Below are 111,829 nucleotides of genomic sequence, written 5' to 3'. Positions count from 1 at the left end.
CGGGATGAGCAGGCCGCGGGCGAGCAGTTCGTCACGGTCGAGGACTCGATGTCGTGCGTGCACGTCTCGCGCGGGCGGCTGAAGCCGGCGAGCGAGCACCTGCTCTCCGAGGTGGCCATCATCTGCCGGCTCGCGACCGAGCTGTTCGGTGCGGACCACGCCGTGCCGTGGCGGGACTTCGAGGGGAACTACGACCTGATCCGCGACCGGATCGCGCAGGTCGTGCCGGGTTGCGAGGACTACAACGCGAAGGTGCGGCAGCCGGACGGGTTCGTCCTGCCGCACCCGCCGCGCGACTCGCGGTCGTTCCGCACCTCGACGGGCAAGGCGAACTTCACGACCAGCGAGCTGGAGTTCCCGCGCGTGCCGTCGGGCCGGCTGCTGCTGCAGACGCTGCGCAGCCACGACCAGTACAACACCACGATCTACGGCCTGTCCGACCGCTACCGCGGCATCGAGGACGCGCGCCGGGTGGTGCTGGTTAACGCCGCCGACCTGGCGGAGCTGGGCTTCGCCGACGGCCAGCTGGTCGACCTGGTGTCGGAGTGGGAGGACGGCAGCGAGCGGCGGGCGGAGCACTTCCGGGTCGTGGCGTACCCGACGGCCCGCAGGTGCGCGGCGGCCTACTTCCCGGAGGCCAACGCGCTGGTCCCGCTGGACTCGGTGGCGAAGAAGTCCAACACGCCGGTCTCGAAGGCGATCGTGCTCCGCCTGGAGCCCGCGTCCTAGAGGACGGTGTTGCCGTACATCTCGCCGAGCGGGTCGGCGATGAGTTCGATGCGCGCGCCGTCGGGGTCGCGGAAGTAGACCGAGACGTCGCTGTGCACCGCGTGCTCGACGCCGGCCTCGGCGAGCTTGGCGACCAGCCGCTGCCACCGCTCGGGGTCGACCGAGATGGCGATGTGGTGCAGCCCGCCGAGCACCTCGGCGTACGGGCCCACGTCCAGGCCAGGGAAGTCGAAGAACGCCAGCAGGTTCCCGTTGCCGATGTCGAAGAAGAAGTGCGACGACCCGGGGTAGTCGCGGTTCTCGATCAGCTCGGTGAGCGGGAACTCCAGCAGGTCCTGGTAGAACCGGACGGTCCGCTCGACGTCGCTGCTGATCAGCGCCGTGTGGTGGAGGCCGCGGGCCGACGACGCCGGCCGCTCCCCCACTGGCTTGAGGTGGGCGTCGCGGATGCGGTCGCGCTCCCGGCGGACCGCGTCGAGGTCGACGGAGGTCATGGCTGGCGTTCCCTTCTCGTGGCGGAGGTGGTGTGCCCGGCTTACCCGCCGGGCACCACCGGCATCCGCGTCAGGCGGTCTTGATCGCGGAGACCTCGAACTCGAGGGTGACCTTGTCGCTCACCAGGACGCCGCCGGTCTCCAGCGCCGCGTTCCAGGTGACGCCGAAGTCCTTGCGGTTGATGGTGGTCGAGCCCTCGAAGCCGATCCGCGTGTTGCCGAACGGGTCCTGGGCGGTGCCCTCGAACTCGAACGGGACCGTGACGGACTTCGTGATGCCCTTGATCGTCAGGTCGCCGGTGACGTCGAAGCTCGCGTCGCCGGTCTGCCGGATCGAGGTCGAGACGAAGGTGATCTCCGGGTGCTCGTCCATCGACAGGAAGTCGTTGCTGCGCAGGTGGGCGTCGCGGTCGGCGTTGCGGGTGTCGATGCTGTTCGCCTTGATGGCGACCGTCACCGACGACTTGGCCGGGTCGTCACCGTCGATGTGGGCGGTGCCGGTGAACTCGTTGAACGCGCCGCGCACCTTGGTGACCATCGCGTGGCGGGCGACGAAGCCGATCCGGGTGTGGGTCGGGTCGAGCGTGTACTCGCCGGTCAGGTTCGCGTAGCCGGTCTGGGTGGTCATTGCGGGTTCCTCCCGTGAAGGTCTGGTTGATGTGTCATCGACACAGTGACACAACTTGGATGACGCGTCAACTATTCCCGCTATACTCGATGGCATGACCCGATGGCTCGATGACGGTGAACAGCAGGCGTGGCGCGCGTACGTGAAGATGCAGAGCCACCTCAACGCCGCGCTGGGCCGCCGGATGCAGGCGGACTCCCAGCTGTCGCTGCCCGACTTCGAGGTGCTGGTCCAGCTCACGGACACGCCGGAGGGCCGGGTGCGGGTGTTCGAGCTGGCCAGGGCGCTGGACTGGGAGAAGAGCAGGCTGTCGCACCACCTGCGGCGCATGCAGAAGCGCGGGCTGGTGGCGCGCGAGGAGTGCCCGGACGACGCGCGCGGCGCGTTCATCGTGCTGACCCGCGAGGGCCGGGAGGCGATCGAGCAGGCCGCGCCGCACCACGTGGACACGGTGCGCGAGCTGGTGTTCGACGTCCTCACGCGCGAACAGGTGGACGCCCTCCGGGCGATCTCCGAGCAGATCCTGCGGGTGGTCCGCCCGGAGGACTGTCCTCAGGACCGCAGGTAGGAGGCGCCGTTGAGGTCGAGGATGGCGCCGGAGGCCCACTCGGCCTCGGCGGAGGCGAGGTAGACCACCGCGGCGGCGATCTCCGGCGGCTCCGCGACCCGGCCGAACGGGGACTGGGCCCGCAGCGCGTCGCCCCGCTCGCCGGTCAGCCAGTCCGCGACCCGCTCGGTCGCGATGAACCCGGGCGCGACCGTGCTCACCGCGATTCCGTGTGGCGCGAGGTGCACCGCGAGCGACTGGCCCAGCGAGTGCAGCGCCGCCTTGGTCGCGCCGTACGCGGGGTGGTCGGGCTCGCCGCGGAAGGCGCCGCGCGAGCCGACGTTGACCACGCGTCCACGCGCGCCGCGGTCGATCATGTGCCGGGCGACGCAGAACGTGACGTCGGCCGCGCCGAGGAGGTTCACCTCGACCGACTGCCGCCAGACCTCCCGCCAGTGCTCGAAGGTCGCCTCGGCGAGCGGGTGCGCGGTCTCGGTGGTGGTCACCACGGCGGCGTTGTTGACCAGGACGTCGACCCCGCCGAGCGCGTCTTCGGCGGCGTCCGCGATGCGCCGGGCCTCCCGGATGTCGCCCCGCACCAGGGCGTGGCCGTCGCCGGGCAGCGCCGCCAGGGTGGCTTCCGCCGCGGCCTGGTTGGAGTTGTAGTGCACCGCGACACGGTCGCCGCGCTCGGCGAAGGCCGTGGCGATCGCGCGGCCGAGGCCCGCCGACGCGCCGGTGACGAGGACGCCGCGGCTCACTTGGCGAACAGCTGGGACTCGTCGCGGAAGGCCTTGAACTCCAGCGCATTGCCCGCGGGGTCGTGCAGGAACATGGTCCACTGCTCCCCCGGCTCGCCCGCGAAGCGCTGGTAGGGCTCGATGACGAACCGCGTGCCCGCGTCCTTGAGGCGGCCGGCGAGCTCGTGGAAGGCCTCGACGGTCAGGACCAGGCCGAAGTGCGGCACCGGGACGTCGTGGCCGTCGACCGGGTTGCGGCCCGCCTCGTTGCGCGCCCCCTCGACCACGTGGGTGACGACCTGGTGGCCGTGGAAGTTCCAGTCCACCCACTTGGCGTCGGAGCGGCCTTCGGACAGCCCGAGCACCCCGCCGTAGAACTCCCGGGCGCGGCCGAGGTCGTCGACCGGGATCGCGAGGTGGAACGCGGGGCGGGTCATGGTGCCTCCTTCATCGTCGGTGGCTCCAGCTTGACCCGGCGGATGGCAGAATGTCAACATTAGGACATGAAGCCCGCCCGGCGGCGTGGTCTGGCCGAGGAGGCCGCCGACCGCATCCGCGACGAGATCCTGTCCGGCCGGTTCGCGCCCGGCAGCGCACTGCGCGAGGTCGAGCTGGCCGCGTCGCTACAGGTCAGCCGCGGGTCGGTGCGAGAGGGACTGGCGATCCTGGAGCGCGAGGGGCTGGTGCACAGCGAGTGGCACCGGGGCACGCGGATCATCGAGCTGAGCGAGACCGACATCACCGAGGTCTACGAGGTGCGCGCGGCGCTCGACCGGCTGGCGACGCTGACCGCGGCCGAGCGGGGCCGCCCCGGCCAGTTCGACGAGCTCGACCGGCTGGTGGCGGCGATGGACCAGGAGGCCAGCGGTGCGGCGGACGGGGCCCGGCTGGTGGCGCTGGACATCGAATTCCACGACTGCGTGTACGCGATGGCCGGCAACGGCAGGCTGACCAGCGCGTGGGAGGCGGTGCGGTCGCAGGTGCACCTGTTCCAGGCCCACCGGGTGCGGCTCTCGCACGAGCACTACCGCACGCGCGTGGTGGACGAGCACCGCGAACTGGCGACGCTGCTGCGCGCGGGGCGGGTCGAGGGGCTGGGCGACCTGGCGGAGGAACATGTACGCTCGGCCAGCCGCGGCCTGATCGAGAGCCTGCGCGAGCTGCACCGCTGAGGAGTCCGGGCCAGGGTCGCCGGCGCCTCAGCGAGAGCTTGCGCGAACCGGCCCGCCGAGGACCTCGACAAGGCTCGCGTACCGGGCGCGTTCCTCGTCCGTCAAGGCGCTGAACCGCTCCCCCACCAGTTCCGCGAACCGCTGCCGGATCCGTTCGCGCAGCTCCTCACCCGCAGGGGTCAGCACGACGCGGCTGACGCGCCGGTCCTTCTCGTCGGGCTCCCGCGCGAGACGCGCTGGAAGCCGGCATGGACGCCGAACGCCTCGCGGCGACCACGGCCCAGACGCCGCTAAGGCGCCTCGGCGAGCCGTCGGACATCGCGTCGATCGTGGCGTTCCTCGCCTCCGCCGGCGGCGGCTGGATCACCGGGCAGACGATCCACGCCGGCGGCGGGCTGTTCTATCCGCCGAACAGCTTGACGACCTTGAGGATCAGTTCGTAGAGGCCGTAGAGGAACGGCACGCCCACCCACAGCCAGGCCAGCGTCATCAACCAGACCCGGCGGCGCGCGGGGACCTGCTCCGGCGTGCTCATTTCGCCTCCTCGCGCGCGGCGTCCGCGCTCTCCGGTTCGTGGTACTTCACGCTCACCGGGCGCACCAGCTCGTTGGCGATGAAGCCGATCACCAGCAGCGCGATCATGATGTAGAACGACGTGGTGTAGAGGTCCGGGCCCTGTTTGCCCGCCCGCTTCTGGCTGTCGGCGATCGCGTTGACGATCAGCGGGCCGAGCACGCCGGCGGCCGACCACGCGGTGAGCAGGCGGCCGTGGATCGCGCCGACCTGGTAGGTGCCGAACATGTCCTTCAGGTACGCCGGGATCGTGGCGAAACCCGCGCCGTAGAAGGACAGGATCACCATCGCCGCGAGGATGAAGACTACTTTGGACGAGTTGCCGGCGAGCGCGATCACCAGGTACAGCAGGGCGCCGACGCCGAGGTACATGCGGTAGATGTTCTTCCGGCCGATGAAGTCCGAAGTGGACGACCAAACGAACCGGCCGAGCATGTTGGTCAGCGACAGCAGCGCGACGAAACCGGCCGCCGCGGTGGCGCCGACCGGAACCGACGTGCCGCGGAAGAAGTCGGTGATCATCGGCGACGCCTTCTCCAGGATGCCGATACCCGCGGTCACGTTGAAGCACAGCACGACCCACAGGCACCAGAACTGCGGCGTCTTGATGGCATTGGCGGCCGACACGTTCGCCGTGGTGATCATCGACCGGGCCTTCGCGGCCGTCGGCTCCCAGCCCTTCGGCTTCCAGCCCTCCGCGGGCACCCGCACCAGGAACACCCCGAGCGACATGAACACCGCGTAGACGACGCCGTGGATCAGGAACGAGGTGCCGATGCCGCTGGGCGTCGACCCGAACGACTCCAGCATCTGGCTCGACCACGGCGAGGCGATCAGCGCCCCGCCGCCGAAGCCCATGATCGCGATGCCGGTGGCCATGCCCGGCCGGTCCGGGAACCACTTGATCAGCGTCGACACCGGCGAGATGTAGCCGATGCCGAGCCCGACACCGCCGATGAGGCCGTAGCCGAGCACCACCAGCCAGTACTGGGAGGTGAACGCGCCGAGCGCGGACACCAGGAAACCGGTGGAGAAGCAGGTCATCGACACGAACATCGCCCAGCGCGGCCCGTTGCGCTCGACCAGCGTGCCGCCGAACGCCGCGGACAGCCCGAGCATGACGATGCCGAGCTGAAACGGCAGCGCGCTCAGCGTCCCGGACAGGCCCAGCGCCTTCTCCAGCGGCGGTTTGAACACGCTCCACGCGTACGCCTGACCGATCGCGAGGTGCACCGACAGGGCCGCGGGCGGGATCAGCCACCGGCTCCAGTCCGGGGGCGCGATGCTGTGCGAACGGTCGAGGAATGTGACGGCCACGGCGGGCTCCCCTACGCTGGTGATTGAGCCTGCAATTTATTACTAGATGCGCGACGACACGGCAAGCTCTTGTCGTCGATGAGTGGATTGGAGTGCCCGATGGGGCGCGTGACGGTGCGACGTCCGGTGCGGAAGCTGACCGAAGGCGGGCAGACGCGGCGCGCCGACCTGCTGGCGGCCGAGGAGCCGCTGGAGCTGCGGGTCGGTGGCAAGTCCCTGGCCGTCACCATGCGCACTCCAGGGCACGACGTCGAGCTGGCGCACGGCTTCCTGCTGTCCGAGGGTGTCATCGCGTCCAAGGACGACGTGTTCACGGCCCGGTACTGCGACGGCGTCGACGACCAGGGGCGCAACACCTACAACGTCCTGGACCTCGCCCTGGCCGAGGGCGTCGCGCCGCCGGAGACGGGTGTGGAGCGCAACTTCTACACGACGTCCTCGTGTGGGGTGTGCGGCAAGGCGGCGCTGGACGCGGTGAAGCTCAAGACCCGCTTCGCGCCCGGGGAGTCGACTTTCGCCGTGAGCACGGAGGTGCTCGCGGGGCTCCCGGACACGCTGCGCAAGCAGCAGCGCGTGTTCGCCAGCACCGGTGGGCTGCACGCGGCCGGGTTGTTCCGGGCGGACGGGTCGCTGCTGGCCGTGCGGGAGGACGTGGGCAGGCACAACGCGGTCGACAAGGTGCTGGGCTGGGCGCTGCTGGATGACCGGGTCCCGTTGTCGGACTGCGGGCTGCTGGTGTCCGGGCGAGCGTCGTTCGAGCTGGTGCAGAAGGCCGCGATGGCCGGGGTCCCGTTCCTCGCGGCGGTGTCCGCGCCGTCGTCGCTGGCGGTGGAGCTGGCCGAGGAGAACGGCATGACGCTGGTCGGGTTCCTGCGCGGCACCAGCATGAACCTCTACACCGGCGACCAGCGCGTCCTGGAGCCGGACGCGATGTGGGCGGTCAGATCCGGGGTATGACCTCGGCGGCCAGGCGTTCCATCTGCTCGGCCTGGTCGGCGAACGGGGTGAACAGGATCAGCTCGGCGCCCGCGGCGGCGACCTCCTGCACCCCGGCCACGCACTCGTCGGGCGTGCCTGCCACCGCGACCGCTTCGAGGCCGCGTTTGCCGTAGATCTCGGCGAGACCGTCGGCGGCGCGGCGGCGGGCCGCGTCCCCGTCGTCGTCCACGACGATGTACACGCGCTTGGCGATCCGGAAGTCCTCACGCCCGGCTTCGGCCAGCACCTCGCGCAGCGTCTTGACCTGCTCGGCGAAGGCCGCGGTGGTCGAGGAACCGGCGCCGAAGAACCCGTCGCCGTGCTTCACGGCCCGCTTGAGGGCGTTCGGGTGGCTGCCGCCGAACCACAGCGGCGGGCCGGGCTTCTGGAACGGCTTCGGCTGCATCGAGGCGCCCTCGAGCTGCCAGAATCGGCCGTCGAAGTCGATCACGTCCTCGGTCCACAGGGCCTTGACCAGGCGGATCCCCTCGGTGAACCGGGCGACGTGCGCCTCGCCGTCGAGACCGAACGCGGCGAACGGCCGGTTGCGGCCACCGCTGCCGACGCCGACCTCCAGGCGGCCACGGCTGAGCTGGTCGAGCGTGGCGAGGCTCTTGGCCAGGTGCGCCGGGATGTGCAGCGGGGTGACGTACACGGCGCAGCCGAGGCGCAGACGCTCGGTGCAGGCGAACGCGTACGCCATGGTCTCGTTCGCCGAGAGGTGCGGGGCCGTTCCGAGGACCTGCTCCTGGGTCCAGCCGCTTTCGAACCCGAGCTCCTCGGCGCGCCGCACGTACGCGCCGAAGGCGGCGGGGTCGAACGTGCCGTCGGCCACGAACTGGGGAATCGAGATCGCGAACCGCATGGGCACGAGATTAGTCCTGTCGGTGTATCGGTTGCGGAACTTCCCGCGACATGGGTTACGGGACTGATGTTCAATGGCGCCGGGAGGCCAGGTGGACGAGGACGAAGCGACTGAACCGCGCAGGCGGCCCAGCCGCCGCTCGGTGCTGATCGCCGGCGCTTCGGGCCTGGGTATCGCCGCGGTCGCCGCCGGGACGGCGACCGGGGTGCTGCCGGTGAGCGAGGCGCTGCAGCGGGCGTTGGGTGTGGCGTCGTCGTCGCCCGCGTCGCAGATCGGGGTCGCGAAGGTCGAGCGGGTGTGGTCGCGGTACCGGAACCGGATGGTCGACCTGGTCATCCTGCTGCCGTCGAAGTCGCCGTCCCGGAACCTGCCGGTGTCGCTGCTGCTGCACGGCCTGCACGGGCGGGCGCGAACGGCGGCGCCGACCGGGACGCTCGCCGAGCTGGCCAGCCAGGTCGCCCGCAAGCGGGTCCAGCCGTACGGTTTCGTCGCGGTCGACGGCGGCGACAACTACTGGCACGAAAACGTTCCCGGCGACGATCCAATGGGCATGCTGCTGGAGGAGGTGCCGCAGTGGCTGCGGGAACGCGGCCTCGGCGGCGTGGACGGGATGCCGTTCGCCTGCACCGGCATGTCGATGGGCGGTTTCGGGGCCCTGCTGTACGCCCGCCGCCGGGCCGAGCGCCGCCAGCCGGTGGGTGCGCTGGCCCTGCTGGCGCCGGCGCTCATCCTGTCGTGGACGGAGATGGCGAAGCGACACGCCTTCCACGACGAAGCCGACTGGGCGTCGATGGACCCGCTACGCCACCTCGAGGCGACGGCCGGCATCCCGACCGCACTGTGGTGCGGCACGGAAGACGCGTTCATCCACGGCGCCCGGCGCTTCATCGCGGCGGTACGCCCCGAAATCGGCTACACCGCACGAGGCAAGCACGGCGACTCGTTCAACCGCACGGTGGTGCCGAGCATGGTGAGCTTCCTAGGCCGGCACCACCCAAGCGCGTAGCGCCGGGTCTTTGAACAAACCCAAGGTAGCTGGGTGGTCATCCCGTCGCCTGACACGGCGAAGGGCCCGCCCTGCGGGCGGAAAAGCGCCTCACGCCGCGGGAAAGGTCACCTTACGACCTCTCCCGCCCCCGATGCCTGATTGTGTTTCAGCCGCCGAGCAGGCGTGTCAAGGCGGGAAAGAGTGCCTTGACACGCCTGATCGGCGACCAAAGATCGGCTGTCGATCGGGGGGAGGTCTGGTTGGGGTAGTCGGTGTCGTTGCGTTGCCGGCTTGCGTTTGCGGGGTGCGGGTCGTTGCTGGGTCAGCTGACCCAGCGGCCCACCACGGACAGCAGCCACAGGCCAATGAGCGTCGCCGCGAAGAGGAGGCTTGACCAGCGCAACAGGGGGCGGTAGTCGCCGTCTGCGGCGCGTACCCGGCGGAGCGCGTAGAACCCGACGCCGAGCACCGGGAGCGGGATCAGGGGCAGCGCCGACAGCCGCACGGGGGCGGCCACCACGCACGCCACCGTCATCAGCCCGAGCAGCACCAGCATGACCTTGTGCAGGATCGGGCTGCCCAGGTACGGCGCGACCACCCGGAAGGTCAGGTCGCTGATGCCACGCACGTCGTCCCGCCCCTCCGGAACGACGGTGTCCCCGGCCCCCTCGGCCGGAGCGGTGCGCTCGCCGGCACCTGAACGGGGACCAGCCCCCTCCACGCTCATCCGGCTAGCTTAGCGAGCGTGGAGGAGCCGCCTTCACGCAGATCAGGCCGTTTTCTCGCCACGTTCGCTGCTGCGCCGCCGGGACGGCTGACGCGACACGATCGTGGGGTTGACGTTCTCGCGGACCGTCTGCTCAGTGATGACGACCTTGGCGACGTCGGTGCGGCTCGGGATGTCGTACATCACCGGCTGCAGCACCTCCTCCATGATCGCGCGCAGGCCGCGGGCGCCGGTGCCGCGCAGGACCGCCTGGTCGGCGATGGCTTCAAGCGCCGTCTTGGTGAACTCCAGCTCGACGTTGTCCATCTCGAAGAGCTTCTTGTACTGCTTCACCAGGGCGTTGCGCGGCTCCGTGAGGATCCGGACCAGCGAGTGCTTGTCCAGGTGCGTCACGTTCGCCACGACCGGGAGACGGCCGATGAACTCCGGGATCAGCCCGAACTTGATCAGGTCCTCGGGCATCGTGTCGGAGAAGACGTCGCTCTCCTCGATCTCGGCCTTCGTGCGGATCTCGGCGCCGAAACCGAGGCCGCGCTTGCCGACCCGCTCGTTGATGATCTTCTCCAGGCCCGCGAACGCGCCCGCCACGATGAACAACACGTTCGTGGTGTCGATCTGGATGAACTCCTGGTGCGGGTGCTTACGCCCGCCCTGCGGGGGCACCGACGCCGTCGTGCCTTCCAGGATCTTCAACAGCGCCTGCTGCACACCCTCACCGGACACGTCCCGCGTGATCGACGGGTTCTCCGACTTTCGGGCGATCTTGTCGACCTCGTCGATGTAGATGATGCCCGTCTCGGCGCGCTTGACGTCGTAGTCCGCGGCCTGGATCAGCTTCAGCAGGATGTTCTCGACGTCCTCGCCGACGTACCCGGCCTCGGTGAGCGCCGTGGCGTCCGCGATCGCGAACGGCACGTTCAGCATCTTGGCCAGCGTCTGCGCGAGGTAGGTCTTGCCGCAACCGGTGGGCCCGAGCAGCAGGATGTTCGACTTCGCCAGCTCGACCGGCTCGTCCTTGGCGTCCTTCGGACTGGTCTTGTCCTCGGACTGGATGCGCTTGTAGTGGTTGTACACCGCCACGGCGAGCGTCCGCTTCGCGTCGCTCTGGCCGATGATGTACTGGTCGAGGAACTCGTGGATGTCGAGCGGCTTGGGCAGCTCGTCGAGCTTGACGTCGCCGGCCTCGGCCAGCTCCTCCTCGATGATCTCGTTGCACAGGTCGATGCACTCATCGCAGATGTAGACGCCAGGTCCGGCGATGAGCTTCTTCACCTGTTTCTGGCTCTTCCCGCAGAAAGAACACTTCAGCAGGTCCCCGCCGTCGCCGATCCGTGCCATGACCGTTGACCTGTTCCCCTCCGGTGCGCCTGCCGGCGCACCTGATCGTGTTCCTGCCCTCGCCGCCGAGCCAGCGGGAAAAATGGCCGCTGCTCCTAGACGGTACCCGCCCGGAGCGCCGCGCGGGAGGACCAACGGGCGCCGGGCGCCCCGAGACCCTAAACCGGGGGCCGGGGCGCGCCGGGTAGGACACGCACCGGCCGGGTCAGAGTCCCGGGGCCGGGCCTCAGCCGATCTGCGACGCCTTGCGGTACGGCAGCACCTCGTCGACGATGCCGTACTCCTTGGCCTGCTCGGCGGTCAGGATCTTGTCGCGCTCGATGTCCGCCCGCACCTCTTCGGCGCTCTTGCTCGTGTGCTTGGCCAGCGTGGTCTCCATCAGGCGGCGCACCCGCTGGATCTCGTTGGCCTGGATCTCCAGGTCCGAGACCTGCCCGTAGGTGCCCTCGGTGGCCGGCTGGTGGATCAGCACGCGGGCGTTGGGCAGCGCGAGGCGCTTGCCCTTGGTGCCCGCCGCCAGCAGGACCGCGGCCGCGGAGGCGGCCTGGCCCAGCGCGACGGTCTGGATGTCCGGGCGCACGAACTGCATGGTGTCGTAGATCGCCATCAGCGAGGTGAACGAGCCACCCGGCGAGTTGATGTAGATCGTGATGTCGCGGTCCGGGTCCTCGTGCTCGAGGTGCAGCAGCTGGGCCATCACGTCGTTGGCCGACGCGTCGTCCACCTGCACACCCAGGAAGATGACCCGCTCCTGGTACAGCTTGCTGTACGGGTTCATCACCCGCTCGCCGTAAGTGCCCCGCTCGATGAAGTCGGGCAGGATGTACCGGGACTGCGGAAGCTGGAAGTTGTTCATGAGAGCTTTCTCCTCGTCAGGCCCGGTCAGCGGCTGCCGTTGCTGGACGGGAGCTGGTTCTCCCTGGAGAGGACGTGGTCGACGAAGCCGTACTCCCGCGCCTCTTCGGCGGTGAACCAGCGGTCCCGGTCGCCGTCCCGGATGATCTGCTCGACCGACTGACCGGTCTGCTCGGCGGTGATCCGGGCCAGCTCCTGCTTCCACTTGCCGAAGACCTCGGCCTGGATCGCGATGTCGGACGCGGTGCCACCGACACCGGCCGACGGCTGGTGCATCAGGATGCGCGCGTGCGGGAGCGAGTAGCGCTTCCCGGGGGCGCCCGAGGACAGCAGGAACTGTCCCATCGAGGCGGCCAGGCCCATCGCGTAGGTCGCCACGTCCGGCTCGATGAGCTGCATCGTGTCGTAGATGGCGAACCCGGCGGTCACCGAGCCGCCCGGCGAGTTGATGTAGAAGCGGATGTCCGACTCGGAGTCCTCCGCGGACAGCAGCAGGAGCTGCGCGGTGATCCGGTTCGCCACCTCGTCGTTGACCTCGGAGCCGAGGACGACGATGCGCTCCTGGAGCAGCCGCTCGTACACCGAGTCGGTCAGATTGAGGCCCGCGGTCGAGCTGCGAGCCTCTGCCTTGTGCTGCGTCACGTCTGCCTGCCTTTTCACCGCTGTGGCCCTCCCGGAGGGAGATCCACTGTGCACTGTCGAAGATGCTGAGATCTTGTAACCGACCCTAACGAACTCGGGCGGCCCGGCATGCCCGGTACCGCCCAAGTTCGCTGACAGCTTTATTTCTCGGAAGCAGCCGCGGGTTCCTCGGTGACCTCGGTCTCAGTGGCGGCCGCGGGGGCCTCGTCCTCGTCGCCGCCGAAGAGGTCGCTCAGGTCGATCTCGGCGCCGGAGGCGTCGGTGACCGTCGCCTTGCGCACGATCGACGCCAGCGCCTTGCCGCGGCGCACGTCGGCGAAGATCGCGGACAGCTGGCCCGACTGCTGGGCCCGCTGCACGTACTCGTCCGGGCTGATGCCGAAGCGCTGGGCCTGGTAGATGATCCGCTCGGTCAGCTCGGCGTCACCCACCTGGACCTCCTCCGCGTCGGCGACGCTGTCCAGCAGCAGCTGGGTGCGCACCGCCTTCTCGGCCTCGGTCTGCAGCTCGGCGTGGAACTCCTCCAGGGTCTTGCCCTGGGTCTCCAGCACCTTGGCGAGGTTCTCCTCGCTGTGGTCCAGGTCGTGGATCGCGTCGTGCTTGCGGTTCTCGACCTCGGCCTCGACGACCTTCTCCGGCAGCGGGACGTCGACGGACTCCAGCAGCTCGTCCAGGATCTTGTCGCGCGCCTGCACGCCCTGCTGGACCTTCTTCATCTTGGCCAGGCGCTCGCGCAGGTCGGCCTTCAGCTCGTCGATGGTGTCGAACTCGCTCGCCAGCTGGGCGAACTCGTCGTCGGCCTCGGGGAGCTCGCGCTCCTTGACGCTCCGCACGGTCACCGACACCTCGGCGTCGCGGCCGGCGTACGCACCCGCCACCAGCTTGGTGGTGAAGGTCTTGGTCTCGCCCTCGTTCGCGCCGATGATGGCCTCGTCGATGCCGTCGACCAGCTGGCCGGAGCCGATCTCGTAGGACAGGCCGCTGGTGGCCGCCTCCTCGACCTCCTGGCCGTCGACCGTGGCCGACAGGTCGATCGACACGAAGTCGCCGTCCTGGGCCGGGCGCTCGACGCCCTTCAGGGTGCCGAAGCGGGCCCGGAGGTTGTCCAGCTCGGCGTCGACCTCCTCGTCGGTGACCTCGACGTCGTCGACGCTGACCGACAGGCCGCTGAAGTCGGGGAGGGTGATCTCCGGGCGGATGTCCACCTCGGCGGTGAACTCCAGCACCTCACGGTCCTCGAGCTTGGTGACCTCGAAGTCCGGCTGGCCGAGGGTGCGCACCTCGCCGGCCCGCACCGCCTCCAGGTACTTCGCCGGGATGGCCTCGTTGACGACCTCATCGAGCACCGGCGCGCGGCCGATCCGGCTCTCCAGTACGCGAGCGGGCACCTTGCCGGGGCGGAAGCCCGGGATGCGGACCTGCTGGGCGATCTTGGAGTAGGCGCGGTCGAAGTTCGGTTTGAGTTCGTCGAACGGCACCTCGACATTGATCTTGACTCGCGTCGGGCTGAGCTGCTCGACGGTGCTCTTCAACGTGTTCTCCTCGAGCCGTGAAAACCTGGTTTTCGGGTGGTAGCCGACAAGCGGGCACGGCTGTGCCCAAAGGCCGAGTCTAGGCCAGCGACCCGACAGCACCGGCCCGGCCCTGCCTGCCAGGCGGTGAGGTACGGGCGCATGCTCTCCGTTTACATTTGCGGACGCCTTGTCTACCGTCTTGGTCCTGCCGTCCCGCCGTCCCCAGGAGCCCGGTCCGTGACAGCCGATGCCCAGGTCCAGGGCGTTCCGCAGGTCGTGGCGGAACCCCCGACACGCCTGCCGATGGTGGTGGTGCCGACCGTCGCGCTCGTCGCCTGCGGGCTGGGTCTGTGGAGCTGGGCGACCCTGCTCGCCCTGGTCTGGCACTCACCGGCGTGGGTGACCGTGCCGCTGCACACGCTCGCCGTGGTCGCCCTCTTCACCGTGCTGCACGAGGCCGCGCACCACGCCGCGGGCAGCCTCACGTGGGTGAACGGGGCGCTCGGCCGCGTGACGGTGCCGTTCGTGTCCCCGTTCGGCGGGTTCCCCGCGGCCAGGTACGTGCACCTCACCCAGCACCGGTCCGGGTCGCCGGAGCACCTCACGCCGTGGAACACGCGCGGCCCGGCGTGGACGCTGCCGCTGCGCTGGGCCTCTGTCGACCTCTGGTACGCGTGGCGCTACCTGTCCACGCCGGGGCGGCCGACCGCGGAGAGCGCCGAGATGCTCGGGATGCTCGTGTTCCTGCCGTGCGTGCTCGCGGCCGTTGTAGGCACCGGGCACGGGTGGGAACTGGCGGTCGTCTACCTGGTGCCGCAGCGGCTCGCGCTCGCGCTGGTGTCGTGGTGCCACGACTGGCGCCCGCGGCAGCGGCCGACCGGATACCACCGGATGCACGCCGAGCGGCCCGGCCGTCCGTTCTACCGCTACACCGCGATCCCACTGCCGCGGTCTCCGGAGCCCCCGGCGCCAGCCGCCGAGGCGCCGTCGGAGTTCCACCCGCTGACCGTCACCGGCGTGCGCGCGCTGACCGGCGAGGCCGTCGCGGTCACCCTCGCCGTGTCGGACGGGCTGCGCGAGGTGTTCCGGTTCGCGCCGGGACAGCACCTCGTGCTGCGGGCCGAGATCGATGGCGAGCCGGTGGAGCGCAGCTACGCGATCTGCGCGTGCCCGGACGAGCCGGAGCTGCGGGTGGCCGTCAAGCGGGTGCCGGGTGGCCGGTTCTCCGGGTACGCCATGGGGTTGCGGCTCGGCGACCGGGTGCTGGCGCGGCCGCCGTCCGGGACGTTCACGCTGCGCTCGGAACCGCGGCACGTGGTGGCCGTCGCGGCGGGGTCGGGGATCGCGCCGGTGCTGCCGGTCGTGGTGCACCTGCTGGAGAAGTCGCCCCGCAGCAGGGTGACGCTGCTGTACGTGAACCGGTCCGGGAACGACACGCTGTTCGCCGACGAGCTGTCGGAGTACGCGCGCCGCTTCGAAGGACGGCTGCGGGTGACGCACTACCGGACCGACGAGCGCGACCCGAGCCTGCGGTACGCGCGCGGGACGCGGCCGTTCGACAGCATCGGCCAGGCGCTGGCGATCTCGTACGAGCGGTACCTGCCGGGCGGGCTGGACCCGGGCCGCATCCGCGGGCTGTTGGAGGCGCGCCTGCACCCGTCGAAGGTGGACGAGTGGCTGCTGTGCGCACCGCCCGAGGTCGCCGGGCCGGTGCGGTCGGCGCTGGCGGAGCACGCCGTGCCGGACGAGGCCGTGCACGTGGTGCACTTCCACCGGCCCTGACCGTCATTCGCACAGCGTCCGGACGGACTCCAGCTCACCACGCACGACCGAAGCCTGCTCCGCGACGACGGCCTCCGGCGTGCCCTCCGGGAAGAACATCGTGAACTCGAACTGCTCGGCCCGCTGAGCGCCGCCGAGCAGCGCTCGTTCCGCGCGATGCTGGCCCGCGTGGCGGAGGGCGCCTAACCGTGGCTCCCTGAAGGCTGGGGCAGGAGAATCTCGCATGAGCGTTCACACCGTGGCAAACGGCGGCATTTACGACGCCTTTCCCGGCTATCGATTGCCGACCGAGCAGAGATCGACCGCGCCTTGCAAACCGCTCTGGTCGTTGTTGACGCCAACGTCTTGTTGAACCTCTACCGGTACACTTAGTCGACCCGCGATGATCTGCTGGGACTCCTGGACAAGCTCGGCGACCGGTTGTGGGCGCCCCATCAGGTACTCCACGAGTTCTGGCGCAACCGCCTCAACGTCCTCGCGAGCCGGGACATCGCGGCCAACCAGGCGCTCAATGCCCTGGCGAAGCAACGGCGCGCGCGGAAGCTGCGCTGTCGCAGTGGGCAAAAGTTACAGCCATCGACGGTTCGGCACACGAACTGTTGATCGAGAAGGTTCGCGGCCTGCACGACGATCTCGAAGACCAGATCCGGTCGCACACTCCTGCGTCCGGCGAGCCAGGGCCCGTCGTTGGCGCCGAACCATTGCTGACCGATCTGGAGCGGCTCCCGCACAAAGCCGGGTCGCTCGTCCGGCGTGCGGGACCAGTCCGGGTGGCACCTCGGGCTCCCGGCCGGGCGGCACCGGGTAGCCCCACGGGTCCCGGTCCAGCAGTTCGGGCAACAGCTCGGTGCACAGGCCCCGGCCGTCGCACGCGGTCCAGTCGATGTGCAGGCGCACGACCATCTCCTCGCGACACATTTTCCGCGCGCGTGGCGCGCGATCTCGTCGGCGAACATCCGCAGCGTGCTGCGCACGAAGCGCGCCGTCCCGTCCGGGTGGTGGCACGCGCCCCGCCCCTCCAAGTAGTCCCCGATCCCCGCCGCCGTCTGCAATCCGCAGTCCGCGGCGCCGAGCGCGACCACCACCCCGGCGCCCAGCGAGCCGGCCGCGGCCCTGGACAGCGGGACGTCGGGCGCCATCCACGCCCCGTGGTAGCCGCCCACCAGCACCACCCGCAGTGGACCCGCTCCCCCGGCCTTGTCCAGCAGCACCGGCAGCGGCGTGCCGAACGGCACCTCGTACACGCCCGGCGAACGCACCGCGCCCCCGACGGTCACGAGGAACGTGCCCGGCTCGTCGGCCGTGCCGCGCGACCGGAACCACTCCGAGCCGTACCGCAGGATCTGCGCCACGTGGGCCAGCGTCTCCACGTTCTGCACCAGGTATCCACTGCGGACAGCCGGGCGCAGCCGGTCGGCGGGCACCGCGCGGCGGCCCTCGACCGCGGCGATCACCGCGGACTCCTGACCGGCGAGGAAGGTCTCCGGCGCGACGACGACCCGGACCGGCCGCGCGTCCCACTCCTGCCGCTCGGCCAGCGCGGTCCGCACCGCCATCGCGCTGCGGGGCGAGACGTAGCAGCACACCGCACGCGCGCCGACCGCCTCCGCGACCAGCTGCAACCCGTCCAGGACGAGGTGCGGCACCACGCTGAGCAGGGTGTGGTCCTTGCGGCTGGCCGGTTCGCCCTCGGCGCCGTTCGCGATCACCACCCCGTCGGGTTTCATCCCGGACAGCTTGCGCGCCGCCGGGAACCCCGCGCCGCCGCGACCGGTCAGCCCGGCCGCCGCCAGGTCCGGGGCGGCCGCTTCGAGCACGGTCATGACACCAGTTCCTTCCGTGTGAACCGCCACCCCGCCGCGCCGAGCACCGCGGCCACGCACACGGCCGCGCCCGCGAGGAACCACGCGCTGAACGCGTCGGTGCCGGTGCCCAGCGAGTGCGCCACAGCGACCGGCCACATCGCGTAGGCCAGCCAGTGCACCGCGCGCCACGTCCGCCTGCCCAGCCCGCTGCCGCAGCAGGCTCGTGACGACCAGCGCGACTAGCAGGTCCAGCGCGACGGTGCCCAGCCCCTGCCAGAACGGCCGGTAGTCGCCCCCGAACGGCACGACGAGGTCGAAGATCCGCAGCTGCGCGCACGGGTCGAACAACAGGAGCCCGACGTGCAGCGCGAGGAACACCACCGACAGCAGGCTCGCGTTGCGGTGCACCTCGGTGACCGCGAACCGCGGCAGCCCGGCCACCGGTTCGCCGCGCCGGGTCAGGATCCCCAGCACGACGCTGACCGTGACCAGCACCAGCGCCACCACCCCGCTGCCACGCCCGAAGTCCCACAGCGCGTCGGTGCTCATGCCGGCCGGCCGCCCGGCGTCGTCGGCGCGGACGAGCGCCGCGGTGGTGCAGGTGTTCGCGTCGACGCAGCGGTCGGCGACCACTGTGGCACTGCGCCAGATCCGCTCGACCGGCTGGCAGGTACGCGGGTCGAGGACGTGGTGCAGCAGCCGCCCGCCACGCAGCCAGCTGCGGCTGCGCGTGCTGGACGTCGCCATCGCCGCGCCGGAGGCAGCACCACCGTGCACGCCGGGTCGTCCGGCTGGTCCTGCACGTGGACGCGCCACCCGCCGGGCGGCGCGGCACCCGCGGTCGCCAGGTCGCCGCCCAGTTCGACGAGCACGCCGGTGCCGAGCCGGCCCGCCGCGTGCCGCGCGGCGCGGTCGGCGGCCAGCGCCTTCGCGGTCGCGCCCAGGTCGACGCGGACACCCGGCGGGATGAGCAACCGCCGTCTCGCCAACCGGATCCGTTGCCAGCCGCGCGGGCCGCACCCGAACCGGCACGGCCGGACCTTCCGCGGGCAACGGCAGCGAGCGGTCGTAGCCGAGCTGCGCGAGCGCCTCGCCGAGCGTCGGGTCGACGTCACCGCCGGTGCGGCGCGCGGCCTCCAGCGCGGCGCCCATCAGCTCGGCCAGCAGCTCGCTGACCTCGACCTCCTCCCCCGCAGCCTCGACCGCGGTCAGTTCGGACGGCCGGAACCGGCTGCACGCCCGCTCGACCTCGTCCAGTTCGCTCTCGACCACGAACCGGGCCTCGGCCAGCGCCGCCGGATCGGTGACGACCACCCGGGCGGTCGTGCTCCACACCGGCCACTCGGCCACCGTCGCGTCGTGGACCAGCGTCATCACGAACCTCCCAACTGCGCGTGCGCCTGCCCGCTGCCCTGCGACAGGTCCCCGCCGCTGAACCCGGGCACCGTCGCCCTGTCCGATGTGGACTCCGAAGTCCCCGCCGTCACCGTCGCCGACGCCTCGTGCGCCGTGCCCGCGACCGCGGTCACCCCGGCGACTCCCGCGACGGCGAGGCCGACCGTCAGCCCGCCCGCCGCGCACCGCTCTCCCGCGCGTCCACGTCAGTTCGCCCCCGAGTCCGAGGTGCCGACGTCGCGGCGCGGCATCACGCCCTGCTGGCCGCCGCCCGGGCCGCCCGCGCCCGCCTGGGCAGTGCCCTCGGTCAGCGTGTCGGCGGTCGCGGTGTCGCCGGACACCGAGGCCACGACCGTGACGGTGTCGCCGGTGGCGATGCTGCTGAGGTCGGCGTTGTCGCCGACCGCGGTGTCACTGTCGATCGTGTAGGTCCTGGTGTAGCCGTCGTCGCTCTTGGCGGTCAGCGACGTCGCGCTGACCTCGGTGACGGTGCCGATCTGCATCAGCACGGTGGTGTAGCCGCCGTTGCCGTCGGCGACGACGTACTCGCCGTGCAGCGCGTTGACCATCGCGCTCGACGAACCGCCGCCGGGCATCCCCATGCCGCCGCCCGGCCCGCCCTGGCTCATCGCCGAGGAGTCGGTCGAGCCGCTCGCCGCGTAGATCGCCACCCCACCCGCGCTCGCGACGCCGACCGCGATGGCGACCGCGGCGACGGTCTTGCGCGCGGACCACTTCCGCGGCGGCTGCCGGGCGCCCCATTCCTGGGACTGCGGGACGGATGAAGGATTCCTGTGCCGACGGACACAGCCGCCTCACAAGGACGGCACAAGCACCACACACGAATCCGACGGATCGTCGTGGCATGAACCTGCCCCACCCTGCCCACCGGCGGGCCGGGACGCGACCGCGGCGCGTCCGCCCGCTGCGGACCAAGCTGATCGCGGCGCTCGTCGCGCTGCTCGCCGTCGTGTGCCTGGTGGTGGGCGTGATCAGCGAGTTCGCGCTGATCAGGTTCCTCACCCAGCAGGTCGACACGCAGGTGCGGGACGCGGTCGAGCGGACCCGGCACTTCGACGGGCCCACCGGGGACGATCCGCTGCACATCCCGGGCACCGCGGAGGGCACGCTGTACGCGCAGCTGTCCGGCGGCCGGGTGCTCGAAGCGGCCACCCTCGCCCCCATCCCCGGCTCGCCCGAGAACGAGGCTCAGGCGCTGCCTGCCGCCGACGCCGCGGCGCTGCTGGCGGCCCCGGTCGACGGCCACGCCCACACGATCTCGCTGTCCGGCGGCGACTACCGGGTCATCGCGACGATCGACGCCGGGATCGTGCTGGTCCTCGGCCTGCCCATGAACCAGGCCGAGGACACGCTGCTGACCGTCGGGATCATCCTCGCCGCGGTCGCCGCGATCGCCATGCTGGGCGCGGGGTTCGTCGGCGCGTTTGTCGTGCGCCGCACGCTTCGCCCGCTCGACCGCGTGGCCGCGGCGGCGTCCAAGGTCACCGAGCTGCCGCTGGACCGCCGTGACGTCGCGTTATCGGTGCGCGTCCCGGTCACCGACACCGATCCGTCCACCGAAGTCGGTCAGGTCGGCTACGCGCTGAACCGGATGCTCGTGCACATCGACAACGCGCTCGACGCCCGCGCGAACAGCGAGGTGCGGGTGCGCCAGTTCGTCGCCGACGCCAGCCACGAGCTGCGCACCCCGCTCGCCGCGATCCGCGGGTACGCCGAGCTGACCCGGCGCAGCGGCGGCCGGGTGCCGCCCGAGATCGCGCACGCGATGAGCCGCGTCGAATCCGAGGCCGACCGCATGACGACGCTGGTCGACGACCTGCTGCTGCTCGCCCGGCTGGACGCGGGCCGCCCGCTCGACGCCGGCGAGGTCGACCTGACCCGCCTGGTCGCCGACGCCGTCGGCGACGCGCACATCACCGGGCCCGGGCACCGGTGGCGGCTCGAACTGCCGCCCGACCCGGTCGTGGTGACCGGCGACGCGCAGCGCCTGCACCAGGTGCTCGGCAACCTGCTCGCCAACGGCCGCACGCACACCCCGCCCGGCACGACGGTGACCACGCGGCTGGCCGTGTCGGCGGACGGCAACGCGGTCCTGACCGTCACCGACGACGGCCCCGGCATCGCACCCGCCCTGCTGCCGCACGTCTTCGAACGCTTCGCGCGCGGCGACTCGTCGCGGTCCCGCGCGGCAGGCAGCACCGGGCTCGGCATGGCCATCGTCGCCGCGGTGGTGCACGCGCACCACGGCACGGTCGGCGTGCACAGCAGACCCGGCCGCACCGAGTTCGAGGTGCGGCTGCCGCGCACAGGTTCCGCACAGGAACGCCACAACGACGGCCAAGCTCGTGCGGTCACAGTGAACTCATGACGGCCCTCGCCGAGCGCGGCTCCGCGCCCTCGACCCCCGAACCACCCGCCACCTCGGATCCGCACCGGCCGGTGTGGGTGCGCCCGGCGCTGGGCGGGCTGCTGATCGCCACCGCGGTGCTGTACCTGTGGGGGCTGGGCGCGTCCGGCTGGGCCAACGCGTTCTACTCGGCCGCCGCGCAGGCCGGCGGGGAGAGCTGGCAGGCGTGGTTCTTCGGCTCCAGCGACGCGGCGAACGCGATCACCGTCGACAAGACACCCGCCGCCCTGTGGGTCATGGGCCTGTCGGTGCGGCTGTTCGGGCTCAGCTCGTGGAGCATCCTCGTGCCGCAGGCGCTGATGGGCGTCGGCTCGGTGTGGGCGCTGTTCGCCACCGTGCGCCGCGTTTCCGGGCCGACGGCGGGTCTGCTGGCCGGCGCGGTGCTCGCGCTGACCCCGGTGGCCGCGCTGATGTTCCGCTTCAACAACCCGGACGCGCTGCTGGTCCTGCTGCTCGTGCTCGGCGCGTACTGCGTGGTGCGGGCGCTGGAAAAGGCGTCCCCGAAGTGGCTCGCGCTGGCCGGGGTCGCGGCCGGGTTCGGCTTCCTGGCGAAGATGCTGCAGGCCTTCCTGGTGCTCCCGGCGTTCGCGATCGCCTACCTCGTCGCCGCGCCCACGTCGGTGGGCAAGCGCCTGCTGCACCTGCTCGGCGCGCTGGGCGCGATGATCGTCTCGGCAGGCTGGTACCTCGCGGTCGTCGAGCTGTGGCCTGCGGACTCGCGGCCGTTCATCGGCGGCTCGCAGAGCAACAGCATCCTCGAACTGACCCTCGGCTACAACGGCGTCGGCCGGATCACCGGCGACGAGGTCGGCAGCCTCGGCGGCGCCCAGAGCGGCGGCAGCTGGGCGCGGCTGTTCGGCAGCGAGATGGCGGGCGGGATCGCCTGGCTGCTGCCCGCGGGGGCGATCACGCTCGGCGCGCTCGCGTGGCTGACCTGGCGCGCCCCGCGCACCGACCGGACGCGTGCCGCGACGATCCTGTGGGGCGGCTGGCTGGTCGTCACCGCCGGCGTGTTCAGCTTCATGAGCGGGATCATCCACCCCTACTACACGGTCGCGCTGGCCCCGGCGGTCGCCACGCTCGTCGGCACCGGCGCGGTCCGGTTGTGGCGGGCGCGGGCGCACCCGATCGCGTCCGGGCTGTTGTCCAGCGGTGTCGTGCTCACCGCGCTGACCGCGTACCTGTTGCTGACGCGGGAATCCACCTGGCTGCCCTGGCTGAAGTACGTGGTGCTGCTGCTCGGGCTGGCCGCCGCGGTGCTGCTCCTGGTGTCCGACCGGCTGCCGCGCTCCGGCGCCCACGGGGTCGCGGCGCTGGCCCTGATCGCCTCGCTGCTCGGCTCCGGCGCGTACACGGTGGCGACCGCGGCCACGCCGCACTCCGGCGCGATCCCCTCGGCCGGGCCGAGCAGCGGCGGGTTCGGCGGCTTCGGCGGCCAGGGCGGACCGCCCGATGGTGGTCGGGGCGGCGGGATGCGCGGCGGCGTCGGCAGCCTGCTCACCACCACGACACCGAGCGCCGAGATGACCGCGCTGCTGCAGGCCGACGCGGAGAACTACACATGGGTCGCGGCCACCGTCGGCTCCAACCCGGCGGCGAGCTACCAGCTGGCGTCCGGTTTCCCGGTGCTGGCGCTCGGCGGGTTCAACGGCACCGACCCGTCCCCGACGCTGGCGCAGTTCCAGCAGTACGTGGCGGACGGCCGGATCCACTACTTCGTCGGCGAGCCCACCGAGATCAACAGCACCGGCGGCAGCGACGCGGCCGAGGAGATCGCCGAGTGGGTGGCCGCGAGCTTCACGGCGACCACTGTGGACGGTGTGACCGTGTACGACCTGACTTCCTAGTCACCACAAGGCTTCTTCAAAGTCCGGGCACAGCACGCGGCGCGACCGTGGAGGCATGACAGTCACAATCCCCGCGGCCGGCCCCGGCACCACCCGCATCGACACCCGGACAGCCAACCCGGTCCTCGATGTCGTCATCCCGGCCTGCAACGAAGAAACCGACCTGGAGCCGTGCGTCCGCCGGCTACACGCCCACCTGGCCGCCACCCTCCCCTACCGCTTCCGCATCACCGTCGCCGACAACGCGAGCACCGACACCACCCTGCAGGTGGCCGAGCGCCTCGCCCGCGAGTTCGCCGAGGTCGAGGTGCGCCACCTGGACCTCAAGGACCGCGGGCGGGCGCTGAACGCCGTATGGTCCACTTCGGACGCTCCGGTCGTGGCCTACATGGACGTCGACCTGTCGACCGACCTGGCCGCGCTGGGGCCGCTGGTCGCCCCGCTGATCTCCGGGCACTCGGATGTCGCGATCGGCGCGCGGCTCGCGGTGGAGCACCTGGTTTCGCTGGGCCGCCGCCGCATCGCGACGGTCGCCGGCCCGCAGGACCAGACCGCGGCGGTCCACCGGCTGTCCGGATGGCGCAAGACCCTGGCCGACGCGGGGCTGGAGTCGTCTGGCCTGGCGGAGGAGGCGGACTTCACGCTGGACGGCGGCCGCGAGGCGATGGACCGGCTGCTCGCGCGCGAACCGGAGCTGGACGCGGTCTTCGTGGCGAGCGACGTGATGGCCGCGGGGGTGCTGCAGTCACTGGGCGCCGCGGGCCGTCGCGTGCCCGCCGACGTGGCGGTCGTGGGTTTCGACGACCACCCGGCGCTGGCCACCGCGATGAACCCGCCGCTGACCACCGTGCACCTGGACCCGGCCGCGCAGGTGCGCCAGATGGTCGCCACACTGACCGCCCTGCTGGCCGGTGAACCGATCCGCCCGCGGCGGCAGGTGCTGCCGGTGTCACTGAAGCTACGGGAGTCGGCCTAGGTCTTGTCCACTCAGGACCGGGCCGGGCCGAGCAGAGCCGCGACGGCGGCGGCCGCCTTGGCCGCGTCGGGTTCCTCCCCGACGATCAGATCGGCGTAGATGAACGACTCCGCGATGCGGGTCATCACGTACGCCGTGTCGCGCACGGGCAGCGGCAGCCGCAGACCGGAATCGGCCTCTTCGGCCTGGAGCAGCCCTTCGAACAGCGCGATCACGCGGGTCTGGTGCACACCGGCCCGGGTGGTGAGCAGCCGCAACGCGCGGTCGCGCTCCCGGCGGAGGTAGGCCCGGAAGAACCCGGCGTCGATGATGGCACCGCTGAAGGCGTGGAACACCGAGACGACCCGGGCCACCCCGGTCCCCTCGGCGCCGCGGACGGCCCCCTGCCAGGTCGGCAGACACAGCGACCAGATCACCTCGGACAGCAACTCGTCGCGGTTGCCCACCCAGCGGAACAGGGTCGCCCGGTCTACCCCGAGTTCCGCGGCCAGCGCCCCCATGTCGACCCGCTCACCGGCGAGGAAGGTGCGGCGCGCCGCCCGCAGAGCCTGGCGCGGCCCGGCGTGGCGGCTCTCGTGTCCCGCGTAGAGCTCGCGGGACAGCCTGGTGAACGGCTCCCGGCGCGCGGACTCCACCGCCGCGTCCGACGCCAGCCTGCTCCAGGACACGTCTGTGCTCACACCGGCACTCTACGGCGAGGGGACACGGTCTGCAACATTTCTGAATGTGTTGCACCGACGCCGGCGCACGGTTATCGTTCCCCACACCCCAAGTGGATCCGATGTGGACAGAAAGGCAGCAACGATGCGCCTTCACCGTGTTCTCGTGGCGGCAGCCCTGATCGCCGTAGCCGTCGCCGTGCCGGCCCCCGCGGTCGCCGCACCGTCCTTCGCGCCGGTGGACCGCCCCGGACCGGAGCTCACCGTGCCCGCCGCGGAGCTGGCGAAGAGCATCACCTGCACGGCGAACGCCGCCGCGGCGACCGAAGACGTGGTGCTCTTCGTGCCCGGCACGACCCTGACCCCCCAGCAGGACTTCGGCTGGAACTGGTTCCGGGCGCTGGACCAGCTCGGCAGGCCCTACTGCGCGGTGACCCTGCCGGACCAGGCGATGTCCGACGCCCAGATCTCCGCCGAGTACGTGGTCAACGCGATCCGGCACGTGCACCGGATCAGCGGACGCCAGGTCGACGTCGTCGGCCACAGCCAGGGCGGCACCGAACCCCGCTTCGCGCTGCGGTTCTGGCCCGACCTGCGCCCGATGGTCGACGACTACGTCGGACTCGGGGCGACCAACCACGGCAGCGTCGTGATCAACGCGATGTGCCCGCCGGTCCTCGGGTGCGCACCCGCGCTGTGGCAGCAGACGCTGAACTCGGCCTACACCAGGGCGATGAACTCCGGTCAGGAAACCTTCCCGGGTATCTCCTACACGGCGGTCTACACCCGCACCGACGAGTTCGTCCAGCCCAACCTCGACGACAGCGGCACCACCAGCCTCCGCGGCGGGGGCGGGCGGATCACCAACGTGGCCGTCCAGGACGTGTGCCCGGCGAACGTGGCCGGGGAGCACCTCGCCGTCGGCACCTACGACCCGACGGCGTACGCGATCGCCATGGACGCCCTGACGCATCCCGGTCCGGCCGACCCCGCACGCGTGCCCCGCGAAACGTGCGGACAGCTGTTCATGCCCGGAGTCGATCCGGTGCGGTTCGCGACCGACTACGCGGCGCTGACGGGTGTGATCGCCGAGCAGCTCGCCCTGCACGGCCGGGTGCAGGCGGAGCCGCCGCTCAAGCCGTACGTCTTCGCCACCCGCTGACGCGCGTTCGGGTCCCGCCCCGGGGAGTGGCCGGGACCGGACGCTCACGCCCGAGCGCCGGACGGTCCGATGTGGACGACCTTCGTCACGGTCATCTCGTCGAGCAGCTCCGGCCCGTAGCCGAACCCCTCGCCGCTGGCCTTGCGCGGGTGGGCCGCCCCGGCGGGCGCGCCACCGAAGACGTTGTTCACCTTCACCGTCCCCACGGGCAGTTCCCGCCACGCCCGCTGCGCGTGGGCCATCGAGTCGCTCAGCACCGTCGCAGTGAGGCCGTACCGGTCGTCGGCCGCCTCTTCCAGCGCCTGGCCGAAGCTGTCCGCCACGCGCACCGGCGCGACCGGCCCGAAGGTCTCCTCGCTCAGCACCCGCATCGACGGCGTGCACCCGGCCAGCACGGTCGCCGGGTAGTGCGCGCCCGGCCCGTCCGGCAACGTCCCGCCGGCCAGCAGCGACGCGCCCTGCGCCACCGCGTCTTCGACGTGCGAGTGCACGTGCTCGCGCTGACGCTCGTCCACCAGCGGCGCCATCGGCACCTCGGACGGGCGCTTGCGCGCCTCCGCCACGAGCGCGTCCAGGAACTCGCCGGCCACCGACCGGTGCACGTAGATCCGCTCCACCGACACGCAGATCTGCCCGGCGTTCGCGAACGCCCCCAGCGCGGCCTGCTCGGCCGCCCACCTGGGATCCACACCCGCGTCGACGATCAGCGCGTCGTTGCCGCCGTTCTCCAGCAGCACCTTCGCCCCGGTCCGCGCCGCGGCCACCGCCACCGAACGGCCGGTCGCGGTGCTGCCGACGTGCGCGATCACATCCACGTCCGCGCACTCCGCGAGCCGCGCGCCCACCCGGCCGTCGCCGTCCACGCAGACCAGCACGTCCGCGGGCAAGTGCCGCGCGATCAGCTCGGTCAGCATCCGCCCCACGTGCGGGCACCGCTCGCTCGGCTTGTGCACGACGACGTTGCCCGTCGCCAGCGCCGCGCCGATCAGCCCGCACGCGACCGCGACCGGGTCGTTCCACGGCGTCAGCGCAACCACGAGACCACGCGGCCCGGGCACCATCAGATCCGTCGCGTCCCAGCCGCCCTGCAGGCTCCGCCCGCGGTGGGCGGGCCCCAGCTCCGCGTACTGCTCCAGGGTCCCCGCACCGGCGAGGACACCTTCGCGTGCCTCGTCCGGCAGCTTGCCGGTCTCGCGGTTGTTCATCGCGGCCAGCTCGTCGGCCCGCTCGCGCAGTTCGGCCGCCGCGGCCTTCAACGCGGCAGCGCGCTCCCCCGCGGCGGTCCGCTCCCAGCCCGCGAACGCCGCCCGCGCCGCGCGCACCGCCTCGGCGACCTCGTCCGCGGTCGCGCTCGGCACGCGTCCCACCAACTCGCCACTCGCGGGGTCGCGGACCTCGATGGCCGCGTCTTCCCGGGTCATCAGCTCAGTCATCGCACCTCCTGTCCGCGGTGCGAGTACCCCTGCTTCTCCTCCGCGACACCCGGCTGGCTCAGCCCTCGGCGATCTGTTGCGCCTTCGCGTAGGCGAGCTGGAGGAAATCCGCGCCGGCCAGCGCGGCCAGCGCCGCCGCGACCAGGCGCGTCACACGAGGCGCGAAGACGTGGCCGACGGTGAACCCGGTCACCACCCACATGTCGAGGCAGAACGGGCAGCTGAGCAGCTCGCCGAGGCTGTGCCGCAGCCCGGAGGGCTTGCGCACCTCCTCCATCACCTCGGCGGGCCCGGCGGTGTCCGCGTATCGGGTGAACGGGGCGCGCAGGGGGCTGGTGACGGCGTCCTTGCTGATCGTCCTGGCCAGTTTGTGGGTACCCATCGCCATCAGGGCGATGTCGGACACCCGCAGGTCACGGGGCATCTTGCGGCCGGTGAGCAGAGCCGCGAGCGCCGCCGTCGCCACGAGCGAGGTGTACACGAGCAGGACGACGAGGTAGCCGCCCAGCGGACGGTCGTGATTCCCCCGGTAGGCGTCGGCCTCGGCGCGACCCGCGGCGGCGAGGTCCCGGAGCCCGGCGTGCTGCGCCATACGCTCTCCTGATACTCGGCTGTTCGTGCGGTCAACGGGTACCCCCCGGGCCCACGGGCAACCGCCCAGCCGCGAAGGAGGAGAAATGCCGCACAAGTACCTCTTCCGACGCGCGACGCCCGACGACGCCGACGCGATCCGGGAACTGGTCCACGCCGCGTACGCGAAGTGGGTGGACATCATCCAGCGCGAACCCCTGCCGATGCGCACGGACTACCGGCAGGCCGTCACCGCCCACCGCATCGACCTGCTCTACGACGACGACCAGCTGGTCGCGTTGATCGAGATGATCCCCGCGGTGGACCACCTGCTGATCGAAAACGTCGCCGTGCGGCCCTCCGCGCAGGGCGCAGGTCACGGACGCCTGCTGATGCGGCACGCCGACCTGCTGGCGCAGTCGATGGGCCTGCCTGGCGTGCGGCTCTACACGAACGCCCTGTTCACCGAGAACATCCGCTTCTACCGGCGGCTGGGTTACCGGGTGGACCGCGAGGAGCCGTTCCTCGACGGCGCGCTGGTGCACATGAGCAAGAGGGTCTGACGCCTCACTTGTCCTTGCCGGGCTTCTTGTCCTGCCCCTTGCCCTTGTCGTCCTTCCGGCTCTTCGCGGGCGCGGGAGCCTCCTCGCTCCGGCTCGTCGGAACGGTTTTCGCCACCGCGGCGGGTGTTTCACTCGTCACCGGCGGCGACGCGGCCACCGGCGCGGGGGCCGGCGCGACGGGTGCGGGCACCGAGGCCGGGGTGTCCGTGGTGGACCCGTTCAGCAGTGTGAACGCCATCGCGGCCGCGGCGGCCACGCCGGTGATCCCGGCGGCGACACCGAGCCGCCGCCGCGGCTTCAACGGGACCAACGGCCGGGTGGCCCCAGCGAGCACGGCCGCCACTTCACGCGCCGACGGCCGCCCGTGCGGGTCCCGGTTCCCCATGCGCCGCAACAGGTCCGCCAGGTGCGCGGGCAGGCCGTCCGGCACCGCGGGCGGGCGCAGCAGGCGCGCCACCGCGGACTCGGTCAGCGACCCGGGGTACTCGCGCCGCCCGGACAGGCATTCCAGCAGCACCAGCCCGAGCGAGTAGACGTCCGCGCGCGGCCCGACCGGTTCCCCGCGCACCTGCTCGGGCGCCATGTACGCGGCGGTGCCCACGACGGTGCCGGTGGTGGTGAAGCGGGTGCTGTCGTGGCCCTGCGCGATGCCGAAGTCACCGAGCACGGCGCCGTCCGGCCCGAGCAGGATGTTCGCCGGCTTGACGTCCCGGTGCGTGATCCCCGCGTGGTGCACGTAGGCCAGCGCGTCCGCCAGCCGCGCGCCCAGCTCGATCGTCTCGTCCAGCGCCAGCGGCCCCTCGGCGATGCGGTCCGCGAGCGTCGGGCCGTGCACCAGCCGCATCACGAAGAACGCGCGCCCGTCGCACACGCCGGAGTCGTACAGCGGCACCAACGCCGGGTGCCGCAAGCGGTCCAGGATGCGGAACTCCTGCGCCTGCCGCCGCTGCTGGGCGGGTGTGGAACCGGCGTGGAAGAGCTTGATCGCGACTTCGCGTTCGGCGACGCGGTCCCACGCGCGGTGCACGTAGGCACTGCCGCCGCCACCGATCCGCTCCTCGAGCCGGTACCGCTCACCCATGTCCACGGGGAATCGCTACCCCCGCGCGGGTGGCGGCAAACCCGGTCAGGGGTGGCCCGGGCGAGGAGGATCGGCAAGAGTGGGGCCATGAGCAGCGCAGAGGTGCGGGACGGCGTTTCGTTGACGAATCTCGACAAGTCACTGTTCGCCGATGCCGGCGCCACGAAGCGCGATCTGGTCGACTACCTGGACGCGGTCGCCGACCGGATGATCGCGGCGCTGCGGGACCGGCCGTTGTCCGTCGTGCGGGTGCTGCGCGGTCAGGACCCGTTCATGCAGAAGAACCTGCCGAAGTACACCCCGGAATGGGTGCCGCGGGTGAGCATGTGGGCGGAGAGCTCGCACCGGCAGGTGACCTACGCCCTGTGCGACGACCGCCGCACGCTCCTGTGGTTCGGCAACCAGCGGGCGATCGAGTACCACCCGACGCTGGGCACCGCCGGGCACCTGGACCGGCCGACGCACCTGGTGCTGGACCTGGACCCGCCGGAGGGCTCGGCGGCCTTCGACCTGGCGGTGCGCGCGGCCCACCTGGTGCGCCGCGCGCTGGACGACTGCGGTCTGGCCGGCGCGGTGAAGACGAGCGGTTCCAAGGGGGTGCACATCTTCGTGCCGGTGCGCGGCGCCGATGCGGAGCAGGCCGCCGCGGCGACCCGGGCGCTGGCCGCGCGCGCCGAGGCGCTCGACCCGGAACTGGCGACGACGGCGTTCATCCGCGAGGACCGCGAGGGCAAGGTCTTCCTCGACTCGACCCGCGCGGGTGGCGCGACCGTGGTGGCGGTCTACAGCCCGCGGGTGCGGCCCGGTCTGCCGGTGTCGTTCCCGGTGCCGTGGAGCGACCTGGACAACGTGCACCCAAGCGACTTCACCCTCCGCGAGGCCCTGCGGCTGCTGGGCTCGGACGACCCGTGGACCGAGTCGCTGCCCGACCCGCAGGAGCTGCCGGCGGAGCTCGTGGAACACGGCCGCACCATCCCGATCGCCCGCGTGCAGGCGATGCACGAGGGCAAACGCCGGGCCCGCGCCCGCCGCGAGCAGGGCTCCTGACCGTGGTGACCCGGGCGCGCTGATCCTTCCTGGCGGCTCACCCGCCGCGGCGGCGCCGGCCCGCCCAGGTCGCAGGCCCGCGCTGTTGCCCCTCCGCCGAGCGGCAGCCCGGCCCTCCAGCCGAAGCCCCCGCACTACTGTGTCGGCCTGCACGGAGTTCTGCACGTCGGTGAGGGCGCGGTAGGAGTCGCTGGTGGTGATGTCGCGGAGGGCTTCCCGCTGGGCGTCCGGCAGGTCGGACAGCAGCCCGGCGGTGAGGACGCGTTGCCCGCCGAGGCGTCGACGAAGGCGCGGTGGGTCTCGGCGTTCGCGCGTCCGGCGGCAGCGGCGCGGGCCGCGGCGTCCTGCCGGGCGAGCATTTCGCCGACGCGGCCGAGGGCGGCCACGGCCAGGGCGACCGGATGTCGTGGATGTCGGCGAGCGCGGATTCGACCGCGAAGGCGGTGTCGATCGCGCCGGAGTAGGCGTCGAAGGTGGCGCGCCAGTCGGCCTGGCGGGCGGTCACCGCGCCCTGGGCGCCGCTCAGCCTGGTCACGTCGGCGACGAGGTCGCCGAGGCGGCTTCAGGTCGGGCGCGATCCCGGCGAGGTCGGCGGCGACCAGGGTCACGCCGTCGCGGAGCGTCGTGAGCGCGGCACGGGTCTGGGCGTACCGCTGTTCGAGCAAGAGCAGGTCACCGGAGCCGGCGAGGTGGGCGGCGACGACCGCGCGTTCGGCTTGCAGGCCGCTGACCAGGCCGGCGACCGGCGCGGTCAGGTGCGTGTCGAACTCCTCGACCTGACGCTGGTTCCACGCGGTCTGCACGGCCGAGGCCGTGGCCAGGCCCCACAGGACCATGAGCGAGACCACCGGCACCGTGAGCGAGACCACCGGCACCATGAGCAGGGCGACGATCTTCGCGCGGACGGACCGCGGCGTCAGGCGGTCGACGAGCCGGGGTGCCGGCGAAATGCGGGCATGCTTTTCTCGGCGCTCGGCCATGGTTCTCTAATTGCGGAATTCGTTCGCGGTTCACTCAGGTTGTCGTCAGTTCCTTTTGCGAACCTGGGGAAAGCGCGACGAACGCCGAGGTCAGAAAGAGGCAGGAACCCAGCACGACGGTGAGCGGGAACACGAACTACATGGGGGTGGCGCCGCTGGTCACAGAATGCCCGCCGTGGACTTCGACGCTGACCGCCGCCATTCCGGTGTAGTGCATGGCGGCGACGCCCAGGCCGGCGAGGACGCCGCCGACGAGCACGGCGAGCGTCTTGGAACGAGGTATCCCACGGCGAACACGCCGATGCCGACGACCGCGATGGCGACCAGCAAGCTGAGCACCGTGAGCGGGACGTCGTAGCGGATTTCGCTGCCCGTGACGCCGAACCCCATCATCGCGATGAAGTGCATGGTCCAGATCCCGGTGCCGATGGCCATGGCGCCGTTGACGAGCCAGTGGCGGCGGGAACGGCCGGTCGCGGAAAGCGCTCGCACCATGCAGCGGAGACCGAGCGCGCTACCCACGCACGCCATGACGTAGGACAGAACGGGCGTGATCCAACCGAACGTCAATTCCGTCATCGAGCCTATTACGTCCTTCGTTCACCGTTGGAAAAAAGCACCACCCCAGATCTACTGGAGGGCGATAAGTGAAGGAGGAGAAAATCTCAGCCATACTGCGAAGTAGCTAACCGAGGTCACCTGATTGCGTGACGCACAAGGTTCCGGTTCCTGGCTCACGAAGTGTTGTTGAACACAATTCAGGATGGCGGTGACGAAAATGAAGCGCTTGCCGGACGCTGCGCCCGTCGCCCGGCATGAGTCCGGCCGGCCGCCACGCGGGCGACCGGCCGGGTGACCGTGGTCGGGATGACAGGATTTGAACCTGCGACCCTCCGCTCCCAAAGCGGATGCGCTACCAAGCTGCGCCACATCCCGGTTCGCCCCAGGGCCGGGGCGGTGCGATCACTCTAGCGCGAGCCGCTAGACTCGCAGACGCGCCCGTACGATGCGGGTGCATGCGGGCGTAGCTCAATGGTAGAGCCCCAGTCTTCCAAACTGGTGGTGCGGGTTCGATTCCCGTCGCCCGCTCTCACTGTCTTCGCAGGTCAAACCCACAACGAGCGGCGGTCCCCGGTTCTTGGGGCCGCCGCTCGCTGCTGTCGTGCCATTACCGTGCCACTAGCTCTCGCGCTGCCGGTAGCGCTCCACCCGGGCGTTGAGCTCGTCGGCGATCTGCCGGTCCCGGGCGCTCGTCGCGTGCTGGTAGATCAACGCCGCCCGCGCGGTGCTCTGCCCCATCCGCTGCATCAGCTCCCGCGTGGTCGCGCCGGCCTCCGCCGCCATCTGGTTGCCGGTGTGGCGGAGATCATGGAAGTGGAAGCCCTCCGGCAACCCGGCCTTGACCAGGATCTTCTTCCAGTCCACCTCACGACGGAAGTTTCCCCGCCGCAGCACCCCGCCCCGCTTGCCGACGAACAGCAGCCCGTCCGACCCCGGTTCGGCGAACTCGGCCAGGTGCTCCGCCAGCTCGTCGGCCAGGAAGCGGGGAAGGGCCACCGTGCGCACCCCGGCCGCGGACTTGGTGGGCCCCACGTCGAGTCGCCCACTCCGCAACTCAGCCGTCCGGCGGGCCACCCGCGCCACCATGTTCACCCGGTCCAGGTCCCGCACGCGAAGGGCGATCAGCTCACCCCACCGCAGCCCGGAGAACGCGGCCAGCAGGATCAGGAACCGGTACCGCCGCGGCATCAGGTCCGCCAGCCGGTACACCTCCTCGATCGACGCATGCGGCCGCTCAGGTGTGCGGTGCTGGTCCGCGCCCTTGATCCGGCACGGGTTCCGCTTGATCCGCCCGTCGTCCACCGCCGTCGTGAACATCGACCGCACCAGCCGGTACGCCTTCGCCGTCCGGTCCTCCGAACGTCCCGAGTCCAGGAGGTCGGAACGCCACCGCCGGATCACCTCGGTGCTGATCTGGTTCACCTGGTAGCGGCCGAGGAACGGCTCGACGTGGTTGCGCCAGATGCTGTCGTGCTCGTCGCGAGTCCGCTGCGACACCTTCCGTTCCTTGATCCACGCCCACCCGTAGTCGGCGAAGCTGATCCGCGCCAAGTCGGGGTCCAGCCAGTCCCCACGCAGGATCTCCGCCTCCACCACCGACAACCACTGTTCGGCGTCCCGCTTCCCCGGGAACGTGTGCGGCGCAGGATGAGTGCGCCCGTCCGGCCCGAGGTAGCGAGCCTGCCACCGCCCCGAGGGCAGCTCACGCACCGCGCCGAACCGTCGGCGACCCTTCTTGTTCGCCATCACGCAGCCCTCCCCAGGTAAGTCGTCCGTGTGATCGGCTCGACCCGCCCGGCCTGCACGAACGCCTCCAGGTCTTCGAGCTTGAACCGCACATGCGATCCGACCTTGTGGAAGGCGATCCGGCGCTCCGCGACGATGCGCCGGATGAAGCGAACCGAGGTGTTCAGGTACTCGGCCGCCTGTTCCACGTTGAGATAGCCCCTTTCCATCGATCCCCCTTCACGCCGCGAGCTGAGTTGCCGAAGTTTCTGGCTCCCCTGGTGGTGGCCCCGCCGCGAGAAGCGCACGGTCGTACTCGGCCTTCCACGTGATCCGCTCCGCGATGGCCCGCATGAGCAGGTGCGCCCGAGGTGGCGCGTCCCTATCCCCCGGCGCGACCTTGCGCCAGATCAGCCGCGAGGTGTCCTCCTCCGGCTTCACGATCCCGACGCCCGCGAGCATGTCCCGCACGAACGCCTTCCGGTCCGCCTTGTGATCCGCGAGCGACTTCCCGGACCACTTGCGCGAGACGAGCACCCGCCGACCAGGCAGCCCGAGCGTGGTGCGTCGGTGCGCGCGCCCCTTGCAGTGCCCCGGAGTCGTCCGACTCGTCACGCCGAGCGGTTGCACACCGTAGAGCAGCCACACCGCGCACCGCGGCGAACACGGGGTGACCGCCAGCTCAGCGTGAAGACGGTCGTGGTGATCCCGCCGCCTGGTGCTGCTGGCTTCGACCACCTCACCCGTCGACTTGGTGAGGTACTTCGTCAGGTACCCGATGTGCCGCCCGGCCTCTTCGGTACCGCCGAGGATGCCCTTCGAGTGCACCTGCCGACCGAACGTCACGACATGCGCCGGTTCCTCGACCGCTTCCACAGCCTCCTCCCACTGCGTCAACGGCTCTCGGCTCTCCGGATCCACAAAGGACTTGCTCCGCATGTCCCACACCGGCAGCCGATCTCCGCCGTAGACAAGCTGGTCATGCGCCGGCCACCAGACCTGGTGATAGGTGGCCTCGGTGACCTGCCGCAGCACCTCATGCGGAATCGACCCCCGCAACGCCGCATGGAGATGCGGAGCGGTCCGCTTCTGCGGCTCCACGGTCGCGAAGTACTGCACGTCCCACCCGACGACGCGGCGGAGGTTCTGCCACCACCGATCCACCAGGGACGAGAAGTGCACCGCATCCCGCGCCGCCCGCCGGTAGTCATAGGTCGCCATGTCGACCGGCGTGCCGTCCTCCCGCACCCGCCCGTAGGTGTCGCAGGTCAGCGTCACGAACATCGACGGCCGGAACTTCCCGGCGTACTCCCGTCCCACCGTCGTTTTGGCGACCTTCTTGCGCGGCAAGTTGGGTGCGTCCTGCCGCCGCCTGGTCGTCCGCTTCACCGGCCGCTTGCCTGGCAGATCCGGCGAGGGCAACCGGCCGCGCATGCCGAGTTGCCGAAGTTCCTCATCGACCCCGCGGATCTCCTCCCGCAACTCGTCGGCCTGCCCCTCCTCCCCGTGCTCGACCGCATCCCGATACCGCGCCACCAGATCAGCGCGGAACTCCATCAACTCCTTCTGCTCCGGAGATGGCGGGACCGGGGCGAAGTCCGGCTCCTCCGTCAGGTGCCAGCCCTCCCGGCACTGCGCCATCCGCAACGCCTTCGCCTTCTTCGCGCACGGACCACAGACGCTCTCCACCGTCGAGCCACACGGCACGGCGACGTAGCGGAGCTCGCCCGTCTCGGGGTCGCCGACCTCCATCGTGAACGGCCGCACGCACACCCCGTGCTTCTCCGCAGTGGCCTTCATGACCTCCGTGGAGAGCGGCTGACGCATCCGTTCTGCCCTGCTCTGGTGCATCAGGCCGCCACACCTCCCCAGTGGCCCACCTGCCCGCCGACGTACGCCTCCAGCGCCTTCACCGCCGCGTCCGGAACCCACCCGGCCCGGACTCGCAGCGGCTCCCGCAGCCCTTCGCCCCACACGTAGCCGACACCGGCCGCGGACTCGTCGATCCGGTTCGCCCAGGCACCCCGCTCGTACGCCTGGTCGCCGAGCACCATGCCGACATGCGACTTCGCGGTGACGCGGAGGCAGATGCGCCGCGGGAACAGCTCCCGGACCGGGACCGTCTCCTTCGTCGGCTCCTGCACATAGCCCCGGACCGTGAAGCCCAGCGCCCGCCCCTGCGTGGTCAGCAGGGCCACCTTCTCCACGATCTGCTCACGGGTCTTGCGGTCGGTGTACTTGGTCAGTGCCCCGATCTCGTCGAACTCGATCAGCTCCAGCGGGTTCTCACTGGAAATCGGGACCGACCGCACGCGACCGGCGAACTCGCTCTTGCGCTTGTCCATCGCGTGCACGAGGTCGTCCAGCAGCGCCAGGGCGTCCTTCGGAGTCACCGCGTACCGATGGAGGATCCCCCGCCCGTAGGCCAGCTCCATGCCCTTCGGGTCGATCCCGGACACCCTGACTAGTCCGTCCCGGATGGCCGGCGCGATCGCCACGAGCGGGCACCACATCACCGAGTTCTTGCCCGCACCGCTGGCACCCGCGGTCAGGGTGTGGCTTCCCGAGCCGAACAACGGGACCCGCCAGTCCTGCCCGTACTCAGTCCGTCCCGCCCACACGTGCCGCAGGTCAACCGGCATCGACCCGAGCTCCGGGCAGGGAACCGGCGCAGCGAGCAGGTCCCGGCGCTGGAAGTCGATCGACACCACGTTGGGAGCGACCTCCCGCACCTGGCACCGGCCGACTTTGCGCGCCGATGCCAGCGCACGAGCCGCGTCGTCGAAGTCCTCCGGCTTCTGTCCCGGCACCAACTGCACCCGGGCCTCATCCCACGACGGCCCGGACTTCACCCGCTTGACCTTCGGGATGCGCACCCCGGCACGTTCCCGGTCCCGGGTGATCTTCTTCCGCCCGACGAGCGTGACCGTCAGGTCCACCGGGATCGCGTCGTCCTTCACGCTCAACCCGCAGGCGTGCAGCCAGCCCGGCAGGTTCGGCACGTAGACGGCCCACTTCTGCCACCAGGTGCGCAGGAACTGCCCGGCCCACTGGTCGTAGGAGACGAGGTGGAACCACCGCCAGCACGCCAAGCCCGAACCGACCACGCACAGGCTGACCAGCAGCGAGACCCAGCCGACCCAGTAACACCAGGCCGCCAGCGCGAGCACGGTGAGCGTTGTGCGCGGATGCATCACGATCTGCGCGACCACCCAGCCGAGGGCTTTGAGCAGCCACCACAGGGAGAAGAACACCACCGCGGCCGCCGCCAGCGCCTCCGCGATCGAGGCCAGCGCGGAGCCGAGCTTGTGCAGCACCCAGACGACCACCGCCAGGCCGATCCCGCCGAGGAGGAGGATTCCGAAGGTGTGCGCGTCCATCAGCGACCACCTGCCTTGGTGGTGATCGGCAGCGGCAGTCGGCCGGCACAGGCAGCACATTCGGTGTCGCCGGGGGCCAGTCGGGTGAACTTCTTGCATGCGGCGCACCGCGTCGGGGTGCGGCCCGTTGACACGGCTCGGTTGCCGTTGTCTATCGTTGCCACTTGTCTGCTCCCAGAGGGTGGACAGCGCAGGAGCGGCACGGTTGGTAGCCAGGTTCCGCTTCTGCGCCTTATGTTTCGAGGTTCCTGCATGAGGGCGCGCTTCATCGCCGCACGTCCCCGCGTGCGTTTCGCGTCTACTGTGGACCTTCCTCTAGAGACCTTCGCTGCCGCGGCCCGCACAGGTCCGGCACACGTACGCCTTGTCCCGCATCAGCCGATGGGTGCGTCCGCACAGCCAGCAGCGCCGCCGGACCAGCCACCGCCGACGAGGCTTCCGGGACCTGGATGGCACTTCGTTCACCTCCTTCCACAGGGAGAGCACGGGAACGGATGCGGCATCCGTTCCCGTGCCGATCTCAATCACCCTGGGCGTTCCGCGGGGCGACGAACGTACCCTTGGACCGGATCGTCATGACGAACCCGCGCTCCCGCAGAATCCGGGTCGCGTGGCGGGCCGATCCCAGCGAAACGCCGTACTCCACTGCCAACCGCTTCTCACTGGGAAGCCGCGCGTACACCGGAAGCTCGCCCGAGTTGATGCGGTCGGCGATGTGAGCCGCCACCCACTCGTAGACGTAGCCCGGCTCCCCACCCTCCGGCCGCTGCCATGCTTGGGCCGGGGGCGCGTGGTCCTCACGCGTCATCATCAGCGCTCCTCGCCCACTCACGCGGCCTTCGCCGACTGCTCAGCCGTTGTCTTCCCCGCGCGTCCGCTGTTCACGGCCTTGAATCCGGTCGCGCGGAAGACGAAGGACTGGTACTTGAACTCGCCGTTGCCGGCCACTCGCGGCTCCGCGGTCAGCCCCTCCAGCTCCACCGGCCGCATGCCGGGAAGCACCTCGCTCGTCGTCGGCACCGGCTGCACGTCGGCGAGGAACATGATCTCGAAGGACGCGCGCTTGGCGTTCGGCTCCGACGGGTCGGTCACGGTCGCCTTCCACTGGCGCTTGCCGGTCACCTCGTCGACGCGCTGCCGAGCGGGACGACCGGCCGCCCTGTCCTCCCGGGACTGGTACTCGTTGTCCGGCGAGATCTCGCCCACCATCACCAAACCCTGCGGGAACGCGTCATCGAACTCGATCGGGAAGCGGTGTCCCCTGGAAATAGCCATGTCGATACCCCTTGTGTGCCTTCGTGTTCTGTGGTCGAGCGCGACCAGTCATTCGGTGTCGTTCGAGCGGTGACCATCAGCGGAGTCGAACGGGAACGAGCGCGAGCGGTTCTGCGTCTCGCACCAGTCCCCGAACTCGATGGCAGCGACAGCCAGGCTCCGCGCGAACCGAGCGGCATCGGTCAGCCCGCCGATGCGCGCGGGAACCTGGATGACGAAGGTGGCGTCCTCCCCGCCGGCGATGAGTTGCCGGATGCCGGGTGACGGTGAAACGACCTCAGCGCCGTACCCGGCGGCGGGCTGGATCACCACGTGAATGCCCATCTGCTCTCCTGGGGGTCTTGGCTCTCCCGCGTCCGGTGGGGCGCGGTATGACCCAGGAGACACCCGGTTCAGGGCGATCACCCGGACAAACTGTCCGGGTAGGTGTTGCAGAGGGCTAGCGCGAGGCGGGAACGGCCTCGTTCACCGCGTCGACTACGGCCGACCAGGGCAATTCACGCCCCGGCGCACTGCGCGGCTCGTGGAGCGGCCAGACGTCATCACCGTAGACGAGACGCACACCGGCCCGCTGAAGCGCAGCGATGTGGAAGTCCCACGACGGGTGGCGCGCATGCGCAGCGTTCACCCGCGGAAACACGACGACCGGCAGGTTCCGGGTGCCGATGGCCTCGTTCACCTGCGTCAAAGCCTGGTTGTCCGCAATACCCATCGCGAGTTTGGCGACCATGTTCGCCGACGCGGGAGCGACCAGGTAGCAGTCAACGGGAGGGTGCGGGCTCTTCTCGTCCGGGTCGCGAGGCTCAACGCGAACCGGGTAGCCGGTCGCCTCCTCGATCTCAGCGAGCGCCCCGGACTTCTGAAGCCAACGGCCGGCAGTGGGCGTCAGGGTGACGACGACCGTCCACCCGGCGTCCTGCGCGGGCCGGATGACGCGCGGAAGCAGCTCCTCGACGCCACCCGCACCAGAGCCGACCAGACCCAGCACCCGCGAACCCATGCAGCTACCTCACCGCTCCACAACGCTCAGGCAGCGCCAGGAGCGCCGACGACTTCCGGCCGGCCGTGGCCGGAGCACGACGGTACATCGACCGCACGACCTCACGGACCACCGTCGAGTGCCGCACGATGGCCGGCGACTTCTGCTCCGCGGACAGCAGAGTTTGAAGTGCTTCGTCGTCCTTCGCCATCAGACTCAGCGCCCGTGCGTAGTCGATCAAGTAGGTGACCTGCCGTTCCGCGGGCAAGTGCTCGACGTCGACCTTCGGAGCCTGCTCGATCACCTGCGTGACGTCACCGAGGTCCAGGGCCGCGGAGAGGCGGTGCAGCTCGACGTTCGCCGGTCCGAAGCCGGTGTGCCAGTAGTTCGCATCCACCCCGAGCTGTTCGCCAGCGCGGGTGGCGTGCGCGAGCAGGTCGTTCGAGGTCGCCCGGTCCTGATGACGGGCTGCGGCGACCGCCGTCCGCAGGTAGAGCATTCCGTAGAGGCTCAGCGCCGCCGGATCACCGGCCGCCATCCGCGGAACCAGCCACTTCGCCGCGGCTTCTCCCAGCTCAAGCGCGTCTTCGAACCGGCCGACCGCCAGGAGCGCGTGAGTACCGGACCTCGCAGCCGACGCCAGCACGAGCGGATCGTCCGCCTCGTCGGCCGCCTGCATAGCCCGCTCAGCCGCGATCCAGGACAAGTCGGCCTCACCGATCTTGCTCAACGTGGTCGCGGTCAGGTGATGAATCCGCGCCGAGAGCGCCGCGCAGGTACGCCGGTAGGCCGGATCATCCGCCGAGGCGGCCTCCATCTGCTGAGTGGTCTTGATCAGCCCAGGAAGAGCCTAGACAACTCGGCCGAGGTCGCCCTTCTGATAGCTCGACCAGGCCCCCTCCACGAGCTGCTGCACCGGGGCCGGGTCGATGTACTCGGGCGACGTGGACGAGGAGAACAACGTCCGCGAAAGCCGCCTGGGAGCCATCAGTGCATCCCGGATCGCCGGAACGTCGTCGTTGCGTTCCTCGTCCTCCATGAGCACGGGTTCCCCGAGCAGATCCCCAAGGGTCACCCGCAGCGCGCGAGCCACGTCCGCGAGCACGTCCAACCTGCGGATGTCGCGCTCACCGCGCTCGATCTTGCTGAGCCAGTCCTCAGAGCGACCGACCAGATCAGCCAGTACGGCCTGCGACAACCCCCGACGACGCCGGTAGAAGGCAATACGCTCCCCGATGCTGAGCTGATCACCCGCACCACGCATACAACCAGGTTAGCAGCAATCATCGCTACGTAGCTGTACACCTACCAATACATCCCGATGACCGACGCGTCTAGCAAGTTCTCCTTTTGACCCATTTCAGGATCGATAGCTTCGACCATAAATTGAGCCCCCTTGCCTTCCCCACCAGGAACGAGTCCATTCATTTCCATAGCGCGATAACGAGCATCTGAATCAAACCTGGAGTTCGCCGATACATCAATCTTCGTTCCAAGCCAATTCTTGATCGAAGCAAAAGCTTCCCGAGAATCGCCGACTGAACCCACTTCATCCTTCCTCTGACTGGCCAGCGCGGTCAGTTCGCGTCGATCTTCAACGGTCATCGCATAGCCGTTCTCACGAGCCAGAAGTTCGGCATAAGTCAGCAGCGCCGAGAATCTATTATCTTCCCGCGCAGACCGCTCTGTTTGAACAGCGGAAACAGCGTGAGAAAAGTCCAAGCTCAACCCCTGCATTTGTCGGCCAAGCATAGGATGGACCTTCTCGAGCGCATTAGTGAGCCTTACCGGATTCCATGCGGGATTGAATCCGTCACCATTGAGTCTACAGAAGACGCGGAACCGAGAAGAGGAGAAGAGAACCCGGCGAACATCCTTCCAGTACAACTCTTGCTCCGTATCGGCGACAAGGTAAACTTCTTCGACCTCCAGAGGGCCCTGCGATGCCAGGGCGTCACTCAGCACCCTCCGCACCAGCATGTCCCTTTGCGCGCTTCGCACCAACACCCAATCGACAACACGGCAACGGATTGGAATTAGGCCGACCATAAGCTTGTCAAGAACCCTATTCAATCCCTCCAGTTGCTCGAAAACGGATCCACTTACCTGCTTTCGCAAATCCTCACTCTCATCCGCCAACTCTTTGAGATTTGACAGAATGGTGCCAATCTGAAATATTGGATCAGCTTCAAGTTCTACTTCAATCTCCACCAACTCGCCTCGTCGAAGCTCGCTAACAGGAACCATCCACTTCGGATCGGCTTCCCCGGCGCCATCGCTAACAATTCTCCTTATCGAATCGAGATCACGCGGCAGTACTCGCTCTTTTAATTCACCTATCGCTAGTAGCGCATTCTCCGAAGCATGCAAATTTCCAAATAGCGTTTGAATGGTCGCCTTGCTCACCACCTGCGAATTTGCACTACGGCTAGATTCGTATTTCGAACCAATTCGAGCCTTTCCTGCCACAGGAACACCGGCCTCCACCTGCCCGCTCACCTCTGCTTTCATCCCAGCGGAAGCGCTGTCGGTAAACTCGTGTGGCACCTTGCCCTCCCGAGACGAAAGCAGACTTGTCACGCTGACCTCGTCAAGGTAGATGAATTCTCGCAACTGACGCAGCTTCTCGCTGCGCTCAACTCGAGCCTTCTCTTCTCGCTTTCGCTTACCGAACAAGATCAATTATCTCCATTCCGAGATTTATTTCGTCGAGTTGACAGAATCAGGGACTTTTGTTGATCAACTCGTTGGAACCCGCCAAGGTAATCTTCCATCAGTACCATGTCCCGGTCGTCGATAACCGCGAGGAGGGCGGCTTCGCTCCAGATAGCGCGCAGATCGGCCGAAGACCATCCGGCAGTCACCTCAGCTATACGCGCATGATCAAGATCGTCCGCAGCATTTAGATTCGCAGCAATTGTTCGGAGGATCTCCTCACGGTCCGCCATGTTCGGGTAGTCGAAGTGAATCTCCCAATCGAATCGCCCAGGTCTCCTCAACGCAGTATCAATGTCTTGAGGACGATTTGTCGTCGCAATTACGATAATGTTGTCGTGCTGATCGAAGCCATCCAATTTGGTCAGCAATTGAGCAACCAATCGCCGAGACGCCTCGTGCGAATCATCTGCCCTCTGGGGCGCAACACTGTCAATCTCATCAAAGAATATTATGGCACGCTCCTGCCGTTTCGCGTCGTCAAAGATCTCGCGGAGGATCTCTTCACTCTGGCCCAAGTATTTACTAATGATCTCCGGACCGCTAATCTTATAGAACTCTGCGTTAGCCTGATGGGCAATAATGCGGCCTAACATCGTTTTCCCAGTGCCCGATGGTCCGGTGAATAACACGCCTTTAATGGCCTTTGCGCGAATCTTTAGAAGAGCATCGCGACGCTGAAGTGGGACCTCGATCAACTCCTTAGTGCGCGCCTTGATCTGCGCATACCCACCGAAGTCGTCATAGCTCAGCGAACCATCCGGGTTTTCTCGCCACCGAGAAATATCGAATGGCTCCCCCAAGGTGAGGTCTAACGGTGATATCGAACGTTCTGTCAGGACGCGAAGAACGCCGTCTACATCGTTCCCCTCAACGGTGAAGCCAGCTTTGAGTGTAACGTTTTCCGGCAACGGGAATGAGCGTAATTGTCCATTGATACCGACAATTACCAAGTCCTCTAACACGCTTCTAACATTGCCGATCCAAGGCGTCCGTGGCCAAAGAGTCGAAGGGGCCTGCTCAATATTGTTCAAATTTGGACCAATGAATACCACCTCGTTAACATAGAGTTCATCCTCATCGTTCATCAAATAAGGAAGGATGCTTCCATTCGGGAGGTCTATAAACGCTATTTGCTCTTCTTTGTCGATCTCTCTTACACGCCCGAGTGCCCGTGTCGGATCATCAGCTCCAGCAGTCACGATCTTGATCCTCCTCAACGGTTCTGCATCACAGCTTTGCAGCTCACTAGCGCCGGCTCTGCGCGAGAAGGTGGGAAGGTGGGGCGGCGCAATAACGTTCAACCACTTTCCCCGCCTGCCGAAATTGGCTCTATGGGATCAAGGCGCGCCGCCGGCGGCGGCGCGCTCTGCCCGTTGCCTTGGGTGCCGCAGCAGGTCCCGGACGCGGCTTACGCCGGGCTGCCGCTCCGCTTCGCCCGGCGAGCCGCGCGGCGCGGCAACCCAGGTGGGCACTTCGCCACCGCCGGCGGCGCGCCCATACAGCCGGACCGAGCGCAGCAGCTCGTCACCTGGGCAGCAACCCGCCGCCTGCCTGGGCACTCTCACGCTCGGTCTCCTTGCGCCAACGCTATGGATTGAACGTCGTTCGCCAGGAGCCGCGCATTACGTGTGCACTGATCACAAGTCGATCACCACCCCGACAGCCGATCGTGACTACGGCCGGCGGCACCGCGTCAAGGCTGGAAAGCGTGCCTTGACCCGGCACCACCGGCCGTGTTCTGGGCTGTGTGTCGGGGTGATGGGAGGGGTGTGGGCACATCAACCGGCGTGCCATTACCGTGCCAGTAGCCCCGGTCAACAGCGGTCAACCGATGACCTCAGCGGACCAGGCAGCAGCAGGTCACCCACACCGGCCGGGCAGCAGACGCAATCTTCCAAACTGGTGGTGCGGGTTCGATTCCCGTCGCCCGCTCTCATCCTCTCGGGGGCGACGGTCGTTGGTACTGTCGCCGGGTGCCGCGGTTGATCCTGCTCAACGGCCCGCCCGCGTGTGGCAAGTCGACGCTCGCGGGGCGATTCGCCGACGATCATCCGCTGACGCTGAACCTGGACGTCGACCGCGTCCGGAGCCTGATCGGACGCTGGCGCGACGACCCGCACACCGCCGGCCTGCTCGCTCGCGGCGTCACGCTCGCCGCCGCCCGCGCGCACCTGTCGGCCGGGCACGACGTGGTGATCCCGCAGTTCCTGGGCCGGACGACGTTCATCGACCAGCTCGAGCGCCTCTCCCGCGAAGTCGGGGCCACGTTCCACGAGGTCGTGCTGCTCGACAGCAAGGAGAACGTGCTGCGGCGCTTCGCCGAGCGGACCCGCGCGGCAGCCGATCCGTTGCACGTCGAAGCCCACGAGATGATCGGGCGCGACGGCGGGTTCGACGACCTGTCGGTGATGTACGACCGCTTGATGGAGGTGACCGCGGCCCGGCCACAGGCCCGGATCGTGCACGTCGAGGAGGGCCAAGTGGACCGGACCTACCACGCACTGCTGCGCAGCCTCGGATGAGTCCGCACCCCTCCACGCTCGACGACCACCTGCGCGCCGACGTCGAGACGCTCTGGCGCTACCACCACCTGGATCACGAGCCGCGGCGGACGGATGTCGGGGTGGGGCTCGGGAGTCATGACCTGGGGGTCGCCGACCACACCGCCGACCTGTACCACGCCGGCCGGTTTCCGCTGGTCGTCTTCACCGGCGCCAACGCGCCCACCACGGTCGACCTGTTCCCGCGCGGCGAGGCCGTCCACTTCGGTGAGCACGCTCGAGCCCGCGGCGTGCCGGCGGCGGCCATCCGGCTCGAGACCCGCGCCACCAACACCGGCGAGAACATCACCTTCACCCGCCGGCTGCTCGCCGACCTCGACGTGCGGTCCGTGACGCTCGTCTCGCGCCCCTACCAGCAGCGCCGCGCCTACGCGACCTGCCGCAAGCTGTGGCCCGAAGTGGACGTCGTGTGCGCCGCCAAGCCGCAAACCCTCGACGAGCACCTGCACACCATCGGCGACGACGACCGGGTGATCAATATGCTGGTAGGCGACACGCAGCGGATCATCCTGTACGCCGAGCGGGGTTTCGCGATCCCCCAACCCTTCCCGGCGGACGTCCACAATGCCCTGCAGCGCCTCATCGCCGCCGGGTTCACCAAACGCCTGGTCTAGCCGCGCGCCCGATCAGCAGCAGCCAGCGACGACACGCATTCCCGGCACCGCGGCAGTTTGCGCCACGCGTGGGTCCGCGCCGGGGAGACCCAGTGGGTGGCTCCGGCGTCGCTGTCGGGCAGCCAGCCCCAGTAGACGCACAGTTCCAAAGGCGATCTGCCGTGCATGCGCGGCAGCGTGGCGAACACCAGCACCCCACGAAAACCAGCCACACCGTGCGGTAACACACGGCTTACGAACGTGCGCCCAGTGTTTACCCGCCCACCTGCCGCGCCGTCGCCATCGCCCGCTCCGTCTCCCAGAACGCCCGCATCGACCGGACCAGTCCGTCGTCACCCACCCGGTAAACGAACACGCCCTCGGTGTCCACGCGGTACCCGCCGGGCAGGTACGTCGTGATCGTCCCGACGTTCGCCACCTCGTCGCCCGCCGCGAACGAATCCTTGATCACGAACTCGAACCGCTCGACCTTCGCGATCGCCAGGTCCCAGAACGCCGCGATCCCCTCGTGCCCGTGGTGCCCGCGCCCCTCCTCGTCGAACATCGACTTGCCGACCGGGTCCTCGATCACCGCGTCCGGCGCGAACAACGCCAGCCACTCGTCCTTCGCGCCGCGGCAGGTCGCGTTCATCGACCGCCACGAAGCGACCCGGGCCGGCGGCTGCTCGGCCTCGACGTCCCAGCACACCTGAACACCCATGACACGCCCCCCCTCAGAACCGGGAAATGACCTCGTCGGCGAACTTGCGGATCGCGTCCTTCTTCGGTCCGACCGGATCGCCGAACCGGATGCCCTCGAATACCCACGGCTGCGTGACGATGTCTGTCACGCCGATCTCGGCCTGCTCGCGGTAGCCGTCCAGGCCGAACCGGTCGATGCACACCGCCTGGATCTCGAACGGAACGTCGGCCCGCCCGTACTCGGCGCGCAGCTCGGCGAGCCGCGAGATCGTGGAGCGCAGGTCGTCGAACTTCATCATCGCCGAGGACCAGCCGTCGCCGACCCGCGCGGCGCGCTTCAACGCCACCTCGGTGTGCCCGCCGATGTAGAACGGCACGTGCTCCGAGGGTGCCGGGCTCATCTGCAGCTTGTCGAAGTCGAAGAACTCGCCGTGGTACTCGACCATCCCGCCGTCCAGGATCAGCCGCAGCACCTCGATCGCCTCGTCCACGCGCTTGCCGCGCTTGGCGTACGGCGCGCCGCACCACTCGAACTCCTCCGGCGACCAGCCGACGCCCAGCCCCAGCCCGAACCGGCTGCCGGACAGCACCGCGACCGACCCGACCTGCCGCGCGAGCAGCACCGGGTTGCGCGAGCCGAGCTTGAGGACCGACGTGTAGTACTCGATCCGCTCGGTCACCGCGGCCATGCTCGCGACCGCCACCAGCGGGTCCGCCCACGGTGTGTCCGCGGTCCAGAACCGGCTGCCGTCCGGCGTGTACGGGTACTCGGCGGACACGTGCTCGGAGTAGAACAGCGAGTCCGGCAGGGCGATCGAAGCGAAGCCGCACTCCTCGGCGGTGCGCGCTAGCTCGGTGAACTGGTCCAGGGGGTTCATCGCGACCGAGAGGGTGAACTTCATGCGACCGAGACTATAACGTGTTCTAGTTTTCGTCGAGAGCGGAACAGCTTGCGGTCGCGTTCCGCCGGCTCACAGACTGGGACCCGTGATCCAGGAATTCGCCGGCGACGTCGCGTCGAACTACGCGCGTTTCCGCCGCGGGTACCGGACGGAGTTCTTCGACCTGCTGGCGGCGGAGTTCCCGCTCGGCCGGGTGCTGGACCTGGGCTGCGGCACCGGCCAGCTGACGGTGCCGATGGCCGCCAGGGCGGGGGCGATGATCGGCATGGACCCCTCACCCGACATGCTCGCGCACGCCCGCGCCGCCGAGGTCCCGAATGTCGTGTGGGTCGTCGGCGCGGACAGCGACGTGCCCGCGCTGGAGCCCCTGCTGGGCCCGGCCAGCCTCGACCTCGTCACCATCGGCCAGGCGCTGCACTGGATGGATCCCGGCCCGCTGTTCGCGGCGCTGTCCCGTCTGCTCCGGCCGGGTGGCGGCGTAGCGGTGATCGCCAACGGCACCCCGGTCTGGACACAGCGCACCCGGTGGGCGACCGCGATCCGGCAGGTGTCCACGCGGTGGCTGGGCGCGCTGGACTTCCCCGCGTGCGGCAGCAGCGACGCCGAGCGCGCGCGGTACCGGGACCTGCTCGAACGGGCCGGGTTCACGCGGGTGCGGGAACATCGCCTTGATCACACCGAGCGGCTCGGTCCCGACGAGGTGGTCGGCGCCCTGTACTCCGCCGGCGCGCTGGAGAAGCTCGACGCCGCAGGCCGGCGCGGTTTCGACGCCGACCTGCGGGCCGCGCTCCGCGAAGCCGAACCCGGCGGCGTCTTCACCGAGGAGGTGCCTGTGCGCGTCCTGTGCGGAAGCTGGGAACCATCGGCGTAGCGTCCACATCGACGACGGCCGCTCCGAGTCAGAGAGGCACAGCTCGTCCGGACGGTCTCCCGGTTGTCACTACCTTCGTTGCCGCCGAACGAGTGAACGACTGTCGATCCGGCAACGGGTGATCCCGGTGTGCTGTATCTCTCGACGAGGCGCCGAATCGTCGGCAGTGTCAACTACTTCAACAGGTCCGTTCGAGTCGATGGCGAGCCCCGGGCCCTGTCAGGGAGCTGCCGCCGGGTGTACGTCCAAACGTTTGACTCTGGCCATTGGCAATTGAGCGCCCGGAGCACCAGTCCCCAATGCGGGGTGTCCGAACAACACATCACCGTGGCTGCCGATGTCCCTGGCGGCGCCGCATACGTCTGGGTCTTGTTCCTGGGACCCGATGGCACCCAGCTGGACGGCTGTGAGGCGCAACCCGGCTTCGAGTACTGCGAATAATCCCCACTACGGCTCGTCCCGGGGCCGCTCCCTTCCATGCCGGCCAGTCGAACGTTTGTGCGACTTGATCGCGATATCGGCGACACCGGAACTACCCCCCGAACCTGTACGTTGCCTGTATGTCCGGTTCGACGGGGATAGGTGCCCCTATTGACCTATCCGCGTTGTCCGGTTCAAGACACCGAACTTCCGGGAGTAAGCCATGGGCACCGCGATCACCGTGATCGTGCTCCTCGTCCTCATCGTGGGCGGCATCGCCTACTTCGCGAAGGCCCAGGCCGCCACGCGGCGGCGCCAGCTCGACGACGCCAAGGCCGACGCCCGGCGCCTGGTCGAGCGCCTGGGCGGCCAGGTGCTGAACCTCGTGGGTTCGAACGAGCCTGCGAAGCAGGCACTGGCCGACGCGTCCGAGCGCTACAACGCGGCCGGGTCCCAGCTGGAGCAGGCGCAGACGGCCGAGCAGGCCAAGCTCGTCAAGGAGACCGCGCTCGAAGGCCTCTACTACGTGCGCGCCGCGCGCGAGGCGATGGGCATGGACCCTGGCCCCAAGCTGCCCGAGGAGACCGAGCGCGAGCGGGCGGGCAAGGTCACCGAGCACCGCAGCGTGGACGTCGAGGGCAGGCACTACGAGGCGTCGCCGAACCCCGGCGACAACACGCCCTACTACTACCCGGGTGGCCGCGTGGCCGGGCGCCCGGTGCCGCAGGGCTGGTACAGCGAGCCGTGGTGGAAGCCGGCGCTCGTGGCGGGCGCGTGGGGCCTCGGGTCGATGTTCCTGTTCAGCGCGATGTTCAGCGGCATGGCCGGCATCGCGAGCGCCGAGGCGTGGGAGTCCGGCTACGACGCGGGCCAGGAGGACGCCATGGCCGACGCGGGAGCCGACGGCGGCGACATGGGTGACGCCGGCGGCGACGCGGGCGGGGACTTCGGCGGCGACATGGGCGGCGACTTCGGCGGAGGCGACTTCGGCGGGGATTTCGGCGGCTTCTGACGCCTCAACGCACAGCGGGCCGGGCACCACGTCCGGCCCGCTTTTTCACGCCGCCTGGCAGACCGGGCACCAGTACAGGTTCCGCCCGGCAAGCTCGGTGTGGGCGATGGGCGTGCCGCAGACCAGGCAGGGCTGCCCGGTGCGCCGGTAGACGTAGACCTCGCCGCCGTGCCGGTCCTGCCGCGGCGCGCGGCCGGTGACCTCGGGCAGGTGCTCATCGTCCACGGTGTCGATGCGGCCGATCCGCACGCCCTTGCGCATCAGCGCGACGAGGTCGGTCCACATCTCCTTCCACTGCACGTGGTCCAGCGCGCGGCCGGGCACCATCGGGTTGATCCGGTGCCGGAACAGCACCTCCGCGCGGTACACGTTGCCGACGCCGGAGATCACCGACTGGTCCATCAGCAGCGCGGCGATCGACGTGCGGGACGCCGAGATCCGTTGCCACGCCTCGTCCGGGCGGGCGTCGCGGCGCAGCGGGTCGGCGCCGAGGCGTGCCTTGATCGCGTCGACCTCGTCCGGCGTCAGCAGCTCGCACCGGGTCGGGCCGCGCAGGTCCGTCCAGTGCGTCCGGCCGGTCAGCCGCAGCCGGACCTGGCCCACCGGCGGAGTTTCCGGCAGCTTCGCCTCGGTGAACGTGCCGTACAGTCCCAAGTGGACGTGCACGGACCCGAGGGGGCCGAAGTCGTGGAACAGGTGCTTGCCGTAGGCCTCGGCTTTCAGCATGACCTGACCGTCCAAAAGGGCCGCCTCGCTCGCGAAGCGGCCCTGCGGACTGGAAACGCCCACCGGCGCGCCCGCGTACCGCCGCTGGTGCAGGCGGGCGAGCCGGTGGAGGGTGTGCCCCTCGGGCATCAGGCAGGCAGCGGCGGCGGGGTACCGGTGCGCTCGTAGTCGAGCATCTGCTGCACGCGGCGGCCGTGCCGCTCGTCCTCCGACGGCGGGGTCGACAGGAACGCGTCGACGATCGCGGTGGCCTCCTCGACGGTGTGCATGCGCGCACCGAGGCCGATGAGCTGCGCGTGGTTGTGCTGGCGGGCGAGCTCGGCGATCTCCGGCTTCCAGGCCAGCGCGGCCCGGGCGCCCTTCACCTTGTTCGCGGCGATCTGCTCGCCGTTGCCGGAACCGCCGATGACGATGCCCAGGCTGCCCTCGTCCGCCACCACGCGGCGGGCGGTCTCGATGCAGAAGGCCGGGTAGTCGTCGGCGGCGTCGTAGACGGCCGGGCCGATGTCGGTGACCTCGTGGCCCTGGCCCTTCAAGTACTCGACCAAGTGGTTCTTCAGCTCGAAGCCGGCGTGGTCTGATCCCAAGTAGACGCGCACGGGTGGAGTCTCGCATCCGGGTGGAAGCCGGGCATGCTGGGGGTGTGGACGCGTTCGCCCAGGGCGGGCATGACCTGCGGTTGGAGTGGGGTGCGGAAGGGGTCGCCGAGCTGGGGCGGGAGTGCGCGGTGCTGATCATCGTGGACGTGCTGTCGTTCAGCACGACAGTGGACCTGGTGACCGGCCGCGGTGGCCGGGTCCGTCCCCTGCGCTGGCGTGGTGACCGAGTGCCGCGGCCTGCTGCGGTCGGGCCGGATCCCGGGCTGCTCGACCTGCCGTCCCCGAACGGCGCGACGCTGTGCGCCGAGGCCGCGGGGACCGGCGCGACGGTGCTCGTGGGGTGCCTGCGCAACGCCTCGGCGGTCGCGGCCGCCGCCGACCGGCTGGCCGGCGAGCGCCCGATCGGTGTCGTCCCGGCCGGCGAGCGCTGGGGCATCAACATCACGACGACCGCTCCCCGCGGGCCGCTCCGCCCGTGTGTGGAGGACCTGCTCGGCGCGGGCGCGATCGCCGCCGCGCTGTCCGGCCGCGACGCCTCCGCCGAGGCGCTGCTGGCCGCCACCGCCTACCGCGGCACCGACGTCGCCGAAGCGCTGCGAGGATGTGTCTCCGGGCGGGAACTGACCCTCAACGGCCACGGACGGGACGTCGACCTCGCCGGTCAGGTGGACGTCAGCACCGCGGCCCCCATCCTCGTCGGTGATCTCCTGGAGGCAGCGTGACCTGGCTCGAACTGGCCGACGGCGTGCACGCCCGGCGCTACGAGCACCTTGACCAGACGCTCGGCCTGGTGGTGGGCGCCGAGCGGTGCCTGGTGATCGACACCGGCTGCGACGAGGTTCACGGCGCGGCCTTCGCGGCGGAGATCCGCGAGGTCACCGCCCTGCCGTGGGTCGTGGTCATCACCCACGCCCACTTCGACCACCACTTCGGCACCGCCGCGTTCCTGCCCTGCCCGGTGTGGGCGCACGAACGCTGCCGGGACGCGCTGATCCGCGAAGGCGAGTCCGACCGGGCGAAGTGGGTGCGCCGGCTGGCGGGCAAGCCGGAAGCTGAGCGACTCGCGGCGGCCCGGCTGGTGCTGCCGGACCACCTGCTCACCCAGAGCGTCCAGCTGGACCTCGGCGGGCGGATCGTCGAGCTGGTCCATCCCGGCGTGGCGCACACCGACCACGACGTGGCCGTGCACGTGCCGGACGCCGGGGTGCTGTTCGCCGGTGACCTGGTCGAGCAGGGTGCGCCACCGTCGATCGGCTCGGACGCGCACCCCGCTCAGTGGCCGACGGCGCTGGACCGGCTGCTCGCCCTGCGCCCCGCCACGATCGTGCCGGGGCACGGCGATCCGGTCGGCCCGGATTTCGTGGCCGCCCAGCGAGACGAGCTCAGTCGAAGTTGAGCTCGCCGGTGCGGGTGCGCTTGAGCTCGTAGAAGTCGGGGTAGCTCGCCAGCAGCCGGGCGCCGTCGAACACCTTCAGGGCGTCCTCGCCCTTCGGGATCGAGCTGAGCACCGGCCCGAAGAACGCGACGCCGTCGATGTGGATGGTCGGGGTGCCGACGTCCATGCCGACCGGGTCCATGCCCTCGTGGTGGCTCTTCTTCAGCGCCTCGTCGTACTCGGCGGAGTCGGCCGCCGACGCCAGGTCGGCGGGAGCGCCCACGGCCTCCAGGGCCTGCCGGGTGACCTCGGGGATGTCCTTGTTGCCCTGGTTGTGGTAGCGGGTGCCGAACTCAGTGTAGAAGTCCCGCAGAACCGCCTCGCCCTTCTCCTGCGCGAGCGCCGTGGCCACGCGCACCGGGCCCCACGCCTTCTCCAGCAGCTCCTTGTACTCCGCGGGCAGGTCGCGCCCGCTGTTGAGGACCGCGAGGCTCATGACGCGGAAGTTCAGGTCGAGGTCGCGCTGCTTCTCCACCTCGAGGATCCAGCGCGAGCTGATCCAGGCGAACGGGCAGACGGGGTCGAAGTAGAAGTCCACCCGTGTGCGCTCTGCGGTCATCAGTGTTCTCCCTGTGGGTGCTGGGCCGTCAAACGGGCCAACAGCACGCGGAGTGCACTTGTTCCCCGCCGGAACATGATTGGATAGCGGGATCACCGAGAATGACAACCGCGAGCGTTTCCGAGGTGCCTGTGCCCGCCCCTAACCTGACCCGTGACCAAGCCAAACAGCGTGCCGAGCTGCTCGAGGTCGAGTCCTACGACATCGCCCTCGACCTCACGGACGGTAACGGCGGCCCGGGCGAGAGAAGCTTCGACTCGAAGACAACCATCCGGTTCGCCGCCACGAAACCGGGCGCGAGCACGTTCGTCGACATCGTCGCCGGCTCCGTCCGCTCCGCGACGCTGAACGGCACGGCGCTGGACGTCTCCGGCTACACGGAGGAGAACGGCGTCGAGCTGCCGGACCTCGCCGCGACCAACGAGCTGGTCGTCGAGGCCGACTGCCGCTACATGAACACCGGCGAGGGCCTGCACCGGTTCGTCGACCCGGTCGACGACGCCGTGTACCTGTACACGCAGTTCGAGACGGCCGACGCCAAGCGCATGTTCGCCTGCTTCGACCAGCCCGACCTCAAGGCCACCTACCGGCTGACGGTCACGGCGCCGAGCGACTGGAAGGTCGTGTCCAACGCGCCGGTGGAGAGCACGGAGAAGACCGCCGAGGGCGCCACCCGCACGGTCTTCGCCACCTCCGAGCGCATCTCGACGTACCTGGTGGCGTTGATCGCCGGCCCGTACGCGGAGTGGCACGACCAGTACACCGACGAGCACGGCACGATCCCGCTGGGCATCTACTGCCGCGCGTCACTGGCCGAGCACATGGACGCCGAGCGGCTGTTCACCGAGACCAAGCAGGGTTTCGGCTTTTACCACAAGGCGTTCGCCACACCGTACCCGTTCCGCAAGTACGACCAGCTGTTCGTGCCGGAGTTCAACGCGGGCGCGATGGAGAACGCGGGCGCGGTGACGTTCCTGGAGGACTACGTCTTCCGCAGCCGCGTCACCCGCTACGCCTACGAGCGGCGCGCCGAGACGCTGCTGCACGAGATGGCCCACATGTGGTTCGGCGACCTGGTCACCATGCGCTGGTGGGACGACCTGTGGCTGAACGAGTCGTTCGCGACGTTCGCGAGCGTGCTGGCGCAGGCCGAGGCGACCGAGTACGAGCACGCCTGGACGAGCTTCGCGAACATCGAGAAGTCGTGGGCCTACCGGCAGGACCAGCTGCCCTCGACCCACCCGATCGCGGCCGACATCGTGGACCTGCAGGCCGTCGAGGTGAACTTCGACGGCATCACCTACGCCAAGGGCGCCAGCGTGCTGAAGCAGCTGGTGGCCTACGTCGGGCTGGACCACTTCCTGGCCGGGCTGCGGGTGTACTTCGGCAAGCACGCGTGGGGCAACGCGACGCTGGCCGACCTGCTCAGCGCCTTGGAGGAGGCCTCGGGCCGCGACCTGTCCGGGTGGAGCGCGCAGTGGCTGGAGACGACCGGCCTGAACTCGCTGCGGCCGAAGTTCGAGACCGACGCCGAAGGCCGGTTCACGTCGTTCGCGGTGCTGCAGACCGGCGCGAAGCCGGGTGCGGGTGAGCTGCGCACGCACCGCATCGCGGTCGGCATCTACGACGACGAGAACGGCAAGCTGGTCCGCAAGCAGCGAGTGGAGCTGGACGTCGAGGGTGAGCGCACCGAGGTGCCGGACCTGGTCGGGCAGCCTGCGGGCAAGCTGGTGCTGGTCAACGACGACGACCTGACCTACTGCACGATGCGCCTGGACGCCGGTTCGCTGACCACATTGGTCGACCGGATCGCCGACATCACCGAGCCGCTGCCGCGGACCCTGTGCTGGTCGGCGGCGTGGGAGATGACCCGCGAGGCCGAGCTGAAGGCCAGGGACTTCCTGCAGATCGTGCTGCACGGGATCCACGCGGAGACCGAGGTCGGTGTCGTGCAGCGGCTGCTGCTGCAGGCGCAGACCGCGCTGAACTCGTACGCGCAGCCATCCTGGGCGGCGGCCGAGGGGTGGCCACAGTTCACCCGGAAGCTGCTGGAGCTGGCCCGTGCCGCCGAGCCGGGCTCGGACCACCAGCTGGCGTTCGTCAACTCGCTGACAGGCTCGGTCCTGGACGACGCGACGGTCGACGTGCTGGCGGGCTGGCTCGACGGGTCGAACCCGCTGGAGGGTCTGGTCGTCGACGCGGACCTGCGCTGGCGCCTGCTGAACGCGCTGGTGGCGCACGGCCGGGCGGCGGACGAGGAGATCGACGCGGAACTGGCCCGGGACGACACCGCGACGGGCCGCCGCCACGCCGAGTACGCCCGCGCCCTGCGCCCCACCCCGGAGGCCAAGGCGGAGGCGTGGCAGCGCGCGGTCTACGACGACGACCTCCCGAACGCGATGAGCAACGCCATCATCGGCGGCTTCTCCCACCCCGGGCAGAAGGACCTGCTGACGGGCTACGTGAACACGTACTTCGCCGCCATCGACGAGGTCTGGTCCCGCCGATCGAGCGAACGCGCCCAGCCCACGGTCGTCGGCCTGTTCCCCGCCTGGGCGGTCGAACACGCCACGGTGCAAGCCGCGGACGAGTGGCTGGCCGGCGACCACCCGGCTGCCCTCCGGCGGCTGGTTTCGGAAGGCCGGGCCGGCATCGTGCGCGCACTGGCAGCACGAGAATTCGACGAGGCCTGATCAACAAAGCAAAGGGCGCCGGGCACAAGCAGCTCGGCGCCCTTTTTGCTGTCAACAAACGCAAGCCGGCAACGCAAGTAGGCCGACTACCCCAACCAGACCTCCCCCGCCCCCGATCCACGGCCGATCTTTAGTCGCCGACCAGGCGTGTCAAGGCACGCTTTCCCGCCTTGACACGCCTGCTCGGCGACTGAAACACAATCAGGCATCGGGGGCGGGGGAGGTCGAAAGGTGACCTTCCGGCGCCGTAAGGCGCACCGCCCGCAGGGCGGAAAAAGATCAAAAGATAGTCCTCGCCGGACGGGCAGGCTCCGGGATGACCAGGGGACCGTTGTCGGCTCACCTTGCCGAGGTGGTCGCCGGGTGGTCATCCCGTCGCCTTCCGGTTTGTGCATATCACCTTGAGCCAGGCTCAAGGTGATGGCACCGGTGTCAGGCGACGGGATGACCACCCAGCTGCCTTTGGTTCAAAGATCAAATGAAGAAGGGCGGCCGCTGGCGCGGCCGCCCTTCTTATTTTCTGCCCTTAGTGCTTGGGGGCGGAGCCAGCCTGGTCGGCCAGCATGCGCAGCCCCGAGGTGAGGCCGCCGATGAGGTCGCCCTCCTTGAAGGACGCCACCATGCTCATCACGGCGAGCTTGGCGCCGCGGTCGGGGAGGCGGCGGATCGCGTCGGAGCCGGTCACGATCTCCACCACACGCTCACCGGGCGAGACGGCGATCAGCACGGCGTTCGCGGAGCTCGGTTCGATCCTCGCGTGCAGCTCCTCGGCGCGGGCACGGCTCTCGGAGCCCAGCTCGCCCAGGTACACGCTGAAGTCGAGCCCGGTCTCCCGGCTCGCGAGCGTCAGCGCCTCGTCCAGACGGGCCAACTGGACGGTGCTGAATGGGCTGGATGGAGCAGCGGGCTCGTACATCCGGGCCACCGAACGGCGGCCGGTCGCGGTAATCGCGACCCCGACCTCCAGCTCTTCGTCCGATCCTGGCTGTCGGGTCAGCTCACCAGCTGCCACGGGCTCCTCCTGCCGCCGTCACGCGCGCGTTCCCGCTCGCGTCCCTGTTCTCCACCGGTTCGCCGGAGTGCGTGTCGTGCACGGTCCCGATACCTTCCGGGTTGCCGCTCCACCACATCGGCGGGTACTCCCAGGCCTGGCCGGGCCGGTAGCGCGGCGTGCCGGTCAGCTTCGACCGCAGGGTGAGCACGCTGATCACCCCGTAGATCGCGGCCGGGATCAGCGCGAAGATCAGGATCGTCTCTCCGATGTTCACGCCAGAAGAGTAGCCCGACGAGCCCAAGCCCGCCGAAGCCGGTCACAACCGCTCGTCGCGTGGGGGCCGCCGTCCGCCGAGCGTCGCGATCCCGTTGGGGCGATGGGCTGAAGAGCGGTCGGACGAAAGGTTGCAACTCAACGTACAGCCGGCCGCACCGGGCGCGATTGCCTTGTCCGGTGGCCCAGTTCCTCGTAGCTTTTTCACCTGTACGGGCCTTGCGCCCCGCTCCCCTTCCCAATGAGTAACGCACAGGTCCCTGGAGGACACATCATGTACCTGCTCCGTACCCTCGCTCAGACCAACGACGACCACGCTCCGTCACTGATCGACGCATCCCGCGGCTGCACCACGCGGGGCACTCGTGTGACGCGAGGCACACGAGTGACGGCCGGTACCCGTGTCACCCGCGGCACCCGGGTCACCAGGGGGACCCGCGTCACCGCCGGTACCCGCGTGACCCGTGGCACGCGAGTCACCCGCGGCACCCGCGTCACGATGGGCACCCGGGTCACCCGCGGCACGCGAGTCACCGCCGCCTGAGACGCCGTCCCTTCCCCGAACTGAACCGAACCACCACCGAGACGAAGACGTCGGAACGCCCCGGCTCACCACCACAGCCGGGGCACCGGTGTGTCCCCTGTCAGGCAGCCACGCCGAGGTAGGGCTTCCACAGCGGGTCCGCATCCCCGGAGTGCACCAGCAGCCGCCAGTGCGGGCCCCGCGGCGCCGTCGGCACCACGCGCAGCTGCCAGCCCAGGTCCTCCAGTAGCCGGTCGGCCTTGCGGTGGTTGCACTTCGCGCAACACGCCACGCAGTTCTGCCAGCTGTGCGGCCCACCCTTGCTGCGCGGCAGCACGTGGTCGATCGTTTCGGCCCGCCCGCCGCAGTACGCGCACTTGTAGCGGTCCCGGTGCATCAGCCCGGCCCGCGTCAGCGGCACCTGGGCCCGGTAGGGCACCCGCACGTACGTGGACAACCGGATCACCGACGGCACGGGCAGCGACAACGTCGCGGCGTGCAACGTCAGACCCCCCGGATCGCCGTGCACGACCTCCGCCTTCCCGCACATCACCAGCACCACGGCCCGCCGCAGCGGGAGCGCGGTCAGCGGCTCGAACGTGGCGTTGAGGAGCAGCACACGACGCCTGCCCATCGAGAAGGAACCGGGCGTGGCAGGGGCGTTCAGACCGGCCGGATCCCGCCCTCTACGCTGACCCGAGGGTCGGCTCACGCGGCCGCCCCGCGGGGGTGGCCCACTGGGTTGAGGTCCGCCTCCGTGCGGCCCCTGACCCTGGTGAGCGCCCTGATCCTGAACAGAACACAGGGCTACCTCCGGCGCCTGCCCGCCCACCGCTTGGTCGGGGGCGCCGAGGGGGATCGGTTGTCGGTCTGGCACTCGACCACCTCCACCGGTGCAGCCATAGTCGACCACAGATCACACCCGCTGCGCACCTGTGTTAGAAGACGTGTCCTGTGAAATTCGTTCGACGTCTGCGTGACGTCGGTCGAAAACGGCCAGAAAGGGATCCCCGAGCCCCGTGACGCCGCTGCTCAACGAAGCACCCGAGTGCATCAACCAGCCCGGTACCTGGTGCTACCAAGTGTTCCAGATCACGCATAACGAATGGCTGGCGGCCTCCGCCAACTGGCTGATCGCCAAGCCGCTGCGGATCATCCTGATCCTGCTCGTCGCGTTGATCATCCGGTTCCTGCTGCACAAGCTGATCGACCGGGTCACCACCATGCCGCGCACCAACGGCGGCAAACTGCCCACGATCCTGCGCCCCCTGCGCGAGCGCGCCCCCGACATCCTCGGCCCGGTCGTGGCCGAGCGGCGCCGCCAGCGGGCCAAGACGATCGGCTCGGTGCTGAAGTCGCTGACCTCGTTCGTGGTGCTCGGGCTCGCCTCGATCTACATCCTCGGCGAGCTGGGCATCAACCTCGGTCCGCTGCTCGCCTCGGCCGGTGTGGTCGGCATCGCGCTCGCGTTCGGCGCCCAGAACCTGGTCAAGGACTTCCTGTCCGGCATGTTCATGATGCTGGAGGACCAGTACGGCGTCGGCGACGTCGTGGACATCGGGCCCGCCACCGGCACCGTCGAGTCGGTCGGCCTGCGCATCACCACGATCCGCGACGTCAAGGGCACCGTCTGGTACGTCCGCAACGGCGAGGTGACCCGGGTCGGCAACTCCAGCCAGGGCTACGCGATCGCCCTGGTCGACGTGCCGCTGAGCTACAACGCCGACGTCGAGCGCGCCACGGCCGTGCTGACCGAGGCCGCCCATACCGCGGCCGCCACCGAGCCACTGTCGGTCGACCTGCTGGAGGAGCCCGAGGTGCTCGGCGTGGAAAAGGTCACACCGGAGAGCATCGAACTGCGCCTGACCGTGAAGGTGCGGCCGGGCCGCCAGTGGGCCGTGCAGCGGCAGCTGCGTGCGGCGTGCCTCACGGCGCTGGAGGAAGCGGGCTTCCTGTCCACGGCGGCCACGGCATGATGGAAGGGTGACCGGTATGAGCGACCCCCAGTCCTTCTACGAGGCCGTCGGCGGGGAACCCACCTTCCGCAAGATCATCGCGCGCTTCTACGCCGAAGTGGCGAAGGACGAGGTGCTGCGGCCGATGTACCCCGAGGAGGACCTCGGGCCGGCCGAGGACCGGCTGCGGCTGTTCCTGATGCAGTACTGGGGCGGCCCGCACACCTACTCCGACCAGCGCGGCCACCCGCGCCTGCGGATGCGGCACGCGCCGTTCAAGATTGGCCCGATCGAGCGCGACGCGTGGCTGCGCGCGATGCGGATCGCGGTCGACGAGGCGGGGCTGCCGGAGCCGCTGGAGACGCAGCTGTGGAACTACCTGGAGATGGCCGCCCAGAGCATGATGAACAGCTGGGTCTGAGCCCCGTGCCCGCCGTCGGGCACGGGGCCGTCGGGCGTCAGCCCAGCTTGGCCAGCGCCTCCGCGAGCGGCTCCAGCACGTCCGGGGTGTGCGGCGGCGGCAGGTAGACGATGGCCAGGTCAAGGCCCTGCTCGCCGAGCGCGGCGGCCTCATCGGCGACCTTGGCGTAGTCGAGATCGGTGCCCAGCCGCACGTGGCTGGACAGCATGATCTCCTTCGGGTCGCGGCCGATGTCGGCGCAGTGCTGGTGCAGCACGTCCCGCTTGCGGGCGAACTCCTCCGGCGTGCCGCCGACGAAGTTCCAGTGCTGCGCGAAACGGGCGGCGGTGCGCAGGGTGCGCTTCTCGCCGCTGCCGCCGATCACGATCGGCGGGTGCGGGCGCTGCACCGGTTTCGGCTCGTTGCGGGCGTCGGTGAGCTGGTAGTACTCGCCCTGGAAGGTGGTCGTCTCCTGGGTGAGCAGGCCGACCAGCACCTCGCAGGCCTCCTCGAACCGGTCGCTGCGCTGCTTGACCGTGCCGAGTTCCATGCCGTAGGCACCGGACTCCTCCTCGTTCCAGCCCGCGCCGATGCCGATTTCCAGCCGCCCGTTCGACACGATGTCCAACGTGGCGGCCATGTTCGCCAGCAGCGCGGGGTGCCGGTAGTGGATGCCGCTGACGAGCGTGCCGAGGCGCAGCCGCTTGGTCGCCTGCGCGAGCGCGGTCAGCGTGACCCAGCCCTCCAGGCACGGGCCGGTCGGGTCGGAGAAGATCGGGTAGAAGTGGTCGAAGGTCCAGCCGGACTCGAACAGCTCGATGTCGTCGGCGACCTGCCACACGGCGAGCATGTCGGCCCACCCGGTGTTCTGCGGTGAGGTTTTGAATGCGAAGCGCATGGCCGCGACACTAGCGACCTGGAGCAGCTCCAGCGCAAGTCAGAACAGCAGGGGCAGCAGCGCATGCCGCCGCCGGACCACCGCGCCGTACCTGGCGTCCAGGCGCATCCACGAGTTCGTGGCTGTCACGCGGATGATGTCGTCCGGGATGGACGAATCGAAGAAACCCATCCCGGACAGGGCGAACAGGCACCGCATCTGGACCTTGACCTCGACGCCGCCCTCGCTGACCGTCACGACCGCCTGGTCCATCAGCGACGCCGGCGGGTTACCGTGCGGGCCGGCGTTCTCGCGGGCCAGGGCGACACCCCGGTCGGTGAGTTCGCTGATCACCCTGGTCGGCAGCTCGTCGACCAGCTGCCAGGGCCCGGAGGCCGGCAGCTCGCCGTGCCAGAGCAGGTCCCGCGGCGGGCCGGGGTCCATCCGCTCGCCGCCGGCCACGGTGAGGGCGGCCAGCAACTCGTTGCCGGACACCGTCACGTCGCCCGGCTCGACCTCGCCATGCACGGCGCGGGTCGCGAGGCAGTCGAACGGGGTGGACACCCAGGCCTCGACGATGCCGCCACCGCGGTTGCGCAGCCGCACCGCGGCCTGGCCGTCCAACCGCACCGCCCTGGCCACGAAGGCCCCGAGCGTCTCGCGGTCGCCCCGGTCCGGGATGCGCAGCTCGGTCACGCGCCCGCCTCCGTCAGCCTCGTCTGCAGGAACGCCCGCTCCTCCGCGGTCAGGCGGCGCGGACGGTTTGTGGTGACGTCGTAGGGAGCCAGGACAGTCTCCGCGGTGACCGCGACGGGCGACTCCGCGTCCGGACCGTCGTGCACCCGGTAGGCCAGGGTGAGCGACGCGAACTTGAGGTCCTGCAACGAGATCTCCACCCGGATCTCCTGCCCGTCGACCACGACCGGGGCGCGGTAGTGCACGGCCAGCTTCACGACGACCATGCCCTTCGCGAACTCCGCGAGCCCGGCGCGGCCCGCTTCGTCGAACAACAACGGCACGCGTGCCTCTTCGAGCAACGTCACCATGTTCGCGTGGTTGACGTGCCCGAACACGTCCATGTCCGACCAGCGGGGCCGCACCTTCGCTACGTACACCCCGATATTCCTACCTCACCGTGCTCCGCAGCTGGCGCGCGGCGACCGACAGCGTCGCCAGGTCGAGCCGGCCCGACTGGTTGATCTCGTCGAGTGCGACCCGCGCCCGCGCCAGGCGAGAGGCGTTCGTCTTCTCCCACTGGGCGATCTTCTCGTCGGTGTCGTCTTCCGGATCGCTGTGCCGCAACGCGTCCAGCGTGATCGCCCGCAACGACGAATACACGTCGTCCCGCAGCGACAGCCGCGCCAGCGCGTGCCAGCGGTTGCCCCGCTCCAACGCGCTGATCGAGGTGAGCAGCCGGTCGACGTCCAGGTGCGCGGACAGCGCGTAGTACAGCTGCGACGCCTCCTCCGGGCTGCGCTCCGCGTCCACCCCGGCCTCGCGCACCGCCAGCTCGGCCACCTCTACGACGTCGAGTAGCCCGTAGGCGTCGAGCAGGCCCGCGACCCGCAGCGCCAGCTCACGCGGCACGCCGGCTTCGGCGTAGCGGTCGGCCTGCTCGCGCACCGCCTCCGCCTCGCGACCGCGCAGCAGGGTGTCGACCTTCGGCGCCAGCTCGGCGACGACCGGCCCGAAGCGCGAGATCTCCGCCCCGACGGCCAGCGGCTGCGGCCGGTTGGCGAGGAACCAGCGTGCGGCCCGGTCCAGCAACCGCCGCGACTCCAGCATCATCTCGTCCTGGACCTCGGTGGGCACCGCGTTGTCGAGCGCGTTGATGTCGTCCCACAGGGCGTTGAGGTTGAACACGCGCGTGACGATCGTGTACGCGCGCACCGCGTCGGTCGCGGTCGCGTTCATCTCCTCCGCCAGGCGGTAGGCGTAGGACACGCCCGCGCCGTCGACGACCTCGTTGACCAGCAGCGTCGTGATGATCTGGCGGCGCAGCGGGTGCTCGCCGATGCGGTCGGCGAACCGTTCGCGCAGCGGCTCCGGGAAGTACTCGGGCAGCCGCCGGGCGAACACCTCCGCGTCCGGCAGGTCGCTGGCCAGCAGCTCGTCCTTCAGCTCCAGCTTCACGTGCGCGAGCAGCGTCGCCAGCTCCGGCGAGGTGAGGCCGTCGCCCGCCTTCTCCAGCGCCTGGAACTGCTGTTTGCTCGGCAGCGCCTCCAGCTTGCGGTCCAGCGCCCCGGCCTTCTCCAGGTTCGCGACCAGCCGGGCATGCACGGGCAGCATCTGCGGCGCGTGCGCCCGGCTCACGCCGAGCACGGCGTTCTGGTGGTAGTTGTCCGCCAGCACCAGGCGGCCGACCTCGTCGGTCATCTGGTGCAGCAGCTCATTGCGCTGCTCGCGGTCCAGTGCGCCGCTGCTGACCAGGTGGTCGAGCAGGATCTTGATGTTGACCTCGTGGTCGGAGCAGTCCACCCCGGCGGAGTTGTCCAGCGCATCGGTGTTGATCTTGCCGCCGGCGCGGGCGAACTCGATGCGGCCGCGCTGGGTCAGGCCCAGGTTGCCGCCCTCGCCGACCACCTTCACCCGCAGCTGGTTGCCGTTGACGCGGACCGCGTCGTTGGCCTTGTCCCCGGCGTCGGCGTGGCTTTCGGTCTCGGCCTTGACGTAGGTGCCGATGCCGCCGTTCCACAGCAGGTCCACCGGCGCCAGCAGGATCGCCCGGATCAGGTCGGCCGGGGCGAGCTGCGTGACGTCGTCGGCGAGGCCGAGCGCCTGCCGCACCTGCGGCGAGACCGGGATCGTCTTGGCGCTGCGGGAGAAGACGCCGCCGCCCTCGCTGATCAGCGAGCGGTCGTAGTCCTCCCACGACGAGCGCGGCAGCTCGAACAGGCGCTTGCGCTCGCGGAACGACGCCGCCGCGTCCGGGTTCGGGTCGAGGAAGACGTGCATGTGGTTGAACGCCGCCACCAGCCGGATGTGCTCGGACAGCAGCATGCCGTTGCCGAACACGTCACCCGCCATGTCGCCGATGCCGACGACCGTGAAGTCCTGGCTCTGGGTATCCACGCCCAGCTCGCGGAAGTGCCGCTTGACACTCTCCCACGCGCCGCGCGCGGTGATGCCCATGGCCTTGTGGTCGTAGCCGACCGAGCCGCCGGAGGCGAAGGCGTCGCCCAGCCAGAAGCCGTAGGACGCGGACACCTCGTTGGCGATGTCGGAGAACGTGGCGGTGCCCTTGTCCGCCGCGACGACGAGGTAGTTGTCGTCGCCGTCGTAGCGCACGACGTCCTTCGCCGGGACCGTGCGGCCCTCGACGAGGTTGTCGGTGAGGTCGAGCAGGCCCGAGATGAACATGCGGTAGCAGGCGATGCCCTCGGCCAGGTGCGCGTCGCGGTCCACGCCCGGGTCGCCGGTCGGGGCGGGCGGGCGCTTGACGACGAACCCGCCCTTCGCGCCGACCGGCACGATGACGGCGTTCTTCACCGCCTGCGCCTTGACCAGGCCCAGGATCTCGGTGCGGAAGTCCTCCCGGCGGTCGGACCAGCGCAGGCCACCGCGCGCGACCGAGCCAAACCGCAGGTGCACGCCCTCGACGCGCGGCGAGTACACGAAGATCTCGAACCGCGGCCGCGGCTCCGGCAGGTCCGGCACGCTCTGCGGGTCGAGCTTGAGCGCCAGGTACGGGCGGGGGCGGCCGTCGGCGTCGGTGACCCGGTAGTTGGTGCGCAGCGTGGCGCAGATGACCGACAGCAGGCGCCGCAGGATGCGGTCCTCGTCCAGGCTGGTGACGGCGTCGATCATCGCCGAGATCTCGCCGACCAGCGCCTCGGTCTGCTCGTCGGCATCCGGGTTCGTGGCCAGGTCGAAGCGGTGCTCGAACAGCTTCACCAGCGCCTTGGCGATGTCGGTGTGCGCGAGGACGGCGCGCTGGATGTACTCCTGCGAGTACGGCGTGCCTGCCTGGCGCAGGTAGCGCGAGTAGGCGCGCAGCACCGCGGCCTGGCGCCAGGTCAGCCCGGCGCGCAGCACGAGGGCGTTGAAGTCGTCGATCTCGCAGTCGCCCCGCCAGGCGGCGGCGAACGCGTCCTGGAAGCGTTCGCGCAGGTCGCGCTCGGCGTCGCCGAGGTCGGTGAGACCGATGCGCAGGCCGAAGTCGTAGACCCAGGAGCGGGTGCCGTCCCAGCGGCGCAGCTCGTAGGGCCGCTCGTCGACGACCTCCAGGCCCATCCGCTGCAGCACCGGCAGCACGGCCGACAGCGTGACGCCCTCGCCGAGCAGGTAGAGCTTGAACCGCCGCTCCCCCGGCTCCGCGCCGTCCGGCGTGTAGAACGACATCGCCAGGTCGTCGGGGCCGGTCAGGCCTTCCAGCTTGCGCAGGTCGGCGAGCGCCTCGACGGCGGTGAAGTCCTCCTTGTACGCCTCCGGGAAGATGCCCGAGTAGCGCTGGCCCAGCTCACCGGCCGACTCCTCGCCGAGGGTGGCGGTGGTGCGGGCGACCTCGCCGGCCCGCTCGCGCCGCTCGGCCAGGATCGCCTCGACCATCAGGTCGTCCCAGTTGCGCACCGCGGCGTTGAGCCGTTCCTGGATGCGCAGCACGTCCGGCTCGACGCGCGTGGCCGGGTCGGTGTGGACGGTGAAGTGCACCTGGGCAAGCGCGGTCTCCCCGACGCGCGTGCCGTACTCGAGGTGGGTGCCCTCAAGTTCGGCGAGCAGCACCTCCTGCATCGCCAGGCGGGACCGGGTCGTGTAGCGGTCGCGCGGCAGGAACACCAGGCACGAGTAGAAGCGGCCGAAGGTGTCGCGACGCAGGAACAGCCGCAGACGGCGCCGGTCGGACAGCGTGATCGCGCCGATGGCGGTCGAGTAGAGCGAGTCGAGGTCGGCGGAGAACAGGTCGGCGCGCGGCCAGTTCTGCAGGACCTCCAGCATGCGCTGGCCGGAGTAGGACTCCATCGGGAAGCCGGCGCGGTGGATGACCTCGCACACCTTGCGCGAGACGACCGGGACGTCAAGGACGTCCTCGTGCAGGGCGGAGGTGGTGAACATGCCGAGGAACCGGTGCTCGCCGGTGACGTTGCCGCGCTCGTCGAACGTCTTGACGCCCACGTAGTACGGGTAAACCGGACGGTTCACAGTGGACGGTGCGCTGGCCTGCGTGAGGACGAGCAGATGCGGGGCGAGGGCGGTGGCGGCCGTGTCGGGGCCGGCGGTGAGGCTGCGCGCGGCGAGACTGTCCTGGCGGAGGACGCCGAGCCCGGACGCGAGGACGGCGCGCAGGGCGGGTTCGTCGGTGCCGGGGTCGGGGTCCTCGACCAGTTCGTAGCGGCGGTAGCCGAGGAACATGAAGTGGCCGTCGGCGAGCCAGCGCAGCAGGTTCGCGCCCTCGGCGACCTCGTCGGAGGGCAGGGGCGGCGGGGTGGCGTCGAGCTCGGCCGCGAGGCTTTCCGCGGCCTGGATCATCTTGTCGGTGTCCTCGACGACCTCGCGGACGTCGCCGAGCACGGAGGCGAGGTGGGTGTCCAGCTCGCGGGCGCGGTTGTGGTCGGTGATGAGGTCGATCTCGACGTACATCCAGGATTCGACCATCGCGCCCTCGGGCGGGTTGGCGACGTCGGCGGCCGGGTGGACCTTGACGAGCTCGCCGGTGATGTCCCGCGTGACGGCGACGATCGGGTGCACGAGGCGCTGGACCTGGACGCCGTCGCGGGCGAGCTTGGCGGTGATCGAGTCGACCAGGTAAGGCATGTCGTCGGTGACGATCTGGACCACGGTGGCGTCGCGGGTCCAGCCGTCCTCGGCGGTGGTCGGGTTCAGCAGCCGGACGGCGGGCCGCCCCGGCATGCGGTTGCGGGCGAACTCCTGGTGGGACCGGACGGCGCCGACGAGGTCCACGGGGTCGTCGCCGAGGATCTCGTCGGCGGGGATGTGGCGGTAGTAGAGGCGGATGAGGTCGGCGATGTCGGGAGCGTGCCGGGCCGCGGCTTCGATCAGCTCGTCCCGGATCTGCTCCGGGCTGGCGGGTCGTAGGCGGTCGGTTCCGGTCGCGGTTCCGGGGCGGACGGACACTCTCGTCGAGCTCATCTCAGGCAACTCTCCACCGAGTCTGATCGCGCGCGTGACGCTGAACGAACACCACCATAACCAGCTCGTAAAACCTGCTGACGCCCGACCGTCGGATTGTTGAATCGATGCACAATCGAGGCAGAACGGCGCTGGGTTCTGGAGGTGCTGTATCGCGCCTCAGGCACCCGGATGCAGGCGGCCCGGCGGGACCACCGGCCGCCTCAGTCCATCACCGCGACTGCCCCGGCTGCCAACGCGGCAAACCTCCGCGGACGCAGCGCCGCCCCGGCCCCCACCCGGTGGCACGCGGCAGCCTCCGCGAGATGCACCGCCGCCCGGTGCCCGCGGCCGCCAGCCGCTGCACCCAGCCGCCCAGCCGCTGCTACGACCGCCAGCACCAGTCGCCCACGCTGCCAGACCTTGCACCAGCCGCCAGCACCAGCCGCCCAGGCTGTCAGCCGCTGCTCCAGCCGCCGGCCCAGCCACCCAAGCCGCCAACCGCCAGCACCAGCTCCAAGCACCAGCCATCCAGCCTGCCAGCCGCAGCACCAACTCCCAGCACCAGCCGCCCAGGCTGTCAGCCGCCGACATCTCACCAACCCACAAGCACCGCACCCGCACTCCGCCCCACCAGGCTCGGGAACCACCGGCCGCGAGCGACCCGCGCCGCACACCGCCGCGAATCCCACCGCGGCCGCGGCCTGCGGCGAATTCCACCGCCGCTCCCCGGCCCCACACCACCGGAGCCTCACCGACGCCCCCACCCCGGCTGCACCCCGGGAGGGACCACCAGCACGGCAACACGGCAACCACGCAGCAAGCTGCCTCCCACACCCGCCGTCGACAGCCTGGCCAGGGACCTCAGCGGTCACCGCCGCCTGCCACGCCCGGCGCCGACAACCCGGCTTGGGAGTTCAGCGGTCGCCGCGGTGGCGGCCGTTTCCGGGCTCGCTGCCGTTGCGTCCGTGGCCGTTGACGGGCCGCGGCTCGGAGGACGATTGGTTGCCGAGTCGCTTCACCAGCGCCGCCGCGCTCGCGGTGCCCGCCTGGTGTTCGGCGAGCGCGCGGGCCAGCAGGTCCGCGAGACCGGCGTCCTCCGGCAGGTCGTCGTCCGGCACGCCGGTCAGCTCGGTGCGGAACGGCTCGCCGAGGCCGTCGTCCTGCAGCACCGGCGCGTTCGTGAACGGGGTCTCCGAGGTGCTGTTGCTGGGCGCGAGTTCGCTGTCCGCGTCGGCGGAGTCGTCCCACGGCGCCAGCGAGGGTGGCAGCCGCAAGCGCGGCAACCAGTTGTCGATGACCGGCACGCTCGGCGCAGGCTCATTCTCACTGCGGGCGTCGGATTCGGCCCGCCCCGCCGGCGGGAGGTCCGCCCGGCTGACCGGCTCCGCATCCGCACTCAACCACGACTCGCTCGACGAATCGACGCCCTCCCGGGTGGCATCATCGCGTCCGGAGAACTCGCGGCGCGCGTCCAAGCCGCCGCCGAGGGTCGCGCTCTCATCCACTCGTCCCGCGGAATCCCGGCCCGCATCGACGGCCTCACCACGGACGTCCTCGCCGACGGCTTCGCGCGCGGCGGATTCCCGGCTCGGACCGTCCTCGGCGCGGCGGCGTCCAACCGACTCGGGCTCCCCGGCGCCGGGCGCGCGGCGGCGCCCGCCACCCGCACCGGTGCTGACCCCCAGCCGGTCCAGCACGCTCCGCGCCGCGACCGACCCGTGCACCGAATCGTGCCGCGTCTTCCGGGACGCTCGCGTGTCAGCGCGCTCCGATCGGGAAATCGCCACGATCTCGGACGAGACTTCGTCGGGCGAGACATCCGCCGGTTGCCCGTCCGGCTTCTCCTCCGCCCGCCGGCGCCCTCCGGCCCGCCGCTCGGGATCCGACGGCTTGCCGGACGCGGCCGTCTCGGGCCGCCGGTACCGCACCACGTCGCCAGAAGCCGGTTCGGACCGCGACACCGCCGCGACCTCGTCAGGCCCCGTCGAGGAATCGGTCCGCTCAGCGTGGGATGCCGTCGCCGCTTCGTCAGCGAGCACCGCCTCACGCGCCCCGAACCGCGACGCTTCCTCGCCAGCCCGGCTCCGCGCGGACTCACGCCGCTCCAGCCGTGACACGCTCTCGTCAGCCCGGTCCCGCACCGACTCACGCTGCTCAAGCCGCGCCACCGCCGCGCTCTCGTCCGCCTTCGCTCGCGCGGACTCACGCTCGGGCCGTGCCACCTCGTCCGCCCGCGAGGGCCGCTCCGGCTCCTCGAACCGCGACCCGGCCCCGATCTCGTCCCACCGCGAAACCCGTGCCGCATCCTCGGCGCGGGAGGCCTTCGCGACGTCCGCCAGCTGCTTGTCGGCGGGTTCGGGCGCCAGCGACCAGCTCGACCGTTCGCTGTTGTTCCGGCCCTGTTCGGCCGCCACGCGGGGGCGCGGGGCGTCCGCGTTCCCGGTCGTCACCTCGGCGCTGGGCTCACGGGTGACCGGAACCTTCGGCTCGGGCACCGACAACGGCGCGACCGCAACGGAAGCGCCCGCCGCCTCGCCCGCCGGCACCGACCCCAGCACGCGGTCCAGGTCGACCTCGTGCCCGCCACCGCCGAACTCACCGGCGAGCAATCCCACCGCCTGACGGCGGGCCCGCGCGTGGATGTGCTCGGCCGCCCGCGCCAGCTGCAGGCACTCAATGGCTTCGGCGTAACGGCCGAGCCGCTCCTCCACGTGCGCCAGCTCGGTCCACAGGCGCGCGGTCAACGCGTGCAACTCGTGCCGTTCCGTGGCGTGCACGGCATCCCGCAGCATGCGCGCGGCCGCCTCGACACTGCCGGAGGGCAGCAGGACCCGGGTCGCGATCGCCATCCGGAGCCAACCCGCCGGGGCGACGGACGCGGCCCGCGCCGGTTCGTCGAGCACCGACTGCGCGAGCTCCAGCGCGTTCCTGCCGTCCCCGCGGTCAAGCAGCGAGCACACGAGCTGGAGCACCAGCCGGATCCGCACGACACCACCGTCGTGTTGCGCGTCCTCCAGCTGCTCGAGGAAGCCGAGCCCGGTGCGCGCCGCGTCGGCCGCGCCGATGACGTCGCCGTGACGCCGCCGGTGCGCCGACACCGCGACCCGCAGCAGCGACCGCGCGAGCAGCCGCCCGTCACCGTCGAGGTCGTCGTCCGCCCCGCACAACCGGTCGGCCTCGGCGAGGGTCTTGTCGAGCTCCAGCTTGCGCCCGAACTGCGCCAGACACGCCACCAGCTGGCTGAGCACCGCCGCCTTCCGCGCGCCGCCGAATCCGGACGCGTCCAGCACCGGCCGCAACGCCGCGAGCCCGGTGAGCGGCGCGCCGACGCTACGGGCGCACACGGCGAGGTCGGTGCGCAGCTGCGCCGCGAGCGTCGTCTGCCCCGTGTCCTCGGCGGCACGCAGAGCGGCCACGGCACGCCCCACCGTCGGCGCGCGCAGACCGAGACGAACCCGCGCGGACACCGCGAGCCCCTCACCACGCACCCACAGCTCCTCGGCGCCGGCGGTCTCGGCCAGGGCCGCCGCCCGCTCCCCGAGTACGAGCGCCAGCTCGGGCGCGCGCAGCTCGAAGTCGGCGGCCTGGCCGAGCATGCGCTCGACCGCGGCGATCTCCGCGCTCCGGCCACCGTCCTGCGGACGCGAACCGGATCGGCTGTGCTGAGTGGCTACCAAGGGGACTCCGCTTCCGTGTCGGCTCGAGCGTGCTAGCACGGGGCTTCCCCGCTCAGTCGCGAGTCAGCTTGCGGTGTGTCACCCGGTGCGGCCGGGCCGCGTCCGGTCCGAGCCGTTCCACCTTGTTCTTCTCGTAGCCCTCGAAGTTGCCCTCGAACCAGAACCACTTGGCCGGGTTCTCGTCGGTGCCCTCCCACGCGAGGATGTGCGTCGCCACGCGGTCCAGGAACCACCGGTCGTGCGAGATGACCACGGCGCACCCGGGGAACTGCTCGAGCGCGTTCTCCAGCGAGCCCAGCGTCTCGACGTCCAGGTCGTTGGTCGGCTCGTCCAGCAGGATCAGGTTGCCGCCCTGCTTGAGGGTCAGCGCCAGGTTCAGCCGGTTGCGCTCACCACCGGAGAGCACGCCCGACGGCTTCTGCTGGTCCGGGCCCTTGAACCCGAACGCGCTCACGTACGCGCGCGACGGCATTTCGGTCTGCCCGACGTTGATGTAGTCGAGCCCGTCGGACACCACCTCCCACACCGTCTTCTTCGGGTCGATCCCGGCCCGGTTCTGGTCTACATAGGACAGCTTGACCGTCTCACCGATCTTGACCTCGCCGTCGTCCGGCTTCTCCAGCCCGACGATTGTCTTGAACAGCGTCGTCTTACCGACACCGTTCGGGCCGATCACGCCGACGATGCCGTTGCGCGGCAGCGTGAACGACAGGTCGTCGATCAGGACGCGGTCCTCGAAGCCCTTCTTCAGATGCGAGACCTCGACGACCACGCTGCCCAGCCGGGGCCCCGGCGGGATCTGGATCTCCTCGAAGTCCAGCTTGCGGGTGCGCTCGGCCTCCGCGGCCATCTCCTCGTAGCGGTCGAGGCGGGCCCGCGACTTGGTCTGGCGCGCCTTGGCGTTGGACCGCACCCAGTCCAGCTCGTTCTTCAGGCGCTTCGCGAGCTTGGCGTCCTTCTTGCCCTGGACCTCGAGGCGTTCCCGCTTCTTCTCCAGGTACGTGGAGTAGTTGCCCTCGTAGCCGACGACGCGGCCGCGGTCGAGCTCCATGATCCACTGGGCGACGTTGTCCAGGAAGTACCGGTCGTGGGTGACCGCGAGGACAGCGCCGGGGTAGCTGGCCAGGAATTGCTCCAGCCACAGCACGCTCTCCGCGTCCAGGTGGTTGGTGGGCTCGTCGAGCAGCAGCAGGTCGGGCTTCGACAGCAGCAGCTTGCACAGCGCGACCCGGCGGCGCTCACCACCGGAGAGGTGGGTGACCGGCTCGTCCGGCGGCGGGCAGCGCAGCGCGTCCATCGCCTGCTCGAGCTGGGAGTCCAGCTCCCACGCGTCTGCGTGGTCGAGTTCCTCCTGGAGCCGGCCCATCTCCTCCATCAGCTCGTCGCTGTAGTCGGTGGCCAGCTGCTCGGCGATCTCGTTGAAGCGGTCGAGCTTCACCTTGATTTCGCCGAGGCCCTCCTCGACGTTGCCGCGGACGGTCTTGTCCTCGTTGAGCGGCGGCTCCTGCTGCAGGATCCCGACGCTCGCGCCCGGCTGGAGGAAGGCCTCACCGTTGCTCGGCTGATCGAGCCCCGCCATGATCTTCAGCACGGTGGACTTGCCGGCACCGTTCGGACCCACGACGCCAATCTTGGCGCCCGGGTAGAACGCGGTGCTGACATCATCGAGGATGACCTTGTCCCCGACGGTCTTGCGCACCTTTTTCATGGTGTAGATGAACTCGGCCATGCCCACGATCGTAGAGCCGTGTCACGCGCGACCGAACGCCGGTCACCATCCCGCGACGGACAGTCAACCCCCCGTCACCGTGGAGAACGCTCCGCGTGTCACGGGCCCTGCCCTCCTCGCGGCCCGGCGAGTGCCGGCGCGGGCGCGTCGACGGGCCCGGCCTGCAGGGTTTCGACGGCGGGCCCGGCAGCCTCCCACAACGGGATCTGGGACGGGACGTCGGGTTCGGGCCGCGAGCCCCGCCTCGGCGAGACGCCGCACTGGGCGAGGTTGGGCCCGAGCGCGAAAGCCTCGAGTTCAAGTTGAGCACGAGACCCGCCGGTGGCCGGATCCCCGGTGTGCAGCCGCCCGTTGACCACGACCGGATCGCCCCGGCGCAGCCCGTCCGCGGCCGATACCGCCATCCCGCGGCGGCACACCACCCGCGCCGAGAACCGCCTGCCCAGCACCCACTCCTGTCTGTTCCGGTCGAACCGGCGCTCGTCGCTGCGCACCCAGAAGATCGCCAGCTCGTGCCGGTCCTGCCCCACCTGCTTGACCGTGATGTCGCTGGTCACCGTGCCCACCAGGGTCACCATCGTCTCCCCGATCGCCATCGCCACTCTCCTTCTCACTGGTCGTCACCGGCTTGAGACCAGAGTGCACCGGGAACGAGCGATTGGGAGAACGAAAGCGAAAACGGCCGAAATCTGTGGATGGTTTCGGGCCGTGTGGACAACTCGCCGGGCTGATCGGTCAGGCCCCCGGAATTGTCGGTGGGCTGTGCTACGGGCGCGGCTTACCCTGGTCCGCCATCTGCTTGAGCATCGCGTTGTAGGCCGCCAGCTCCTGGTCGCCGCTGGCCTCCTCGCGCCGGTCCTTCCGCTTCGCCTCACGCGCGTCGGCCCGCGACCACTGCACGAGCAACGCGATCAGCACCAGCAGAACCGGGACCTCGCCGGACGCCCACGCGATGCCGCCACCGAGGCGCTGGTCCGCGAGCAGGTCGGACACCCACGGCAGGTGCAGCGCCCGGTAGAAGTTGTCGCCGATGATCGTCTGCTTCGACATCAGGATCACGCCGAAGAAGGCGTGGAACGGCATCGCGGCGAACATCATCCCGAGCCGGCCGAGGTGCGGCAGGCGCCGCGGAGCCTGGTCGACACCGATCACCGGCCAGTAGAAGACGTAACCGGCGAGGAGGAAGTGGGCGTTCATCAGAAGGTGTGCCCAGTGGTAGTTCAGCGCCGCGTCGAACAGGCCGGAGAAGTACAGCGCGTAGAACGAACCGACGAACAAGGCCAGCGCGACGATCGGATGGGTGAGCACGCGGGACACCCGTGAATGCACCGCGGCCAGCAGCCACTCGCGCGGCCCCGGCGGAGCGTCCCGGCCCGCCACCGGCAGCGCCCGCAGCGCCAGCGTCACCGGGCCGCCCAGCACGAACAGCACCGGCGCGATCATCGACAGGAGCATGTGGCTGCCCATGTGCACACTGAACATCGCGGGCGAGTAGCGCCCGATGCCGGACGATGTGGCGATCAGCAACACGAAACACCCGGTCAGCCACGCCACAGTGCGTCCGACCGGCCATTCGATCCCCTTGCGCCGCAACCGCCGCAGGCCCGCCAGGTAGAGCGCGGCCAGCACGATCGCCGCCGTGCCGTAGACGAGGTCGAAGCGCCAGTCGAACAGCAGCCGCAGCAAGGTTGGCGCGCCGGGCAGGTCGTAGCCGATGAGCAGTTCCGTGGTCGACGGCTGGACCGCTTCCTGCGGCGGCGGGGTGCGGCCGAGCGCGGTGGCGATGCCGATCGTAACGAACATGATCAGGACCTCGACCGCGGCCAGCCGCAGCAACTGCCCGCCGCCCTGTCCGTCCACCACTGCGCGCACCCCGCGGGTCCGCTGCTGCTGGCCGAACACGCCGAGCACCAGCAACGCGACGACCTTCGCCACGACGAGTAGCCCGTACTCGGTGCTGAGCAGGTCGGACAGCGGCAGCCGGACCAGCGCGTTGACCCCGCCGGACACGGCCATCACGATCCAGCAGACCAGCGCGAGCCGGGAGAAGCGGCGCGCCGCGAGCGACAGGTGCTCCCCGCGCCGCCATCCGAGCGCGAGGAGCGCGACCAGGCCGCCGACCCACAGCGAAGCGGCGATCAGGTGGTAGAGCAGGCTGTTCGTGGCGAGGTCGTGCGAACCGCCGCTGGCCGAGTGGCCGGTCACGGCGACCGGGACGAGCCCGGCGACGGACAGCCCGAACAGCACCGCGGTCCAGCCCCACGACAGCGCCAGTCGGCAGCCGAGCACCAGCACGAGCGCGATGCCCGCCGTCCACAGCCAGGCCTTGGGCTGCTCGATCGCGTCCACCAGGTCCAGCAGGACCTGCGGCGAGAACAGCTCGGTGACCGGCTTGCCCGCCGCGTCCGCCGCGGTGAACAGGACCGAGGCGAGCGCGGCGAAGAACCACACCCACGCGGCGATCCCGGCGGTGCGCAGCGCCGCGTACCCGTCCCGCGCGAGCACGCCGGACTTCTGCGGCGGCACCAGGAACGTCGCGAGCAGCAGGGACCCGACGCATACGACGGAGGCCGCGTCGGCGAGCACCCGGACCACGCCGACGCCGTACTGGGTCACGAGGCCCGGCTCTGGCAGGCCGGCGATCTGGTAGGTGGCCCCGCCCGACAGCGCGAGCAGCGCGACGGCAACCACCGCCGCCAGCAACCCGCACACCAGGAGCAGCGGGAGGACGCTCACCCGGCGCCGGGTCGCGGTCTCGGTAACTTCGGAGGGCACACGTCGAGGGTAGGCCCGGCTCAAACGGGGAGTCCGGCAGCGGTCCGTTCACGGTGACGTGCGCGACTCGCGCCCACCGCGGCAGGCGCGATGAGCGCCGCCAGAACCGCTACCAGCACGAACGAAGCGGACAACGAGGTCGCCTGTGCGATACCGCCGATCAGCGGCGGACCGGCCAGGAACCCGGTGTAGGCGACAGTGGTGACGAACGCGATCTCGCGCTCCCCGCCGCTGCCGTCCGCACGCTTGCCCGCCTCGCCCGCCAGGCTCAGTGCGACCGGGAACGCGGCGGCCAGACCCGCGCCGGCCAACACGAATCCGGCGAAGGCCAGAGCGGCGACCGGGACAAGGGCGGCCACCAGCAGGCCGGCCGCAGCGACGACCGCGCCGATCGCGAGGGTCCGGGTGGCCCCGAGGCAGCGCTGCACCCACGCGCTGCCGAGCCGGGTGACGGCCATGGCGAGCGAGAACGCGGTGAAGGCGAGCGCGGCGGCGCCCTGGCCCGTGCCGTGCTCGGTGACCAGCAGCAACGCGGACCACTCCGAGCTGGCGCCTTCGGCCATCGCGGAACACAGCGGCACCACGGCCAGCAGCCACAGCACTGGCCGCTGGGTGGGCGCGGTGGTCGCCGGCCGGGCGGCCCGTTCGCTGCGGGGAACCGCACGCGGCAAGCCCTGGTATACGACCAGCATCACGAGGGCTGTCACGATGGCGGCGACCAGGAAGTGCCGCTCGGGTGACCAGTGCTGCGCCGCTGCGAGCCCGGCGGCGGCGGACGCGACCAGCCCGCCGAAGCTGAAGCCGGCGTGGAAGACCGGCATGATCGCCTTGCCCGTGCGCCGCTCGACGCTGACGCCGCCGATGTTCATCGCCACGTCGAGCCCGCCGTTGGCGAAGCCGAGCCCGAACAACGCGACCGCGAGCCACGCCACCGAGCCGACGAGCCCGGTCAGCGACAGCACGACGCAGGACAGCAGGGTCGCGGCGAGCATCACGGCACGCGCGCCGCACCGCTCCGACACGCGGCCGGACAGCGGGGCCGCCAGCAGGAGCCCCGCTGTGCCGCCGAGCAGCGCCAGCCCCAGTGCGCCTGGACTGGCGCCGACCTGCTCGGCGAGCGCGGGCACGCGCGGCGCCCACGACCCGTAAACCCCGCCGTTGAGCGCGAAGACGACGAACACCGCTACCCGATCGCTGACCCGAATCACCCGTCCCACAATGACTTAAGCGCTTCAGAACGTCAACCCGGCGGGCGGCCGGTCTAGACTGCGGCGATGACCGGTACCCGTCGGCGCCGCCCGACGCTCGACGACGTCGCCGAAGCGGTGGGCGTTTCGCGGACGACGGTGTCCAACGCGTACAACCGCCCGGACCAGCTGTCGGCCGACCTGCGTGAGGAAGTGCTGCGCGCGGCGAAGCGGCTCGGCTACGCGGGCCCCAACCCGACCGCCCGCAGCCTCGCCACCCAGCGGTCGGGCGCGATCGCCTTCATGCTCGACACCGGGTTGTCGGCGGCGTTCTCCGATCCGGCGTTGTCGATCACGCTGGACGCGCTCGCGAGCCGGGTCGATCCGGAAGGGCACGCGCTGCTCCTCCTGCCGGGCGGGCACGACGGCGGGCCACGGGCGGACCGGGTCCTGGCGGCGCAGGCTGACCTCGCGGTCGCCTACTCGCTGGCGGACAACGCACCGGCGCTGCGGGCGGTGAAACAGCGTGGGCTGCCGCTGGTGGTGATCGACCAGCCGGTCGTGCCCGGGTCGGCGCGGGTGTCCACGGACGACCGCGGCGGCGCGACGGCCGCGACCCGGCATCTGCTGGAACTGGGCCACCGGCGGTTCGCAATCCTGTCCGCGCAGTGCCTGTCCGAACCGCGGAGGGGTCCGTTGAGCGCGGCCGAGGCGGCGCGGAGTCGCTTCCTGGACAACCGGGAGCGGCTCGCCGGCTATCTGGAGACCCTGGGGGCGGCCGGGATCGATCCGGACGCGGTGCCGATCTGGGAGGTGTCCGGGCTGTCGCGGGAGGCGGCGATGCCCGGCGCGGCGGCGTTGCTGGACCGGGAGCCGACCGCGCTGCTGTGCATGTCGGACGAACTGGCCCTCGCGGCGCTCGCCGTTGCCAGGCAACGCGGTCTCCGGGTGCCTGCGGACCTGTCGATCGTCGGGTTCGACGACACGCCGCCGGCGGCGTGGTCGGATCCGCCGTTGACGACCGTGCGGCAGGACCTGGTGCGCAAGGGGCAACTGGCCGGAGAACTGGCGCTGCGCCTGCTCTCCGGGCAGCGTGCGCCGAAGGCGACCACATTGGACGTCGAACTGGTGGTGCGTGGTTCCACGGGTCCTGCCAAATAGCAGAGGTTTCGCCCGTTCGGCAAGAACCAGTTTGCGCCCTGTGGACAAGTGCGTTTTCGAGGCCCCGATCGAGTTAACGGAACCTACTTATCCACAGAAGTAGAAATCCCTGCTGACAGCTCTTCTCCCACCGGCCATTGTGGAGTCCGGAACCGCGCACCGCGGAGACCGACTCACAGGGGAGATGAGAAATGTTCGGGAATTTTCGCGCGTATCTGCCGAAGGCGCTCGTGCTGGCCGCGCTGGGACTGCTGACCGCGGGCGGCATCGCCGAGGCGGAGACCGCGCCACCGGCCGGGTATGGCTGCGAGCAGGGCGAGTTCTGCGCGTGGTCCGAGGAGTTCTACGGCGGGTCGGTGCAGTTCCTCGACCTCCGCACGGCCAATCCCGGGGAATGCATTCCGCTCAGCGGTGACGCGCGGTCGTTCGGGAACCGGCTGGACCGCGACGTGACGGTGTACCAGGGCGAGGACTGCTCCACGGAAGGCGATTTCACCACATACCCGGGTGGCGGGACATTCGTGCCGCACGCGCCGTTCGTCGTGCGGGCCATCCAGATCTGGGACAACTAGGCCGGGTCGCCGCAGACGAGATCGCCGTTCGCCCGCTCCTGGGGACGTGAGTCCGGGCTGGCGGCGGTCCGGGATCCGCTCCCCGCGGTTCCCGCCCGCGGGCGCGTCGCGGGCACACGGCGCGCCCGCGGGTCACCGCTGAAGGTCTTCGCCCACGAGTTGAGGCGCGACCCGGCGGTTCGCACCCCAGCCCTGGCGAGCGCGGCACTGAAGATCGCCCGGCAGGTTCATGCTCAACGCTGGCGCGTCCCTGGCTCAACGGGCTGCGTGCCCGGAGCAACTTGTGTGCCGATGCTCTACTCGTGGGGCTTGTTAGCTGCGCTCCCGGTAGGGGTTCAGTTCCTCCGGGGGCACGGCCGCCGCGGGCTGGGTGAGGATGGCCCGGACGCGGGCCGGATCGAGCTTGGGCACGCGTTCGGCGGTGAGCAGGCCGTTGCTTTCCTGCTCGGTGTCAGTCAGCTGGGTGTAGCAGAAGCCGGCGAGTTCCGGCGACGAGAGGACCGCGGTGACGAGCTGGTCCAGCCGGGCGGCCAGCTCCTCGTCGTCGGTCACCGTCGAGTAGCCGAACCACTTCTCGTCCTCGGCGGGAACGTGGGAGAGGCCACCGAATTCGGTCAGCATGACGGGGCGGTCCGGAGAGGTGTCGTCGAGCAGGAGGCGGCGACCACCGGGACGGCCGTCGGATAGCGTACGGCGCAATCCCGCACCGTACCGTGTGGACAGTTTCTCACCGGTCGGGGCGTAGTCGTGCACGCCGATGATGTCGGCTTCCGGGATCTCCCAGCCGTCGTTGCCGATGACGGGCCGGCTGGGGTCGATGCTCTTGGTGAGGTGGTAGATCGAGCGCACGAAATGGGTTTGCTCGGGTGCCGTGGCGATGTCGGGAACGCCCCAGCTCTCGTTGATCGGTACCCACGTCACGATGGAGGGGTGGCTGCGGTCCCGGCGCAGGATCTCCAACCACTCCCGGGTGAGCCGCTCGACGGCTTCGGGCGCGAACTCGTAGGCGTTCGCGGTCTCGCCCCAGACGAGCAGGCCGAGCTTGTCGCACCAGAAGAGGAAGCGTGGATCCTCGGCCTTCTGGTGCACGCGGACGCCGGTGAAGCCGAGTTCCTTGATGAGCTCGACCTCCCGGCGGAGGGCGACCGAATCCGGCGCGGCGAGGTGCGACTGCGGCCAGTAGCCCTGTTCGAGGACCATTCGCGGGTAGTAAGGGAGGTGGTTGAGGAGGAAGCGACCGTCGGCCACGCCGACCTCGCGCAGACCCAGGTAGCTGCTCACCGTGTCGGACGGCGCTTCCGCGGCGTGGAGTTCGACCGACGCATCGACCAGCACCGGGTTCTCCGGTGACCACAGCAGGCGAGTCCGGTCCTGCCCGTGCCGTAGCGCGGGCACGGCGATGTCGAACCGGAACCGCCGCCGGTCGACGCGCACGGTCTGCTCGGCCAGCACGTCGTCGCCATGCCGCAGCACCACGCGGATCGTCACAGCTTCGCCCGGCGTCGCGGAAAGCTCGCCCTCACAGGAGACCGACGCACGGGTGAGCTCGGGAGTCCACTGCAGTTCGCGAAGGTGGAGCGCCGGGACGACCTCCGCCCACACCGGCTGCCAGATCCCCGTGGTGCGGTGGTACCAGATGTCGTGCGGCTCCGGGTGCCAATCCTGCTTGCCCCTGGGCTGGGTGCCCTCGTCCGGGCGGTCTTCGGCCCGCAGGACGATCACCTGCCGACCGTCGGACCGCAGAGCCGCGGTGATGTCGAAGGAGAACGGCGTCTGCCCGCCTTCGTGGGTGCCGAGGTGGATCCCGTTGATCCACACCGAGGCCGCGTAGTCCACGGCGGCGAAGTGCAGGACGAAGCGGTGTCCGTCGGGGATCGGCGGGGCGTCGAACTCACGGCGGTACCAGACCACCGTGTGCGGTTCGGTCGCGTGCACACCGGAGAGTTCCGACTCGGGCGGATAAGGGACGGTGATGGTCCGGTCGAACGGCTCGGTGGCGGTGAACCAGCGGTCGGCGAGGCCGCGATCGTCGTCGTCGAAGGCGAAGCCCCAGGCACCGTCCAGGTCGAACCACTCGGGCCGGACGAGTTGTGGTCGTGGGCAGAGTCGGTCCGGGTCGGCGGCGATCATGGCGGAAACCCTACGACAGGAAGGACTGTTGAGCATGGCATCGTGAGCTGTTAACTTCGACGCCGTGACTGCCGGGTCGGCCTTGCGCCGCGCACAGACAGGACTCCCGGCCGCGCCGTGATCACCCGGCGGGCCCGTGGCCCGCCACCTCCTGCGCTCTCCCCTTCTCTGGGGCGATGCGAAAGGAGGTGATCACATGTCCCAGTACCAGGTCTCGCAGGCCGTGTGGCGCGATTTCCTCGCCCAGCACGCGGATGGCGGAGTCATCGACGCGACCGTGACGTGGGCGCTTCCGTTCGGCGCTTTGGTCGAACTGCCGCCGGGCGTTCCCGGGCTGCTGTCCAGGCCCGCTTGGACCGCGGAAGCGGAAGCCGGTGAACGGGTCGAGGTCCGCATCGCGAGCCTCGACGTCGAGAACCGGCGCGTGAGCGTGGTTCCGGCGTGATCGGCACGGTGTGATCGAAAGGGTGCGGGGGCAGAATGGCGGGCCCCCGCACCCTGCCGCAGCCTAGTGACGCGCCTCGATGCCGCAAGCAGCCGCGTTGATGCCCACCTAGCGCCCAGCCGAGCGGCTCAAGCGTCAGTTTTTGGGCAGGTCAACGCCAACTGGCCGAGTCGGCGGCTCAGTCAGGTGTTGATCAGACGTGGGTCCGCCGACCGTCGGTCTCGAGGCCGGACCGGGCCTCAGCGGGACGACCGTATGCGCGGCCGTCGTTGCTGCGCTGGAGGAGCCCTGCGTCGACGAGGTAGCGGCGGAGCGCGGCATGGTCCTCGTAGATCGCGGCGAGCTTCGCGCGGACCTCCGGCTCGGTGTAGACCCGGCCGGGCTCGAACTGCTCGGCGAGCTTCACGAGCAGGGCCTGGCGGAGCTTGCCCGGACGCGGGATCGCGGTGAGCCTGCCGCGGCTGAACAGCGCTTCGAGGGGATCGTTCGCAGGCTTGGCGAGCGAATCGCGGAAGGCTTGCGGCACGGCCCGATAGCGGTCCCCGTCAACGGTGACGATCCCAGCCGAAACGAGGCGCATCGCGAGTTTCGCGGTGTGCCGGTCCTCCGCGATCGGTAGCCCGTCGGGCGAAGTACAGATCCGGGCGAAGAGCATCAGGCGTTCGGGGTCCGCCAGCGCGGAGACCAGCGCTTCCGGTGAAGCCATGGCCGAGACCGTACCCGCGGCCGACGATCGCGCGAACCAGTTTTCATGATCCGCACGGGACACGCCGCGAGAGAGCCACCAGGCGCGGCGCGCCGACCGCGGGCGGACAGCCACCTAGGGTGCGTGGTCGCAAGCGGATCTGCACAGCCACCGGCGAAGCCCACCGCGGATGGCACAGCCCGCGGGGCTCCCTCCGCCGGGCGGAGCGTAACCGCAGGTCCCGCGACCTCTACCGGCGCGTGCAGCCTCCGCAGCCTGACCAACCTCAGCCGAGACCTCGGCGAACCCTGCAACCAGCCCTACCATGTGCGGGCGGTCGAACCTAGCACCCAGGCCCAGCGACGCTACCGGCTAGAACGCCGCACCGGCCACGCCGACCATGGCAGCTCCGGCCGGCCATGCCGACAAGACCCGCGCCAGCCACGCCAGCGCCGCCGACCATCCCGGCCGCACCAGCCGAGCCGGCCACATCGACCAGGCCAGCCCGCGCCGCCATGCCGGCCACGCCAGCCCGCGCCGGCCATATAGCTCTAGCCGGCCACGTCAGCCCGAGCCGGCCACGTCAGCCGTACCGGCCACATCGGCCCCGCCGACCAGGCCAGTCCGAGTCAGCCGCGCCAGCCACACCGACCACGCCAGCCCGAGCCGGCCATGCAGCTCTAGCTGGCGGCGGCGGCCAGGCCAGCCCGAGCCGTCAAGCCAGCCACACCGACCACGCCAGCCCGAGCCGGGCACGTCGGCCACGCCAGCCCGAGCCGGGCACGTCGGCCACGCCGACCATGCAGCACTAGCCCGCCACGTCAGCCGCATCGGCCGGGCCAGTCACCTCGGCCACGTCGGCCACGATGCAGCTGATGTTGTCCGGTCCGCCGCCTGCGTTGGCGAGCTCCACCAGCCTCTGCACGGCCTCCTCCGGGGTCGGCACCGTCGTCAGCACCTCGGTCAGCTGGTCCGGCGTCGCCACGTCGGAGAGGCCGTCGGAGCAGATGAGGTACCTGTCGCCGGGCCTCGCGTCCACCACGAAGAGATCCGGTTCGGGCTCGCCGACGCCCTGGAGCGCCCTCGTGAGCACCGAACGCTGCGGGTGGCTCATCGCCAGCTCCGGCGAGATCCGGCCCTGGTCCACCAGCTCCTGCACCACCGTGTGGTCCCGCGTCACCTGCGTCAACTCGCCCTCGCGCAGCCGGTACGCCCGCGAATCCCCGACGTGGGCCACCGCGAACGACGTGCCGTCCCAGGCCAGCACCGTCAGCGTGGTCCCCATGCCCTGCAGGCGGCTGTCCTCCTCGACCTGGGCCCGCAGCCGGGCACCGGCATCGGACACGGCGGCCGCCAGCGCCTCCACGTCGGCCTTCGCGGACTCCGCCTCGAGGCGCTCGTCCAGGGCAGCGATCGCGGCGACCGCGCCCGAACTGGCGACCTCACCGGCGACGTGACCCCCCATCCCGTCGGCGACGGCGAGCAGACGCGGACTGGTGTAGACCGAGTCCTCGTTCGCTTCGCGTCGCTGCCCGACGTCGGAAGCCACGGCGTAGGAAATCGTCAGCGGCCCAGGTTCCATGAGTGAAGTAAAGCAGCGGCCCGCGAACCGCGGCACAGCCTCACCCCGTCCGGCGCGCAATGCGCCACAATCGCGGGGTGTGGTTCGCCGTCCTGGGTCCTGTCGAGGCGCGCTCCGCGGCCGGCGTACCGGTGCCCCTCGGCGGTCCGCGGCCGCGGTCCCTCCTCGCGCTCCTGCTGCTCGACGCCGGCCGCGTCGTCGGCACCGACCGGCTCATCGACGGCCTCTACGGCGACCACCCACCGGGCGACGCGGCCAACGCCCTGCAGGCCCAGGTGTCCCGCCTCCGCCGCAAACTCGGCGACTGGGCCCGCATCGAATCCCAGCCCGCCGGCTACCGCCTCGCGGTCGAACCGGACCGCGTCGACGTCCACCGCTTCACCCGCCTCGCCCGCGACGGCCGCCAAGCCCTGGCGGCCAACGAACACGCCCGCGCCGCGAAGCTGCTCCGCGAAGCCCTGGACCTCTGGCGCGGCCCGGCCCTCGCGGACGTACGCGACGCCCCGTTCGCCGAAGCCCAATCCGCGCGCCTCGACGAGCTGCGCGTCGCCGCCGTCGAGGACCGCGCCGAAGCCGACCTCGCCATCGGCGAATCCCGCGCGGTGATCGGCGAACTCACCGAGTTGTGCGGCGCGCACCCCCTGCGAGAACGGCCCCGCGTCCTGCTCATGCGCGCGCTCGCCGCCAACGGCCGGCAAGCCGAGGCGCTCACCATCTTCGAGGACGCCCGGCGCGCGCTCGCCGACGAGCTGGGCGCCGACCCGTCCCCGGAACTCGCCGCCGCGCACCTGGCCGTGCTGCGCGCAGAGCCGGCGCCCCAACCGCCGAAGATCCCCGCCCAGCTCACCACCTTCATCGGCCGCGAACCGGAACTGGCCCGCATCGCCGGGCTGCTCGACACCGGCCGCCTGGTCACCCTGACCGGCCCCGGCGGCGCGGGCAAGACCCGTCTGTCGATCGAGGCCGGTGGCCGCGCCGACGGCGAGGTGTGCTTCGTCGACCTGTCGCCGGTCACCAGCGGCGCCGACGTCGCCCAGGCCGTCCTCACCGCGCTCGGCCTGCGGGAGACCGGCCTGTTCCCCACCGCCGGCGCCCCGCCGGACCCGGTCGGGCGCATCGAGGTCGCGCTAACCGACCGGTGCCTGCTGCTGATCCTCGACAACTGCGAGCACGTGATCGCCGACGCCGCGAAGCTCGTGCACCGGCTCCTCTCGTCGAGCCCCGGGCTGCGCGTGCTCGCCACCAGCCGCGAGCCACTCGGCATCACCGGCGAAGCGCTGTGCGCGGTGCCGCCGCTCGCGTCCCCGCCGCACGGCACCCGCGCGGCCGAGGCCACCGGCTACGAGTCGGTGCGGCTGTTCACCGAACGGGCCGCCGCCGTGCGGCCAGGGTTCCGGCTCCACGACGACTCGGCCGAGCGGGTGCGGCAGATCTGCGCCGCGCTCGACGGGCTGCCACTGGCCATCGAACTCGCCGCGGCACGCCTGCGGACCCTGCCGCTGGACCAGCTCGAAGCCCGCCTCGACGACCGGTTCCGCCTGCTCTCCAAGGGCAGCCGCACCGCCGCGCCCCGGCACCAGACGTTGCATGCCGTCGTCGGCTGGAGCTGGGACCTCCTCGAGCCCGAGGAGCAGGACCTGGTGCGCCGCTTCGCGATCTTCGCGGGCGGGACGACGGTGGACGCGGTCGCCAGCGTGTGCGGACTGTCCGAACCGGACACCGAGGACCTCCTCGACAGTCTTGTCGACAAGTCGCTCATCGAGTTTTCCGGTGAGCGCTACCGAATGCTGGAGACGATCCGGGCGTTCAGCGCCGAGCGACTGGATGAATCGGGCGAACGGGACGCGGTGGCCAGGGCGCACGCCAGCCACTTCCTGGCCCTCGCCCAGACCGCCGATCCGCACCTGCGCCGCACCGAGCAGATCGAGTGGCTCGCGCGCCTGACCGCCGAGCGGGCGAACCTGCACGCCGCGCTGCGCTGGGCGGTCGAGTCGGACACCGCGCTGGCGCTGCGGCTCGTCGGCGCGTTGTCGTCGTACTGGCGCCTGCAGGGCGTGCGCACGGAAATCGCGCCGCTCGCCGCGCGGCTGCTGGCGAACCTCGACCCGGAACCGCCCGGCGACCTGGCGGAGGAGTACGTGCTGTGCGTGCTCAACGCCGCGCCCGCCGAACCGCCCGGCCTGGACGAGCACCTGCGCCGCGTCGACTCGATCGTGCCGTCGCTGCCGTGGCCGCTGCGGCAGCCGTACCTGCTCGTCCACTGGGCGCTGTTCGCCGGCCCGCCCAGCCCGGCGCGGCGGCCAAACGAGCTGGAACAGGCCATGCTCGACGACGACGATCCGTGGCTCCAGGCGCTCGTGCACTTCTCGACGAGCTACCTACGCCTGTTCAACGGCGACAGCGCGGGCGCCGAAGAGGCGTTCGCCAGGTCGCTCGGACTGTTCCGGCGGATCGGCGACCGGTGGGGCACCGCGCAGGTGCTCGACGGGCTCGCCGAGCTCGCGGACCTGCGGGGTGACCGGGACCGGTCCGCGGCGCTCGTCGACGAGGCGATGGACCTGCTCGGGCAGCTCAACGCAACCGAGGAACTGGCCGAGCTGTGGGCGCGGCGGGCGGACCGGTTGCTGCGCGACGGCGACCTGACCGACGCCGAGGCCGGCCACCGCCACGCGGCGGACCTCGCGCGGCGCGCGGGCGCCTCGACGCTGCTCGGCCTCACCGAGCGCGGGTTCGGCGAGCTGGCCCGGCGTCGCGGGGACTTCGCCCGGGCCAGGGCACACTTCGCGCGGGCCCTGGCCACGCTGGGCACGGACTGGCAGAGCGACGCGGCGAGCGCCCGGACCCTCACCGCGCTGGGCCGGCTCGCCGAGGCGACGGGCGACTGGGCGGAGGCGCGGGCGCGGCACCGGCAGGCGCTGGACATCACGCTGGCGCAGCACTTCCGGACCGACATCGCGGACGCGCTGGAGGGGCGGGCGGGGATGACCCTGCTCGACGGCGACCCCGAACGGGCGGCCGAGCAGCTGGGGATGGCGGTGGCGCTGCGGAGTGCCACCAGGCCGCACGACCAGGACGTGGCGGCGGTGGCGGCGGGCTGCCAGAAGCTGCTGGACACCGACGCCTTCGCCGCCGCCTACGACCGCGGCGCCGCCATGTCCTTCGAGGAGATCTCGGAAACACTGTCGTCCCGGGAGCCTCAGATCCCGTAGTCCTTCAGCTTCGACGTGTTCGCCGCCTTCAGGGTCATCTTGTCGAACACGCCGGCGAACACACGGGTTGTCAGCATGCGGTGCGACTGGTTCCGCAGCCACAGACCGCGCGCGGTGCGGGGCGCCAGGAACGGGCCGGTGCCCTTCGCCTGCTTCGCGCCCGCCTCGGCGGCGGGGCGGACCTCCGACTCGTACCGCTCGAACGCCACGGCGTGGTCCCCGCCCGCGGCCGCCAGCTCGCCCGCCAGCACGTACGCCGCCATCATCGCCAGGCCCGTGCCGCCACCGCCAGGCCCGGCGCCCCAGCCCGCGTCGCCGACCAGGGCGACCCGGCCGCTGGTGTAGCGCGGCAGGTACACGTGCGCCAGTTCGTCAAAATACAGGTCGGCCGCGTCGCGCAGGCCCTCCAACAGGCGCGGGACCTCCCAGCCGACGCCGTCGTACACCTCGGCGATCAACCGCTTCACCTGGTCCTCGTCCTTGCGGTCGTAGGTCAGGCCGTCGGCCGCGAAGACGAAACCGATGTTAGCCGGGCCGTCCGGGTTCTGCGCCGCGTACGTCACGCCCCGGCCGAGCACGTTGTAGATCAGCCCGGTGTGGTCGAGCCGCAGGTGGTTCGGCGCGCTGAACCCCGCGCACGCGTACCCCATCTCGGTGCGGAACCGCGACTCCGGCCCGATCGCCAGCGCCCGCACGCCCGAGTGCAACCCGTCGGCGCCGATCACCAGGTCCACGGTCCGCGGCGCGCCGTGCGCGAACGTGACCTCGACACCCGAGCCGGTCTCCGTCAGCGACGTGATCCAGTCGCCGAAGACGTACTCCGTGCGGTCCTTCGTCGCCTCGTACAGCACGCGGCTCAGGTCACCGCGCTGGATCTCGACCTCGCCGCTGATCATCGACGACGGCAGGCTCGCCACGCGCCGCCCGGACGCGTCCAGGATGTGCTGCTCCCCCATCGACGTCTGGTGCGCGCGGATCTCCTCCAGCAACCCCATCCGCCGCAGCACGGACACCTGCTCGCCGCGGAAGTCGACGGCCTGCCCGCCCTCCCGCAGGGCGGGCGCCCGCTCGACCACGGTCGTCGCGTATCCAAGGCGGTTCAGCCAGAACGCGGTGGACGGGCCGGCGATGCTCGCGCCGGAGATCAACACTGTCCTGTTCATCGAAGCTCCTCGACTCGGTTGACCCGAGCTTCGCCAGGGGCGCTGACCACCGGCTTACCGTCCGCTGACCGGGGAGCGCGCAGTTCCAGCAGCGCTCCCTTCGTCCAGCCGCAGTAGGCACAGCCGCTGGCCCGTCCCGAGCGATTTTCCGGCCGCGAGTTACCCTGCTGGCCGTGCTGGTGCTGCTGCCTCCTTCGGAAACCAAAGCCGCCGGTGGGGACGGCCCTCCGCTGGATCTCGACGCGTTGTCGTTTTCCGAGCTGAACCCGCTGCGGCGCAAGCTGGCCGACGCGCTCGTGGAGCTGGCCGGCAACGTTCCGGAGAGCCTGGACGTGCTGGGCCTGTCGGCGCGGCAGGAGGACGAGGTGGCGCGCAACGCCGCGATCTGGAGCGCGCCCACCCTGCCCGCGCTGGAGCGCTACACCGGAGTGCTCTACGACGCGCTCGACTACGGCGGTCTGCGTCCCGCCGCGCGGGCGAAGGCGGACCGCAGGCTGGCCGTCGCCTCCGCTCTGTTCGGCATCGCCCGCGGCGACGACCGCATCCCGGCCTACCGGCTCTCCGGCAGCACCACGCTGCCCGCGCTCGGCACGCTCCGGTCGCTGTGGCGGCCGGTCCTGGAGCCCGCACTGGCCGAAGTGGACGGTCTGATCGTCGACCTGCGCTCCGGCGCCTACGCCGCGCTGGCCCGCATCCCGCGCGCGATCACCGTGCGCGTGGTCACCGCGAGCGGCAGGACCGTGAGCCACTTCAACAAGGCCTACAAGGGAAAGCTCGCCGCCGCGCTGGCGACCGCCACCCGCGAACCCGCCACTGTGGAAGGCCTGATCGGCGCCGCCGAGCGCGCCGGCATCACACTCGACCGGGTCGGCGAGCAGGAGCTGGAGCTGATCACCGACCGGTGAACCGCTCCGGCCGGTAGGCCGCGAGGTCGACCGGCACTTCCTCGCCGAGCGCGAGGCAGGCGACGAGCCGTCCGGCGAACGGCGCCGCGGTGAGCCCGCCCGGGCCGAAGCCGGTGGCGATCAGCACGTCCGGCCGCTCCGCCAGCGGCCCGAGCAGCGGCAGGCCGTCCGGCGAGGCCGGCCGGAAGCCGATCCGGGTTTCCAGCAGCGTCGCGTCGGCCAGGCCCGGCGCGACGGTCAGGGCGTTGTCCAGCACCTCCCGCTGGCCGGCCGCGGTGATGCGGTGGTCGAAGCCGGAGCCGGTCTCCCGCGTGGCGCCCGCGACGACCCGCGAGCCGGGGAAGGCCAGCAGGTAGTGGCTGGACACCGGCAGCACGACCGGCCAGTGCGCGGTGTCCGCGCCCGGCAGTTCGAAGTGGCTGATCTGGCCCCGCTGCGGCGCCACGGACACCGACGGCACCAACTCGCTGCTCCACGCCCCGGCCGCGACGACGACCTTGTCCGCCGCCAGCTCCTCCCCCGCGACCCGGACACCGCGCCCGGTCAGTTCCGCCGCGCCCTCGACGATCCGGGCGCCGCGCGCCACCGCGGCGTCGAGCAGCGCCCCCCGCATCCGTCGCCCGTCCACGCGTCCGCCGCCGGAGACGTGCACCGCGGCCAGGTCGGGCGCGAGCGCGGGGAACAGCTCGCGGGCCTGCGCCGCATCGAGCCGGGAGACCTCGCCCGCCGCCGGTTCCCCGGCCACGCGCGCACTCACCCGGGCGAAGGCCTCGTCGAGTTCGGCCGGGTCCGCCGACACGACCATGCCGCCGACCACCTCGAACGAGGTGTCGCCCGCACCGTCCTCGGCCAGCTGGGCGACCAGCTCCGGGTAGTAGGCGGCGGCCGCGGCGGCGAACCGGTACTCGTCGTCGCCGCGGCGGCTGGTCCACGGGCACACGATGCCGGCACCCGCGGCCGTCGCCACCCCGGGGCGGCCTGCCTCCGCCACGATCACCTCGGCGCCGCGCCGGGCGAGCTGGTGGGCGGTGCTCGCTCCGGCGATCCCGGAGCCGATCACGATCACGCGCATGCCGCCAGTCTGCCGTTAATTAGGTTGCGGCCGCAGCGCCGCCGCGGGCATGATCACGCGGAACGCCGGTGCGATGGGCCCGGTGGCGAGTGGAGGAGGTGCGTTGTGTCAGTCGTTGCGCTGGGCCGTGCCCTCGCCGCCCGTCCACCCGCCCCACCCGCCCCACCCGCCTGATGGAACGGCGCCGGTGGGGCCCCTCAGCCTTGGAGACCCACCAGTGCGTCAGCACGATTTCGAAAACTTCACCCCAAGCTCACGTCGTCGCCGCCCGCGGTTCGACGACGAGATCAACCCCGCCCGCAGCGGCCGCCTGACCGAACAGGAACGGCAGCGGCTCGCCCGCGTGCGTGAGGACAGCTACGCCGAACCGGCGGTGCCCGGCGGCGGCGACCGCTACTCGACGTGGGACAGCGCCGAGCACGGCCCGCGCCCGCACCCGGTCTGGCTGGTCACCGACCTGGCCGCCGTGGACACCGAGCTTGGTGTCCTCAAGACCGGCAAGGAGGCCGAGGTGCACCTGCTGCGCCGCGGGCTCCCCGACCGCAGCCGGGAATGCCTGCTCGCAGCGAAGCGTTACCGATCAAGCGAGCACCGCCAGTTCCACCGAGACTCCGGCTACCTCGAGGGCAGGCGCATGCGCCGGTCCCGGGAGAACCGGGCCATGGCGCAGCGCACGTCGTTCGGCCGAAACCTCATCGCGGAGCAGTGGGCGGTCGCCGAGTTCGCCGCGCTCAGTCGCTTGTGGACGATCGGTGCGCCGGTGCCGTACCCGGTGCAGCGGGACGGCACGGAACTGCTGCTGGAGTTCGTCGGAGAGCCCGACGGCACGGCGGCGCCACGCCTGGCACAGCTGCGGCCCGAACCGGAGGAACTGCGCGACCTGTGGTTCCAGACGATCGGGGCGCTCGACGTACTCGCGTCGGAGGGGCTCGCGCACGGAGACCTGTCCGCCTACAACATCCTCGTCCACGACGGCCGGATCGTGCTCATCGACCTGCCCCAGGTCGTGGATGTCGTGGCGAATCCGAGAGGAGCGGAGTACCTCACCCGTGACGTCCACAACATCTCCGCGTGGTTTGCCGCGCGGGGACTGCAGGTCGAGGCCGACAACCTGGCTTTCGACCTGCGCCAGCGGGCGGGGCTGAGGTGAGGTCCCCGGCGGTCTTCAGGTATTCTGATCACAGTCCGCAACCGGGCGACGTGAATTCGGGTCGCCCCCTTCATGGGACGCGGACACAACACCGATGGCGCAGCCGCGCCGGGTTCGTCCTTGTGAAAGCCCGCCGAACTTGTTCTTCAGCCTGCCTGCGCGCAGGCACACCGGGCCTCCCTTGCGACGTACCACCACGTCCGAGAGGCAGTGCGTGAGCATCACCCTTGAGTCCACTTCCACCGTGCAGTCGTTCGCCGACCTGAACCTGCCGGAGCCCCTGCTCGGGGCCCTGCGCAAGGCCGGCATCGACGCACCCTTCCCGATCCAGTCGGCGACCCTGCCGGACGCGCTCGCCGGGCGCGACGTGCTCGGCCGGGCGCAGACCGGGTCTGGGAAGACCCTCGCCTTCGGGCTGGCCCTGCTGGCCCGCCTCGAGGGCGGGAAGGCCCGGTCGCGGAAACCCCGCAGCCTGGTCCTCGTTCCCACGCGTGAGCTGGCCCTCCAGGTCAGCGACGCGCTCACCCCGCTGGCCCGCGCGCTGGGCCTGTGGTGCCGGACCGCCGTCGGCGGGATGGCCTTCCCCCGGCAGGCCGACGCGCTGCACCGCGGCGTCGACCTGCTGATCGCCACGCCGGGCCGTCTGTCCGACCACGTCCGGCAGGGCACCGCGGACCTCAGCGAGGTCCAGTTCATCGCCATCGACGAGGCCGACCAGATGGCGGACATGGGCTTCCTGCCCCAGGTCCGGGAGATCCTGGACCTGACCCCGCGCGACGGCCAGCGGCTGCTGTTCTCGGCGACGCTGGACGGCGACGTCGGGCAGCTGGTCAACCGGTACATGCACGACCCGGTCGAGCACTCGGTCGCGCCGGCCACCGCCAGCGTCGACACCATGGACCACTACGTGTTCCAGGTCTCCCGCCAGGAGAAGCAGTCGATCGTCACCGAGATCGGCGCCCGCGAGGGCCGCACGATCATGTTCGTGCGCACCAAGCACCACGTGGACCGGTTGACCGACCGGCTGCGTGAGCGCGGTGTGCGGGCGGGCGCGCTGCACGGCGGCAAGTCGCAGGGCCAGCGCAACCGGGTCCTGCAGGACTTCCGCGACGGCCACACCACGGTGCTGGTCGCCACGGACGTCGCGGCGCGCGGCATCCACGTCGACGACGTCAGCCTGGTGCTGCACGTCGACCCGGCCGCGGACCACAAGGACTACCTGCACCGCGCCGGCCGCACCGCGCGCGCCGGTGCGTCGGGCACCGTGGTCACGCTGATCACGCCGGACCAGCGGCGCACCGTGCGCCGGATGACCGACAAGGCCGGCGTGCGCGCCGACCAGCTGGTCGTTCGGCCCGGTGACGCGAAGCTGTCCGACATCACCGGCGCCCGCGAGCCGAGCGGCGTCCCGGTAGTCGACCGTCCGCGCGACACCGCCCCGCGCCGGGGTGGCGGCTCGCGTGGCTTCGGCGGGCCGCAGCGGCCGCGCCGCGGTGGCAGCTACGGCGACCGCGACCGCGGTCACGGTGGCGGCTACCGGCAGCAGCGTCCGGGCCGCGGCCCGCGTCGCAGCACGCCGTCGGCCAGCTGACGCGCTGACCCCAGAACCGCCGCGATCCCAGCCCGGGGTCGCGGCGGTTCTTTCGTTCAGCAGGCCATTCCCGGTGGGTCGCGCGGCGCGCGGACCAAGCGGCCTCGGCCATCGCCGCTACGCGCTCTGCTCGGCGAGCGCCGCTTCGTAGGCGCTGCGCAGCTTCGCGAACACCGACTCCCGCCCCGGGGGGCGCGGGATGCCGAGGTGCTGTTCGCGCAGCTCGTCCATGAACTCCTCCCACAGCTGCGGCCCGCCGCGTTCCAGGAGCTCCGCCCGCACGGCCAGTTCGCGGGTGACCGGCAGGTGCCTGCGCCCCCACGCGCCCAGGTGCGCCATCACCGGCACGAGCTGGATCGCCGGTTCGGTCAGGCTGTAGATCACCTTCTGCTTGTGCGTGGGGTCCGGGGCGCGGGACACCAGCCCCAGCTCCGTCAGCCGCTGCAACCGGGACGCGAGGATGTTCGACGCGATCCCCTCCTGCGAGTTCTGCAGCAGCTCCCGGAAGTGCCGCAGGTTGCCGAACATCATGTCCCGGATCACGACCAGCGACCACTTGTCGCCGAGCACCTCGACCGAGAGGTTGATCGGGCATCCCGACCGGCGTTCGTCCGTCATCCCACCCTCCTTCCGATTGCAGTTTACAACCGGTTCCGGAAGCAGTACAGTTCCCCGAAACCGATTGCAAACAACAACCAGTAGAGGAGACGGCGATGAGCAAGGTGTTCAGCAGCCTGGGCGTGTCGGCCGACGGTTTCCTGGCGGGGCCGCGTCAGACCCGGAAGGACCCGCTCGGCGAGGGCGGCGAGCAGCTGCACCGGTGGATGTTCGAGACCCCGGACGAAAACCGGGCGGAGATCGACGCGATCGTCGACGCAGGCGCGTTCATCATGGGCCGCAACATGTTCGGCCCGGTCCGCGGCGAGTGGGACGAGGACTGGCGCGGCTGGTGGGGCGATGAGCCGCCGTACCGCGGGCCGGTGTTCGTGCTGACCCACTTCCCGCACGAACCGATCGAGATGGAGGGCGGCACGACGTTCCACTTCGTCACCGACGGCATCGAGTCCGCGCTGAAGCAGGCGCGGGCCGCGGCCGGCGACCGGAACGTGTCGGTGGCGGGCGGCGCCTCGACGGTGAACCAGTACCTGGCCGCCGGCTTGATCCACGAGCTGCGCCTGCACATCGCCCCCCTGGTGCTGGGACAGGGCGAGCGGCTCTTCGCCGGCCTCAGCGACCTGAACCTGGAGCCGGTCTCCTCGCGCACCACCTCGCTGGTCACCCACGTGACCTACCGGGTCGGCCGCTAGATCGGGAACAGCTCGAAGGTGCAGGCCAGGGGCACGCCGGCCAGTTCGCCCGCGGCCGAGGCGAACTGGCGCAGGAACGGCTCCGGTTCGGACATCACCCCACCCAGCGCGGCCAGGTACGCCTTGTGCTCGCGCAGCGACGCGACCGCCAGGTCGAACGTGCCGGTGATGTCCACGGCGTGGGTCTGCACCGGCGATCCGCCCACCGCCACCCACCGCACGCCGCTCCACGGCTCCAGCCCAAGGTCGCGGAAGATCCACCGGTTGGCGGCGTCGCGGACCGCGTCGAGCGTGGCCAGGCCGACGTTGCGGTGGTCGGCCATGTTGAACCCGCCGCCGGGGAACGACTCGCGGTGGTTGAGGGTCACCACCAGCTCCGGGCGGCGCCGCCGGACCGCCGCCGCGATGTCGCGCCGCAACGGGATCCCGTTCTCGATCAGACCGTCCGGGTGGTCCAGGAACTCGACCTCCTCGACCCCGACGATCCTGGCCGCGGCCAGCTGCTCCTTCGTCCGCAGCGGCCCGGCCTCTTCGGGCGGCATGCTGTCGATCCCGGCCTCGCCGCGCGAGGCGAGCACGTAGACGACCGACTTCCCCTGCCTGGTCCACCGGGCGATCGCCCCGGCCGCGCCGTACTCCAGGTCGTCCGGGTGCGCGACCACCGCGAGCGCCCGGTTCCAGTCCTCCGGCATCATCGCCGGTCCCGTGGCGGTCATGGCCCCTCCACTCCCCAGCTGTGGCTCGGTGCGACACTGCGTGACGTGAACCTACCGGCTTCCTCCTCCCCAGAGCAGGTTTTCGACTGGCTCGACGCCGCCGCCGAGAAGCGCGCGGCGGCCGGGCTGACCCGCAGGCTGCGGCCGCGGGGAGCCTCCTCGACGGAGCTGGACCTCGCCGGCAACGACTACCTCGGCCTGGCCCGCGACAAGCGCGTCGCAGGGGCCGCCGCGGCCGCCGCGCTCCGCTGGGGTGCCGGCGCCACCGGTTCCCGCCTGGACACCGGCTCCACCGAGGTGCACACCGAACTCGAGTACGAGCTGGCGCGCTTCTGCGGCGCGCAGGCCGCGCTGGTTTTCTCCTCGGGCTTCACGGCCAACCTGGGCGCCGTCACGGCGCTGTCCGGGGCGGAGTCGGCGATCGTCAGCGACAAGCACATCCACACGTCGCTGATCGAGGGCTGCCGCCTGTCCCGCACCGACGTCGCGGCCATCAGCCACTGCGATCCGGCGGCGATCAAGCACGCGCTGGCGACCCGCCGCAAGCCGCGCGCGCTGGTGGTCACCGACTCGGTGTTCTCCGTCGAGGGCGACCTCGCGCCGCTGCCCGAACTGTCCCAGGTGTGCCGCGAGCACGGCGCGGCGCTGCTGGTCGACGACGCGCACGGGTTCGGCGTGCTCGGCGACGGCGGCCGGGGCGCGGTGCACGCCGCCGGGCTGGCGGGCGAGCCGGACGTCGTCACGACGATCTCGCTGTCCAAGGCGCTCGGCGCGCAGGGCGGCGCCGTCCTCGGGCCGCGCCGGGTGATCCGGCACCTCGTCGACACGGCCCGCAGCTTCGTCTTCGACACCGGGCTCGCGCCGGCCAGCGCGGCCGCGGCGCTGGCCGCGCTCGGGGTGCTCAAGTCCGAGCCCGACCTGCCGGAGAAGGTCCTGACCAACGCGGTCGCGCTGTCCGCCCAGCTGCGCGCGGCCGGCTTCCGGGTGAGCAACCCGGAGGCCGCGGTGATCTCGGTTCAGGCGCCCTCGGCCGAATCGGCGGTCGAGTGGGCGGACCGCTGCGCCGAGCAGGGTGTGCGGGTCGGCTGCTTCCGGCCGCCGTCGGTCCCGGACGGGATTTCCCGGCTGCGCCTCACCGTCCGGGCCGACCTGACGGAGTCCGATGTGGACACCGCGGTGAAGGTGATCAGCGAATCGGCGCCAGCCGGCGCCGCATCGTGATGTGCGGGATGCCGTCCTCGTCGAACTCGTCGCCCTCCGCGACGTACCCGAACTTCTCGTAGAAACCGCGGGCGTAGGTCTGCGCGTCGAGCACGCTGTCCGCGTCGCCGACCGAGATCAGCGCGGCGGTCATCAGGCGTGCGGCGAGGCCCCGGCCCCGGGCGTGCTTCGCGGTGACAACCCGGCCGATGCGCTGGACGCCGTCCCCGTCGTCGAGCACCCGCAGGTAGGACTCGATGCCTTCGGGCCCGTCGATCCAGAAGTGGCGGGTCGTCGGGAGCAGGTCGCGCCCGTCCAGCTCGGGGTACGGGCAGGTCTGCTCCACGACGAACACCTCCACCCGGAGCCGGAGGATGTCGTACAGCTGCTGCGTGGTCAGGTCCGGTCCGCGGACGCCTCTGTCGGGGTTCACGGACTCCTGACTACCAGAACACGAGCCGCGACGACTCGGCTTCGCGGCGAATCTCGTTGACGTAGGTGAGCACGCGGGTGTAAACGCCCGGTTTGCCCGCCTGCGCGCAGCCGTCGCCCCACGACACGAGCCCGATGAGCGTGCCGCCGACGACCAGCGGACCGCCCGAGTCGCCCTGGCAGGCGTCGATCTTGCCGTCCGGGTAGCCGGCGCACACCATCGACCGGGAGTCGTAGTTCGAGTAGCTGGCGCGGCAGCCGGAGTCGCTGAGCAGCGGCACCTCGGCCTTGCGCAGCACGTCCGAGCGCGGCCCGCCGTCGGAGGTGCGGCCCCAGCCCAGCACCGTCGCCTGGGTGCCCTCGGCGTACAGCGAGTCGTCGCTGGGCAGCTCCACCGGCCGGTACGGCAGGCTCTGCGCGAGCTTGAGCACCGCGACGTCGTCGCCCTTGCCGGGGTCGGAGAACGAGTCGGGCACCCACACCTCGCGCACCGACACGGTCTTGCCGTCGTTCGTGCGCTTGTCGGTGCGGCCCGCGACGACCCGCAGGTCCGCGCGCTTCACGGCGTTGGCGCAGTGCGCCGCGGTGGCCACCGCGGTCGCGCTGACGATGACACCGCCGCAGAACTGGTTGCCGCTCTTGTCGGTCAGGTACACCGCGAACGGGTAGCTGCTGGTGGACGCCTCGGTGCCGCCGACGATGTTCGGGCGGGCGCCGGTGCTCGGCATGGCCGCCGCCACCACCGGCACGAACGCGGCGGCGGTGATGACCGCCGTCAGCGCCAGGCGGAACTTGCGGTCGCGTCGGCGGTGCTTCGCCATGCGCGCGCTCCCTTCGGAAAAGCTCGATGTCCCCCGGTGCCGCACCCGATCGTCGGAAACGACTTCGGGGCGTGAGATTTCCGCACATACAGTAATCGACAAGGGCCCGGAACCGGTGTCACTGGATCGGGTGGACTCCGGCTCTGCGAAGCTGGAGACGTGCGAGGAATCGTGGCGCTCCTGCTGGCGCTCGGGCTCGTGGCGTGCGGCGCCCCACCCGAGCCGCCACCCCCGCCCGCGCCCTCGCCGACTCCCCCGGCAGCCACGACCACGACGCCGCCGACCACCACGTCCACCGCACCGGCGTGGACCGTCGGCGCGACGACGCTGCCCCGCCGCCCGGACGGCTTCGGCGAGGTCCAGCCGACCCCGGCCGTCCTGCGCGAACGCCGCCTGCCGACGCGGGACTTCCTGCCACCGCCCGCGGACGGCCGCTACGCGTCCACGGTCAGCGCGGTCCCGGCCGACGTGCTGGCCCGCAGCACCTGGCAGCAGGCGTGCCCGGTGGCCGCGTCCGCACTGCGGTACCTGACGATGTCGTTCTGGGGCTTCGACGGGAAGCCGCACACCGGCGAGATGCTCGTGGGCGCGTCCGTCGCGGAGGACGTGACCCGCGTGTTCGGGCAGCTGTTCGCGGCGCGGTTCCCGATCGAGGAGATGCGCGTCACCTCGCCCGCCGAACTCGACGCGCCGCCGACCGGGGACGGCAACAACACCAGCGCCTTCGTGTGCCGCCCGGTGCGCGGTCAGACGAACTGGTCGGCCCACGCGTACGGTCTGGCGATCGACCTGAACCCGTTCTGCAACCCCTACACCAAGGGCGACGTGGTGCTGCCGGAACTCGCCTCGGCGTACCTGGACCGCTCGTGGGTGCGGCCGGGCATGGTGGAGGCGGGCGACGCGACCGTGCGGGCGTTCGCCGCGGTCGGCTGGGACTGGGGCGGCGCGTGGCGGGAGCCGGTGGACCGGATGCATTTCACGGCCACCGGCGGGTAGGAACGGGAACAGATTCCGGGTCCGGCCCGGTTGTACCGGTGCGGACTGCTTGGGAGGTAATCACGTGCCCCACTACGACCTGGTGATCGTCGGAACCGGCTCGGGGAACTCGATCCTCGACCCCCGTTTCGCGGGCTGGAAGACGGCGATCGTGGAGAAGGGCGTGTTCGGCGGCACGTGCCTGAACGTCGGGTGCATCCCGACGAAGATGTTCGTGCACGCCGCGGACGTGGCCGCGACGCCGTCGGTGGCCAGCCGGTTCGGCGTCGACGAGACGCTGGACAAGGTGCGTTGGACCGACGTGCGCGACCGGATCTTCGGCCGCATCGACCCGATCGCCGAGGGCGGGCGCGAGTACCGGAAAAACCACGAGGACAACGCCGGCGTCACCGTGTACGAGGGCCAGGGGCGGTTCACCGGGCACAAGGAGCTGACGGTGTCGTTCGCGGACGGGCGGCCGGACGAGGTCGTCACCGCGGACAAGTTCGTGCTCGCCGCGGGCGGGCGGCCGGTGGTACCGGACCTGCCCGGGCTCGAGGACGTCCGGTACCACACCTCGGACACCGTGATGCGGCTCGACGCGCTGCCCGCGCGGATGGTGATCATCGGCAGCGGGTTCATCGCCGCGGAATTCGCGCACGTGTTCCGCTCGTTCGGGGTCGAGGTCACGCTGGTGGCCCGGTCCGGCGCGTTGCTGCGCGGCGAGGACTTCGACATCAGCGAGCGGTTCACCGAGCTCGCGGCACAGCGGTTCCACGTGCGGCTCAACCGGAAGGCGGTGCGGGTGCGGCCGTCGGGCACGGGTGTCGCGGTGGAGCTGGAGGGGCCGGCGGGCGCCGAAACCGTCGAGGCGGACGAGCTGCTGATCGCCATCGGGCGCCGTCCGAACACCGACCTGCTGGACGTGGCCGCGACGGGCGTGACGACGACCGAGGCGGGGCACGTGGTGGTCGACGACCACCAGGAGACCGCGGTCGAGGGCATCTACGCGCTGGGCGACATCTCGTCGCCGTACGAGCTGAAGCACGTGGCGAACCACGAGGCGCGGGTCGTGCAGCACAACCTGCTGAACCCGGAGTCGCCGATGACGGCCGACCACCGGTTCGTGCCGCACGCGGTGTTCACGTCGCCGCAGATCGCCTCGGTGGGCCTGACCGAGCAGGAGGCGCGGGCGCAGGGCGTGCCGTACGTGACGTCCAAACAGGACTACGCCGGCATCGCGTACGGCTGGGCGATGGAGGACACCAGCGGGTTCGCGAAGCTGCTGGCTGACCCGTCGACCGGGCAGCTGATCGGGGCGCACATCATCGGCCCGCAGGCGCCGACGGTGATCCAGCCGCTGATCCAGGCGATGAGCTTCGGCCTCGACGCGAAGTCCATGGCACGCGGCCAGTACTGGATCCACCCCGCGATGCCCGAGCTGATCGAGAACGCGCTGCTGAACCTGCCGCTCTGAGCGGCGTCAGACGTAGCGCGGCCGTCCCGCGAAGAAGCCGAACACCATCTGCCCCACCACCACGGCGAGCAGCATCGCGAACGGCACGCTCCACCCGTGCGTCACGTCGTGCAACAGGCCGAACAGGAACGGGCCCACCGCGGCCAGCAGGTAGCCGATCCCCTGCGCCATCGCGGACAGCTTCGCCGTCTCGGCGCCCGTGCGGGCCCGCAGCGCGATCGTGGTCAGCGCGAGCGAGAACACGGCCATCCCGATGCCCAGGAAGATCGACCACAGCAGCGGCGCGGCCTCCGGCGCGACCATCAGGCCAATCACGCCCGCGATGCCGAACACGCCGAGCAGCAGGATCCACCCGCTCTGGCTGCCCCGCTTCGCGGCCAGCGGCGGCACGATCAGGCTCACCGGCAGGCCGAGCAGCGACACCAGGCCCATCAGCAGGCCCGCGTCGGCGCGGCTGACGCCCGCGTCCATCAGCACCTGCGGCAGCCAGCCCATCACGATGTAGGCCAGGCAGGCCTGCATGCCGAAGAAGATCGTCACGACCCACGCCAGCGGGCTGCGGAACAACGACCGCGCGGCGGTCGCGTTCTCACCTGACGTCGGGCCGCCGGACCGGGTGCGCGCGGCGACCAGCCACAGCACGAGCGCCGCCACGGCCAGCACCGCCCAGCTGCCGAGCCCGGGCCGCCACCCGCCGAACGCGCTGTCCAGCGGCGGGGTCAGCGCGGAGCCCAGCGCGCCGCCGGCTTGCAGCGCGCCGGTGTAGAGGCCGGTCATCAGGCCGATCCGCGTCGCGAAGGACTCCTTGACCACGACCGGGATCAGCACGTTCGCCAGCGCGATCCCCGCGGTGCCGATCAGCGTCCCGCCCAGCACCACCAGCGGTCCGTCGAGCACCCGCAGCACCAGGCCCCCGGCGAGCAACGCGAGCGCGAGCGCCACGGCCGCCGCGATCCCCAGTCGGCGGGCGACCAGCGGAGCGGTCAGGCCGGCCAGCGCGAAGCACAGCCCGGGCGCGGTCGTCAGCGCACCGGCCCACGTCGCGGAGGCCCCCAGCGTGTCGCGCATCTCGTCAAGCACCGCGCCGACGCTGGTCACCGCAGGCCTTAGGTTCAGCGCGGCCAGCAGGACCGCCACGCCGAGCAGCCCGGTGCCGATGAGCACCCGCGACGCGGGGACGCGCGTCTTCGCCTGCACCGATGCCTCATCATTGACCGTCACAGGGGCTAGTATGACAAACGTAGGATGATCGGGTGAAGGGATATCCCCGTGCCACTCGCCACGACCCGCCGGACCGGTCTCGTCGACCAGGTGATCGGGCAGCTCAGGGACGCCATCGCACAGGGCGAATGGCCGCTCGGGCAACGGATACCCACCGAGGCGGCGCTCGCCGAAAGCCTCGGTGTGGGTCGAAACACGGTCCGCGAAGCGGTGCGCGCGCTCGCGCACAGCGGGCTGCTGGAGGTGCGTCAGGGCGACGGCACCTACGTGCGCGCGACGAGTGAGGTGTCCGGCGCGATCCGCCGGCTCTGCGGCTCGGAGCTGCGCGAGGTGCTCGGCGTGCGGCGCGCGCTGGAAGTCGAGGCCGCGCGGCTGGCCGCGACCGTGCGCACCGACGAGGAACTGACGGCCATCACCGAACTGCTGGACCGGCGCGATGCGGCCTACCGCGTCGAGGACATCGAGACGTACGTGCACGCCGACACCGAGTTCCACCTCGCTGTCGTGCGTGCCGCCCACAACGACCTGCTCACCGAGCTCTACCGCGGGATCCTGGAGGCCGTGACCGCGAGCGTCGCGGCCACGACGGACACCCACCTGCCGGAGTCCGAGGCGATCGGCCACCGCGGCCTGCTGGAGGCCATCGCGGCACGCGACGCCGAGCGCGCGATGGCCGAGGCCGCGGGCTTCCTGGACTCCCTGATCAGGGAAGCGTGAGGATCTCCGCGCCGGTCGCGGTCACCACCAGGGTGTGCTCGAACTGGGCCGTCCAGCTCTTGTCCTTGGTGGTGACCGTCCAGTCGTCGTCCCAGATGTCGTAGTCGATGGCGCCCAGGGTGATCATCGGCTCGATCGTGAAGGTCATGCCCTCCTCGATCACCGTGGTCACCGACGGGTCCTCGTAGTGCAGCACGGTCGGCGCGGTGTGGAAGGCCGGGCCGACGCCGTGCCCGGTGAAGTCGCGCACCACGCCGTAGCCGAAGCGCTTGGCGTAGGACTCGATGACGCGGCCGATCACGTTCAGCTGGCGGCCCGGCCGCACGGCCTTGATCGCGCGCATCGTCGCCTCGTGGGTGCGCTCGACCAGCAGCCGCACCTCCTCCGAGACGTCACCGGCGCAGAACGTGGCGTTCGTGTCGCCGTGCACGCCGCCGATGTAGGCGGTGACGTCGATGTTGCAGATGTCGCCGTCCTGGATCACCGTCGAGTCCGGGATGCCGTGGCAGATGACCTCGTTGAGCGAGGTGCAGCAGGACTTCGGGAAGCCGCGGTAGCCGAGGGTCGACGGGTATGCCTTGTGGTCGAGCAGGAACTCGTGCACCACCTTGTCGACGTCGTCGGTGGTGTTGCCCGGCTTGACGGCCTTGCCGCCCTCCTCCAGCGCCTGCGCCGCGATCTTGCCCGCCACGCGCATGGCCTCGATGACCTCGGGCGTGCGCACGCCGTTGCCGGTGTCCCGCTTCGGCGCCGGCTTGTCCACGTATTCGGGGCGCGGAATGCTGGCTGGCACGGGGCGGCGCGGCGTCTGGACGCCAGGGGTCAACGGAGCACGCTGGGACATGACTCCACCCTACGACCCCCGCGGGCGGCGCGGCCGTGAGCCCGGTCAGAACAGCACGGTCGCGTACCGGCCGACCTGGCTGAACCCGATGCGCCGGTACGCGGCGAGCGCGGGGCTGTTGAAGCTGTTCACGTACAGGCTGGCGGTGCGGCCGAGCCCGTTGACGAGCCGGCTCACCACGGCCGCCGTGCCGGACGTGCCGAGGCCGTGCCCGCGCCGGTCCGGCCGCACCCAGACCCCCTGGATCTGGCCGACGCTGCGGGACATCGCGCCGATCTCGGCCTTGAACACGACCTCGCCGTTCTCGAACCGGGCGAAGGCGCGGCCGCTGGAGATCAGTTCCGCGACGCGGGCGCGGTAGCTCACGCCACCGTCACCGGCGCGCGGGTCGACGCCGACCTCCTCGATGAACATCGCGATCGCGGCAGGCAGGTACCGTTCCAGCTCGTCCGGGCGCACCGGGCGCACCAGCGGGTCCGGCCCCACCGCGGGCTGGGCGTCCATCGCCATCAGCGGCTGGTCGTCGCGGACCTCGCGGGCGGGGCCCCACTCCCCCGCCAGCTCGTCCCACAACCCAAGGACCTGCTCGGCCGGGCCGACCAGCGAGGAACACACACGTTGCTTGCGCAGGGCCCGGTCGGCGAAGGACCGCAGGGCCGCGGCGTTGCCGCGCAACGGGATCAGGTTCGGGCCGGAGAAGCACAGGCCGGGCAGCCGGCCGCCACGGGCGCCGCGGTAGTCGGCGGCCCACAGCTCGCCGCCGAGGCGCCAGGGGTCCAGACCGGCCACCTCGACGCGCGCGCTGACCATGCAACTGGCCACCGGGTCCGCCGCGAGCACGGCGCGGACCACGGGATGATCCCGATCACTGAGCAGCCGTGCACCGGCAAGCCGCAACACATCCACCAGATTGCCAGATGGAGTGGTGGAACGGGAAATCGTGGGGGATCAAGGTGCCCCGCGGTAGGTCCCGAAGGTCCACAGGTTGCCCTCCGGATCGCGGGCGGTGAACGTGTGGGAGCCGTAGTCGGTGCCGTGGAGGGGCGCGACGATCTCCGCACCGGCCTGGCGCACGCGGTCGTGGATCTCGTCGACGTGGTCGGTGACCACGTACGCGGAGCCCGCGTTCTTCGTGTCGCCGTGGACCCCGTCGGTGTGGCTGGTGCTGCCGAACATGACGCCGCCGCCCTCGGGCCAGCGCAGCTCGGTGTGGGCGATCTGCCCGTCCTCCCCCGGTACGACGAGCGCCTCGCGGAAGCCGAACACCTCGGTGAGGAACGTCAGCGCGGCGCGCGCGTCGTCGTAGCGGAAGGCGGGCCAGACGGTGGGTGGGTTTTCGCTCATGCCTGCGAGTCTGCGTCCGCGGCGGCGCCCTGGTCTTGGAGGAACGGGAGCTCCTCGGCGATCCAGGTGCGAGGCGTGCACCCGGCCAGCGCGCGCCACTCGTTGGACAGGTGGGCCTGGTCGTAGAAGCCGCAGTCGACGGCGAGGGTGGCGAGGTCCGTGGGCGCCTCGCGGAGCCTGCTGATGGCGCGTTCGAAGCGCAGCACGCGGGCGGCCTGCTTGGGCGGCAGGCCCAGCTCGCGGCGGAAGCGTTCGGCGAAGTGGCGGCGGCTCCAGCCGACCTCGGCGGCGAGGTCCTCGACGCGGATCAGCCCGCCCGCCGCGGTGAGGCGGCGCCACGCCCAGCCGACCTCCCGCGCGGGCCGGCGGCCGGCGAGGGCGCCGCGGAAGGCGTCGTCGAGGATGCCGAAGCGGGTCGCCCAGGTGGGCGTCTCCGCGAGCTGCTCGGCGAGGTGCTTCGGGCCCAGCTCGCCGAGGTCGACGACGCAGCCGGACAGATCGGCCGCGGAGACGTGGAACAGGGCGGGCACGGCGAGCGGGTCGATCTCGACGTGGATGCCCGACTGGACGGCGTCCTGGGCGATGAGGGCGGGCGCGGTGTGCATGCCGCCGACCGCCGCGGCGAAGCGCCCGGGTGACTGGTCCGCGCGGGGCATGGCGGTGAAGTGGATCGGCTCGGCGAGGCTGATGACGAGGGTGACGTGCCGGGAGGGCAGCCCTCGGTGGGTGCCGAGGGTCACGCCGTGCTGCGTGTAGCCGATGTAGCGCGTGATCGCGGACCGCAACTCCGGGTGCGGCGCGCGGACCTCCCAGTCGGCGGGCATCGGCTCAGAACTCGGTGGTCTCCAACGGGACCGCGAACGGCTCGCCGATCTCGACCGGCGGCCCGAAGGGGACCCGCACGGTGCGGCTGTAGACGTCCTGGACCGGCTCGGTGAACAGCGAGACCGCCGGGCTGTCCTCGTCGTAGGCGTCGATCAGCAGGTACTGCGGGATGCCGCCGTGGGCGTAGGCCCACTTCTTTTTCTTCCGGTCGTGCTCACCGTCGCTCGGCGAGGTGATCTCGACGACGAGGAGCGCGTGCTCGGCCGGGACCGGATCAGAGTTGTCCGGGACGGCGTCCCGCGGAACCACGCAGAGACCCGGCACGTAGATGCTCCCGGTTGCGCGGATACCGACACCCAGCGTCTGGAAGATGCCGCGCCCAGCAGGGCGCGCCCGGCGCAACGCATCGTCCACCAAATCCGCGATCAGGTTGTGCTTTCCCCCAGGCGGCGGCGGCGTCATCTGAATCGCCTCGGCGGTGAGCTCCGGGCGCCAGCCCTCCGGCACCTGGAGTTCACGCCAGGTGTCCAGCAGCCGTTCCCAGGTCATCGCCGAACCCGCGAATGCGGTGCTCATCGACCCACCCCGTTCCTGCCGTCCACGCGCCGTCCCCCAAGGATAGCGACCGGAGGGGCCGGATGTGCCCTCTGTGAGGGAGGCTAACTCACCGTGACGACGGGCGAACCGCTTCCTTCCGCATCCCCCGCCTCCTCGGCGATCCGCATCGCCTCTTCGATCAGCGTCTCGACGATCTGGTGCTCCGGCACGGTCTTGATGACCTCGCCCTTGACGAAGATCTGGCCCTTGCCATTGCCGCTCGCCACGCCGAGGTCGGCCTCGCGCGCCTCGCCCGGGCCGTTGACCACACAGCCCATCACCGCGACGCGCAGTGGGACCTCCATGCCCTCCAGGCCCGCGGTGACCTCGTCGGCCAGCTTGTAGACGTCCACCTGCGCCCGCCCGCACGACGGGCACGACACGATCTCCAGCTTCCGCGGCCGCAGGTTCAGCGACTGCAGGATCTGGATGCCGACCTTGACCTCCTCGACCGGCGGCGCGGACAGCGACACGCGGATGGTGTCGCCGATGCCCTGCCGCAGCAGCGCGCCGAACGCCACCGCCGACTTGATCGTGCCCTGGAACGCCGGGCCGGCCTCGGTGACACCGAGGTGCAGCGGGTAGTCGCACTGCTCGGCGAGGATCTCGTACGCCCGGACCATGATCACCGGGTCGTTGTGCTTGACCGAGATCTTGATGTCGTGGAAGTCGTGCTCGGCGAACAGCGACGCCTCCCACAGCGCCGACTCGGCCAGCGCCTCCGGCGTCGCCTTGCCGTACTTCTTCATCAGCCGCGGGTCCAGCGAACCGGCGTTGACGCCGATCCGGATGGGCGTGCCGTGGTCCTTCGCCGCCTGGGCGATCTCCTTGACCTTGTCGTCGAACTTCTTGATGTTGCCCGGGTTCACCCGCACCGCGGCGCAGCCGGCCTCGATCGCGGCGAACACGTACTTGGGCTGGAAGTGGATGTCCGCGATGACCGGGATCTGCGACTTCTTCGCGATCGCGGGCAGCGCCTCGGCGTCGTCCGCGGACGGGCAGGCCACGCGCACGATGTCGCAGCCGGCCGCGGTGAGCTGCGCGATCTGCTGCAGCGTCGCGTTCACGTCCGCGGTCAGGGTGGTCGTCATGGACTGCACCGAGATCGGGTGTTCACTGCCCACGCCGACGTTGCCCACCATGAGCTGGCGCGTCCTGCGGCGCTCGGACAGCACAGGGGCGGGGAGGGCGGGCATACCAAGCTCGACGCTCATCGAATCCTCTACGGCGTGAGACGGGCTGCTGACGTGTCCAGCTTACTCACAGGCCGGGCCCGGCCCGGTGGTGACCAGCCGGAGTGAGTTACCCCGCGCGGGGCCCTGACCTGCGAAGAACTGGCGTTACTGCAGCCTGATCGGGTTGACGATGTCGGCGGTGACGGTGAGCAGGGTTACGGCGCCGCCGATCAGCACCAGCACCACGGTGACCGCGGACAGCTTCGAGTAGTCGACCGGGCCGCCCGCGGCCTTGCCGCGCAGCTTGCGCACCCAGTCGCGGACCCGTTCGTACCAGACGATCGCGATGTGCCCGCCGTCCAGCGGCAGCAGGTTGAACACGCCGACGAAGAAGTTCAGGCTCGCCAGCAGCAGCAGGAACAGCGACCACAGCCCGGCCTCGACGGCCTCGCCGCCGATGCGGCTGGCGCCGACCACGCTGACCGGCGTGTTCGGGTCGCGCTCGCCGCCGAAGATCGACGACACCACCGCCGGGATGCGTTCCGGGAACTCGATCAGCCGCTGCCAGGTCTGCACGAACATGTCGCCGGTGAACGACGCCGCACCGCCGATCGCGGTGATCGCGTTGTACTCCAGCGTGCTCGGGAAGGTCACGCCGATCGAGCCGACGGTGACGATCTTCTGCGGGCCGCTGGGGTTGGCCGGGTCGGTGACCGGGCGGTCGACCCGCACGACGTCGACGGTCAGCGGCACGATCTGCCCGTTCCGGTCGACCTCGAACCGGGTCGGGCCGGACAGATTCTGGATCAGGGCCGTGACGTCGGCGTAGGTCTCGGTGCGCTGGCCGTTGACGGAGACGATCTCGTCACCGGGCTGGATGCCGCCGTTCTTGGCCGGCGCGGCGTCGCCCGGCTCGCACACCGGGTTGGCGTACTCCTCGTCGGTGGTCGCGCTGCGCACGCACTCGGAGACCGACGAGATCTGCGGCTTGCCGACGACCGCGTTGGGCAGGCCCATCGTGGCGGCCATCAGGTACAGCACGACGAAGCCGAGGATGAAGTGCGTGACCGACCCGGCGGCCATCACGACGGTGCGCTTCCAGGTCTTGAAGCGCCACATCGCGCGCGGCGCCTCGTCCGGCGTCACCTCGTCCAGCGCGGTCATGCCCGCGATGTCGCAGAACCCGCCGAGCGGGATCCACTTCAGGCCGTACTCCGTCTCGCCGCGGCGGAAGGAGAACACCTTCGGGCCGAACCCCACGAAGTAGCGGCGGACCTTCATGCCGAACGCCTTGGCGGTCAGCATGTGACCCGCCTCGTGCAGTGCGACGGACACGCAGATGCCCAGCGCGAACAGCACGACTCCGAAAACGTAGGCCACCCGCTACTTCCCTCCGGTCATGATTTCGGCGGCCCGGGCTCGCGCCCACTCCTCGGCCGCCAGTACCTCCGCGACGTCGCCCGGCTCGCGACGCCACTCGTCGGCGGCCTCCACCACCTCGGTAACAGTGTCCACAATCGCCGTGAAGCCCGCGTTCTGCGTCAGGAAGGCCTCGACGCACACCTCGTTGGCCGCGTTGTACACCGCCGGCAGGCAGCCGCCGACGGTTCCGGCGTGCCGGGCCAGCTCGACGGCCGGGAAGGCCTCGTTGTCCAGCGGTTCGAAGGTCCATGAGCTCGCCTGGTCCCAGCGGCAGGCCGGGGCCGCGCCGGGCACCCGGTCCGGCCAGTTCAGCGCCAGCGCGATGGGCAGGCGCATGTCCGGCGGGCTGGCCTGGGCCAGCGTCGAGCCGTCGGTGAAGGTGATCATCGAGTGCACGATCGACTGCGGGTGGACGACCACGTCGATCTTGTCGCAGGGGACGCCGAAGAGCAGGCTCGCCTCGATCAGCTCCAGGCCCTTGTTGACCAGGGTGGCCGAGTTGATGGTGACCAGGCGGCCCATCGCCCAGGTGGGGTGGGCCAGCGCATCCTCGACCGTGACGTTCGCCAGGTCGGCGCGCTTGCGGCCGCGGAACGGCCCGCCGGAGGCGGTCAGCACGAACCGGTCGACCTCCTCGGCGCGGCCGCCGCGCAGGGCCTGCGCCATCGCGGAGTGCTCGGAGTCGACCGGGACCAGCTGACCGGGCTTGGCCTGCTTGAGCACGAGCGGCCCGCCCGCGATCAGCGACTCCTTGTTCGCCAGCGCGAGGGTCGCGCCGGTCTCGAGGGCCTTGAGCGTCGGTTCGAGGCCCTGGGAGCCGGGCAGGCCGTTGAGCACGACGTCCACCCCGACCGCGCCGATCAGCTGGACGACGGCGTCGCGGCCGGCGAAGATGCGCGGCATCTTGAACTCGCCCCGCGAGTAGCCGCGCTTCTGGGCCTCGGCGTACAGCGCGAGCTGCAGGTCCTCGACGACCGTGGGCTTCGTCACGGCCACGGCGTCCACTTCGTGCGCCAGCGCCTGCGCCGCCAGCAGAGCCGGGTCGGACCCGCCCGCGGCGAGGCCCGAGATGCGGAAGAGGTGCTGGTTGCGGGCCGCGACGTCGAGGGCCTGGGTGCCGATCGAGCCGGTCGAGCCGAGCACGAGCACGGTGCGGGGTGCGTTCATCGGGGTCATTGTCGCGAACCCGTCCGAGCGGGTCATCGGCGCGGGGCGGGTCGCGGTGTGGAATCATCCGGTTGGACGTTCGTGCAGGGCCTGGAGGAGTGATCGTGGCGAGCAAGGCGGTCGAGAAGCGGCAGCAGGCCGCTCCGGCGAAGGTGGACCCGCGGGACGAGCCGTCGGCCGAGTGGGGCTGGCACGGCGGGTTCCCGAAGGGCGCGCGCATCGCGGGCTGGGTCACGGTCGTCGCGCTGCTGGCGATGATCTACAACAACCACGAGAACAACACCGAGAACGTGTGGCTGATCGCCATCGCGGCCGGCATCGTGATCGGGTTGCTGGTGGACATCAAGAAGAAGCGCACGGCCTGGCGCCGCTGACGGCTCTCCCGGAAAGCCCCTCATGACCTCGTCGTGGGGGGCTTCATCATCTTCGGCGCCCGGGACCGGGCCTCCGGGCGATCAGCCCTCGGCGGCCAGCTGCCCGCACGCGGCGGCGATCTCCTGCCCCCGGGTGTCCCGCACGGTGCACGCCACGCCGCCCTCGTTGACGCGCCGCACGAACTCGCGCTCCACCGGCTTCGGCGAGGCGTCCCACTTCGAGCCGGGCGTCGGGTTCAGCGGAATCAGGTTCACGTGCACCAGCCGGCCCAGGTGCTTGCGCAGCCGCTTCGCGAGCAGGTCCGCCCGCCACGGCTGGTCGTTCACGTCCCGGATCAGCGCGTACTCGATCGACACGCGGCGGCCCGTCGAGTCGGCGTAGTACCGCGCCGCCTCCAGCACTTCGTCCACCGGCCAGCGGTTGTTGACCGGCACCAGGGTGTCGCGCAGCTCGTCGTCCGGGGTGTGCAGCGACACCGCCAGCCGGACCTGCATCTTCTCGTCCGCCAGGCGCCGGATCGCCGGGGCCAGCCCGACGGTCGAGACGGTGACCGATCGCTGTGAGATGCCCAGCCCGTTCGGCGCAGGGTCGGTGATGCGGCGTACCGCGGCCAGCACGCGCTTGTAGTTCGCCAGCGGCTCGCCCATGCCCATGAACACGATGTTCGACAGCCGCCCGGGGCCGCCGGGCATCAGGCCGTCCCGCATGACCGCCGCGGCCGAGCGCACCTGGTCGACGATCTCCGCGGTCGACAGGTTGCGGGTGAGCCCCGCCTGGCCGGTCGCGCAGAACGGGCACGCCATGCCGCAGCCGGCCTGGCTGGAGATGCACAGCGTCGCCCGGTCCGGGTATCGCATCAGGACGCTCTCCAGCAGGGTGCCGTCGTGCGCGCGCCACAGCGTCTTGCGCGTCGTGCCGTCATCGCAGGCCACCGCGCGCACCTCGGTCAGCAGCGGCGGCATGAGCTCGGACACCAGCCGTTCCCGCGACGCGGCCGGGATATCGGTCATCGCGGCGGGGTCGGCGGTCAGGCGGGCGAAGTAGTGGTTCGACAGCTGCTTGGCGCGGAACGGCTTCTCGCCCAGGTCGCTGACGGCCGCCGCGCGTTCGGCGGCGGTCAGGTCGGCGAGGTGGCGAGGCGGCATCCCGCGCCGGGGAGCCTCGAAGAGCAGCGGCAATGTCGACACAACCACACATTGTCCCACGTCGGCACACGGGGAACCCGCGCCGGGGTGCGCGAGCGAAGTGCTGTCGATCGCCGTCGGCGGGCCGGCGGGTCAGCCGCCGCCGAAGGGCACCGGCGCGCCGCGGTTTCCACAGCTCATCCTGGTCGCCAACCCCGGTGACCGGGCACGGGATTTGCCTTCCGACTGTTTCCGATATATCGTGAACATGTCGGAACAGTACGGAAGGAGACCGACATGAGACACGGACATTTCCCCCCGCCGCACGGACGGCCCGCCTTCGGCCCGTTCGCCCGCGGTGGTTTCGGAGAGTTCCCCCCGGGCTGGGGCCCGGGCGGTCCGCGCGGCGAGTTCCGGGGGCGCGGCCCCCGTGGCCCGCACCGCGGGCGGCGAGGACGGCGGGGCGACGTGCGCGCCGCCATCCTCGCCCTGCTGGCCGAGCAACCGCGGCACGGTTACGAGATCATCAGTGAGATCGCCGAGCGCAGCGGTGGCTTCTGGCGGCCGAGCCCCGGCTCGGTCTACCCGACCCTGCAACTGCTGGCCGACGAAGGCCTGGTGGTGGCCCGCGAGGACGGCGGCAAGCGCCTGTTCGAGCTGACCGACGCCGGGCGCGAGGCGGCCGCCAACCAGGACGGGAAGCCGCCGTGGGAGCAGATCGCCTCCGACGTCGACCCCAACGAGGTCGACCTGCGCAAGGCGGGTGCGATGCTGGCCGCCGCCGCGGTCCAGGTGTCCCAAGCCGGGACGCCGGGTCAGAAGCGACGCGCCGCGGAGATCCTCAACGAGGCCCGTCGGTCGATCTACGCCGTGCTGGGCGAGATCGACACCGATGACGAGGACGACGAGGAGTGACCGGGCAGCACGAGGCCGGTGGGCTTGTCGCGGACAAGAACGCGGTAACCCACCGGCACCGTGAAGCCCGCCGCGTGCCGGCGGCGTGATCCGTTGTCCCGCAGGACGTCTTCGATCGCGCGGTCGGCCACCTCGGGGCTGAACTCGATGCGCAGCACCGCCGCGAGGCTTTCGGCGTCGGCGAACCGCCACTTCGCCGTCACGCGACGGCAGCGGAAACCCTGGCCGTCGAAGAACGCGTCGACCGCGGCCGGGTCATAGTCGGGTAGATCCGCCCGCATCCACCGGCCGTACGGCTCACTGGACACGTCCAGATCGACGATCGCCAGCGCACCCCCCGGGCGCAGCACGCGATCCGCCTCGCGCAGGCCGGGTTCGCAGCCGGGGCCGAAGAAGTACGCGGTGCGCGCGTGCACGACGTCGACGCTCGCGTCGGGAACCGGGATCGACTGCGCGGAACCACGCAGCACCCGCACCGACGACAGCCCGGTGACCCGGCTTTCCGCCCGGCGCACCAACGGTTCGTGTGGTTCGACGCCGATCACCGACCGCCCGGCCTCGGCGAAGCGGGGCAGGTGAAAACCGTCCCCGCAGCCGACGTCCAGCACGTCCTTGCCCTGCCAGGGACATTCGGCTTCCAGGACCCGCCAGATGTCGCCTTCGACGTCCTGCGCGCGGTTCTCGAGCTCGTAGGTGTCCGGGTAGTACCAGATGTTGGGGCTGGGCAGGACGTCCGCCCTGGACGTGGTCCGCTGCCCACGCCGGGCGATCTTCCACACACCGCAAGGATATCCGAGACGATGCCCGGAACGCGCTTCGTGTTCGGCATAGACTTGCTGCCCTCCCCACCGATCGGAGGCGGTATGTCCGTCGGATCTTCGGCCCCGTCCGTCCTGCCGTCCGGGGTGCCGTGCTGGGTCGAGCTCGCCAGCGTCGACGAGGCGGCGTCCCACCGGTTCTACGAAGGCCTGTTCGGCTGGACCTTCCTGCTCAGCCGCGATCCGGCGACGCGCACCGGCCGGTACCTGATCGGCACGCGGGACGGTGTGCCCGTCGGCGGCCTCTACCAGGCCGCGCCGGACCAGGCGAACGCCTGGATGATCAACGTTTCGGTGCAGAACGCGCACGCGGCGGCGAACTGGGTGCAGCGGCTCGGCGGAGCCGTCACGCTCGAACCGACCGTGCTGCCGCACCGCGGCAGCATCCTGCACGGCATCGAGCCCTCCGGCGCGCCGTTCGTGCTGTGGCAGCCGCCGGCGGACTGGGCGTTCGCGGCGGGCTTCCCGAATACCTTCTCCGGCGCCGACCTGAACACGCGCGACGGCGAGGCGGCGGACGGCTTCTTCACCCGGCTCTTCTCGTACACGAGCCTGCAGGTGGGCGACGGCCGCGGCGTCGACTACGTGGAATGGCGGCTGGAACAGCAACCGGTGCTGTACCGGTACGTGATGGGACCCGAGTACCCGCCGCAGGCGCCGCCGCACTGGATGGTGTACTTCGGCGTC

109 protein-coding genes, 2 tRNA genes and 5 pseudogenes (2 of these 116 only partly in view) are annotated in these 111,829 nt (G+C 70.8%); 41 read left to right on the top strand and 75 right to left on the bottom strand.

Annotated elements, in window-relative coordinates; translation table 11 throughout:
* On the top strand, nucleotides 1-729 hold the final stretch of the coding sequence (locus AMETH_RS08770) for an FdhF/YdeP family oxidoreductase (RefSeq protein WP_026153941.1). It extends 1,578 nt beyond the left edge of the window; the window shows 729 of its 2,307 coding nt (coding positions 1,579-2,307); the start codon falls outside the window, past its left edge; its stop codon occupies nucleotides 727-729.
* Here the strand turns inward: AMETH_RS08770 and AMETH_RS08765 are convergent.
* Both AMETH_RS08765 and AMETH_RS08760 read right to left on the bottom strand, forming a co-directional pair.
* Nucleotides 726-1,223 (bottom strand): VOC family protein, encoded by a 498-nt coding sequence (locus tag AMETH_RS08765; protein ID WP_017987701.1) that lies wholly within the window; start codon nucleotides 1,221-1,223, stop codon nucleotides 726-728. The genes AMETH_RS08770 and AMETH_RS08765 overlap by 4 nt on opposite strands.
* Nucleotides 1,224-1,293: 70 nt before the next feature.
* Nucleotides 1,294-1,851 carry a YceI family protein gene (locus tag AMETH_RS08760; protein WP_017987700.1) on the bottom strand — a complete coding sequence of 186 codons (558 nt, stop codon included), beginning with the start codon at nucleotides 1,849-1,851 and terminating at the stop codon, nucleotides 1,294-1,296.
* Nucleotides 1,852-1,945: 94 nt separating this feature from the next.
* Between AMETH_RS08760 and AMETH_RS08755 the strand changes: the two genes are divergently transcribed.
* Entirely contained in the window at nucleotides 1,946-2,419 is a 474-nt protein-coding gene (locus AMETH_RS08755; protein WP_017987699.1) for a MarR family winged helix-turn-helix transcriptional regulator, read from the top strand.
* Here the strand turns inward: AMETH_RS08755 and AMETH_RS08750 are convergent.
* The gene (locus tag AMETH_RS08750; protein WP_017987698.1) at nucleotides 2,404-3,159 is read right to left on the bottom strand and encodes an SDR family NAD(P)-dependent oxidoreductase; all 756 of its coding nucleotides are present in this window, start codon (nucleotides 3,157-3,159) and stop codon (nucleotides 2,404-2,406) included. The genes AMETH_RS08755 and AMETH_RS08750 overlap by 16 nt on opposite strands.
* Nucleotides 3,156-3,575, bottom strand: a complete 420-nt coding sequence (locus tag AMETH_RS08745) for a VOC family protein (protein WP_017987697.1) — start codon at nucleotides 3,573-3,575, stop codon at nucleotides 3,156-3,158. Before AMETH_RS08745 ends, AMETH_RS08750 begins: the two co-directional genes overlap by 4 nt.
* A gap of 66 nt (nucleotides 3,576-3,641) precedes the next feature.
* Between AMETH_RS08745 and AMETH_RS08740 the strand changes: the two genes are divergently transcribed.
* Nucleotides 3,642-4,310 carry a GntR family transcriptional regulator gene (locus tag AMETH_RS08740; protein ID WP_017987696.1) on the top strand — a complete coding sequence of 223 codons (669 nt, stop codon included), beginning with the start codon at nucleotides 3,642-3,644 and terminating at the stop codon, nucleotides 4,308-4,310.
* A gap of 27 nt (nucleotides 4,311-4,337) precedes the next feature.
* On the opposite strand, the gene AMETH_RS08735 is transcribed toward AMETH_RS08740, so the two are convergent.
* Nucleotides 4,338-4,496 (bottom strand): hypothetical protein, encoded by a 159-nt coding sequence (locus AMETH_RS08735; protein ID WP_017987695.1) that lies wholly within the window; start codon nucleotides 4,494-4,496, stop codon nucleotides 4,338-4,340.
* A 62-nt stretch (nucleotides 4,497-4,558) separates the two neighbouring features.
* Between AMETH_RS08735 and AMETH_RS36500 the strand changes: the two genes are divergently transcribed.
* Nucleotides 4,559-4,753, top strand: a complete 195-nt coding sequence (locus AMETH_RS36500; protein WP_275451570.1) for an SDR family oxidoreductase — start codon at nucleotides 4,559-4,561, stop codon at nucleotides 4,751-4,753.
* Here AMETH_RS36500 and AMETH_RS41360 read toward each other — a convergent pair.
* Both AMETH_RS41360 and AMETH_RS08730 read right to left on the bottom strand, forming a co-directional pair.
* Nucleotides 4,711-4,845 carry an MFS transporter small subunit gene (locus AMETH_RS41360; RefSeq protein WP_017987694.1) on the bottom strand — a complete coding sequence of 45 codons (135 nt, stop codon included), beginning with the start codon at nucleotides 4,843-4,845 and terminating at the stop codon, nucleotides 4,711-4,713. The two genes, AMETH_RS36500 and AMETH_RS41360, sit on opposite strands and share 43 nt — an antisense overlap.
* Complete coding sequence (locus AMETH_RS08730) at nucleotides 4,842-6,200, bottom strand: L-lactate MFS transporter (RefSeq protein WP_017987693.1); 1,359 nt, start codon at nucleotides 6,198-6,200, stop codon at nucleotides 4,842-4,844. Before AMETH_RS08730 ends, AMETH_RS41360 begins: the two co-directional genes overlap by 4 nt.
* Nucleotides 6,201-6,299: 99 nt before the next feature.
* Here AMETH_RS08730 and fdhD point away from each other — a divergent pair, with 99 nt between their 5' ends.
* Nucleotides 6,300-7,157 (top strand): formate dehydrogenase accessory sulfurtransferase FdhD, encoded by an 858-nt coding sequence (gene fdhD / locus AMETH_RS08725; protein WP_017987692.1) that lies wholly within the window; start codon nucleotides 6,300-6,302, stop codon nucleotides 7,155-7,157.
* On the opposite strand, the gene AMETH_RS08720 is transcribed toward fdhD, so the two are convergent.
* Nucleotides 7,141-8,043, bottom strand: a complete 903-nt coding sequence (locus AMETH_RS08720; protein WP_017987691.1) for an LLM class flavin-dependent oxidoreductase — start codon at nucleotides 8,041-8,043, stop codon at nucleotides 7,141-7,143. The genes fdhD and AMETH_RS08720 overlap by 17 nt on opposite strands.
* Before the next feature lie 73 nt (nucleotides 8,044-8,116).
* On the opposite strand from AMETH_RS08720, the gene AMETH_RS08715 reads away from it, so the two are divergent.
* Nucleotides 8,117-9,049: an alpha/beta hydrolase gene (locus AMETH_RS08715; protein ID WP_017987690.1), complete on the top strand. Its 933-nt coding sequence runs from the start codon at nucleotides 8,117-8,119 to the stop codon at nucleotides 9,047-9,049.
* 304 nt (nucleotides 9,050-9,353) lie between these two features.
* Here AMETH_RS08715 and AMETH_RS08710 read toward each other — a convergent pair whose 3' ends face one another.
* The 5 genes from AMETH_RS08710 to tig form a co-directional block, all read right to left on the bottom strand.
* Complete coding sequence (locus AMETH_RS08710; protein ID WP_026153939.1) at nucleotides 9,354-9,758, bottom strand: hypothetical protein; 405 nt, start codon at nucleotides 9,756-9,758, stop codon at nucleotides 9,354-9,356.
* A 42-nt stretch (nucleotides 9,759-9,800) separates the two neighbouring features.
* Entirely contained in the window at nucleotides 9,801-11,096 is a 1,296-nt protein-coding gene (gene clpX / locus AMETH_RS08705) for an ATP-dependent Clp protease ATP-binding subunit ClpX (protein WP_017987688.1), read from the bottom strand.
* Nucleotides 11,097-11,322: 226 nt separating this feature from the next.
* Nucleotides 11,323-11,952, bottom strand: a complete 630-nt coding sequence (locus tag AMETH_RS08700) for an ATP-dependent Clp protease proteolytic subunit (RefSeq protein WP_017987687.1) — start codon at nucleotides 11,950-11,952, stop codon at nucleotides 11,323-11,325.
* A gap of 26 nt (nucleotides 11,953-11,978) precedes the next feature.
* Complete coding sequence (locus AMETH_RS08695; RefSeq protein WP_017987686.1) at nucleotides 11,979-12,593, bottom strand: ClpP family protease; 615 nt, start codon at nucleotides 12,591-12,593, stop codon at nucleotides 11,979-11,981.
* A gap of 140 nt (nucleotides 12,594-12,733) precedes the next feature.
* Nucleotides 12,734-14,125 (bottom strand): trigger factor, encoded by a 1,392-nt coding sequence (gene tig / locus AMETH_RS08690; RefSeq protein WP_017987685.1) that lies wholly within the window; start codon nucleotides 14,123-14,125, stop codon nucleotides 12,734-12,736.
* Between the two features lie 219 nt (nucleotides 14,126-14,344).
* On the opposite strand from tig, the gene AMETH_RS08685 reads away from it, so the two are divergent.
* Together AMETH_RS08685 and AMETH_RS42460 are read left to right on the top strand one after the other, a co-directional pair.
* Nucleotides 14,345-15,889, top strand: coding sequence for an FAD-binding oxidoreductase (locus AMETH_RS08685; RefSeq protein ID WP_017987684.1), 1,545 nt, complete (start codon nucleotides 14,345-14,347; stop codon nucleotides 15,887-15,889).
* Nucleotides 15,890-16,309: 420 nt separating this feature from the next.
* Nucleotides 16,310-16,492 carry a PIN-like domain-containing protein gene (locus AMETH_RS42460; RefSeq protein ID WP_364142430.1) on the top strand — a complete coding sequence of 61 codons (183 nt, stop codon included), beginning with the start codon at nucleotides 16,310-16,312 and terminating at the stop codon, nucleotides 16,490-16,492.
* Here the strand turns inward: AMETH_RS42460 and AMETH_RS42455 are convergent.
* The 6 genes and pseudogenes from AMETH_RS42455 to AMETH_RS08670 all read right to left on the bottom strand — a co-directional run bounded on the left by AMETH_RS42455 (nucleotide 16,457) and on the right by AMETH_RS08670 (nucleotide 19,760).
* Nucleotides 16,457-16,792: a ferredoxin gene (locus AMETH_RS42455; protein ID WP_223843187.1), complete on the bottom strand. Its 336-nt coding sequence runs from the start codon at nucleotides 16,790-16,792 to the stop codon at nucleotides 16,457-16,459. The genes AMETH_RS42460 and AMETH_RS42455 overlap by 36 nt on opposite strands.
* Nucleotides 16,793-17,085: 293 nt before the next feature.
* Nucleotides 17,086-18,441 (bottom strand): annotated as a pseudogene (locus tag AMETH_RS42450) (FAD:protein FMN transferase); the annotation flags it as partial.
* Nucleotides 18,442-18,536: 95 nt separating this feature from the next.
* Nucleotides 18,537-18,809 (bottom strand): annotated as a pseudogene (locus AMETH_RS42445) (FAD:protein FMN transferase); the annotation flags it as partial.
* Nucleotides 18,760-19,068, bottom strand: a pseudogene (locus AMETH_RS42440) (FAD:protein FMN transferase); the annotation flags it as partial. The pseudogenes AMETH_RS42440 and AMETH_RS42445, both read right to left, overlap by 50 nt.
* Nucleotides 19,068-19,223 carry a hypothetical protein gene (locus AMETH_RS37805; protein WP_017987682.1) on the bottom strand — a complete coding sequence of 52 codons (156 nt, stop codon included), beginning with the start codon at nucleotides 19,221-19,223 and terminating at the stop codon, nucleotides 19,068-19,070. The gene AMETH_RS37805 and the pseudogene AMETH_RS42440, both read right to left, overlap by 1 nt.
* A 72-nt stretch (nucleotides 19,224-19,295) precedes the next feature.
* A complete protein-coding gene (locus AMETH_RS08670; protein WP_017987681.1) occupies nucleotides 19,296-19,760 on the bottom strand; it encodes a hypothetical protein in 465 nt (154 codons plus the stop codon).
* Nucleotides 19,761-19,954: 194 nt separating this feature from the next.
* Between AMETH_RS08670 and AMETH_RS08665 the strand changes: the two genes are divergently transcribed.
* The 3 genes from AMETH_RS08665 to AMETH_RS39760 are packed head-to-tail and all read left to right on the top strand — an operon-like array spanning nucleotide 19,955 to nucleotide 24,340.
* Nucleotides 19,955-21,478: a sensor histidine kinase gene (locus tag AMETH_RS08665; RefSeq protein ID WP_017987680.1), complete on the top strand. Its 1,524-nt coding sequence runs from the start codon at nucleotides 19,955-19,957 to the stop codon at nucleotides 21,476-21,478.
* Nucleotides 21,475-23,364 (top strand): ArnT family glycosyltransferase, encoded by a 1,890-nt coding sequence (locus tag AMETH_RS08660; protein ID WP_017987679.1) that lies wholly within the window; start codon nucleotides 21,475-21,477, stop codon nucleotides 23,362-23,364. Before AMETH_RS08665 ends, AMETH_RS08660 begins: the two co-directional genes overlap by 4 nt.
* 55 nt (nucleotides 23,365-23,419) lie before the next feature.
* Nucleotides 23,420-24,340, top strand: a complete 921-nt coding sequence (locus AMETH_RS39760) for a substrate-binding domain-containing protein (protein WP_017987678.1) — start codon at nucleotides 23,420-23,422, stop codon at nucleotides 24,338-24,340.
* 11 nt (nucleotides 24,341-24,351) lie between these two features.
* Here the strand turns inward: AMETH_RS39760 and AMETH_RS08645 are convergent, their stop codons facing one another.
* Nucleotides 24,352-25,020 (bottom strand): QsdR family transcriptional regulator, encoded by a 669-nt coding sequence (locus AMETH_RS08645; RefSeq protein WP_223843085.1) that lies wholly within the window; start codon nucleotides 25,018-25,020, stop codon nucleotides 24,352-24,354.
* A 145-nt stretch (nucleotides 25,021-25,165) separates the two neighbouring features.
* Between AMETH_RS08645 and AMETH_RS08640 the strand changes: the two genes are divergently transcribed.
* Entirely contained in the window at nucleotides 25,166-26,161 is a 996-nt protein-coding gene (locus tag AMETH_RS08640; RefSeq protein ID WP_017987676.1) for an esterase/lipase family protein, read from the top strand.
* A gap of 44 nt (nucleotides 26,162-26,205) precedes the next feature.
* On the opposite strand, the gene AMETH_RS08635 is transcribed toward AMETH_RS08640, so the two are convergent.
* Both AMETH_RS08635 and AMETH_RS08630 read right to left on the bottom strand, forming a co-directional pair.
* On the bottom strand, nucleotides 26,206-27,594 hold the full coding sequence (locus AMETH_RS08635) for an aldehyde dehydrogenase family protein (RefSeq protein WP_017987675.1): 1,389 nt from the start codon (nucleotides 27,592-27,594) through the stop codon (nucleotides 26,206-26,208).
* A 58-nt stretch (nucleotides 27,595-27,652) separates the two neighbouring features.
* Nucleotides 27,653-28,186, bottom strand: a complete 534-nt coding sequence (locus AMETH_RS08630; protein WP_017987674.1) for a DUF1360 domain-containing protein — start codon at nucleotides 28,184-28,186, stop codon at nucleotides 27,653-27,655.
* A gap of 85 nt (nucleotides 28,187-28,271) precedes the next feature.
* Between AMETH_RS08630 and AMETH_RS08625 the strand changes: the two genes are divergently transcribed.
* Nucleotides 28,272-28,727, top strand: coding sequence for a GNAT family N-acetyltransferase (locus AMETH_RS08625; RefSeq protein ID WP_017987673.1), 456 nt, complete (start codon nucleotides 28,272-28,274; stop codon nucleotides 28,725-28,727).
* A gap of 4 nt (nucleotides 28,728-28,731) precedes the next feature.
* On the opposite strand, the gene AMETH_RS08620 is transcribed toward AMETH_RS08625, so the two are convergent.
* Complete coding sequence (locus tag AMETH_RS08620; protein ID WP_038532851.1) at nucleotides 28,732-29,808, bottom strand: serine/threonine-protein kinase; 1,077 nt, start codon at nucleotides 29,806-29,808, stop codon at nucleotides 28,732-28,734.
* Nucleotides 29,809-29,895: 87 nt separating this feature from the next.
* Between AMETH_RS08620 and AMETH_RS08615 the strand changes: the two genes are divergently transcribed.
* From AMETH_RS08615 to AMETH_RS38620, 3 genes are all read left to right on the top strand, one after another.
* Entirely contained in the window at nucleotides 29,896-30,855 is a 960-nt protein-coding gene (locus AMETH_RS08615) for a DNA polymerase domain-containing protein (RefSeq protein WP_017987671.1), read from the top strand.
* 293 nt (nucleotides 30,856-31,148) lie between these two features.
* The gene (locus AMETH_RS37800) at nucleotides 31,149-31,319 is read left to right on the top strand and encodes a hypothetical protein (RefSeq protein WP_017987670.1); all 171 of its coding nucleotides are present in this window, start codon (nucleotides 31,149-31,151) and stop codon (nucleotides 31,317-31,319) included.
* A 9-nt stretch (nucleotides 31,320-31,328) separates the two neighbouring features.
* Nucleotides 31,329-31,958: a hypothetical protein gene (locus AMETH_RS38620; RefSeq protein ID WP_167345505.1), complete on the top strand. Its 630-nt coding sequence runs from the start codon at nucleotides 31,329-31,331 to the stop codon at nucleotides 31,956-31,958.
* A gap of 13 nt (nucleotides 31,959-31,971) precedes the next feature.
* On the opposite strand, the gene AMETH_RS42435 is transcribed toward AMETH_RS38620, so the two are convergent.
* The 3 genes and pseudogenes from AMETH_RS42435 to AMETH_RS08605 all read right to left on the bottom strand — a co-directional run bounded on the left by AMETH_RS42435 (nucleotide 31,972) and on the right by AMETH_RS08605 (nucleotide 32,771).
* Nucleotides 31,972-32,037, bottom strand: coding sequence for a hypothetical protein (locus AMETH_RS42435; RefSeq protein ID WP_410468248.1), 66 nt, complete (start codon nucleotides 32,035-32,037; stop codon nucleotides 31,972-31,974).
* A 116-nt stretch (nucleotides 32,038-32,153) separates the two neighbouring features.
* Nucleotides 32,154-32,225 (bottom strand): annotated as a pseudogene (locus AMETH_RS42430) (hypothetical protein); the annotation flags it as partial.
* A 469-nt stretch (nucleotides 32,226-32,694) separates the two neighbouring features.
* A tRNA-Pro gene (locus tag AMETH_RS08605) sits at nucleotides 32,695-32,771 on the bottom strand.
* Nucleotides 32,772-32,853: 82 nt separating this feature from the next.
* Here AMETH_RS08605 and AMETH_RS08600 point away from each other — a divergent pair.
* A tRNA-Gly gene (locus tag AMETH_RS08600) sits at nucleotides 32,854-32,924 on the top strand.
* Between the two features lie 90 nt (nucleotides 32,925-33,014).
* Here AMETH_RS08600 and AMETH_RS08595 read toward each other — a convergent pair.
* The 11 genes and pseudogenes from AMETH_RS08595 to AMETH_RS36480 form a co-directional block, all read right to left on the bottom strand.
* The gene (locus AMETH_RS08595) at nucleotides 33,015-34,142 is read right to left on the bottom strand and encodes a tyrosine-type recombinase/integrase (RefSeq protein WP_017987668.1); all 1,128 of its coding nucleotides are present in this window, start codon (nucleotides 34,140-34,142) and stop codon (nucleotides 33,015-33,017) included.
* The gene (locus AMETH_RS08590) at nucleotides 34,142-34,351 is read right to left on the bottom strand and encodes a helix-turn-helix domain-containing protein (RefSeq protein WP_026153934.1); all 210 of its coding nucleotides are present in this window, start codon (nucleotides 34,349-34,351) and stop codon (nucleotides 34,142-34,144) included. Before AMETH_RS08590 ends, AMETH_RS08595 begins: the two co-directional genes overlap by 1 nt.
* A gap of 10 nt (nucleotides 34,352-34,361) precedes the next feature.
* Nucleotides 34,362-35,972 carry a replication initiator gene (locus AMETH_RS08585; RefSeq protein WP_017987666.1) on the bottom strand — a complete coding sequence of 537 codons (1,611 nt, stop codon included), beginning with the start codon at nucleotides 35,970-35,972 and terminating at the stop codon, nucleotides 34,362-34,364.
* The gene (locus AMETH_RS08580; protein ID WP_017987665.1) at nucleotides 35,972-37,501 is read right to left on the bottom strand and encodes an FtsK/SpoIIIE domain-containing protein; all 1,530 of its coding nucleotides are present in this window, start codon (nucleotides 37,499-37,501) and stop codon (nucleotides 35,972-35,974) included. Before AMETH_RS08580 ends, AMETH_RS08585 begins: the two co-directional genes overlap by 1 nt.
* Before the next feature lie 520 nt (nucleotides 37,502-38,021).
* A complete protein-coding gene (locus AMETH_RS08575) occupies nucleotides 38,022-38,312 on the bottom strand; it encodes a GntR family transcriptional regulator (RefSeq protein WP_017987664.1) in 291 nt (96 codons plus the stop codon).
* Nucleotides 38,313-38,329: 17 nt separating this feature from the next.
* The gene (locus AMETH_RS08570) at nucleotides 38,330-38,776 is read right to left on the bottom strand and encodes a hypothetical protein (protein WP_017987663.1); all 447 of its coding nucleotides are present in this window, start codon (nucleotides 38,774-38,776) and stop codon (nucleotides 38,330-38,332) included.
* Nucleotides 38,777-38,824: 48 nt separating this feature from the next.
* The gene (locus tag AMETH_RS08565; RefSeq protein ID WP_017987662.1) at nucleotides 38,825-39,100 is read right to left on the bottom strand and encodes a hypothetical protein; all 276 of its coding nucleotides are present in this window, start codon (nucleotides 39,098-39,100) and stop codon (nucleotides 38,825-38,827) included.
* Nucleotides 39,101-39,215: 115 nt separating this feature from the next.
* Nucleotides 39,216-39,776 carry a flavoprotein gene (locus AMETH_RS08560; protein WP_026153933.1) on the bottom strand — a complete coding sequence of 187 codons (561 nt, stop codon included), beginning with the start codon at nucleotides 39,774-39,776 and terminating at the stop codon, nucleotides 39,216-39,218.
* A 4-nt stretch (nucleotides 39,777-39,780) separates the two neighbouring features.
* Nucleotides 39,781-41,019, bottom strand: a pseudogene (locus tag AMETH_RS08555) (helix-turn-helix domain-containing protein).
* Nucleotides 41,020-41,060: 41 nt separating this feature from the next.
* Nucleotides 41,061-42,437, bottom strand: a complete 1,377-nt coding sequence (locus AMETH_RS37795; protein WP_156131630.1) for a DUF6414 family protein — start codon at nucleotides 42,435-42,437, stop codon at nucleotides 41,061-41,063.
* Nucleotides 42,434-43,672, bottom strand: coding sequence for an ATP-binding protein (locus AMETH_RS36480; protein WP_156131629.1), 1,239 nt, complete (start codon nucleotides 43,670-43,672; stop codon nucleotides 42,434-42,436). The genes AMETH_RS37795 and AMETH_RS36480 overlap by 4 nt, the downstream gene beginning before the upstream one ends.
* Nucleotides 43,673-44,446: 774 nt before the next feature.
* Between AMETH_RS36480 and AMETH_RS08550 the strand changes: the two genes are divergently transcribed.
* Entirely contained in the window at nucleotides 44,447-44,995 is a 549-nt protein-coding gene (locus AMETH_RS08550) for an AAA family ATPase (protein WP_017987658.1), read from the top strand.
* The gene (locus tag AMETH_RS08545; protein ID WP_017987657.1) at nucleotides 44,992-45,648 is read left to right on the top strand and encodes a YdcF family protein; all 657 of its coding nucleotides are present in this window, start codon (nucleotides 44,992-44,994) and stop codon (nucleotides 45,646-45,648) included. Before AMETH_RS08550 ends, AMETH_RS08545 begins: the two co-directional genes overlap by 4 nt.
* On the opposite strand, the gene AMETH_RS37790 is transcribed toward AMETH_RS08545, so the two are convergent.
* From AMETH_RS37790 to AMETH_RS08535, 3 genes are all read right to left on the bottom strand, one after another.
* Nucleotides 45,645-45,815 carry a hypothetical protein gene (locus tag AMETH_RS37790; protein WP_156131628.1) on the bottom strand — a complete coding sequence of 57 codons (171 nt, stop codon included), beginning with the start codon at nucleotides 45,813-45,815 and terminating at the stop codon, nucleotides 45,645-45,647. The two genes, AMETH_RS08545 and AMETH_RS37790, sit on opposite strands and share 4 nt — an antisense overlap.
* Nucleotides 45,816-45,901: 86 nt before the next feature.
* A complete protein-coding gene (locus AMETH_RS08540; protein ID WP_017987656.1) occupies nucleotides 45,902-46,348 on the bottom strand; it encodes a nuclear transport factor 2 family protein in 447 nt (148 codons plus the stop codon).
* Nucleotides 46,349-46,361: 13 nt separating this feature from the next.
* Nucleotides 46,362-47,231, bottom strand: coding sequence for an LLM class F420-dependent oxidoreductase (locus AMETH_RS08535; RefSeq protein WP_017987655.1), 870 nt, complete (start codon nucleotides 47,229-47,231; stop codon nucleotides 46,362-46,364).
* A gap of 85 nt (nucleotides 47,232-47,316) precedes the next feature.
* Between AMETH_RS08535 and AMETH_RS08530 the strand changes: the two genes are divergently transcribed.
* Both AMETH_RS08530 and AMETH_RS08525 read left to right on the top strand, forming a co-directional pair.
* Nucleotides 47,317-48,102, top strand: a complete 786-nt coding sequence (locus AMETH_RS08530; RefSeq protein WP_017987654.1) for a class I SAM-dependent methyltransferase — start codon at nucleotides 47,317-47,319, stop codon at nucleotides 48,100-48,102.
* Between the two features lie 643 nt (nucleotides 48,103-48,745).
* A complete protein-coding gene (locus tag AMETH_RS08525) occupies nucleotides 48,746-49,534 on the top strand; it encodes a hypothetical protein (protein ID WP_017987652.1) in 789 nt (262 codons plus the stop codon).
* Between the two features lie 45 nt (nucleotides 49,535-49,579).
* On the opposite strand, the gene AMETH_RS08520 is transcribed toward AMETH_RS08525, so the two are convergent.
* Together AMETH_RS08520 and AMETH_RS08515 are read right to left on the bottom strand one after the other, a co-directional pair.
* The gene (locus AMETH_RS08520; RefSeq protein ID WP_017987651.1) at nucleotides 49,580-50,389 is read right to left on the bottom strand and encodes an Fpg/Nei family DNA glycosylase; all 810 of its coding nucleotides are present in this window, start codon (nucleotides 50,387-50,389) and stop codon (nucleotides 49,580-49,582) included.
* Nucleotides 50,389-50,859, bottom strand: coding sequence for a ribose-5-phosphate isomerase (locus AMETH_RS08515; protein ID WP_017987650.1), 471 nt, complete (start codon nucleotides 50,857-50,859; stop codon nucleotides 50,389-50,391). Before AMETH_RS08515 ends, AMETH_RS08520 begins: the two co-directional genes overlap by 1 nt.
* A gap of 44 nt (nucleotides 50,860-50,903) precedes the next feature.
* Between AMETH_RS08515 and AMETH_RS08510 the strand changes: the two genes are divergently transcribed.
* Nucleotides 50,904-51,581 carry a 2-phosphosulfolactate phosphatase gene (locus AMETH_RS08510; protein WP_017987649.1) on the top strand — a complete coding sequence of 226 codons (678 nt, stop codon included), beginning with the start codon at nucleotides 50,904-50,906 and terminating at the stop codon, nucleotides 51,579-51,581.
* Entirely contained in the window at nucleotides 51,578-52,255 is a 678-nt protein-coding gene (locus AMETH_RS08505; protein ID WP_017987648.1) for an MBL fold metallo-hydrolase, read from the top strand. The genes AMETH_RS08510 and AMETH_RS08505 overlap by 4 nt, the downstream gene beginning before the upstream one ends.
* On the opposite strand, the gene AMETH_RS08500 is transcribed toward AMETH_RS08505, so the two are convergent.
* On the bottom strand, nucleotides 52,242-52,853 hold the full coding sequence (locus AMETH_RS08500) for a mycothiol-dependent nitroreductase Rv2466c family protein (protein WP_017987647.1): 612 nt from the start codon (nucleotides 52,851-52,853) through the stop codon (nucleotides 52,242-52,244). The genes AMETH_RS08505 and AMETH_RS08500 overlap by 14 nt on opposite strands.
* 131 nt (nucleotides 52,854-52,984) lie before the next feature.
* Between AMETH_RS08500 and pepN the strand changes: the two genes are divergently transcribed.
* Nucleotides 52,985-55,546, top strand: a complete 2,562-nt coding sequence (gene pepN, locus AMETH_RS08495; protein WP_017987646.1) for an aminopeptidase N — start codon at nucleotides 52,985-52,987, stop codon at nucleotides 55,544-55,546.
* 526 nt (nucleotides 55,547-56,072) lie between these two features.
* Here the strand turns inward: pepN and AMETH_RS08490 are convergent.
* The 3 genes from AMETH_RS08490 to AMETH_RS08480 form a co-directional block, all read right to left on the bottom strand.
* Nucleotides 56,073-56,558, bottom strand: coding sequence for a DUF5130 family protein (locus AMETH_RS08490; protein ID WP_017987645.1), 486 nt, complete (start codon nucleotides 56,556-56,558; stop codon nucleotides 56,073-56,075).
* Nucleotides 56,545-56,814, bottom strand: a complete 270-nt coding sequence (gene ctaJ / locus AMETH_RS08485; protein ID WP_017987644.1) for an aa3-type cytochrome oxidase subunit CtaJ — start codon at nucleotides 56,812-56,814, stop codon at nucleotides 56,545-56,547. Before ctaJ ends, AMETH_RS08490 begins: the two co-directional genes overlap by 14 nt.
* Nucleotides 56,815-57,457: 643 nt before the next feature.
* Nucleotides 57,458-57,955 carry an HNH endonuclease gene (locus AMETH_RS08480; protein ID WP_017987643.1) on the bottom strand — a complete coding sequence of 166 codons (498 nt, stop codon included), beginning with the start codon at nucleotides 57,953-57,955 and terminating at the stop codon, nucleotides 57,458-57,460.
* 400 nt (nucleotides 57,956-58,355) lie between these two features.
* On the opposite strand from AMETH_RS08480, the gene AMETH_RS08475 reads away from it, so the two are divergent.
* Entirely contained in the window at nucleotides 58,356-59,312 is a 957-nt protein-coding gene (locus tag AMETH_RS08475) for a mechanosensitive ion channel family protein (protein ID WP_017987642.1), read from the top strand.
* A gap of 16 nt (nucleotides 59,313-59,328) precedes the next feature.
* Nucleotides 59,329-59,712, top strand: a complete 384-nt coding sequence (locus tag AMETH_RS08470) for a globin (protein ID WP_017987641.1) — start codon at nucleotides 59,329-59,331, stop codon at nucleotides 59,710-59,712.
* A gap of 37 nt (nucleotides 59,713-59,749) precedes the next feature.
* On the opposite strand, the gene AMETH_RS08465 is transcribed toward AMETH_RS08470, so the two are convergent.
* The 9 genes from AMETH_RS08465 to AMETH_RS08425 form a co-directional block, all read right to left on the bottom strand.
* Nucleotides 59,750-60,589, bottom strand: a complete 840-nt coding sequence (locus AMETH_RS08465) for a TIGR03560 family F420-dependent LLM class oxidoreductase (protein WP_017987640.1) — start codon at nucleotides 60,587-60,589, stop codon at nucleotides 59,750-59,752.
* 39 nt (nucleotides 60,590-60,628) lie between these two features.
* Nucleotides 60,629-61,264 (bottom strand): DUF8010 domain-containing protein, encoded by a 636-nt coding sequence (locus AMETH_RS08460; RefSeq protein WP_017987639.1) that lies wholly within the window; start codon nucleotides 61,262-61,264, stop codon nucleotides 60,629-60,631.
* Nucleotides 61,261-61,683, bottom strand: a complete 423-nt coding sequence (locus tag AMETH_RS08455; RefSeq protein ID WP_017987638.1) for an acyl-CoA thioesterase — start codon at nucleotides 61,681-61,683, stop codon at nucleotides 61,261-61,263. The genes AMETH_RS08460 and AMETH_RS08455 overlap by 4 nt, the downstream gene beginning before the upstream one ends.
* A 10-nt stretch (nucleotides 61,684-61,693) precedes the next feature.
* Nucleotides 61,694-66,655 carry an NAD-glutamate dehydrogenase gene (locus AMETH_RS08450; RefSeq protein WP_026153932.1) on the bottom strand — a complete coding sequence of 1,654 codons (4,962 nt, stop codon included), beginning with the start codon at nucleotides 66,653-66,655 and terminating at the stop codon, nucleotides 61,694-61,696.
* 896 nt (nucleotides 66,656-67,551) lie between these two features.
* Nucleotides 67,552-70,233 carry a hypothetical protein gene (locus AMETH_RS08445; RefSeq protein ID WP_020486777.1) on the bottom strand — a complete coding sequence of 894 codons (2,682 nt, stop codon included), beginning with the start codon at nucleotides 70,231-70,233 and terminating at the stop codon, nucleotides 67,552-67,554.
* A 133-nt stretch (nucleotides 70,234-70,366) separates the two neighbouring features.
* A complete protein-coding gene (gene ettA, locus AMETH_RS08440; protein WP_017987635.1) occupies nucleotides 70,367-72,043 on the bottom strand; it encodes an energy-dependent translational throttle protein EttA in 1,677 nt (558 codons plus the stop codon).
* A gap of 98 nt (nucleotides 72,044-72,141) precedes the next feature.
* Entirely contained in the window at nucleotides 72,142-72,639 is a 498-nt protein-coding gene (locus AMETH_RS08435; protein WP_017987634.1) for a single-stranded DNA-binding protein, read from the bottom strand.
* A 169-nt stretch (nucleotides 72,640-72,808) separates the two neighbouring features.
* Nucleotides 72,809-74,818 (bottom strand): bifunctional copper resistance protein CopD/cytochrome c oxidase assembly protein, encoded by a 2,010-nt coding sequence (locus AMETH_RS08430; protein WP_026153931.1) that lies wholly within the window; start codon nucleotides 74,816-74,818, stop codon nucleotides 72,809-72,811.
* Nucleotides 74,819-74,838: 20 nt separating this feature from the next.
* On the bottom strand, nucleotides 74,839-76,026 hold the full coding sequence (locus tag AMETH_RS08425; protein ID WP_038531976.1) for an MFS transporter: 1,188 nt from the start codon (nucleotides 76,024-76,026) through the stop codon (nucleotides 74,839-74,841).
* Nucleotides 76,027-76,092: 66 nt separating this feature from the next.
* On the opposite strand from AMETH_RS08425, the gene AMETH_RS08420 reads away from it, so the two are divergent.
* Together AMETH_RS08420 and AMETH_RS08415 are read left to right on the top strand one after the other, a co-directional pair.
* The gene (locus tag AMETH_RS08420; RefSeq protein WP_017987631.1) at nucleotides 76,093-77,166 is read left to right on the top strand and encodes a LacI family DNA-binding transcriptional regulator; all 1,074 of its coding nucleotides are present in this window, start codon (nucleotides 76,093-76,095) and stop codon (nucleotides 77,164-77,166) included.
* A 191-nt stretch (nucleotides 77,167-77,357) separates the two neighbouring features.
* On the top strand, nucleotides 77,358-77,738 hold the full coding sequence (locus tag AMETH_RS08415; RefSeq protein WP_017987630.1) for a peptidase inhibitor family I36 protein: 381 nt from the start codon (nucleotides 77,358-77,360) through the stop codon (nucleotides 77,736-77,738).
* A gap of 312 nt (nucleotides 77,739-78,050) precedes the next feature.
* Here AMETH_RS08415 and AMETH_RS08410 read toward each other — a convergent pair whose 3' ends face one another.
* Entirely contained in the window at nucleotides 78,051-79,868 is a 1,818-nt protein-coding gene (locus AMETH_RS08410; RefSeq protein WP_017987629.1) for a glycoside hydrolase family 2 protein, read from the bottom strand.
* Nucleotides 79,869-80,064: 196 nt separating this feature from the next.
* Between AMETH_RS08410 and AMETH_RS08405 the strand changes: the two genes are divergently transcribed.
* Nucleotides 80,065-80,313, top strand: coding sequence for a hypothetical protein (locus tag AMETH_RS08405; protein WP_017987628.1), 249 nt, complete (start codon nucleotides 80,065-80,067; stop codon nucleotides 80,311-80,313).
* A 193-nt stretch (nucleotides 80,314-80,506) separates the two neighbouring features.
* On the opposite strand, the gene AMETH_RS08400 is transcribed toward AMETH_RS08405, so the two are convergent.
* Both AMETH_RS08400 and AMETH_RS08395 read right to left on the bottom strand, forming a co-directional pair.
* Nucleotides 80,507-81,082, bottom strand: coding sequence for a DUF2087 domain-containing protein (locus tag AMETH_RS08400; RefSeq protein WP_223843083.1), 576 nt, complete (start codon nucleotides 81,080-81,082; stop codon nucleotides 80,507-80,509).
* Between the two features lie 724 nt (nucleotides 81,083-81,806).
* Complete coding sequence (locus AMETH_RS08395; RefSeq protein WP_017987626.1) at nucleotides 81,807-82,580, bottom strand: PP2C family protein-serine/threonine phosphatase; 774 nt, start codon at nucleotides 82,578-82,580, stop codon at nucleotides 81,807-81,809.
* A 77-nt stretch (nucleotides 82,581-82,657) separates the two neighbouring features.
* Between AMETH_RS08395 and AMETH_RS08390 the strand changes: the two genes are divergently transcribed.
* The gene (locus AMETH_RS08390) at nucleotides 82,658-85,789 is read left to right on the top strand and encodes an AfsR/SARP family transcriptional regulator (RefSeq protein ID WP_223843082.1); all 3,132 of its coding nucleotides are present in this window, start codon (nucleotides 82,658-82,660) and stop codon (nucleotides 85,787-85,789) included.
* Here the strand turns inward: AMETH_RS08390 and AMETH_RS08385 are convergent.
* Nucleotides 85,777-86,952 carry an FAD-dependent monooxygenase gene (locus tag AMETH_RS08385; protein ID WP_026153930.1) on the bottom strand — a complete coding sequence of 392 codons (1,176 nt, stop codon included), beginning with the start codon at nucleotides 86,950-86,952 and terminating at the stop codon, nucleotides 85,777-85,779. The two genes, AMETH_RS08390 and AMETH_RS08385, sit on opposite strands and share 13 nt — an antisense overlap.
* Nucleotides 86,953-87,125: 173 nt before the next feature.
* Here AMETH_RS08385 and yaaA point away from each other — a divergent pair, with 173 nt between their 5' ends.
* Nucleotides 87,126-87,857 carry a peroxide stress protein YaaA gene (gene yaaA / locus AMETH_RS08380; protein ID WP_017987623.1) on the top strand — a complete coding sequence of 244 codons (732 nt, stop codon included), beginning with the start codon at nucleotides 87,126-87,128 and terminating at the stop codon, nucleotides 87,855-87,857.
* Here the strand turns inward: yaaA and AMETH_RS08375 are convergent.
* Nucleotides 87,844-88,929, bottom strand: coding sequence for an NAD(P)/FAD-dependent oxidoreductase (locus AMETH_RS08375; protein ID WP_017987622.1), 1,086 nt, complete (start codon nucleotides 88,927-88,929; stop codon nucleotides 87,844-87,846). The genes yaaA and AMETH_RS08375 overlap by 14 nt on opposite strands.
* A gap of 217 nt (nucleotides 88,930-89,146) precedes the next feature.
* Between AMETH_RS08375 and AMETH_RS08370 the strand changes: the two genes are divergently transcribed.
* The gene (locus tag AMETH_RS08370) at nucleotides 89,147-90,079 is read left to right on the top strand and encodes a serine protein kinase RIO (protein ID WP_017987621.1); all 933 of its coding nucleotides are present in this window, start codon (nucleotides 89,147-89,149) and stop codon (nucleotides 90,077-90,079) included.
* 214 nt (nucleotides 90,080-90,293) lie between these two features.
* On the top strand, nucleotides 90,294-91,670 hold the full coding sequence (locus tag AMETH_RS08365; protein ID WP_017987620.1) for a DEAD/DEAH box helicase: 1,377 nt from the start codon (nucleotides 90,294-90,296) through the stop codon (nucleotides 91,668-91,670).
* Between the two features lie 117 nt (nucleotides 91,671-91,787).
* Here AMETH_RS08365 and AMETH_RS08360 read toward each other — a convergent pair whose 3' ends face one another.
* On the bottom strand, nucleotides 91,788-92,288 hold the full coding sequence (locus AMETH_RS08360) for a winged helix-turn-helix transcriptional regulator (protein ID WP_017987619.1): 501 nt from the start codon (nucleotides 92,286-92,288) through the stop codon (nucleotides 91,788-91,790).
* Between the two features lie 95 nt (nucleotides 92,289-92,383).
* On the opposite strand from AMETH_RS08360, the gene AMETH_RS08355 reads away from it, so the two are divergent.
* A complete protein-coding gene (locus AMETH_RS08355; protein WP_017987618.1) occupies nucleotides 92,384-92,977 on the top strand; it encodes a dihydrofolate reductase family protein in 594 nt (197 codons plus the stop codon).
* Here the strand turns inward: AMETH_RS08355 and AMETH_RS08350 are convergent.
* Nucleotides 92,974-93,693, bottom strand: coding sequence for a PIG-L deacetylase family protein (locus tag AMETH_RS08350; protein ID WP_017987617.1), 720 nt, complete (start codon nucleotides 93,691-93,693; stop codon nucleotides 92,974-92,976). The two genes, AMETH_RS08355 and AMETH_RS08350, sit on opposite strands and share 4 nt — an antisense overlap.
* A gap of 45 nt (nucleotides 93,694-93,738) precedes the next feature.
* Here AMETH_RS08350 and AMETH_RS08345 point away from each other — a divergent pair, with 45 nt between their 5' ends.
* The gene (locus tag AMETH_RS08345; RefSeq protein ID WP_017987616.1) at nucleotides 93,739-94,914 is read left to right on the top strand and encodes an 8-amino-7-oxononanoate synthase; all 1,176 of its coding nucleotides are present in this window, start codon (nucleotides 93,739-93,741) and stop codon (nucleotides 94,912-94,914) included.
* On the opposite strand, the gene AMETH_RS08340 is transcribed toward AMETH_RS08345, so the two are convergent.
* Nucleotides 94,880-95,326: a GNAT family N-acetyltransferase gene (locus AMETH_RS08340; protein ID WP_017987615.1), complete on the bottom strand. Its 447-nt coding sequence runs from the start codon at nucleotides 95,324-95,326 to the stop codon at nucleotides 94,880-94,882. The two genes, AMETH_RS08345 and AMETH_RS08340, sit on opposite strands and share 35 nt — an antisense overlap.
* A 10-nt stretch (nucleotides 95,327-95,336) precedes the next feature.
* Nucleotides 95,337-96,146, bottom strand: a complete 810-nt coding sequence (locus AMETH_RS08335; RefSeq protein WP_017987614.1) for a serine protease — start codon at nucleotides 96,144-96,146, stop codon at nucleotides 95,337-95,339.
* A 171-nt stretch (nucleotides 96,147-96,317) separates the two neighbouring features.
* Between AMETH_RS08335 and AMETH_RS08330 the strand changes: the two genes are divergently transcribed.
* Both AMETH_RS08330 and AMETH_RS08325 read left to right on the top strand, forming a co-directional pair.
* The gene (locus AMETH_RS08330) at nucleotides 96,318-97,142 is read left to right on the top strand and encodes a M15 family metallopeptidase (RefSeq protein ID WP_017987613.1); all 825 of its coding nucleotides are present in this window, start codon (nucleotides 96,318-96,320) and stop codon (nucleotides 97,140-97,142) included.
* Between the two features lie 64 nt (nucleotides 97,143-97,206).
* Nucleotides 97,207-98,598: a mycothione reductase gene (locus tag AMETH_RS08325; RefSeq protein ID WP_017987612.1), complete on the top strand. Its 1,392-nt coding sequence runs from the start codon at nucleotides 97,207-97,209 to the stop codon at nucleotides 98,596-98,598.
* Between the two features lie 6 nt (nucleotides 98,599-98,604).
* On the opposite strand, the gene AMETH_RS08320 is transcribed toward AMETH_RS08325, so the two are convergent.
* Nucleotides 98,605-99,795, bottom strand: a complete 1,191-nt coding sequence (locus AMETH_RS08320; RefSeq protein WP_017987611.1) for a CynX/NimT family MFS transporter — start codon at nucleotides 99,793-99,795, stop codon at nucleotides 98,605-98,607.
* Between the two features lie 72 nt (nucleotides 99,796-99,867).
* On the opposite strand from AMETH_RS08320, the gene AMETH_RS08315 reads away from it, so the two are divergent.
* Nucleotides 99,868-100,536 carry a FadR/GntR family transcriptional regulator gene (locus AMETH_RS08315; protein WP_017987610.1) on the top strand — a complete coding sequence of 223 codons (669 nt, stop codon included), beginning with the start codon at nucleotides 99,868-99,870 and terminating at the stop codon, nucleotides 100,534-100,536.
* Here AMETH_RS08315 and map read toward each other — a convergent pair.
* The 8 genes from map to dxr form a co-directional block, all read right to left on the bottom strand.
* Nucleotides 100,523-101,380, bottom strand: coding sequence for a type I methionyl aminopeptidase (gene map, locus AMETH_RS08310; RefSeq protein ID WP_026153928.1), 858 nt, complete (start codon nucleotides 101,378-101,380; stop codon nucleotides 100,523-100,525). The genes AMETH_RS08315 and map overlap by 14 nt on opposite strands.
* Nucleotides 101,381-101,425: 45 nt before the next feature.
* On the bottom strand, nucleotides 101,426-102,280 hold the full coding sequence (locus AMETH_RS08305; protein WP_026153927.1) for a GNAT family N-acetyltransferase: 855 nt from the start codon (nucleotides 102,278-102,280) through the stop codon (nucleotides 101,426-101,428).
* A gap of 48 nt (nucleotides 102,281-102,328) precedes the next feature.
* A complete protein-coding gene (locus AMETH_RS08300) occupies nucleotides 102,329-102,724 on the bottom strand; it encodes a VOC family protein (protein WP_017987607.1) in 396 nt (131 codons plus the stop codon).
* On the bottom strand, nucleotides 102,721-103,548 hold the full coding sequence (locus AMETH_RS08295; protein ID WP_017987606.1) for a helix-turn-helix domain-containing protein: 828 nt from the start codon (nucleotides 103,546-103,548) through the stop codon (nucleotides 102,721-102,723). The genes AMETH_RS08300 and AMETH_RS08295 overlap by 4 nt, the downstream gene beginning before the upstream one ends.
* A gap of 4 nt (nucleotides 103,549-103,552) precedes the next feature.
* Nucleotides 103,553-104,125, bottom strand: a complete 573-nt coding sequence (locus tag AMETH_RS08290) for a Uma2 family endonuclease (RefSeq protein ID WP_017987605.1) — start codon at nucleotides 104,123-104,125, stop codon at nucleotides 103,553-103,555.
* Nucleotides 104,126-104,208: 83 nt separating this feature from the next.
* A complete protein-coding gene (gene ispG / locus AMETH_RS08285; protein WP_026153926.1) occupies nucleotides 104,209-105,360 on the bottom strand; it encodes a flavodoxin-dependent (E)-4-hydroxy-3-methylbut-2-enyl-diphosphate synthase in 1,152 nt (383 codons plus the stop codon).
* Between the two features lie 126 nt (nucleotides 105,361-105,486).
* A complete protein-coding gene (locus AMETH_RS08280) occupies nucleotides 105,487-106,701 on the bottom strand; it encodes a M50 family metallopeptidase (protein WP_017987603.1) in 1,215 nt (404 codons plus the stop codon).
* 3 nt (nucleotides 106,702-106,704) lie between these two features.
* Nucleotides 106,705-107,910: a 1-deoxy-D-xylulose-5-phosphate reductoisomerase gene (dxr, locus tag AMETH_RS08275; RefSeq protein WP_026153925.1), complete on the bottom strand. Its 1,206-nt coding sequence runs from the start codon at nucleotides 107,908-107,910 to the stop codon at nucleotides 106,705-106,707.
* Between the two features lie 98 nt (nucleotides 107,911-108,008).
* Here dxr and AMETH_RS08270 point away from each other — a divergent pair, with 98 nt between their 5' ends.
* A complete protein-coding gene (locus AMETH_RS08270; RefSeq protein ID WP_017987601.1) occupies nucleotides 108,009-108,284 on the top strand; it encodes a DUF2631 domain-containing protein in 276 nt (91 codons plus the stop codon).
* A gap of 81 nt (nucleotides 108,285-108,365) precedes the next feature.
* Here the strand turns inward: AMETH_RS08270 and rlmN are convergent, their stop codons facing one another.
* Nucleotides 108,366-109,472, bottom strand: a complete 1,107-nt coding sequence (gene rlmN, locus AMETH_RS08265) for a dual-specificity RNA methyltransferase RlmN (protein WP_026153923.1) — start codon at nucleotides 109,470-109,472, stop codon at nucleotides 108,366-108,368.
* Between the two features lie 405 nt (nucleotides 109,473-109,877).
* Between rlmN and AMETH_RS08260 the strand changes: the two genes are divergently transcribed.
* Complete coding sequence (locus AMETH_RS08260) at nucleotides 109,878-110,324, top strand: PadR family transcriptional regulator (RefSeq protein ID WP_017987599.1); 447 nt, start codon at nucleotides 109,878-109,880, stop codon at nucleotides 110,322-110,324.
* On the opposite strand, the gene AMETH_RS08255 is transcribed toward AMETH_RS08260, so the two are convergent.
* Nucleotides 110,273-111,103, bottom strand: a complete 831-nt coding sequence (locus AMETH_RS08255) for a class I SAM-dependent methyltransferase (protein WP_017987598.1) — start codon at nucleotides 111,101-111,103, stop codon at nucleotides 110,273-110,275. The two genes, AMETH_RS08260 and AMETH_RS08255, sit on opposite strands and share 52 nt — an antisense overlap.
* Before the next feature lie 84 nt (nucleotides 111,104-111,187).
* Between AMETH_RS08255 and AMETH_RS08250 the strand changes: the two genes are divergently transcribed.
* Nucleotides 111,188-111,829: the 5' portion of a VOC family protein gene (locus AMETH_RS08250; protein ID WP_017987597.1), read on the top strand. Its footprint extends 201 nt past the window's final position; 642 of the gene's 843 nt are visible here — the first part of the coding sequence; the start codon lies at nucleotides 111,188-111,190; the stop codon falls past the right edge of the window.

The sequence above is a fragment of the Amycolatopsis methanolica 239 genome (assembly GCF_000739085.1).
GTDB lineage: Bacteria > Actinomycetota > Actinomycetes > Mycobacteriales > Pseudonocardiaceae > Amycolatopsis_E > Amycolatopsis_E methanolica.
The sequence above is the reverse complement of the archived record's forward strand: the minus strand, read 5'-3'. Positions and strand labels throughout refer to the sequence as shown.

Excerpts from the sequence above, each read along its gene's own strand:
- AMETH_RS08765 (WP_017987701.1), bottom strand. The coding sequence starts at position 1,223 with ATGACCTCCGTCGACCTCGACGCGGTCCGCCGGGAGCGCGACCGCATC.
- AMETH_RS08760 (WP_017987700.1), bottom strand. The coding sequence starts at position 1,851 with ATGACCACCCAGACCGGCTACGCGAACCTGACCGGCGAGTACACGCTC.
- AMETH_RS08755 (WP_017987699.1), top strand. The coding sequence starts at position 1,946 with ATGACCCGATGGCTCGATGACGGTGAACAGCAGGCGTGGCGCGCGTAC.
- AMETH_RS08745 (WP_017987697.1), bottom strand. The coding sequence starts at position 3,575 with ATGACCCGCCCCGCGTTCCACCTCGCGATCCCGGTCGACGACCTCGGC.
- AMETH_RS08740 (WP_017987696.1), top strand. The coding sequence starts at position 3,642 with ATGAAGCCCGCCCGGCGGCGTGGTCTGGCCGAGGAGGCCGCCGACCGC.
- AMETH_RS36500 (WP_275451570.1), top strand. The coding sequence starts at position 4,559 with ATGGACGCCGAACGCCTCGCGGCGACCACGGCCCAGACGCCGCTAAGG.
- AMETH_RS41360 (WP_017987694.1), bottom strand. The coding sequence starts at position 4,845 with ATGAGCACGCCGGAGCAGGTCCCCGCGCGCCGCCGGGTCTGGTTGATG.
- fdhD (WP_017987692.1), top strand. The coding sequence starts at position 6,300 with ATGGGGCGCGTGACGGTGCGACGTCCGGTGCGGAAGCTGACCGAAGGC.
- AMETH_RS08720 (WP_017987691.1), bottom strand. The coding sequence starts at position 8,043 with ATGCGGTTCGCGATCTCGATTCCCCAGTTCGTGGCCGACGGCACGTTC.
- AMETH_RS08715 (WP_017987690.1), top strand. The coding sequence starts at position 8,117 with ATGGCGCCGGGAGGCCAGGTGGACGAGGACGAAGCGACTGAACCGCGC.
- AMETH_RS08710 (WP_026153939.1), bottom strand. The coding sequence starts at position 9,758 with ATGAGCGTGGAGGGGGCTGGTCCCCGTTCAGGTGCCGGCGAGCGCACC.
- clpX (WP_017987688.1), bottom strand. The coding sequence starts at position 11,096 with ATGGCACGGATCGGCGACGGCGGGGACCTGCTGAAGTGTTCTTTCTGC.
- AMETH_RS08700 (WP_017987687.1), bottom strand. The coding sequence starts at position 11,952 with ATGAACAACTTCCAGCTTCCGCAGTCCCGGTACATCCTGCCCGACTTC.
- AMETH_RS42455 (WP_223843187.1), bottom strand. The coding sequence starts at position 16,792 with ATGGTCGTGCGCCTGCACATCGACTGGACCGCGTGCGACGGCCGGGGC.
- AMETH_RS08665 (WP_017987680.1), top strand. The coding sequence starts at position 19,955 with ATGAACCTGCCCCACCCTGCCCACCGGCGGGCCGGGACGCGACCGCGG.
- AMETH_RS08660 (WP_017987679.1), top strand. The coding sequence starts at position 21,475 with ATGACGGCCCTCGCCGAGCGCGGCTCCGCGCCCTCGACCCCCGAACCA.
- AMETH_RS39760 (WP_017987678.1), top strand. The coding sequence starts at position 23,420 with ATGACAGTCACAATCCCCGCGGCCGGCCCCGGCACCACCCGCATCGAC.
- AMETH_RS08635 (WP_017987675.1), bottom strand. The coding sequence starts at position 27,594 with ATGACTGAGCTGATGACCCGGGAAGACGCGGCCATCGAGGTCCGCGAC.
- AMETH_RS08630 (WP_017987674.1), bottom strand. The coding sequence starts at position 28,186 with ATGGCGCAGCACGCCGGGCTCCGGGACCTCGCCGCCGCGGGTCGCGCC.
- AMETH_RS08625 (WP_017987673.1), top strand. The coding sequence starts at position 28,272 with ATGCCGCACAAGTACCTCTTCCGACGCGCGACGCCCGACGACGCCGAC.
- AMETH_RS08620 (WP_038532851.1), bottom strand. The coding sequence starts at position 29,808 with ATGGGTGAGCGGTACCGGCTCGAGGAGCGGATCGGTGGCGGCGGCAGT.
- AMETH_RS08615 (WP_017987671.1), top strand. The coding sequence starts at position 29,896 with ATGAGCAGCGCAGAGGTGCGGGACGGCGTTTCGTTGACGAATCTCGAC.
- AMETH_RS08595 (WP_017987668.1), bottom strand. The coding sequence starts at position 34,142 with ATGGCGAACAAGAAGGGTCGCCGACGGTTCGGCGCGGTGCGTGAGCTG.
- AMETH_RS08590 (WP_026153934.1), bottom strand. The coding sequence starts at position 34,351 with ATGGAAAGGGGCTATCTCAACGTGGAACAGGCGGCCGAGTACCTGAAC.
- AMETH_RS08585 (WP_017987666.1), bottom strand. The coding sequence starts at position 35,972 with ATGCACCAGAGCAGGGCAGAACGGATGCGTCAGCCGCTCTCCACGGAG.
- AMETH_RS08580 (WP_017987665.1), bottom strand. The coding sequence starts at position 37,501 with ATGGACGCGCACACCTTCGGAATCCTCCTCCTCGGCGGGATCGGCCTG.
- AMETH_RS08575 (WP_017987664.1), bottom strand. The coding sequence starts at position 38,312 with ATGATGACGCGTGAGGACCACGCGCCCCCGGCCCAAGCATGGCAGCGG.
- AMETH_RS08570 (WP_017987663.1), bottom strand. The coding sequence starts at position 38,776 with ATGGCTATTTCCAGGGGACACCGCTTCCCGATCGAGTTCGATGACGCG.
- AMETH_RS08565 (WP_017987662.1), bottom strand. The coding sequence starts at position 39,100 with ATGGGCATTCACGTGGTGATCCAGCCCGCCGCCGGGTACGGCGCTGAG.
- AMETH_RS08560 (WP_026153933.1), bottom strand. The coding sequence starts at position 39,776 with ATGGGTTCGCGGGTGCTGGGTCTGGTCGGCTCTGGTGCGGGTGGCGTC.
- AMETH_RS08545 (WP_017987657.1), top strand. The coding sequence starts at position 44,992 with ATGAGTCCGCACCCCTCCACGCTCGACGACCACCTGCGCGCCGACGTC.
- AMETH_RS37790 (WP_156131628.1), bottom strand. The coding sequence starts at position 45,815 with ATGCACGGCAGATCGCCTTTGGAACTGTGCGTCTACTGGGGCTGGCTG.
- AMETH_RS08540 (WP_017987656.1), bottom strand. The coding sequence starts at position 46,348 with ATGGGTGTTCAGGTGTGCTGGGACGTCGAGGCCGAGCAGCCGCCGGCC.
- AMETH_RS08535 (WP_017987655.1), bottom strand. The coding sequence starts at position 47,231 with ATGAAGTTCACCCTCTCGGTCGCGATGAACCCCCTGGACCAGTTCACC.
- AMETH_RS08525 (WP_017987652.1), top strand. The coding sequence starts at position 48,746 with ATGGGCACCGCGATCACCGTGATCGTGCTCCTCGTCCTCATCGTGGGC.
- AMETH_RS08520 (WP_017987651.1), bottom strand. The coding sequence starts at position 50,389 with ATGCCCGAGGGGCACACCCTCCACCGGCTCGCCCGCCTGCACCAGCGG.
- AMETH_RS08500 (WP_017987647.1), bottom strand. The coding sequence starts at position 52,853 with ATGACCGCAGAGCGCACACGGGTGGACTTCTACTTCGACCCCGTCTGC.
- AMETH_RS08470 (WP_017987641.1), top strand. The coding sequence starts at position 59,329 with ATGAGCGACCCCCAGTCCTTCTACGAGGCCGTCGGCGGGGAACCCACC.
- AMETH_RS08465 (WP_017987640.1), bottom strand. The coding sequence starts at position 60,589 with ATGCGCTTCGCATTCAAAACCTCACCGCAGAACACCGGGTGGGCCGAC.
- AMETH_RS08450 (WP_026153932.1), bottom strand. The coding sequence starts at position 66,655 with ATGAGCTCGACGAGAGTGTCCGTCCGCCCCGGAACCGCGACCGGAACC.
- AMETH_RS08445 (WP_020486777.1), bottom strand. The coding sequence starts at position 70,233 with ATGCTCGGCCAGGCCGCCGACTTCGAGCTGCGCGCGCCCGAGCTGGCG.
- ettA (WP_017987635.1), bottom strand. The coding sequence starts at position 72,043 with ATGGCCGAGTTCATCTACACCATGAAAAAGGTGCGCAAGACCGTCGGG.
- AMETH_RS08435 (WP_017987634.1), bottom strand. The coding sequence starts at position 72,639 with ATGGCGATCGGGGAGACGATGGTGACCCTGGTGGGCACGGTGACCAGC.
- AMETH_RS08420 (WP_017987631.1), top strand. The coding sequence starts at position 76,093 with ATGACCGGTACCCGTCGGCGCCGCCCGACGCTCGACGACGTCGCCGAA.
- AMETH_RS08415 (WP_017987630.1), top strand. The coding sequence starts at position 77,358 with ATGTTCGGGAATTTTCGCGCGTATCTGCCGAAGGCGCTCGTGCTGGCC.
- AMETH_RS08410 (WP_017987629.1), bottom strand. The coding sequence starts at position 79,868 with ATGATCGCCGCCGACCCGGACCGACTCTGCCCACGACCACAACTCGTC.
- AMETH_RS08405 (WP_017987628.1), top strand. The coding sequence starts at position 80,065 with ATGTCCCAGTACCAGGTCTCGCAGGCCGTGTGGCGCGATTTCCTCGCC.
- AMETH_RS08395 (WP_017987626.1), bottom strand. The coding sequence starts at position 82,580 with ATGGAACCTGGGCCGCTGACGATTTCCTACGCCGTGGCTTCCGACGTC.
- AMETH_RS08385 (WP_026153930.1), bottom strand. The coding sequence starts at position 86,952 with ATGAACAGGACAGTGTTGATCTCCGGCGCGAGCATCGCCGGCCCGTCC.
- AMETH_RS08375 (WP_017987622.1), bottom strand. The coding sequence starts at position 88,929 with ATGCGCGTGATCGTGATCGGCTCCGGGATCGCCGGAGCGAGCACCGCC.
- AMETH_RS08360 (WP_017987619.1), bottom strand. The coding sequence starts at position 92,288 with ATGACGGACGAACGCCGGTCGGGATGCCCGATCAACCTCTCGGTCGAG.
- AMETH_RS08355 (WP_017987618.1), top strand. The coding sequence starts at position 92,384 with ATGAGCAAGGTGTTCAGCAGCCTGGGCGTGTCGGCCGACGGTTTCCTG.
- AMETH_RS08350 (WP_017987617.1), bottom strand. The coding sequence starts at position 93,693 with ATGACCGCCACGGGACCGGCGATGATGCCGGAGGACTGGAACCGGGCG.
- AMETH_RS08335 (WP_017987614.1), bottom strand. The coding sequence starts at position 96,146 with ATGGCGAAGCACCGCCGACGCGACCGCAAGTTCCGCCTGGCGCTGACG.
- map (WP_026153928.1), bottom strand. The coding sequence starts at position 101,380 with ATGTCCCAGCGTGCTCCGTTGACCCCTGGCGTCCAGACGCCGCGCCGC.
- AMETH_RS08300 (WP_017987607.1), bottom strand. The coding sequence starts at position 102,724 with ATGAGCGAAAACCCACCCACCGTCTGGCCCGCCTTCCGCTACGACGAC.
- AMETH_RS08295 (WP_017987606.1), bottom strand. The coding sequence starts at position 103,548 with ATGCCCGCCGACTGGGAGGTCCGCGCGCCGCACCCGGAGTTGCGGTCC.
- AMETH_RS08290 (WP_017987605.1), bottom strand. The coding sequence starts at position 104,125 with ATGAGCACCGCATTCGCGGGTTCGGCGATGACCTGGGAACGGCTGCTG.
- ispG (WP_026153926.1), bottom strand. The coding sequence starts at position 105,360 with ATGAGCGTCGAGCTTGGTATGCCCGCCCTCCCCGCCCCTGTGCTGTCC.
- dxr (WP_026153925.1), bottom strand. The coding sequence starts at position 107,910 with ATGAACGCACCCCGCACCGTGCTCGTGCTCGGCTCGACCGGCTCGATC.